General features: G+C 54.2%; 105 protein-coding genes, 1 tRNA gene and 2 riboswitches (1 of these 108 running past the window's edge). Of the genes, 49 read left to right on the top strand and 57 right to left on the bottom strand.

The annotated features are described in order from the left end of the window. Positions 1–899 carry the 3' portion of a M48 family metalloprotease gene (locus WA318_RS04695; RefSeq protein ID WP_336080131.1) on the top strand. It extends 580 nt beyond the left edge of the window, so the window shows 899 of its 1,479 coding nt (coding positions 581–1,479); its start codon lies beyond the left edge, outside the window; the stop codon is at positions 897–899. Between the two features lie 78 nt (positions 900–977). Here WA318_RS04695 and WA318_RS04690 read toward each other — a convergent pair whose 3' ends face one another. From WA318_RS04690 to fdxA, 3 genes are all read right to left on the bottom strand, one after another. Then, a complete protein-coding gene (locus tag WA318_RS04690) occupies positions 978–1,784 on the bottom strand; it encodes a hypothetical protein (RefSeq protein ID WP_336080130.1) in 807 nt (268 codons plus the stop codon). Positions 1,785–1,876: 92 nt separating this feature from the next. After that, complete coding sequence (locus WA318_RS04685; RefSeq protein ID WP_101245477.1) at positions 1,877–2,377, bottom strand: CarD family transcriptional regulator; 501 nt, start codon at positions 2,375–2,377, stop codon at positions 1,877–1,879. A 307-nt stretch (positions 2,378–2,684) separates the two neighbouring features. Next, a complete protein-coding gene (gene fdxA / locus WA318_RS04680) occupies positions 2,685–3,020 on the bottom strand; it encodes a ferredoxin FdxA (protein ID WP_007090191.1) in 336 nt (111 codons plus the stop codon). Positions 3,021–3,343: 323 nt separating this feature from the next. Between fdxA and WA318_RS04675 the strand changes: the two genes are divergently transcribed. The 5 genes from WA318_RS04675 to WA318_RS04655 are packed head-to-tail and all read left to right on the top strand — an operon-like array spanning position 3,344 to position 8,912. Next, positions 3,344–5,818: an EAL domain-containing protein gene (locus WA318_RS04675; RefSeq protein WP_258548678.1), complete on the top strand. Its 2,475-nt coding sequence runs from the start codon at positions 3,344–3,346 to the stop codon at positions 5,816–5,818. 43 nt (positions 5,819–5,861) lie between these two features. Then, positions 5,862–6,236 (top strand): response regulator transcription factor, encoded by a 375-nt coding sequence (locus WA318_RS04670; RefSeq protein ID WP_114097888.1) that lies wholly within the window; start codon positions 5,862–5,864, stop codon positions 6,234–6,236. Further along, positions 6,233–6,856 (top strand): chemotaxis protein CheC, encoded by a 624-nt coding sequence (locus WA318_RS04665; protein WP_114097887.1) that lies wholly within the window; start codon positions 6,233–6,235, stop codon positions 6,854–6,856. The genes WA318_RS04670 and WA318_RS04665 overlap by 4 nt, the downstream gene beginning before the upstream one ends. Before the next feature lie 12 nt (positions 6,857–6,868). Continuing rightward, positions 6,869–8,491 (top strand): ATP-binding protein, encoded by a 1,623-nt coding sequence (locus tag WA318_RS04660; protein WP_114097886.1) that lies wholly within the window; start codon positions 6,869–6,871, stop codon positions 8,489–8,491. 37 nt (positions 8,492–8,528) lie between these two features. Beyond that, positions 8,529–8,912 (top strand): MerR family transcriptional regulator, encoded by a 384-nt coding sequence (locus WA318_RS04655; RefSeq protein WP_114097885.1) that lies wholly within the window; start codon positions 8,529–8,531, stop codon positions 8,910–8,912. A gap of 21 nt (positions 8,913–8,933) precedes the next feature. Here the strand turns inward: WA318_RS04655 and WA318_RS04650 are convergent, their stop codons facing one another. Next, entirely contained in the window at positions 8,934–9,338 is a 405-nt protein-coding gene (locus tag WA318_RS04650; protein WP_114097884.1) for a YbaN family protein, read from the bottom strand. Positions 9,339–9,486: 148 nt separating this feature from the next. Between WA318_RS04650 and arfB the strand changes: the two genes are divergently transcribed. Further along, positions 9,487–9,903, top strand: a complete 417-nt coding sequence (gene arfB, locus WA318_RS04645) for an alternative ribosome rescue aminoacyl-tRNA hydrolase ArfB (RefSeq protein WP_114097883.1) — start codon at positions 9,487–9,489, stop codon at positions 9,901–9,903. Positions 9,904–10,073: 170 nt separating this feature from the next. Here the strand turns inward: arfB and WA318_RS04640 are convergent, their stop codons facing one another. Further along, positions 10,074–10,667, bottom strand: coding sequence for a TetR/AcrR family transcriptional regulator (locus tag WA318_RS04640; protein WP_336080129.1), 594 nt, complete (start codon positions 10,665–10,667; stop codon positions 10,074–10,076). A 136-nt stretch (positions 10,668–10,803) separates the two neighbouring features. On the opposite strand from WA318_RS04640, the gene WA318_RS04635 reads away from it, so the two are divergent. From WA318_RS04635 to WA318_RS04625, 3 genes are all read left to right on the top strand, one after another. After that, a complete protein-coding gene (locus WA318_RS04635) occupies positions 10,804–11,604 on the top strand; it encodes an MBL fold metallo-hydrolase (protein WP_336080128.1) in 801 nt (266 codons plus the stop codon). Positions 11,605–11,608: 4 nt separating this feature from the next. Continuing rightward, on the top strand, positions 11,609–12,034 hold the full coding sequence (locus WA318_RS04630; protein ID WP_181850209.1) for an ester cyclase: 426 nt from the start codon (positions 11,609–11,611) through the stop codon (positions 12,032–12,034). Positions 12,035–12,176: 142 nt separating this feature from the next. Further along, complete coding sequence (locus tag WA318_RS04625) at positions 12,177–12,959, top strand: acyl-[acyl-carrier-protein] thioesterase (protein ID WP_114097879.1); 783 nt, start codon at positions 12,177–12,179, stop codon at positions 12,957–12,959. 23 nt (positions 12,960–12,982) lie between these two features. Here WA318_RS04625 and WA318_RS04620 read toward each other — a convergent pair whose 3' ends face one another. The 8 genes from WA318_RS04620 to WA318_RS04585 form a co-directional block, all read right to left on the bottom strand. Continuing rightward, positions 12,983–13,603 (bottom strand): ribonuclease HII, encoded by a 621-nt coding sequence (locus WA318_RS04620; protein ID WP_114097878.1) that lies wholly within the window; start codon positions 13,601–13,603, stop codon positions 12,983–12,985. A 66-nt stretch (positions 13,604–13,669) separates the two neighbouring features. Then, positions 13,670–14,206, bottom strand: coding sequence for a GNAT family N-acetyltransferase (locus tag WA318_RS04615; RefSeq protein WP_114097877.1), 537 nt, complete (start codon positions 14,204–14,206; stop codon positions 13,670–13,672). 93 nt (positions 14,207–14,299) lie between these two features. Beyond that, a complete protein-coding gene (locus WA318_RS04610; RefSeq protein ID WP_114097876.1) occupies positions 14,300–14,704 on the bottom strand; it encodes a Na+/H+ antiporter subunit G in 405 nt (134 codons plus the stop codon). Positions 14,705–14,716: 12 nt separating this feature from the next. Then, positions 14,717–14,986, bottom strand: a complete 270-nt coding sequence (locus tag WA318_RS04605; RefSeq protein WP_114097875.1) for a K+/H+ antiporter subunit F — start codon at positions 14,984–14,986, stop codon at positions 14,717–14,719. Beyond that, a complete protein-coding gene (locus WA318_RS04600; protein WP_114097874.1) occupies positions 14,983–15,474 on the bottom strand; it encodes a Na+/H+ antiporter subunit E in 492 nt (163 codons plus the stop codon). The genes WA318_RS04605 and WA318_RS04600 overlap by 4 nt, the downstream gene beginning before the upstream one ends. Positions 15,475–15,495: 21 nt before the next feature. Next, positions 15,496–17,028 carry a monovalent cation/H+ antiporter subunit D gene (locus WA318_RS04595; protein WP_114097873.1) on the bottom strand — a complete coding sequence of 511 codons (1,533 nt, stop codon included), beginning with the start codon at positions 17,026–17,028 and terminating at the stop codon, positions 15,496–15,498. Further along, positions 17,028–17,384 carry a Na+/H+ antiporter subunit C gene (locus tag WA318_RS04590; protein WP_114097872.1) on the bottom strand — a complete coding sequence of 119 codons (357 nt, stop codon included), beginning with the start codon at positions 17,382–17,384 and terminating at the stop codon, positions 17,028–17,030. Before WA318_RS04590 ends, WA318_RS04595 begins: the two co-directional genes overlap by 1 nt. Before the next feature lies 1 nt (position 17,385). Next, the gene (locus tag WA318_RS04585) at positions 17,386–20,250 is read right to left on the bottom strand and encodes a monovalent cation/H+ antiporter subunit A (RefSeq protein ID WP_336080127.1); all 2,865 of its coding nucleotides are present in this window, start codon (positions 20,248–20,250) and stop codon (positions 17,386–17,388) included. Between WA318_RS04585 and WA318_RS04580 the strand changes: the two genes are divergently transcribed. Further along, positions 20,249–20,392: a hypothetical protein gene (locus tag WA318_RS04580; RefSeq protein WP_181850207.1), complete on the top strand. Its 144-nt coding sequence runs from the start codon at positions 20,249–20,251 to the stop codon at positions 20,390–20,392. The genes WA318_RS04585 and WA318_RS04580 overlap by 2 nt on opposite strands. A gap of 39 nt (positions 20,393–20,431) precedes the next feature. Here the strand turns inward: WA318_RS04580 and WA318_RS04575 are convergent, their stop codons facing one another. Continuing rightward, positions 20,432–21,637: an MFS transporter gene (locus WA318_RS04575; RefSeq protein ID WP_114097870.1), complete on the bottom strand. Its 1,206-nt coding sequence runs from the start codon at positions 21,635–21,637 to the stop codon at positions 20,432–20,434. A 139-nt stretch (positions 21,638–21,776) separates the two neighbouring features. Between WA318_RS04575 and WA318_RS04570 the strand changes: the two genes are divergently transcribed. Continuing rightward, positions 21,777–23,051 carry a permease gene (locus WA318_RS04570; RefSeq protein WP_336080126.1) on the top strand — a complete coding sequence of 425 codons (1,275 nt, stop codon included), beginning with the start codon at positions 21,777–21,779 and terminating at the stop codon, positions 23,049–23,051. A 69-nt stretch (positions 23,052–23,120) separates the two neighbouring features. Here the strand turns inward: WA318_RS04570 and WA318_RS04565 are convergent, their stop codons facing one another. The 7 genes from WA318_RS04565 to WA318_RS04535 all read right to left on the bottom strand — a co-directional run bounded on the left by WA318_RS04565 (position 23,121) and on the right by WA318_RS04535 (position 31,489). After that, positions 23,121–24,356 (bottom strand): phenylacetate--CoA ligase family protein, encoded by a 1,236-nt coding sequence (locus WA318_RS04565; RefSeq protein WP_114098043.1) that lies wholly within the window; start codon positions 24,354–24,356, stop codon positions 23,121–23,123. Between the two features lie 45 nt (positions 24,357–24,401). Continuing rightward, positions 24,402–25,223, bottom strand: coding sequence for an ABC transporter ATP-binding protein (locus tag WA318_RS04560; RefSeq protein WP_114097868.1), 822 nt, complete (start codon positions 25,221–25,223; stop codon positions 24,402–24,404). Positions 25,224–25,339: 116 nt separating this feature from the next. Continuing rightward, positions 25,340–26,578 carry an ABC transporter substrate-binding protein gene (locus WA318_RS04555; RefSeq protein ID WP_114097867.1) on the bottom strand — a complete coding sequence of 413 codons (1,239 nt, stop codon included), beginning with the start codon at positions 26,576–26,578 and terminating at the stop codon, positions 25,340–25,342. Between the two features lie 100 nt (positions 26,579–26,678). Beyond that, positions 26,679–27,752 carry a branched-chain amino acid ABC transporter permease gene (locus WA318_RS04550; RefSeq protein ID WP_336080125.1) on the bottom strand — a complete coding sequence of 358 codons (1,074 nt, stop codon included), beginning with the start codon at positions 27,750–27,752 and terminating at the stop codon, positions 26,679–26,681. An 18-nt stretch (positions 27,753–27,770) separates the two neighbouring features. Further along, entirely contained in the window at positions 27,771–28,664 is an 894-nt protein-coding gene (locus WA318_RS04545; RefSeq protein WP_114097865.1) for a branched-chain amino acid ABC transporter permease, read from the bottom strand. 63 nt (positions 28,665–28,727) lie between these two features. Continuing rightward, a complete protein-coding gene (locus WA318_RS04540) occupies positions 28,728–30,677 on the bottom strand; it encodes a long-chain fatty acid--CoA ligase (RefSeq protein ID WP_336080124.1) in 1,950 nt (649 codons plus the stop codon). 2 nt (positions 30,678–30,679) lie between these two features. Beyond that, entirely contained in the window at positions 30,680–31,489 is an 810-nt protein-coding gene (locus WA318_RS04535; RefSeq protein WP_114098042.1) for an ABC transporter ATP-binding protein, read from the bottom strand. An 831-nt stretch (positions 31,490–32,320) separates the two neighbouring features. Here WA318_RS04535 and acnA point away from each other — a divergent pair. After that, positions 32,321–35,008: an aconitate hydratase AcnA gene (gene acnA, locus WA318_RS04530; protein ID WP_114097863.1), complete on the top strand. Its 2,688-nt coding sequence runs from the start codon at positions 32,321–32,323 to the stop codon at positions 35,006–35,008. Positions 35,009–35,226: 218 nt separating this feature from the next. After that, complete coding sequence (locus WA318_RS04525) at positions 35,227–37,773, top strand: EAL domain-containing protein (RefSeq protein ID WP_336080123.1); 2,547 nt, start codon at positions 35,227–35,229, stop codon at positions 37,771–37,773. Between the two features lie 74 nt (positions 37,774–37,847). Here WA318_RS04525 and WA318_RS04520 read toward each other — a convergent pair whose 3' ends face one another. Continuing rightward, entirely contained in the window at positions 37,848–39,185 is a 1,338-nt protein-coding gene (locus WA318_RS04520; protein ID WP_114097861.1) for a sodium-dependent transporter, read from the bottom strand. A 283-nt stretch (positions 39,186–39,468) separates the two neighbouring features. Between WA318_RS04520 and WA318_RS04515 the strand changes: the two genes are divergently transcribed. The 10 genes from WA318_RS04515 to WA318_RS04470 all read left to right on the top strand — a co-directional run bounded on the left by WA318_RS04515 (position 39,469) and on the right by WA318_RS04470 (position 47,328). Next, positions 39,469–40,212, top strand: coding sequence for a DUF1223 domain-containing protein (locus WA318_RS04515; protein WP_336080122.1), 744 nt, complete (start codon positions 39,469–39,471; stop codon positions 40,210–40,212). 228 nt (positions 40,213–40,440) lie between these two features. After that, positions 40,441–41,142 carry a heme ABC exporter ATP-binding protein CcmA gene (gene ccmA, locus WA318_RS04510; protein WP_114097860.1) on the top strand — a complete coding sequence of 234 codons (702 nt, stop codon included), beginning with the start codon at positions 40,441–40,443 and terminating at the stop codon, positions 41,140–41,142. Further along, entirely contained in the window at positions 41,139–41,804 is a 666-nt protein-coding gene (gene ccmB, locus WA318_RS04505) for a heme exporter protein CcmB (protein ID WP_114097859.1), read from the top strand. The genes ccmA and ccmB overlap by 4 nt, the downstream gene beginning before the upstream one ends. A 13-nt stretch (positions 41,805–41,817) precedes the next feature. Further along, positions 41,818–42,606, top strand: coding sequence for a heme ABC transporter permease (locus tag WA318_RS04500; protein WP_336080121.1), 789 nt, complete (start codon positions 41,818–41,820; stop codon positions 42,604–42,606). Further along, positions 42,603–42,800 carry a heme exporter protein CcmD gene (gene ccmD / locus WA318_RS04495; RefSeq protein ID WP_114097857.1) on the top strand — a complete coding sequence of 66 codons (198 nt, stop codon included), beginning with the start codon at positions 42,603–42,605 and terminating at the stop codon, positions 42,798–42,800. Before WA318_RS04500 ends, ccmD begins: the two co-directional genes overlap by 4 nt. 13 nt (positions 42,801–42,813) lie before the next feature. Beyond that, positions 42,814–43,302, top strand: a complete 489-nt coding sequence (ccmE, locus tag WA318_RS04490; RefSeq protein ID WP_114097856.1) for a cytochrome c maturation protein CcmE — start codon at positions 42,814–42,816, stop codon at positions 43,300–43,302. Positions 43,303–43,435: 133 nt separating this feature from the next. Then, positions 43,436–45,532 (top strand): heme lyase CcmF/NrfE family subunit, encoded by a 2,097-nt coding sequence (locus WA318_RS04485; RefSeq protein ID WP_336080120.1) that lies wholly within the window; start codon positions 43,436–43,438, stop codon positions 45,530–45,532. Then, positions 45,529–46,065 carry a DsbE family thiol:disulfide interchange protein gene (locus tag WA318_RS04480; RefSeq protein ID WP_114097854.1) on the top strand — a complete coding sequence of 179 codons (537 nt, stop codon included), beginning with the start codon at positions 45,529–45,531 and terminating at the stop codon, positions 46,063–46,065. Before WA318_RS04485 ends, WA318_RS04480 begins: the two co-directional genes overlap by 4 nt. Further along, complete coding sequence (locus tag WA318_RS04475) at positions 46,062–46,562, top strand: cytochrome c-type biogenesis protein (RefSeq protein ID WP_114097853.1); 501 nt, start codon at positions 46,062–46,064, stop codon at positions 46,560–46,562. Before WA318_RS04480 ends, WA318_RS04475 begins: the two co-directional genes overlap by 4 nt. A 49-nt stretch (positions 46,563–46,611) precedes the next feature. Further along, on the top strand, positions 46,612–47,328 hold the full coding sequence (locus WA318_RS04470; RefSeq protein ID WP_114097852.1) for a tetratricopeptide repeat protein: 717 nt from the start codon (positions 46,612–46,614) through the stop codon (positions 47,326–47,328). A 23-nt stretch (positions 47,329–47,351) separates the two neighbouring features. Here WA318_RS04470 and WA318_RS04465 read toward each other — a convergent pair whose 3' ends face one another. From WA318_RS04465 to WA318_RS04455, 3 genes are all read right to left on the bottom strand, one after another. Then, a complete protein-coding gene (locus WA318_RS04465; protein ID WP_336080119.1) occupies positions 47,352–47,630 on the bottom strand; it encodes a hypothetical protein in 279 nt (92 codons plus the stop codon). Between the two features lie 16 nt (positions 47,631–47,646). Continuing rightward, positions 47,647–49,410, bottom strand: coding sequence for a lytic transglycosylase domain-containing protein (locus tag WA318_RS04460; protein WP_336080118.1), 1,764 nt, complete (start codon positions 49,408–49,410; stop codon positions 47,647–47,649). Between the two features lie 323 nt (positions 49,411–49,733). Further along, entirely contained in the window at positions 49,734–50,624 is an 891-nt protein-coding gene (locus WA318_RS04455; protein ID WP_114097849.1) for a uracil-DNA glycosylase, read from the bottom strand. Between the two features lie 243 nt (positions 50,625–50,867). Here WA318_RS04455 and WA318_RS04450 point away from each other — a divergent pair, with 243 nt between their 5' ends. The 5 genes from WA318_RS04450 (at position 50,868) to WA318_RS04430 (ending at position 57,761) form a co-directional block, all read left to right on the top strand. Next, positions 50,868–52,505, top strand: a complete 1,638-nt coding sequence (locus WA318_RS04450) for an electron transfer flavoprotein-ubiquinone oxidoreductase (protein ID WP_114097848.1) — start codon at positions 50,868–50,870, stop codon at positions 52,503–52,505. A gap of 307 nt (positions 52,506–52,812) precedes the next feature. Further along, complete coding sequence (locus WA318_RS04445) at positions 52,813–54,528, top strand: tetratricopeptide repeat protein (RefSeq protein WP_114097846.1); 1,716 nt, start codon at positions 52,813–52,815, stop codon at positions 54,526–54,528. A 25-nt stretch (positions 54,529–54,553) separates the two neighbouring features. After that, positions 54,554–55,483, top strand: a complete 930-nt coding sequence (locus WA318_RS04440; protein ID WP_336080117.1) for a 4-(cytidine 5'-diphospho)-2-C-methyl-D-erythritol kinase — start codon at positions 54,554–54,556, stop codon at positions 55,481–55,483. Positions 55,484–55,561: 78 nt separating this feature from the next. Next, positions 55,562–55,636 (top strand) — tRNA-Gln (locus WA318_RS04435). A 211-nt stretch (positions 55,637–55,847) separates the two neighbouring features. Then, positions 55,848–57,761 (top strand): ATP-binding protein, encoded by a 1,914-nt coding sequence (locus tag WA318_RS04430; RefSeq protein ID WP_336080116.1) that lies wholly within the window; start codon positions 55,848–55,850, stop codon positions 57,759–57,761. A 52-nt stretch (positions 57,762–57,813) separates the two neighbouring features. On the opposite strand, the gene WA318_RS04425 is transcribed toward WA318_RS04430, so the two are convergent. From WA318_RS04425 to coxB, 15 genes are all read right to left on the bottom strand, one after another. Then, positions 57,814–58,839, bottom strand: coding sequence for a sensor domain-containing diguanylate cyclase (locus tag WA318_RS04425; protein ID WP_336080115.1), 1,026 nt, complete (start codon positions 58,837–58,839; stop codon positions 57,814–57,816). Between the two features lie 169 nt (positions 58,840–59,008). Further along, positions 59,009–59,701, bottom strand: coding sequence for a copper homeostasis protein CutC (locus WA318_RS04420; protein ID WP_336080114.1), 693 nt, complete (start codon positions 59,699–59,701; stop codon positions 59,009–59,011). Then, a complete protein-coding gene (locus WA318_RS04415; protein ID WP_336080113.1) occupies positions 59,701–60,654 on the bottom strand; it encodes an ROK family protein in 954 nt (317 codons plus the stop codon). The genes WA318_RS04420 and WA318_RS04415 overlap by 1 nt, the downstream gene beginning before the upstream one ends. Before the next feature lie 118 nt (positions 60,655–60,772). After that, entirely contained in the window at positions 60,773–62,032 is a 1,260-nt protein-coding gene (locus tag WA318_RS04410; RefSeq protein ID WP_336080112.1) for a M16 family metallopeptidase, read from the bottom strand. A gap of 47 nt (positions 62,033–62,079) precedes the next feature. Beyond that, on the bottom strand, positions 62,080–63,477 hold the full coding sequence (gene thrC, locus WA318_RS04405) for a threonine synthase (RefSeq protein WP_114097831.1): 1,398 nt from the start codon (positions 63,475–63,477) through the stop codon (positions 62,080–62,082). A 187-nt stretch (positions 63,478–63,664) separates the two neighbouring features. After that, positions 63,665–64,081: a cyclic nucleotide-binding domain-containing protein gene (locus tag WA318_RS04400; RefSeq protein ID WP_114097830.1), complete on the bottom strand. Its 417-nt coding sequence runs from the start codon at positions 64,079–64,081 to the stop codon at positions 63,665–63,667. Positions 64,082–64,196: 115 nt separating this feature from the next. Then, a complete protein-coding gene (locus WA318_RS04395) occupies positions 64,197–65,684 on the bottom strand; it encodes a carboxypeptidase M32 (protein ID WP_336080111.1) in 1,488 nt (495 codons plus the stop codon). A 126-nt stretch (positions 65,685–65,810) separates the two neighbouring features. Beyond that, complete coding sequence (locus WA318_RS04390; protein WP_336080110.1) at positions 65,811–66,554, bottom strand: SURF1 family protein; 744 nt, start codon at positions 66,552–66,554, stop codon at positions 65,811–65,813. Positions 66,555–66,563: 9 nt separating this feature from the next. After that, positions 66,564–66,929: a DUF983 domain-containing protein gene (locus WA318_RS04385; RefSeq protein WP_336080109.1), complete on the bottom strand. Its 366-nt coding sequence runs from the start codon at positions 66,927–66,929 to the stop codon at positions 66,564–66,566. A 33-nt stretch (positions 66,930–66,962) separates the two neighbouring features. Continuing rightward, positions 66,963–67,763 (bottom strand): cytochrome c oxidase subunit 3, encoded by an 801-nt coding sequence (locus WA318_RS04380; RefSeq protein ID WP_336080108.1) that lies wholly within the window; start codon positions 67,761–67,763, stop codon positions 66,963–66,965. An 82-nt stretch (positions 67,764–67,845) separates the two neighbouring features. Continuing rightward, on the bottom strand, positions 67,846–68,436 hold the full coding sequence (locus WA318_RS04375) for a cytochrome c oxidase assembly protein (RefSeq protein ID WP_336080107.1): 591 nt from the start codon (positions 68,434–68,436) through the stop codon (positions 67,846–67,848). Between the two features lie 13 nt (positions 68,437–68,449). Then, positions 68,450–68,590 (bottom strand): hypothetical protein, encoded by a 141-nt coding sequence (locus WA318_RS04370; protein ID WP_336080106.1) that lies wholly within the window; start codon positions 68,588–68,590, stop codon positions 68,450–68,452. Then, positions 68,587–69,513 (bottom strand): heme o synthase, encoded by a 927-nt coding sequence (locus WA318_RS04365; protein ID WP_336080105.1) that lies wholly within the window; start codon positions 69,511–69,513, stop codon positions 68,587–68,589. Before WA318_RS04365 ends, WA318_RS04370 begins: the two co-directional genes overlap by 4 nt. A 79-nt stretch (positions 69,514–69,592) precedes the next feature. Beyond that, positions 69,593–71,176, bottom strand: coding sequence for a cytochrome c oxidase subunit I (ctaD, locus tag WA318_RS04360; RefSeq protein WP_336080104.1), 1,584 nt, complete (start codon positions 71,174–71,176; stop codon positions 69,593–69,595). An 11-nt stretch (positions 71,177–71,187) separates the two neighbouring features. Beyond that, positions 71,188–72,039 (bottom strand): cytochrome c oxidase subunit II, encoded by an 852-nt coding sequence (gene coxB, locus WA318_RS04355; RefSeq protein WP_336080103.1) that lies wholly within the window; start codon positions 72,037–72,039, stop codon positions 71,188–71,190. A gap of 77 nt (positions 72,040–72,116) precedes the next feature. Here coxB and WA318_RS04350 point away from each other — a divergent pair, with 77 nt between their 5' ends. Next, a complete protein-coding gene (locus WA318_RS04350; protein WP_147251958.1) occupies positions 72,117–72,413 on the top strand; it encodes a hypothetical protein in 297 nt (98 codons plus the stop codon). A gap of 431 nt (positions 72,414–72,844) precedes the next feature. Then, positions 72,845–73,663 (top strand): hypothetical protein, encoded by an 819-nt coding sequence (locus WA318_RS04345; protein WP_258548673.1) that lies wholly within the window; start codon positions 72,845–72,847, stop codon positions 73,661–73,663. Positions 73,664–73,745: 82 nt separating this feature from the next. Here WA318_RS04345 and WA318_RS04340 read toward each other — a convergent pair whose 3' ends face one another. Then, complete coding sequence (locus tag WA318_RS04340) at positions 73,746–74,324, bottom strand: YqgE/AlgH family protein (RefSeq protein WP_114097822.1); 579 nt, start codon at positions 74,322–74,324, stop codon at positions 73,746–73,748. Between the two features lie 348 nt (positions 74,325–74,672). Here WA318_RS04340 and WA318_RS04335 point away from each other — a divergent pair, with 348 nt between their 5' ends. Both WA318_RS04335 and WA318_RS04330 read left to right on the top strand, forming a co-directional pair. Further along, on the top strand, positions 74,673–76,919 hold the full coding sequence (locus WA318_RS04335) for a protein-disulfide reductase DsbD family protein (RefSeq protein ID WP_336080102.1): 2,247 nt from the start codon (positions 74,673–74,675) through the stop codon (positions 76,917–76,919). Between the two features lie 166 nt (positions 76,920–77,085). Then, entirely contained in the window at positions 77,086–77,565 is a 480-nt protein-coding gene (locus WA318_RS04330; RefSeq protein ID WP_114097820.1) for a peroxiredoxin, read from the top strand. 81 nt (positions 77,566–77,646) lie between these two features. On the opposite strand, the gene WA318_RS04325 is transcribed toward WA318_RS04330, so the two are convergent. The 7 genes from WA318_RS04325 to WA318_RS04295 all read right to left on the bottom strand — a co-directional run bounded on the left by WA318_RS04325 (position 77,647) and on the right by WA318_RS04295 (position 84,706). Continuing rightward, positions 77,647–78,051 (bottom strand): hypothetical protein, encoded by a 405-nt coding sequence (locus tag WA318_RS04325; RefSeq protein WP_258548672.1) that lies wholly within the window; start codon positions 78,049–78,051, stop codon positions 77,647–77,649. 208 nt (positions 78,052–78,259) lie between these two features. Beyond that, a complete protein-coding gene (locus tag WA318_RS04320) occupies positions 78,260–79,180 on the bottom strand; it encodes a protein phosphatase CheZ (RefSeq protein WP_336080101.1) in 921 nt (306 codons plus the stop codon). Between the two features lie 202 nt (positions 79,181–79,382). Next, positions 79,383–80,879 carry an aminomethyl-transferring glycine dehydrogenase subunit GcvPB gene (gene gcvPB, locus WA318_RS04315; RefSeq protein WP_336080100.1) on the bottom strand — a complete coding sequence of 499 codons (1,497 nt, stop codon included), beginning with the start codon at positions 80,877–80,879 and terminating at the stop codon, positions 79,383–79,385. Then, positions 80,876–82,231 carry an aminomethyl-transferring glycine dehydrogenase subunit GcvPA gene (gene gcvPA, locus WA318_RS04310; protein ID WP_336080099.1) on the bottom strand — a complete coding sequence of 452 codons (1,356 nt, stop codon included), beginning with the start codon at positions 82,229–82,231 and terminating at the stop codon, positions 80,876–80,878. The genes gcvPB and gcvPA overlap by 4 nt, the downstream gene beginning before the upstream one ends. A gap of 2 nt (positions 82,232–82,233) precedes the next feature. Further along, a complete protein-coding gene (gene gcvH, locus WA318_RS04305) occupies positions 82,234–82,605 on the bottom strand; it encodes a glycine cleavage system protein GcvH (protein WP_114097817.1) in 372 nt (123 codons plus the stop codon). Between the two features lie 70 nt (positions 82,606–82,675). Then, the gene (gcvT, locus tag WA318_RS04300; protein WP_336080098.1) at positions 82,676–83,788 is read right to left on the bottom strand and encodes a glycine cleavage system aminomethyltransferase GcvT; all 1,113 of its coding nucleotides are present in this window, start codon (positions 83,786–83,788) and stop codon (positions 82,676–82,678) included. A 59-nt stretch (positions 83,789–83,847) separates the two neighbouring features. Continuing rightward, positions 83,848–83,957: riboswitch (glycine riboswitch) on the bottom strand. A gap of 3 nt (positions 83,958–83,960) precedes the next feature. Continuing rightward, positions 83,961–84,061: riboswitch (glycine riboswitch) on the bottom strand. 90 nt (positions 84,062–84,151) lie between these two features. Next, a complete protein-coding gene (locus WA318_RS04295; RefSeq protein ID WP_336080097.1) occupies positions 84,152–84,706 on the bottom strand; it encodes a hypothetical protein in 555 nt (184 codons plus the stop codon). A gap of 258 nt (positions 84,707–84,964) precedes the next feature. Between WA318_RS04295 and ispH the strand changes: the two genes are divergently transcribed. The 5 genes from ispH (at position 84,965) to WA318_RS04270 (ending at position 90,757) form a co-directional block, all read left to right on the top strand. Beyond that, complete coding sequence (gene ispH / locus WA318_RS04290) at positions 84,965–85,912, top strand: 4-hydroxy-3-methylbut-2-enyl diphosphate reductase (RefSeq protein ID WP_336080096.1); 948 nt, start codon at positions 84,965–84,967, stop codon at positions 85,910–85,912. A 46-nt stretch (positions 85,913–85,958) separates the two neighbouring features. Then, positions 85,959–86,927, top strand: a complete 969-nt coding sequence (locus WA318_RS04285; protein ID WP_336080095.1) for a homoserine kinase — start codon at positions 85,959–85,961, stop codon at positions 86,925–86,927. A 12-nt stretch (positions 86,928–86,939) separates the two neighbouring features. Further along, complete coding sequence (rnhA, locus tag WA318_RS04280; RefSeq protein WP_114097812.1) at positions 86,940–87,389, top strand: ribonuclease HI; 450 nt, start codon at positions 86,940–86,942, stop codon at positions 87,387–87,389. A gap of 278 nt (positions 87,390–87,667) precedes the next feature. After that, positions 87,668–90,016, top strand: a complete 2,349-nt coding sequence (locus tag WA318_RS04275; protein ID WP_336080094.1) for a putative bifunctional diguanylate cyclase/phosphodiesterase — start codon at positions 87,668–87,670, stop codon at positions 90,014–90,016. A gap of 72 nt (positions 90,017–90,088) precedes the next feature. Next, a complete protein-coding gene (locus tag WA318_RS04270; RefSeq protein WP_336080093.1) occupies positions 90,089–90,757 on the top strand; it encodes a DNA-3-methyladenine glycosylase I in 669 nt (222 codons plus the stop codon). Between the two features lie 11 nt (positions 90,758–90,768). Here WA318_RS04270 and WA318_RS04265 read toward each other — a convergent pair whose 3' ends face one another. After that, positions 90,769–91,509 carry an SDR family oxidoreductase gene (locus tag WA318_RS04265; protein ID WP_336080092.1) on the bottom strand — a complete coding sequence of 247 codons (741 nt, stop codon included), beginning with the start codon at positions 91,507–91,509 and terminating at the stop codon, positions 90,769–90,771. A gap of 105 nt (positions 91,510–91,614) precedes the next feature. Between WA318_RS04265 and WA318_RS04260 the strand changes: the two genes are divergently transcribed. Then, complete coding sequence (locus WA318_RS04260; protein ID WP_336080091.1) at positions 91,615–92,235, top strand: TetR/AcrR family transcriptional regulator; 621 nt, start codon at positions 91,615–91,617, stop codon at positions 92,233–92,235. Positions 92,236–92,271: 36 nt separating this feature from the next. Here WA318_RS04260 and WA318_RS04255 read toward each other — a convergent pair whose 3' ends face one another. Beyond that, the gene (locus WA318_RS04255) at positions 92,272–94,329 is read right to left on the bottom strand and encodes a protein meaA (RefSeq protein ID WP_114097808.1); all 2,058 of its coding nucleotides are present in this window, start codon (positions 94,327–94,329) and stop codon (positions 92,272–92,274) included. Positions 94,330–94,619: 290 nt separating this feature from the next. Here WA318_RS04255 and ccrA point away from each other — a divergent pair, with 290 nt between their 5' ends. The 3 genes from ccrA to WA318_RS04240 all read left to right on the top strand — a co-directional run bounded on the left by ccrA (position 94,620) and on the right by WA318_RS04240 (position 100,053). Next, positions 94,620–95,900 (top strand): crotonyl-CoA carboxylase/reductase, encoded by a 1,281-nt coding sequence (gene ccrA, locus WA318_RS04250; RefSeq protein WP_114097807.1) that lies wholly within the window; start codon positions 94,620–94,622, stop codon positions 95,898–95,900. Positions 95,901–96,049: 149 nt separating this feature from the next. Continuing rightward, a complete protein-coding gene (locus WA318_RS04245) occupies positions 96,050–97,717 on the top strand; it encodes an acyl-CoA dehydrogenase family protein (RefSeq protein ID WP_114097806.1) in 1,668 nt (555 codons plus the stop codon). 236 nt (positions 97,718–97,953) lie between these two features. Next, entirely contained in the window at positions 97,954–100,053 is a 2,100-nt protein-coding gene (locus WA318_RS04240; protein WP_336080090.1) for a methyl-accepting chemotaxis protein, read from the top strand. A 91-nt stretch (positions 100,054–100,144) separates the two neighbouring features. Here the strand turns inward: WA318_RS04240 and WA318_RS04235 are convergent, their stop codons facing one another. The 7 genes from WA318_RS04235 to WA318_RS04205 all read right to left on the bottom strand — a co-directional run bounded on the left by WA318_RS04235 (position 100,145) and on the right by WA318_RS04205 (position 107,554). Further along, a complete protein-coding gene (locus WA318_RS04235) occupies positions 100,145–101,482 on the bottom strand; it encodes a ferredoxin reductase family protein (RefSeq protein ID WP_336080089.1) in 1,338 nt (445 codons plus the stop codon). 140 nt (positions 101,483–101,622) lie between these two features. Further along, positions 101,623–102,789 carry an adenosylhomocysteinase gene (locus WA318_RS04230; RefSeq protein WP_336080088.1) on the bottom strand — a complete coding sequence of 389 codons (1,167 nt, stop codon included), beginning with the start codon at positions 102,787–102,789 and terminating at the stop codon, positions 101,623–101,625. A 124-nt stretch (positions 102,790–102,913) separates the two neighbouring features. Beyond that, positions 102,914–103,618: a glutathione S-transferase N-terminal domain-containing protein gene (locus tag WA318_RS04225; protein ID WP_336080087.1), complete on the bottom strand. Its 705-nt coding sequence runs from the start codon at positions 103,616–103,618 to the stop codon at positions 102,914–102,916. Between the two features lie 242 nt (positions 103,619–103,860). Then, complete coding sequence (gene cynS, locus WA318_RS04220) at positions 103,861–104,301, bottom strand: cyanase (protein WP_336080086.1); 441 nt, start codon at positions 104,299–104,301, stop codon at positions 103,861–103,863. A 37-nt stretch (positions 104,302–104,338) separates the two neighbouring features. Next, the gene (locus WA318_RS04215; RefSeq protein ID WP_114096797.1) at positions 104,339–105,265 is read right to left on the bottom strand and encodes an ABC transporter ATP-binding protein; all 927 of its coding nucleotides are present in this window, start codon (positions 105,263–105,265) and stop codon (positions 104,339–104,341) included. Positions 105,266–105,276: 11 nt separating this feature from the next. Then, the gene (gene ntrB, locus WA318_RS04210; RefSeq protein ID WP_443082636.1) at positions 105,277–106,065 is read right to left on the bottom strand and encodes a nitrate ABC transporter permease; all 789 of its coding nucleotides are present in this window, start codon (positions 106,063–106,065) and stop codon (positions 105,277–105,279) included. Between the two features lie 43 nt (positions 106,066–106,108). Then, the gene (locus WA318_RS04205) at positions 106,109–107,554 is read right to left on the bottom strand and encodes a CmpA/NrtA family ABC transporter substrate-binding protein (RefSeq protein ID WP_114096911.1); all 1,446 of its coding nucleotides are present in this window, start codon (positions 107,552–107,554) and stop codon (positions 106,109–106,111) included. A 214-nt stretch (positions 107,555–107,768) separates the two neighbouring features. On the opposite strand from WA318_RS04205, the gene WA318_RS04200 reads away from it, so the two are divergent. The 7 genes from WA318_RS04200 (at position 107,769) to xylB (ending at position 115,247) form a co-directional block, all read left to right on the top strand. Continuing rightward, a complete protein-coding gene (locus WA318_RS04200; protein WP_114096795.1) occupies positions 107,769–109,724 on the top strand; it encodes a sigma 54-interacting transcriptional regulator in 1,956 nt (651 codons plus the stop codon). A 168-nt stretch (positions 109,725–109,892) separates the two neighbouring features. Beyond that, positions 109,893–110,087: a twin transmembrane helix small protein gene (locus WA318_RS04195; protein ID WP_114096794.1), complete on the top strand. Its 195-nt coding sequence runs from the start codon at positions 109,893–109,895 to the stop codon at positions 110,085–110,087. A 57-nt stretch (positions 110,088–110,144) separates the two neighbouring features. Continuing rightward, on the top strand, positions 110,145–110,717 hold the full coding sequence (locus WA318_RS04190) for a cob(I)yrinic acid a,c-diamide adenosyltransferase (RefSeq protein ID WP_336080085.1): 573 nt from the start codon (positions 110,145–110,147) through the stop codon (positions 110,715–110,717). 241 nt (positions 110,718–110,958) lie between these two features. Beyond that, positions 110,959–111,708, top strand: a complete 750-nt coding sequence (locus WA318_RS04185) for an electron transfer flavoprotein subunit beta/FixA family protein (protein WP_101245387.1) — start codon at positions 110,959–110,961, stop codon at positions 111,706–111,708. 15 nt (positions 111,709–111,723) lie between these two features. Continuing rightward, complete coding sequence (locus tag WA318_RS04180) at positions 111,724–112,659, top strand: electron transfer flavoprotein subunit alpha/FixB family protein (RefSeq protein WP_114096792.1); 936 nt, start codon at positions 111,724–111,726, stop codon at positions 112,657–112,659. 68 nt (positions 112,660–112,727) lie between these two features. Further along, entirely contained in the window at positions 112,728–113,615 is an 888-nt protein-coding gene (locus tag WA318_RS04175) for a 3-hydroxybutyryl-CoA dehydrogenase (protein WP_114096791.1), read from the top strand. Between the two features lie 165 nt (positions 113,616–113,780). Further along, positions 113,781–115,247 (top strand): xylulokinase, encoded by a 1,467-nt coding sequence (xylB, locus tag WA318_RS04170; RefSeq protein WP_336080084.1) that lies wholly within the window; start codon positions 113,781–113,783, stop codon positions 115,245–115,247. Positions 115,248–115,343: the final 96 nt, after the last annotated feature.

The raw sequence follows: 115,343 nt of genomic DNA, 5'->3' as shown, positions 1-115,343 counted from the left end.
CCGACATGCTTGGCGTACGCTATATTACCCGTGCCGGTTACGATCCCGATGCGATGGCGACATTCCTTGAAAAACTGCGCGCCCATTCCCGCCTGCAAGCAGTCCTTGCCGGAAGGTCACCTGATGATGTTGACCAGTATGACTTCATGGCGACCCACCCGCGTACCCTTGACCGCATTCAACAGGCCCATCAAAGCGCAAACGTCACCGCAGTCAAAGACCCGGAACTTGGCGCAGTTCGCTATATGACAGCGATTGACGGAGTTCTTTACGGGGATGGTCCGGATCAGGGCTATGTCCGCGGGCGTGACTTTGTACATGTGCCGCTTGATTTCCGCTTTGAAGTGCCGGAAGGCTTTACCATCAACAATCAGCCCTCAGCCGTCGTCGCGACAGATAACAAAGGCGCGCAAATCGTCTTCGAAGGCGCGCCAAAGGCAAAGGATGTGCGGCTTGACCGGTATCTTGAAAGCGGATTTTCAACCAAGATCGCGCTTCGTGATATCGAAATGATTGATATCAATGGACAGGAAGCCGCAACAGGAAGTGCCGATATATCGCTGCGATCGGGTTCCGCACGCCTTCGGGTGGTTGTGATCCGCCACGGGAATTCGGCCTATCAGTTCCTGTTCATCACTCCGCTTGACCAGACGGAAAGCTATAACCTTCCGCTGCGTCAAACGACCTATAGCTTCCGGTCGCTAAGTGCCAATGAGAAGAAGATATATACGCCGCTTCGCATCAAGGTTCGGGCTGTAAATCCGGAATATACGTTGCAAACCTTTATTGATGACATGCAGGTTGACCGCGCGCCCGCAGAAACCTTTGCCACCCTGAACGGCCTTGCAGACGGGCAAAACCCGGCCACAGGATCACTGGTCAAGGTCGTCCGTCATTAGGAACGGCCATCAATGGAAATGAAAAAGGCAGCATCCCTAGCGGGTGCTGCCTTTTTTGACTGAGGTTCGCTGTAAGGATCAGGTACCGCTTGTGACCTGCTCGATAATCTTGCCCTGACCATCAAGGGCAACTGCAATCAGAACACCACCCCGTCCGGCCCCGCCATCAACAGACAATGTGAATTCCCGTTCCTGCAGACCAACCTGCGTCTGGGAAGCACCACGAACGATGCGCGCACAGTCATAATAGCGTTCGGTAATGGCCTCGAACATTGAGCCCCCCCACCAGAAGGTATCCGTTTGCCCGGTCAGCGGACGCGAGCCATCAAGCCCCGCATGCACAAAGATCAACCTGCCATCCGTTGTATAGGCCGCATGTTTCAGGTCCGACATCAAAGCGCTGTGACCACTATGGCGACGCAATGAATCGGCGAACTGCGACGTCCATTGTGAAATGGCATGTGCGCCCTGACGCATGATCGACTGAACGTGGGCGGGATCAAAACCATAGGCGCGTGCTGTTCCGGCAATGCCGCGTGTCAGCATCCAGTCAAAGACTTCACCGGGATTCGGGGCGAACTGGATTTGCTGCAACTTCGACAGCATTTCTTCAGAAGCCCCCCGCAAGAAGGCGATATCAGCAATATCGACCCCGTCCTGTGCAATGAAGTAGCGACGAAACAGCAAAAGCTCATTGATGGTCGCAATGACATTCTCGGCCGTGCCATCACCCCAGTAATTCCCGAGATAAACGAGCCGGTCACCAGACTTGATACGCTCGGCAAGCTTGCGATGGACGGCGCACAATGCGCCATGATCGCCATTGATCGCGCCGACAACCCAGATTCTCTCGGCCGGCTTTATCGGCGCCAGAACTGCACTCATCGCTGTAACCTGCCTAAAACAAAAAATAAAACCGGCCCAAGGATAGCTTGTGGGCCGGCTTTTATAAATAGTTGTATAGCTGACTTATGCAATCAGGCAGCTTTTTGCAAAAGCTTCTCGAGTTTGCCTGAAGCCTTGTCCTTGTCGATTTTCTCAATCGCAGCCAGTTCGTCAACGAGGCGCTCAAAGGCTGCTTCGTAGATCTGGCGTTCGGAGAAGGACTGTTCCGGCTGGGTCGCGCTGCGATGCAGATCACGCACAACTTCGGCAATCGACACCGGATCACCCGAGTTGATCTTTGCTTCATATTCCTGTGCACGGCGCGACCACATGGTGCGTTTTACACGTGCACGGCCCTTAAGGGTAATAAGAGCCGAGTCCATCTGTTTTTTCGAGGAAAGCTTGCGCAGACCCGAGTTGCCAACCTTGTTCACCGGCACACGCAAGGTCATGCGGCTGGATTCAAAGGTAATTACATAAAGGCGCAATTCCTGACCCGCGATTTCCTGGGTTTCCAGGCCACCAACACAGCCAACACCATGTGCGGGGTAAACAACATAATCGCCAACAGCAAAGGGCAACTTATCCGACATCAAGCATCCTTCCGGCCCAATCAGGCCTGGTCATTCAACTGTAACACTATAGACCCAGTGACGCGAAGAGCTGCACACGACCAAGCTTTTGGCGAAGTCGCGGTTTCAGACAGGGATAAAAATACGGAGATCCGGCAATTCGGAACGAGCCTGTCGAGCCCTTAACGCGAGTTGCCCACAATAGCACAACACGCCACTGGTTCACAGATTTTTTCGGTGTGTCTGGCTCAATGCAGCCATGCATTTAACCCGCTGGCAAATACCAGCGGGTTAAAATCGTATAAAATCTCGGGGGTTAGACCGACATTCAGTCGCCCGTACCCGGTGCTTCGCTCAGCAATTCGGTCTTGCCCGACTTGCCGTTCCATTCATCAGCATCGGCAGGAGCATCACCTTTTCGGGTGATATTTGGCCATACTTCCGCGAACTTTCGGTTGATTTCCAACCAATTGTCCAGATTCGGCTCGGTATCGGGAATAATCGCTTCGGCGGGGCATTCGGGTTCGCAAACACCGCAATCAATGCATTCATCAGGGTGAATAACCAGGAAGTTCTCACCTTCATAGAAGCAATCGACGGGGCAAACCTCGACGCAGTCCTGATACTTACACTTGATGCAGTTTTCCGTCACCACATAGGTCATGGTGTAACTCCGTACAGGTTGCGAGGCCAGATTGCGGCTGCACCCGCGCTTGGCCTGTTCTCTCTCTGGGGATTGGGTTATCACGCACAGCAGTTGTGTGCAACTCCAATAAAACCCCATTTTTTTACGTAGTATTCAATTCTTGATGCAATGCGGCATGGTGGCAGTATTCGATCACCGGCATCGCGCCGAAAAGCAGCGCAGACCATACAGATTTCTCTGCGTTTTTCCAGTTTGCAAACATCTCGGATAATTGCTTTTAACCCGGCAAAGCCATAGTCTGCTTTTGATTGAGTGGAACTAGCGGATTTCTGGGGTAACGCGTGCCTGACAAAAGCCTTGATCAGCAACGGCTTAACTGGCGGGATCGCTTGTCTGTCAAACAGGCAAGGATTGCGGTTGTCCTTACTTTGCTTATCGGCCTGCTGTTCAGTGGCATTCAGATCGTCTGGGATTTGCGTGAGGAACAGAACCTGATTGACCGAACTGTCATGCAGGTTTTGGCAACATTACGCGAATCCGCGACACAGGCAGCATACGGACTTGATGAAACGCTTGCGGCGCGTGTGGTTTCGGGCATTTTCGAATATGAACCGGTTTATGAAGCCATCCTGCGCGACAATTTTGACAACATTCTTGCCCAAAGAAACGAACAGCCGATCAGCACAAACCGGACCTTCCTGTCCAAACTGATGTTTGGCGAAAATCAGGAATATGAAATCCCGCTTGAGGCCGGAAGCAACAATGACCTGGTCGGGCGGCTGAGCGTCAAGATCGACACCGACATGATTGCTGACGGATTCCTGAATCGTGCAACCCGCATTCTGACATCTGGCATATTGCGCAACCTGATACTGGGTCTGGTACTGGTCACGTTTTTCTATGCAACGTTGACCAAACCATTGCTGAAAGTGGCAAGCCTTCTGCGTAAAATAGATCCGCAAACCCCCAATGCCGACGCCATTACAATCCCCGAAAGCCACGCCCGTGACGAACTGGGCATGATCCTTGGAACCACCCGGGGCCTGATTGAACGCATTTCGGTAACGCTTGATAAATTGCGGACCACCGAGCAACAGGTCAGAGATCGCGAGAACCAGCTGACCGCGATTGTTCAGAATGTCGCAGACGGCATTTTGACCATTACCCCGACAGGCAGGATCGTAGAATATAACGCCGCAGCCAAACAGCTTCTCGGGCTAATGCGTGATGAGACGCCACAAGGCAGAACGTTGCATGAATTCCTGATGCCACGTGCGATACCGCTTCTGGAACATAGCCTGGACGACCTGACCGCACATGCCATCGTCAATCAAACAGCAGAAAAACGTCTTACCCTGCCCATCCGGCGGGCCGATCAGAGCGAGATTGATGTTTCAATCGCGTTTCGTGTGATACCGGATGCGGCGACCCCCATGATGACGGCGATCCTGACCGACATCACGGTCAGAAAACGCTATGAAGAACAACTGGTCTATATGGCCAATCACGACACGCTGACCAACCTGCCCAATCGCAGCATGCTTGAACACAGCCTGTCGAGTGCACTTGGCAAACATAAAGACGCATCAAAGACCCGTCACGGGGCCACGGCTGTTCTGTTCATTGATCTTGACCGTTTCAAGGTCATCAATGACAGTCTCGGACATGATGTTGGCGACCTGCTGCTTAAGGCTGTGGCAGGCCGGTTACAAAAAGTAATCGGTCGACAGGAGGTTGTTGGTCGTCTTGGCGGGGATGAATTTCTGATCATCATTCCCGATCTGAAAGAAACACAGGATGCCGCAATCCTGTCACAGGCCGTGCTTGATGCCCTTGCCCCGGCATTTGACATCAAGGGACGCATTTTGTTTGTCACACCGTCAATCGGCATCGCCCTTTATCCATCAGACGGCGAGGATTTCCCTGCCCTGATGCGCAATGCCGACACCGCAATGTATAGCGCAAAGTCCGGTGGCGGTGGCACCTATCACTTCTTTACCAAGACAATGAATGAAAGTGCCATGGCGCGCCTGGTGATCGAAAACGATCTGCGCGAAGCTCTGGCCCAGAACCAGTTCGAACTGCATTATCAGCCCAAACTTGATCTGCGCACCAACCGTATCTCCGGCCTTGAAGCGCTGATCCGCTGGAAACAGCCGGGACGGGGATATATTTCGCCGATGCAGTTCATTCCAGTTGCAGAAGAAACCGGATTGATCGGCAAAATCGGCGAATGGGTGATCGGCGAGGTCTGCCGTCAGATTGACGAATGGAATGCCCAGTCTGTTCCCCCAATGCCAATCGCCATCAACCTGTCACCCAGACAGCTTATTGAAGGCCGGATTACAGAAACCATATCACGCATACTGACAGATACCGGGACGCCTGCCGCGCGCATCATTCTGGAAATCACCGAAACGGTGATGATGCAGGACATCAAGAAGTCGGCCGCCATTCTTGACGAGTTACGCCATCTTGGTTTGCAGATTGCTGTGGACGATTTTGGCACCGGATATTCGTCGCTTGCCTATCTCAAGCGGCTTCCGATCAATTCCATCAAGATTGACCGCTCCTTTGTTCGGGATGTGACGATTGATACCGATGATGCCGCCATTACACGCACCATCATCCTTATGGGTCACAATCTTGGCCTGAAAGTTGTCGCCGAAGGTGTTGAAACCAGGGAACAGATGGCGTTCTTGCGCGAAAGCGGATGTGACGAAGTACAGGGATTCCTTGTTGCCACCCCGCTCCCGCCGGATGAAATCGTCAAACATATCATGCGGCTTTCCGAAAATGCCGCGACTGAACTATAATTGTCGCCCCGCAACACATTGAACCGCTTACCCGAGAAGACATATGGCCCAACAGCGTTCCGTCCTGCTTGTCGATGACAGCAAATTTGCCCGACTTCTGGTCAAGGCGTTCATTTCCAGTAACTTCACTGACTGGTCAATTGACGAAGCCGAAGATGCCAGCAAGGCGCTCGAGATGGTCGAGGGCAAGACATATGACTATCTGCTGCTTGATTTCAACATGCCCGGCATGAACGGACTGGAACTTGGTGAACAGTTGCGCGGACGCTTCCCCGATGCGGTTATCGCCCTTCTGACAGCCAATATTCAGCAGGAAATCCAGAAAAAGGCTGAAAGCCTTGGCCTTGAATTCATTGCCAAGCCGCCGACCGAGGAAAAAATTCGTGACTTCATTGCCGCGCAGGAAGCGGCACGATGATTGATCTCAGCGAACTTGAACATGATACAATAAGCGAACTGATCAATATCGGCGTTGGTCGCGCTGCGTCGTCTTTATCGGAAATGGTTGACCAGCCGGTTGAGCTGACCGTTCCGCGCATCACGTTCGTTGAACGGTTTTCAGATACGGATCTTGCCCGCGCCCCGACCGAGGTTGTTTCGGCCGTAAGCCAGACCTTTGATGGCCCGTTCAAGGGCGAAGCCATGCTGGTCTTCCCCGAAGAACGCAGTCTGGAACTGGTGCGCAGTCTGCTTAAGGTTGATGTCCCGCTTGATACGCTGACCGATCTGGAACAGGAAGCCCTGATGGAGGTCGGCAACATCATTCTCAATGCCTGCCTTGGCAGCATTTCGAATGTGCTGGGCGAACCGATCAACTGTTCCATGCCGTCATTTCGCAAACGTGAAAGCCGGTCGCTTCTGGATGTCGATGATGGAGATCTTGGCACCGGAAGCAAGCCGGTTCTGATGATCCTTCACGTTCAATTCATGTTACGGCAAAACGATATCGACGGGTATGTGCTGTTTGTCATGGATCTGGATTCCATTCAGATGCTGCGTGAACTGGTGCGTCGTTTTATTGCCAACTCGCTTGGTTAATTGGTGAGGTGAATGAAAAAGCCACCGCCCGACCCGACCACAGAAGCCACACCGTCCTTTGATCTTGGTCGGGACAGCAATGCTGCGGAATTGTTCGCAGCATTGCTTGATACCGCCGACACAGGACTTGTTGCACTTACTGCTGACCGGACAATTTGCCATTGGAACCAGTGGATGCAGACCCGGTCCGGCTTGCGAGCCGATCAGGTTCTGGGCAAATCACTTCATGACGTCTTTCCGGAAACCAGGCTGGGGCGTGTCAGTCTGGCGATTGATGATTGCCTGAAATTTGGCATGCCTGCGGTGATTTCACCGTCGCTTAATCAGGGCGCCTTGCCGCTTTCCCCGCTGCCACAATTTACAGCAAGTTTTGAGCGCATGGAGCAGTCCATTCGCATACACCCGATCAAGACACGCAATAGCGGAACGTTATGTTCGCTGATCATTCGGGACGTGACCCTTGCGGTGCAGCGCGACCGGCTTTTGCGCAAACAGGCTGCCGAACTGGCCGACCTTGTGACCCAGTCCAAGCGCAGTGAAGATCGCACAAAAGCAATCTTGCAAAATACCATTGATGCCATTCTTGTGGCATCAGATGACGGCAATATCGAACCGCTGAATTCGCGCGCACAGGAACTTTGCGGGCCGGATGGCGATCCGGAACTGCGTAATATCATCCGCTTTCTTTTGCCAGACAGCGACCATATTCCGATTACCCAACCGCCGTCCAACCGGTTGCTGACCGATCTTGGCACCGGCGTGATCGAAGTCATGGCCTTTACCAAAAGCGGGCGCAATATTCCGCTTGAGGTCGCGATCAGTCATTTTTCCGCCGATCAGCGTTACCATTACATCATCACGCTTCGTGACATTTCCCAACGCAAGCGCCACGAAATGGAAATCCAGCGCACCATGGCGGAGCTCGAACGTTCAAACAGCGAGCTTGAACAATTCGCCTATGCGGCATCCCATGACTTGCAGGAACCGCTTCGGATGGTGTCGAGCTATACCCAGCTGATTGCCCGGCGTTATGAAGGCAAGCTTGACGAAACCGCCGACGAATTCATTCATTACGCTGTGGACGGCACCCAGCGCATGCAGCGCATGATTGACGATCTTCTGACCCTGTCGCGGGTCGGACGGCATGGCAAACCGTTCCATCCGGTGCCACTTGATGATCTGTTCGATGCCATAGTCGTCAATTTCAAGCGCGCCGGTTCCGCCCCCGAAGGCAACATCATCCGCGAAGGCCATTTGCCAACCGTGATGGGGGATGCCAGCCAGTTGCTTTTGCTGTTCCAGAATCTTGTTTCAAACGGATTGAAATACAGTGACCCCGAAAGCGGACGGGTGCGGATTTTTGCCGCCGATACCCCCAACAGCCACCGAATTTTCGTTGCCGATAACGGTATTGGCATTGACCCTCAGTATCACGAAACCATCTTCGAGATTTTCAAACGTCTGCATGGATATGGGGATTATGCCGGAACCGGTATCGGCCTTGCGATCTGTAAAAAGATCACCGATCGCCATGGCGGTATCCTCAGCGTTAGCAGCAATCCCGGCGAGGGCAGCACCTTCTGTGTTGAACTTCCAAAAGAATTGCCGATTGTCGCCGCTTCCGAAAGCATGTAGCTTTCAGTTTACGTAAGCGTAAAGATGATTGAGCCCCATGACTGACAGCTATTCCATCACAGATCTTGCCCGCGAGTTCGAAGTTACCACCCGAACCATCCGGTTTTACGAAGATCAGGAACTGATTTCCCCGGAACGCCACGGGCAGACCCGTATCTATAGCCAGCGCGACCGTGTGCGTCTGCGCCTTATCATGCGGGGCAAGCGTCTTGGATTTTCGCTTAAGGAAATTCGTGATCTGCTTGATCTCTATGATGGCGATCGCAGCGAAATCACCCAGTTGACCATCCTTGTCGACAAAATCAATGAACGTCGCGAAACCCTGCGAAAACAGCGAGAGGATATCGACGCGACGCTTGATGAACTCGATAAACTTGAAGAAACCTGTCAGGACGAGCTGACCCGTAAAAAGACCGGGTAAGGCGCTCCTATTCGCTGTTTGCTATTCTCCGGCCTTGACCGGGGCACCCGCCTCGGACAGGCGGGCCTCGGACGGCCGCGACAGGATAAACACACTGACCGGGATGGCGACCAGTAACTGGATCATTACCACCCAGCGGCTTTCAATAAAGATCAGCGATGCGGCGATCACCACCACAAAGGCCAGAATCGCCAGCATCTTTGCCCGGCGACTGATCACGCCATGGTCATTCCATTGACGGATTGATGTGCCAAACTGCGGATGGTTACAGATCCAGTCATGCAGGCGCGGCGATCCCTTGGCAAACAGCCAGGCCGCCAGCAGCATAAAGGGTGTGGTTGGCAGAAGTGGCAAAAAGATACCAACGACACCAAAACCGACAGAAAGCCATCCAAGGGCCAGATAAATATGCGAAACACGCACCATAGATTTCCTGTTTACAGTCCGTCACGCCCCTGACAGGTTAGACGCCTGTAATTTAGGCGCTCGGATTGCAAAATTCAATCAATAGCCGACTATTACACTCAGTTATTTTTACTTGCGCCTAACCACTCGAGATTCCGCACGGTTCATCATGCTTGAAATTGAAAATGGCCTTTATCTGGATGAACGCCATCTGCACTTTCAGTTCGTGCGTGCGTCCGGTCCGGGTGGACAGAATGTCAACAAGGTCTCAAGCGCCGTGCAGATGCGCGTACGCATTGATGACCTGACCGAACTGCCCCAGCGGGTGCGTGATCGTTTGCGGGAACTGGCCGGAAGCAGGCTGACCAATGATGGTGAAATCATCTTTGATGCCCAGCGCCATCGCACACAGGAACGCAACAAGCAGGACGCGATTGAACGGTTGCTTGCCCTTTTGCGCAAGGCGGCCGAACGCAAGAAATACCGGGTCAAAACCCGACCATCGCTTTCGGCCAAACGCAAGCGCGTGGACACCAAAAAGAAGCGCGGCGACATCAAGAAAATGCGCCAGCGCCCCGTCGACTAGACGCCCGGAATATCCCTGGCCCAGATGTAACCTTGGCCCAGACATAGCTTTGGCTCAGACATAGCCTTGGTTCGGGCATGGTATTGCTTTTGGCATATCCTTGTCTGGGATATCCTTGCCGGACACATCCTTGATCCAGACATGTCCCTGATACTGTTTCGATGCCACTCCTAGGCGTGCGGGCATTTATGAAGCCAGTCATCCATCAGGGCGGCCATCTCCGCATTGTCGATCCCCGTCCTTGACAAAGACTGCCAGGTCGAAAATTGCACAGCATGCTGTGCCACGGCCCGGCACATCTTGCCACGGCGGCGCTCATCATCCTGACTTGCCAGCATATCGTCAGTCAGCATTTCAAGATAGGCATCAAAGCCTTTCATCTTCTCGTCCAAGGCCGCGACATTTGCCCGGTCGCGATAACAGTGATCCCACATATAAGCGGTCTCGCTGTAATATTGATACAGCATACTCAGGATCGCGATCGCCCAGTCCCCGGTCGCCACCGACTCGCGCCAGCTTTCCGGACCCGGCGGCGGGTTCAATTCAAGCCAGTGCGATGAACATGCGCCAAGCAGTTCATTTTCCTCAGGAAAATGACGGTAAACCGTCAGGCGTTGCACCCCCGCGCGATCCGCAATCGCACTGATTGTCGTCTGTGCCGGGCCAACTTCACCATGCAAATTCATGGCAGCCTCGACAATTCTCAGACGCATTTCGCCTTCCTTATCAGCGCGCAATCCTTTGTTATATTTACGTTTTTCCATTTAAATAAACACCATCGTTCACACAAATATTGACAAGCGACTTTTGTCTTTCGTATTTCAATGATCACAAATGATTATTCATTTATCAACCCGTGCTTCTGCCCCACAGAGCACAGCTGAATTACGGAGCATCAAGATGCATATCCCCTCGATCGTCACCGCGATCCCGGTTACAGACAGCGTAACCGTCATCCCGTCCTTTTTACCTGTTGCCGGTTTTGGCGTTTTGCCCATCAACGCAACGCTGATCAGTGGCGCTGAACCCGTTCTGGTCGATGCCGGTATCCGTGCCGTTCAGAATGAATTCATGGCAACATTGGCCAGTTGCGTCACGCTTTCCGAATTACGCTGGATCTGGATCACCCATGCCGACCCGGATCATACAGGCAATATCAAAGCGCTCCTTGATGTTGCCCCCAACGCAACCATCATCACGACCTTTGTCGGAATGGGCAAGTTGAACCTTGCAGGTTTTCCCGTCGAGCGAGTCAGGCTGGTCAATCCCGGCGAGACCTTTGTGGCCGGTGGACGCAGCTTACAGACCATCACACCTCCAACCTTTGACGCGCCGGAAACAACAGCGATCTTTGATCCGCTTGAACAGATATTGTTCAGCTCGGACTGCTGTGGTGCGTTGTTGCCCGATATCTATCAGCGGGCAAATGATATTCCCGACGCCATCCTGCGCGACGGGATCATTGGCTGGACGCGGGTTGACGCCCCCTGGCTGGACTTTGTCGATGGCACACAATTCGAGGCATCGCTTGACCAGTTTCGTGCCCTGTCGGCGCGCCACGTTCTGAGCAGCCATCTGCCCCCGGCAGAGAACATCACAGACCGATTGCTGGATGCGGTTTCTGCCGCCCGTTTGGCCCCGGCCTTTAGCGGGCCCGATCACGCAACCTTTGAAGCTATCATGGCAAAGGCAGGAGCATAATTTCATGACACACCAGTTATCACCGAAATATATCACCAACCGTGATGTCGTCTTGCGCTTCTTTGAAGAAAGCCACAGCCACAACCCCGGTATCGTCTATGACCTTGTGACATCGGACATCGTCACACATGGTTTCCCCTGTCAGAACCCGCATGATCTTGACAGCTATCATGATTTCTTTGTCGGGTTGAATGCGGCCTTTCCGGATATGGCATTCACCATTCTGACCATGGTTGCCGAGCATGACCATGTCGCGGTCCGGTTCCGCATTCAGGCAACCCATCATGATGTTTTTGCCGGTATTGCGGCATCGGGTAACAAAGTCGATTTCACCGGCATGGTTCTATATCGTCTTCGCGATCTTAGAATTGCCGAAACATGGCTTCACCCCGATGTCACGACCCTGATGGCTCAGTTAACGACACAATAAAAGCCCCCTGCCTTGACAATGGCCAATGCCCGGTTCGCAATGTGTGCGTACGCTCTTTGCACCGTTTGCACTGTTACCACCCTTTACACCCTGCGAACCGGGTTCCTATAACTGTGTTCTCATGACATGCAGGTTTACCAACATGACGATCAACTGGGACGACATCGCCAAAGCCACCCTTCCCGCCAATTGCGGGTGGAAGGGGACCTATCGCGTTCGATATTCCGAGATCGGTGAAAATGGCAAAGTCATGATGTCGGCTCTCGCCGACTATATGCAGGATGCCGCCGGATGGGGGGCCCGTATCCTCAAACTTGCCTATGACGATACGGTTGATCAGGGGATTGCCTGGGTCCTTGCCCGCATGGTCATTCATATCCGCGACTATCCCGGCAATGGCGAGGATATCCTAGTTGAAACATGGCCATCAGGTGTCTCGCGCCGTGTCGCCACCCGTGATTTCCGACTGAGCAACAGCAAGGGTGACGTGATTGGCGTTGCCCAGAGTTACTGGGTGATGTTTGATCTGCGAACGCGTCGCGCGGCGCAATGGCCGGACTGGATCGAAGAACGCCTGCCCGATCCGCCGGGTCCTAAACTGATCGAACCGCCCTTGCGTCCGGCATTCACCAATGATCCGCTTCCGGTGATTGACAGCATCAAGGCCCGCCCATCCGACCTTGATCTTTATGGGCATGTGAATAATGTGCGGCTCATGCAATGGGTGCTGGGCGTTGCCGGACCAAACAATCGGCCCGACTTCCAGCCTGAAAGCCTTGATATCCAGTTCCGCACCGAATGCCGGGTCCATGAACGGGTTGATCTGCGCCATGCAAATGGCTTTGCCGCTATCAGCCGCGAAGAAGACGGCACCGACCTTGTCCGGGCCAGTATCATCGCGCGCAATCGCATCGCATTGGCCTAGAAAGCGCAGTCCGACAAGAGCAATCAACTGCCCATCATGGCTTCGAATAGATCGGCAATCGGCTTGAAGCTTTTGCGGTGATGGGGGGTCGGGCCAACTTCGCCCAGACCAGCCATGTGCTTTTTCACGCCATAGCCCGCATTGCCTTCCCAGCCAAAAAACGGATAGCGCGTTGCAAGACGGGCCATCGCCCGGTCACGCACCACCTTGGCAACGATGGACGCCGCTGCAATCGAAAGCGACTTGCTGTCGCCCTTGATCACAGTTTCAACGTTACAGGGCAATCCCGGATCACGATTGCCATCCACCAGCGCCTGATCCGGCACACAGGGCAACCGATCCACCGCACGGCGCATGGCAACATAGGTTGCCTGCAGGATATTGATCTGATCAATCTCGCGCACCGACGCGGCACCAATCCCGACCTCGGCACAGGCCATGATCACATCAAAAAGCTTGTCGCGTTTTTTGGCGGACAGCTTTTTGGAATCATTAAGTTCTTCAAGCAGCACGGTGGGAAGGCCGTCACCGCGTGGCAAGATAACAGCAGCAGCCACAACCGGGCCAGCCAGCGGTCCGCGACCAACCTCGTCGATCCCGGCAATGCGTCCCTGATACTGATCTTCTATGGCAAAGTCTGGCATGGCGTCGGCTATCTCATTGTTTCCTTGGTCATAGCAAGCCACCCGAATGCCGACAATATTGCAATTTCATCGGGCTGACCCGGCCGGTTTTTCCGATTGCATCTGACGATAGCGCTCAAGGGTGATCTCATGGAGAACATATTCATCCCGCAAACCGGTTTCGACCATTCCAAGTCGGGCGGCAAGCTTGCGGGATGCCGTGTTATCCGGATCAATCGCCGCAACGATCCGCGAAAGTTCAAGATGTCCCAGACCATGATCCATTACGGTGCGCGCTGCCTCATAAGCGATGCCGCGCCCCCAGTAATCAGGATGCAGTCGCCAGCCTATTTCGATATCCGGGCCAACTGCGTCTTCCGGAATCAGCAATATCCACCCCATGAAGCGTGCAGGATCGGATTTGGCAAAGATCGACCAGTATCCAAGCCCAACCCCGTAATCCTGATTGATCCGGTCCCGAATGAATGCGCGATGTTGATCAGGATCATCCCAGGGCCCAGCAATGAAATCAACCACACCCCGTGCCCGGTCCATGGCAAGGCAGGCATCAAAGTCATCCATGGTGCGCGGCCTGAGGATCAATCGATTGGTTTCAAACTGCATTCGGCCCCGTCCTGAATAGTGCGATACGATCATCATAACAAAAACGGCACCGGATGACCGGTGCCGTTTGAATAATCAAAGGTCCCCTGCCTTTCAGGTTTCCTTTTCCTTGTATTCTTCGCTGGGGTCATAGCCCTCTGGCCCGACCGGATCAAATGTTGCCCAGCCTTCATCCTGTTTGGATGGCGGCAGATCCTTGTTCGGATCAACATTGAGCAGCATATAGGCCTTGGCGATCAGGTTTGCTGTGATCGGTGCTGTCAGGAAAATGAACAGCGTGATCAGCAATTCATGAATGGTGAAATGCCCCCGCTCGACCCAGAAGAACAGCATGGAAGCAATCAGAACACCACCCAACCCGACGGTACTTGCCTTGGTCGGCGCATGCAGACGCGGCAAAAGGTCCTTGAGCTTGATCATTCCGAACGATCCGACCAGCAGGAACAATCCGCCAATCACGATCAGAAGCGAAATGATGAGTTCAACAAAAAACGGCATCTTATCGCTCCCTTATTCGATGATGTCGCCACGCAAGACGAACTTGCAATAGGCCACCGTTGAAACAAAACCGAACATCGCAAACAGCAATGCGCCTTCGAAATACATCGCCGTTGCCTGCCCGATGCCATACAGCACCAGAAGCGCAATCGCGTTGATCGCCATGGTATCGACCGCAAGAACCCGGTCTGCCGTGGTCGGCCCGGCTGTCAGGCGATAGAGGTTCATCAAAAGGGCCAGTGCCACACAGACGAAGCCGAAATTCAGTGCATATTCGATCATTCGAAAATCTCCTTCAGACGGCGTTCGTAGCGGTCCTTGATATCATCGACCACGCCCTGTGCATCTGGTGCGTGCAGGCAATGAACCAAAAGACTTTTGGCATCGGCACTCAGATCAATCGTCACCGTGCCCGGCGTCATGGTTATGGTCCCGGCAAGGGTTGTGATCGCCTCGGGCGAAGTCAGATCAAGCGGAACGACAACGCATTTTGACTCAAGGCTTTCGGTCTTGCGAAACAGGATCAGACCGGCAACCACAACGTTGGCAACCAGAATGTCCCACATAACGATCAGGCCATATTCACAGATCGCATAGGCATTGCGCACTCTGGGACGCGCAGGCCAGAAATTGGCCGTGATCAGCGGAATGATCACTGCAAGGATAAGTCCGAAGACAACGGCACCTGCCGAAACCTCGTTGACCAGGAACACCCACACAACCAGCAGAACCAGTGTCAAAAGCGGATGGGGGAGATAACGTTTCATCATTACGATCCTTGTCCTTTCCGCTTACTGACCCAGCAATGCCAGGGCGTTTTCGCCCAGCACAGCCTGAATGTAACCCGAGGTATCGAAAATCTGTGCGGCAACGCCATGCAGATAATCCGTTACCGGACCACCAAATGCCGTCAGCACGACCAGAGCGCCGAGCATGCCGCACGCCGCAACAATCGGCAGAACCGGCCATTTGGCACCTTCGACGGTAATTTCGCCGTCGACCGAGGCACTCTTCCAGAACAGAACGCTGCCTGCACGGCCAAAGCCGATAATGCACATCAGCGACGTCACCAGAATGATCGCCCAGATCCAGACCATGGCGTCACTGTCGCGGGCCGCATCAAGGATCTGCAATTTACCAAGGAAACCACTTAGCGGTGGCATCCCGGCCATCGCAATCGCCCCGACAAAGAACAGAACCGCAAGGAAACCCGATTGATGGAATGTCGGGGCGGTGTTCAGGCTGTCACCAAACTGCCCTCGGCGAGATATTATCAGATCAGCAATCAGGAACAGGGCCGCTGCCGAGAAGGTCGAATGCAGCAGGTAATAAAGACCTGCGGCAATGCTTTCGGGCGTAAACAGTGCAATCGCCGTCAGCAAGGTCCCCATGGAACCAACCACTGAAAAGGCAATCAGCCCGTTCAGACGCTTGGCTGCCAGAACGCCGGTCATACCCAGAACCAGTGTGATCAGGGCTGCTGGCAACAAATAGGGCTGTGCCAGCCATGACATGTCACCGGCCATGTCGCCAAAGGCCAGCGAATAGACACGCAACACGGAATAGGCACCGACCTTGGTCATGATCGCAAACAGGGCTGCGACCGGGGCCGGTGCATTGGCATAAGTCCCCGGAAGCCAGAAATGGATCGGCACCAATGCCGCCTTAACACAGAAGACCAGAAGCAGTACCAGCGCACCTGCCCGTAAAAGGGCGGCATCCCCCGGTGCGACATTACTGACCTGAATGGCAAGATCGGCCATGTTCAGCGTTCCGGTCACCGAGTAGATCATGCCGACACCAAGCAAGAACAGGGCAGACCCCGTCAGGTTGATGACGACATATTGCATGCCGGCCTTCAGACGATCTGCCCCTGCGCCATGAAGCATCAAGCCATAGGACGCAATCAGCAGAACCTCGAAGAAGACGAACAGGTTGAACACGTCGCCTGTCAGAAACGCACCATTCACACCCATCAGCTGGAACTGGAACAGGGCGTGAAAATGCTTGCCGCGCTGATCCCATTCGCTTGAGGCGAACAGGACAACACCAAGCCCCAGAAGCGAGGTCAGGAACACCATCATCGCCGACAAGCGGTCAAGAACCAGCACGATACCGAACGGAGCAGGCCAATCCGACAATGCGTACATTTCCGGATCATGGCCATTGGCAAACACCACCAGCGAAAGCGTCACCCCGACAAGGGCAACCGTCGCTGCAATCGAAAATACGCGCTGCAAGATAATGTCGTGACGAACCGCCAATACAATCAGGGCGGCCATCACGGCGGGCAGCACTATGGGAACAACAATCCAGTCACCCATCAGTTTTTATCTCCTGCTTCGGATGGCGCACCAACCGGGCGACCGTCAACATGGTCATTGCCGATTTCAAGATAAGCCCGGATCGACAGAACAACGATCAGGGCGGTCATGCCGAATGAAATCACGATGGCTGTCAGGACAAGTGCCTGGGGCAGCGGATCGGTATATTCGGTGACACCATCACGCAGGATCGGCGGCATATTGATCGTCAAACGTCCCATCGCGAACAGGAACACGTTCACCGCATAGGAAATCAATGCCAGACCGATCACCACCGGGAAGGTCCGCCCGCGCAGCAACAAATAAGTGCCGCACGCGATCAGAAGCCCGATACTGCTTGCTACAAGAAATTCCATATCAGGCCTCCTTTTCCGGGGTTGCGACAGACACAGACGGATCGTGATCCATCGGATCGACATTCACATCCACATGTTCGGCCATCCGTTCGACCTGTGACAGTTTGGCAAGTGCCAGCATCACCGCCCCGACCACCGTCAGGAACACGCCAAGGTCAAAGCCCATTGCCGATGCCAGTTCAAATTCGCCAACAATCGGAAGATGAACATGAACAAAGCCGCTGGTCAGGAACGGAAGTCCGGCAACCCAGGCAGAAACACCGGTAATCGCCGCCGCAATAACGCCCAGACCAATCATGCCGTGATAGTTGACCTTCATGCGGTTCTGGGTCCAGCCAAAGCCCGACGCCATATATTGCATGACCAGCGCAACCGAGACGACCAGACCGGCAATAAAGCCACCGCCCGGTTCGTTATGACCACGCAGGAAGATGTAGACACCAACCATCAATGACAACGGCAACATCACACGGGTTGCCACCACCATCATCATCGGGTGACGATCCGCCGAACGACGGTTGCTAACGACCCAGTTGGCAAGACGTTTGGCGGCTTCGCCCTGGGTTACGGTTTCGATAAGCGCAAAGATCGAAAGTGCGGCAATACCCAGAACGATGATCTCGCCAAAGGTATCAAAGCCACGGAAGTCAACAAGGATGACGTTCACAACGTTGGTCCCGCCGCCTTCGATCTTCGAGTTGGCCAGATGATAGGCCGAAATCGAATTTGGCAGATCACGGGTCATGATTGCCCAGATCGCCCCGCCAACGCCAAGACCCGCTGCAACCGATACAATCACATCACGAAGCTTGCGACCCGGCATGCTTTCCTTTGGCGTTTCCTTTGGCAGGATATTAAGGGCCAGCAACATCAGGATCACCGTCACGACCTCGACCGAGATTTGTGTCAGCGCAAGATCAGGTGCGGACAGATAGATGAAGCCAAGAGACACGATCAGGCCAATCACACCAACCAGAAGCAATGTCAGCAACCGGTTGTGATGCATGAATACCGACGCAATACAGGTCACGACAAGCAGCAACCATGCGATTGCAGCAGGCGGTGAAACGTCAAGGAGTTCACGCGATCCTGACAGGTAATCGGGCTGGGCATAGAAGCCCGAAACACCGATGGCAACCGCAGCCATGACCATGATCGCCAGATAGCGCTGCAAGGAACCATTATGCAGGTTGTCCGAGATCAAACGGCTCAGGGCCACCAGCTTGACCATTGCGCAGTCAAACATCGCCTTTGCATCCGGGCGCGACAGGTTTGCAGTCTTCGACAGAAGACCGGCATGCCCCATCAGAAGAACAGCACCCAGAACAAGCGCAATCGCACTCATGCCAAGCGCCGGGGTCAGGCCATGCCAAAGTGCAAGGTAATATTCCGGCAACTCACCACCGATCACCGCACCCGAAGTTGCCGCAACCAGCGGCCCCGCAATGGTGCCCGGGAACAAACCGATCAGAACCACGAGAACGGTCAGGAATGCAGGCGGCGCCCACATGCCAAACGGCGGATCATGCGGGTGATGCGGCAGGTTCTCGTCACGCGGTTTGCCCAGCCAGACATGGAAGATAAACCGGAAAGAATAGGCAACCGAGAAGATTGCACCGATGGTCGCGAGCGTTGGAACAAGCCAGACCTGATCAAACCAGACCGTATGCCATGCTTCTTCAAGCATCATTTCCTTGGACAGGAACCCGTTAAACGGAATGATGCCCGCCATAGATGCCGCCGAGATAATCCCGATGGTCCCGGCAATCGGCATCAGGTTCAACAAACCACCAAAACGGCGAATATCACGTGTGCCGGTTTCATGATCGACAATGCCTGCGGTCATAAACAGGGCCGCCTTGAAGGTCGCATGGTTGATGATGTGGAACACACCGGCAACGGCGGCCATCGGCGTACCGAACCCGAACAGCATGGTTACAAGACCAAGGTGGCTGACCGTCGAATAGGCCAGAAGCCCCTTAAGGTCATGCTTGAAGATCGCAATCCATGCGCCCAGAACCATTGTCACCAGACCGGCGGTCGCAACGATATAGAACCATTCCGGCGTACCCGACAGAACCGGCCACATGCGGGCCATCAGGAAGATGCCAGCCTTGACCATGGTTGCCGAATGCAGATAGGCCGAAACCGGTGTCGGTGCGGCCATGGCATGCGGAAGCCAGAAATGGAACGGGAACTGTGCGGACTTAGTGAAACAGCCCAGCAGAATCAGGATCAACGCCGGCACATACATCGGCGATGCCTGGATCAGATCGGCATGCTGGAGAATATCGGTCAGGTTATAGGACCCGACAATATCGCCAAGGATCAGCATCCCGGCGATCATTGCAAGACCGCCAGCACCGGTCACGGCAAGTGCCATGCGGGCACCCTGACGACCTTCGGGCAGATGTTTCCAGTAGCCGATCAACAGGAACGATGACAGCGATGTCAGTTCCCAGAAAACCAGAAGCAGCAGGATGTTATCGGAAAGAACGATGCCGACCATGGCCCCCTGGAACAGAAGCAGGAACACATAGAAGCGCCCCATCGGATCGTTCTTGGACAGATAAAACCGCGCATAGATGATAATCAGCAAGCCGATACCAAGGATCAGCGTTGCGAACAGCAATCCAAGGCCATCAAGGAAGAAGGTCACATTCAGACCCAGTTCCGGCAGCCAATTGTAACTGACCTGAAATACCTCGCCGGCGATAACTGCCGGGGCCTTGGCCATCAGCAATATCAGGGCAAGCAGCGTGACAGAACCGGTAGCAGTAGCGCATGCATTGCGCCCGGCCCTGATCATTATGGCGGGTAATACCGCCCCAATGAAGGGAAGCAAAACAATGAGGGTGAGACTCATGAAAGACCCTTATTTTTGGATAATCGCCGCATCGCCCCCAGCGCGAGACAGCAAGAAAATTCCGGCAGAAGGTAATATTTGTTCAGAAAATGGTCAAGAAAACCAAAACGGCGCAGCTTTTCGCCTTGCGACTGTCAAGTGACACCGATCACCTGCAAATTTGCAGATCACCGCATATTGGCTATTTCCGACCACCCGCCAAAAGAGATGCCGCGGGCATCATACGCAGACGAACCATTGCAACCGTACCCAGTACCGGCCCAATCGACAGCATGGCAAACGCCCCCCACCATCCGGCCCAGTCAGCAATAACAGGCACCAGATGAATTGAAACCAGTGCAATCAGAAACCCGATGGCATTTTGCAGGGTCAGGGCTGTCCCGACCTGGTGGGGATCGGCAAGTTCAATCACGCAGGATGAAAACTGTGCGGAATCTGCGATCACTGATATCCCCCAAATAATGCAGATCACGATCAACAGCGCAAAAGGCGCATCGGCAAATGCCCCCACGACAAGTGCGCAGGCCCCGCTGACCACCATGGCGGCAATCGTCACCGTCGTTCGTCCGATCCGGTCTGCATAGTACCCGCCTGCCAGTGATCCGAAGGCACCAACTCCAACAATGGCAAAGGTTGAAAGGGCCGACCAGACACCGGGATTGTCGACCATACGGTCAGAAAAGGCCCCATACAGGAACAGGCCGATCCAGCCCCACATGGCATAAAGTTCCCACATATGCCCGAAATAGCCATAACAGGCATGACGCAGTGGCTTGTTCGCCCAGATTTTCCCGACCATGCGCGGATCAAAGCGCGGCGAACGCCCCGGCGTCCCGCCCAGATGGACAAACAGAACAGCAATGGCCGCGATATAGGCCGAAGCACTTGCCGCGACGATTACCAGACGCCAGTCAAGCGGAACTGCCACCGAAAACAGATGCGGCAACGCTGATCCCATGGTCAGAGCACCAACCAGAAGCCCGACCAGAAACCCTGTATCTCCGCGTGACCAGGTGGCGACCATTTTCATGCCGACGGGATAAATGCCCGCCATGCAAACGCCTGTGATCAGGCGCAGCAAGATCACCATCACACCATCAATCGGCACAAAAAGGATCAGGATGTTGGCCGTTGCCGCAATGATCGCCGATACGGCCCAGAAGCGGCGCGGTTCGATCCGGTCGGCCAGCCCGAAAACGGCACTGGTGACGGTCCCCAGAACAAAGCCAAGAAGAACAGAGCTGGTAAACAGCGATGATTGCACCGCACCGATATTGAATTCGCTGCGCAATTGCGGCAGCACGGCGGTTGCAGAAAACCACAGGGCAAGCGCCATTAACTGGCAAACCGTAATGATAGAAACGGCGAAGCTTTTGCTCCTGCGCACCTTGGTTTCCCCTCCGCATATTCGATGTTTTGCACATCATACACAGATGCTTGCAAAAGCCTATCTTGGAACTCTTTGAAATTCTGACCGTTCAGATATCAGGCACATTTTTCTTTCACCCTTATGCCGGACGGTAACGATGAACATCCTTGATCAATATGCAAATGGCGTGATCACAGCTCTCGGCTTCTTCTGGAATGCCTTGTGGGCCTTTGTTCTTGGCTACGCGATCAGTGCCGCGATCCAGGTTTTTGTTCCCAAAAGCCGTCTGGTTCAGCACATGGGTGATGGCAATTTCACAAGTATTTCGCTGGCCGGGATATTTGGCGCGCTTTCAAGTTCCTGTTCATTTGCCGCCTTGTCCGCCGCGCGATCCCTGTTTCAGAAAGGTGCACATTTCATTGCCACCGTCGCCTTCATGTTTGCATCGACCAATCTGGTCATCGAGCTTGGCGTCCTGATCTTCCTGTTCCTTGGCTGGCAATTTCTGGTCGCCGAGATTATTGGCGGGATCATCATGATCCTGATTTCCGCCATCCTGATCAGGATCACCTATCCATCCCGACTGATCCGCACGGCCCGTGATCATGCAAATGAAACGTCCGGCGCTGACGATGATGAATTCGATTGGAAAAAACGCGTGACCTCCGTCGAGGGATGGCAAAAGGTCGGCAATCGTTTTGTCATGGAATGGCAGATGGTCTGGCGTGAAATCCTGATCGGTTTCACCGTTGCCGGTTTTATTGCAGTATTTGTTCCAGACCATGTCTGGCAGACATTGTTCCTTGCGACCGGTGAAACACAATCCGGGGCGGAGCTCCCATTCCTCAGAGTTCTGGAAAATGCTTTGATTGCGCCCTTTGTCGCGGCGGCAACTTTCATCGGGTCGATGGGGAACATCCCGCTTGCCACAGTGCTTAGTGCCGGTGGTGTCAGCTTTGCCGGAATCATGGGCTTTATCTATTCGGATTTGATGGTGCCACCACTGGTCAAGGTCAATGCCAACTATTACGGCTGGAAAACCGCGCTTTATATTGCGGGCATTATGTATGTCAGCATCGTGATTACCGCCCTGATGCTGCATTATGCATTCGCCGCCATTGATCAGGTTCCCGAAAGCAGCCGCGACATTGCCGAGATCAGCGCATTCGCAATCAATTACACATTCTTCCTTAATCTTGCGGCCTTTGTGCTTGCCGGTGTTCTGGTCTGGTTGCGGTCCGGTGCAGACAAATCAACGGCGCATGATCATGGAAGTCATGAACCGGGTCACGGTCACGATCACAACCACGATCACACTCATGAACACGATCATAACAAGGGTGGCTTGTTGTCACCCAAGAACGTTCTGGTCGGGGCCGTTGTTGTGATGCTTGCCGGTGGTCTGTTTGTGCAACTTGCGACCCTGGCATAAAAAAAAGCCGCCCGGTCAAACCGGACGGCGCAAGTTTCCCGAGCGGGAATAAAAACAGGATCTGGTCGATCAGGAATGATCGCGACGATCATCAATCACCTTGCCATCATTGGGCAGGCTTCCGTCCGGGTTCCAGCCGACGACGCCGCGCAGCTTGCAAACCCCGGCCATCGTTTCGGCAATTGCATTCATGTCCGCAGCCGCCTGATCGCCTTCACACAGAAGGGTCATGACGTCATTGTCATTTTCGCGCGTGACCACCAGACGGGCCTTGGAAATAGCAGCATGACGTTTAACGATTTCGGCAACCTGCTGGGGATGGACAAACATACCCTTGATCTTGGTGGTCTGATCGGCACGCCCCATCCAGCCCTTGATCCGGTCATTGGTGCGCCCGCACGGGCTTTGACCAGCGGCAATCGCCGACAGATCACCTGTGGCAAAACGGATCAGCGGATAATCCATATTAAGGGTCGTGACGACGACTTCGCCGACTTCGCCATCGGCAACCGGTTCGCCCGTCCCCGGACGGACGATTTCAAGAATGATGTCTTCGGCAACGATCATCCCGTCCTTGGCATCACTTTCATAGGCAATCAGGCCAAGATCGGCACTGGCATAGCATTGCAGCATCGCGATATCGCGCTCGGCAAACCAGTCGCGCAAAGCAGGCGGCAATGCCTCACCCGAGACAAGCGCGCGCTTGATTGACGAGATGTCAGCGCCAAGTTCCTCGGCCTTTTCAATCAGGATTTTAAGGAAGGATGGCGTTCCGCTATAGCCTGCAGGTTTGAGGTCGCTGATCGCCTTGACCTGGGCTTCGCTTTGTCCGACGCCTGCCGGAACAACCACACAGCCACACGCCCGTGCGCCGCTATCAAAAATAAAGCCGCCCGGCGTCAGGTGATAGGATAGACAGTTATGCACGATATCGCCCGGACGGAAGCCCGCAGCGAAAAAGGCACGTCCCATCCGCCACCAGTCATCGCCTTTGCCCTGCGGGTCATAGATCGGGCCGGGGCTTTGGAACATGCGCGCCAAGGCAGGAACCGGCGTGGCGTTAAGCCCTGCAAGCGGTGCGTCCTTGGCCTGTGCATCAATCAGGTCGGACTTCCGCGTAACCGGCAAGGTTGCCAGTGCGGCCCGCGTCGAGATCACTTGCGGATCAATATCGGCCAGAATGCGACCATAGCCCGGTGACTTGGTTTTGGCATGATGAACGATACGCGGCAGTGCCGCCATCAGTCCGGCTTCGCGGTCGGCAGGTTTGCGTGTTTCACGTGCATCATAATAAGTCGTCAGCATCTGCCCGTCTTTCATCCAGATTCATCAAGCAAAGATATCAGATCGTTACAGCCAGCGTTTGCGGCGCTTGTATGATTTGATGTTCTTGAAGCTTTTGCGTTCTTCCGAACCACCGCCAAGATAGAATTCCTTGACGTCCTCGTTGTTCAGAAGCTCGTCACGCGTGCCATCAAGAACCACCTTGCCGCTTTCCATGATATAGCCATAGTCGGCAACCTTAAGCGCAAAGTTGGCGTTCTGTTCAACGATGAGCATCGTGATGCCCTGTTCGCGATTGATCTTTTCGATGATCCCGAACACTTCCTTGACCAGAAGTGGCGACAGACCCATTGACGGTTCATCAAGCAGGATCATTTTCGGACGCGCCATCAAGGACCGCCCGATTGCCAGCATCTGCTGTTCCCCGCCCGACAGATAACCGGCAAGACCGGTGCGTTCTTTCAAACGCGGGAAATATTCAAAGACCATCTCGATGTCATCTTTGACGCCCTTGTCCTTGCGGGTATAGGCCCCCAGACGCAGGTTTTCGATACAGGTCATGTCTTCGATGATGCGACGGCCTTCCATGACCTGAAACAGGCCGGAGCGCACGATGTCTTCCGGGTTGCCATTGGCAATCTGCTGGCCCATGAAATTGATGTCGCCACGGGTGACTTCGCCGTCTTCGGTTTTGAGCAATCCCGATATGGCCTTGAGCGTTGTCGACTTGCCAGCCCCGTTCGGGCCAAGCAGGGTCACGATTTTGCCTTGCGGAACCTCTAGAGATACCCCGCGCAGGACAAGGATCACCTCGTCATAGACAACTTCGATGTTATTGACCGACAGCATCGGTTGTGCGGTGTCAGTTTTGCGGGCGGGCTCTGCCATGGTGTCCCCTTCGAATAATCTCTTTGGGATCCCCCGCTGTCGGGGGCAGGGCATCTTGCGTCTTATGCCCTGCCCCCGGACAGTCCGGGAGACATTCTTATGTCTGAACTCAGGTCCTAGTAGCCGAGCCAGTCGTCACGACGCGGCAGGGTAACGGTGGTGATTTTCTTGACCGTTACGTCACCGCCTTTGGCGCTGCCGTTATAGATATTGACGGTGTTGATGCCGCGATGGTCTTCGGCAGTCCAGGTTGCTTCCATGCAAACACCTTCAAGACCTTTTGGCACCCACATCTGACGTGCATACATGCCGGCCTTGATGTTCGCGCCGGTGATACCGCCATTTGCCTTTGCCCATTCCATGGCTTCTTTCATGTAATAGGCCGAGCAAATACCACGGATGTAATGATGGGTGCGGAATTCGGAGCCCGAGCTGTCAGACATCTTGGAGATTTCACGTACCAGATCCATGCCCGGAACGCCTTCATCGGTCCAGAAACTGGTCATGGCCGGGAAGACATAGTTTTCTACATCACCGATGGTCTTGAGCGTTTCATAGTCACCCGCCCAGATGTTAGCCAGCCATTTCGGGGTTGCACCGACCGTATCGCAAGACTTCACAAGCGAAACAACCGACGGTCCCAGGTTGCCAAGATAACCGTAATTGGTACCGGCTTCCTTCATGGTCAGGCATTGTGCCTTGAAGTCACCCGGCTTCATCGAAACAACGACCGGCGCGGTTACTTCGAAACCAAGTTCGGTTGCATATTCAGCACAGGCTTCTTTCGGTGCGTTCGGATAAGGGTGGTTATCCCCGATATGCGAGAAGATCGGCTTGCCGGAACCGCCGGACTGTTTCCAGTCTTCGGCTGCCCACTGAACCATGGCGCGGCAGGCGTCGGAATAGGATGCACCATAGAAGAAGTTATACGGTGCCGGCTTTGCCGTTTTCGGGTTTTTAGCCGTCGGATCGGTCAGGTGGCCGGAATAGGAAGCGGAATAAACCGGAACTTCATCCTGTGCCACAAAGCTGATCAGAGCTTCGGTGTCACCGGTGCCCCAGCCCTGCATGGCAACCATGTTGTTGCGCGAACGCCATTTCTTGTAGTTCGCAATGGCCTGGGGAACCTTGTAGGCATAGTCAACAGATTCAGAGTCCAGCACCGTTCCGTCAATACCGCCATGGGTATTGATGTAGGAAAGCGCATCACGCACACCATCAGCATAGAACTTGCCGATAAAGCCGGTCGCACCGGTGATATCCATCAGATGGCCGACAAATACTTCGTCTGCCTTGGCTGCCGAGAATGACAAGCCGGTCGCAACCATCGCGGTCGCAGCAATCAGTCTTTTCATAACGACGTCTCCCTTGAACGTTTTCATCAAAGATAGCCTCCCGGTCTCCCCGTTTTGATCCCGACCTTTTTGTTTCTGGCGGTCGGGTTCGGGGTCTTTATCAGTACGAGAAGGGATAAAGCTTCCAGTACGCCCTGATCTGCTTCCAGCGATGGGCAAGCCCGTCCGGTTCGAAGATCAGGAACAGGATGATGGCCAGACCAATCGCCATCTCCTTGATATAAGCCAGCCCGTCGGTCACTGCCGTCGAATTGGCCCATTCGAAAATACTCAATGCGCTGACACCGCTTTCCATGACTTCGGGCAAAAGCACCATAAAGACGGTTCCCATCAGGGTGCCTTTGACCGAACCAAGACCACCGATGATGATCATGCCCAGGAACTGGATCGACAGCAGAATGGTGAAACCCTCGGCAGATACAAAGCCAAGGTAATGCCCGTACATCGCCCCGCCGACACCGGCATAGAAGGACGAGATGGCAAAGCTCATCAGGCGATATTTGGTAAGATTGATCCCCATGATTTCGGCCGACAGATAATGGTCACGGACTGCCACAAAGGCACGACCATCACGGGTCCGCATCAGGTTGGTGCCCAGAAGATACATCACCACCAGGAAGAACAGCGCCACATAGAAGAAGCTGAAATCATCAAGGATTTCATAGCCAAACACATTGATCGGATTGGCCGCCGCCCCATAGGAACCACCGGTAAACCAGTCAGCCCGGGCAAAGAAGTCTTCAAGGATGAACTGGGCCGCCAAAGTTGCAATCGCCAGATAGAGACCCTTGATACGGGCCGCAGGCAAGCCAAACAGCATCCCGACCGCCGCCGTCATCAGACCGGCAAGCGGGATCGACAACAAGACCGGAATTCCGGTCATATTGTTGATCCAGGCCGACGCAAATGCGCCGAAGCCAAAGAACGCGGCATGCCCAAGTGAAATCTGTCCGGTAAAGCCGACCAGAATGTTCAGCCCCAGCGCCGCGATGGCGAAATAGGAAATCTGGATGAACAGGTTGACGTAATAGCCATCCAGAACAAACGGGATCAACGCCACTGCAATGATGCCAAGAATGGCGGCATTGCGGACATAGGTTGTGTCGAAAATGCGGGTATCCTGACGATAAGTCGTTCGGAAGTCACCGCAGGGACGCATCGAAAATCCAGCCATAATTCGTTTCCCCGTCCCTTAGATACGTTCGATGTCTTTGGTGCCAAACAGGCCATATGGCTTGATGCACAGAATGATGATCAACACATAGAACGGTGCGATCGAGAACAGGTTGCCCCAGTTCAGATACTGGCCATCGACAAACTCGGCGGTGTTTTCAAGCAGGCCGATAATCACACCACCAACGATGGCGCCGACAATTGAATCAAGCCCGCCCAGAATGACCGCCGGGAACACCTTGATCCCGATCACGGAAAGTGCGGAAGACACGCCGTTAACCATGCCGATCACAATTCCGGCAATCCCCGAAACAAGTGCCGAGATGGCCCAGGACATTGCAAAGACGGTCTTGACTGAAATACCCAGGCTTTGCGCAACCTGCTGGTCAAATGCAGTTGCGCGCATGGCCAGACCGAGCTTGGAATATTTAAAGAACCAGTAGAAGCCTGCCATGATGAACAGCGAGATCACGAAACTCATGATGTAGGCGGTTTCGATTTGCATCCCGAGCAGATTGATCGACCGGGTCTCGAACACTTGCGGATAGCTTGCCGTGGTAGCACCGAAAATCCACTTGGTCGCGGCCTGGAAGAAAATAGAAAGGCCGATGGTCACCATGATCACGGAAATGATCGGTTCCCCGATCATCGGACGCAAGACGACCATCTGAAGGATGATGCCAAACGCCATCATAAACAGCAGCGTAAACAGGAAACCCAGCCAGAAAGGCAAACTCATTTCCACCAGAAACGCATAGCAAACCCACGCGCCAATCAGCAGAAACTCGCCCTGGGCAAAGTTAACGATCTGGGTTGATTTATAGATCAGCACAAAGCACATCGCGACGACGCCATAGAGTGTGCCGACAATCAACCCGTTCAGCAGAAGCTGGAACAGAAGTTCGAAATTCATGTTGCCATCCCTGTAATGGCGGCCCGCGATCCGATAGACCGGGACCACAGTTTTGCTGCTGCCTTATTCGGCGGCTTTCGGGGCCGTCTGTGCGACCTTGTTATCTTCGAGATCGACGACCTTCACACTTGTCTGGATGCGGGTTTTCGACCCGTCCTGGAAGGTGATCATGGTGTCGATATCCACCGTGTCATTGCCGGCATAAACCGCATCAATGATGTCGGCATATTTTTCGGCAACCACGCCACGACGCACTTTGCGCGTACGGGTCAGTTCCCCGTCATCGGCATCAAGTTCCTTGTAGAGAAGAAGGAAACGCTTGATACGTTGTGCCTCGGGCAGGGTCTTGTTCACCTCGTGGATTTCCTTGGTGATCATGTCATAGACCTGCGGCTGGGCGGACAGGTTGGTGTAGTTGGTAAAGGCAATCCCGCGCTGCTCGGCCCATTTGGCCATGATCGAATAGCGAATGCAGATCATGGTCGACAGGAACGGCAGATCCTTGCCAAGGATCACGGCCTCGGCAATGAAGGGCGAGAATTTCAGTTTGTTCTCGATAAACTGCGGCGAATACCGAACCCCGGTCGATGTTTCTGCCAAATCCTTCATGCGGTCGATCACAACAAGATGCTTGTTTTCGTCCTTGAAGTAGCCGGCATCACCGGTATGCATCCAGCCATCCCTGACATCTTCGTCATAGGCATCCTGGTTTTTGTAGTAACCGGTAAACATCCCCGACGTGCGGGCAACGATTTCGCCAACCCCGTTTTCATCGGTGTTGATGACCTGAATGTCGGAATTATCAAAGGCAATCCCGACTGTATCGAAATCAATGTCGTCCGGCTGATGGATGGTATAGGCACCACACAGTTCGGTCTGGCCATAAAGCTGGCGTAGCGGCACACCCATGGCATGGAAGAACTTGAAGGTTTCCGGGCCAATCGCCGCACCACCGGTTGCCGCCGAACGCAGGTTCGAGAACCCCAGGCGGTCTTTCAGGGCATTCATCAGAATGATGTCGGCCAGCTTGGAATGACCACCATTATCAAGGGCCGTGCGGGCCAGTGCCATACCGGCATCAAACATCTTTTGTTTGAACGGTGTGGAATCCATCATCCGGGCGCGGACATCCGCTGCAATGGTTTCCCAGACGCGCGGTGCCAGCAGAACAAAGTTCGGGCCAATTTCGCGCAAGTCGGCCATCATGGTTTCCTGCTCTTCGACGAAATTGACGATCTGGCGGCTGATCAGGGACTGACCAACCACATAGACCTGTTCCATGATCCACGGAAGCGGCAGGACAGAGACATAGTTGTCACCGGGATATTTCGGGTCGGCACGCAGATAGGCTGCACAATGATCGAGAAAATCACCGGAATTGAGCATTGCCATTTTCGGCTTGGACGTGGTGCCCGACGTCGTACACAGGATTGCACATTCATCACCACGGGTATCCGCAACCATCTGGTCATAGATACCGGGATTTTTGTCCTCAAGCGCGCGGCCAAGCTCATAGAGCTTTTCAACATCCATCAAACGCGGATCATCATATTTGCGCATCCCGCGCGGGTCGCAATAAATGATGTACTCGACAGTCGGGATATCTTCACCAAGCTCGATCAGCTTGTCGCATTGTTCCTCGTCTTCAGCGATCAGGATCCGGGCACCGGAATAGGTGATCAGATAGGCGACTTCTTCATGAAGGCTGTCCTGATACAGACCGACCGACATACCGCGCAGCGCGTGGGCTGCGATTTCACCCCAGACCCATTCCGGACGGTTTTCACCAATGATGCCGACAACATCACCCTGGCTGATGCCAAGGCTGCGCATGCCAAGCGTCATCCATTTGACGCGGTCGTTATAGTCTTTCCAGGTAAATTCCTGCCAGATGCCGAATTCCTTTTCGCGCATGGCAATTTCACCGCCAAAATTGCGGGCATTATAGGCCAGCACTTTCGGGAAGGTATCAAGCGACTGAACGTCGGCATAATCGGGGATATTGCTGCTCATGCTCAGGCCACCTGCTCGTCTTCATCCGTTTCGTCGTCTTCTTCGCCGAGATAGGCTTTCTTGACGTGACTGTTGGCCATCACCTCTTCGGGGAGGCCTTCGGCAATCTTGCGTCCGAAATCAAGAACCATCACGCGGTTCGAGATATCCATAACCACACCCATGTCATGTTCGATCATCACCACCGTCATGCCCCACTCTTCGTTGAGGTCGATGATGAAGCGCGCCATGTCCTCTTTTTCTTCGAGGTTCATGCCCGCCATCGGTTCATCAAGCAGGATCAGGTCAGGGCGCAGCGCAACAGCACGCGCAAGTTCCACGCGCTTGCGCAAACCATATGAAAGCGTGCCCGCTGTTGCCTTGCGGATATGGGAGATTTCAAGAAAGTCGATCACATCCTCGCAGAAGCGGCGATGTTCGAGTTCTTCTTTCTGCGCGCCGCCAAACCAGTAAAGCGGCCCGTTCATGAAGTTGTTCTTCAGAAGATGGTGACGACCGACCATGATGTTATCCAGAACATTCATATGGCCGAACAACGCCAGATTCTGGAAGGTACGTCCGATGCCAAGTTCAGCACGGTCATTGGGCTTGAGCCCCGTGACATCCTGCCCCTTGAACGATACGGAACCAGATGTCGGGCTATAACGCCCGGACACACAGTTCAGCATTGATGTCTTACCAGCCCCGTTCGGGCCGATAATCGAAAAAAGCTCGCCCGGCTGGACCGAAAAGCTGACATCACTCAGCGCACGCACACCGCCGAAAACCAGCGACACGTCGCTAATCTGCAAAATAGGACTCTGTGACGTCATGCCGTCGCATTCCTCCCTGACTTGGGCCGCAAATGCCGCAGAACCGCAAACCGGGTTCATTTTGGTGAAATTTGCAAACCGCTATTCAGTTTCCCTGATGATGTGTCGGATTTTTATACGACCCTGACCTTACGGAAACCGGGCCTGACACATTTAATAGGCATTTAAGTACCAATTTCAGCATATTGCGTCAATGCAATGATCAGCAAGGGATTGGGAGTTTTCTACAAATTCGCACTGCACAATCAAAGCTTGCCCGCCTTATTGTATTCTTTCTACCCTTGATTACGTAACGTTATCTGACGGACCGATCAGTTAGATCTTTAGTGCTTCGTCGCGTTGCAAAATTTTCTGGCGATCCTGCACCGCACAAATCCAGACAGACAAACATCCCCCATCAACCCCGTTTATCCGATGCGTGAAAACCGAATCGCACCGGATTCGGAATATGTCGGATCGGCACAGAAGAATCCCGATGATGACTTTTGACCATCGCACTCACAGACAGATGCGGCAGGCGACAAACAGGTGTGAGCAAAACAGACTCGACCAAGACAACGCCCCTATTGAAAGGCGAAATCAGACGCCACATATCGACCAAAGGTTTTTCTACGCTTGTTGTACTTTGCCAAGATGCTGCGATCAGCGGGTTTTATCTAATACCCCTTCACGGGGTCTGGACTTTCACAGGGATTTGTGGTGTAACCCCGTTGCACATGCATATGTAGCCGTGACCCGCGTCACGCAACACAGATAGCCCACCGCTCGGCGCTCCGACGGTCGGGGTGTCTTGTCACGACAAGCCCTTTTAACCACCTTGAGGAGGGTCTGATGTCCATTTGTGGCAAAGACAACCTGAAAACGCGCCGCACGCTGAAAGTCGGGGACAAGTCCGTCGACTATTACAGCCTCAAAGTTGCTTCCGAGAAATTCGGCGACGTTTCAAAACTTCCCTTCACGCTGAAAGTCGTTCTTGAGAACCTTCTGCGTTATGAAGATGATTTCACCGTTAAGACCGACGATGTCAAAGCTGTTATTGACTGGCTCAAAGAGCACAAGAGCAGCCACGAGATCAACTATCGTCCGGCCCGCGTTCTGATGCAGGACTTCACCGGCGTTCCGGCCGTTGTAGACCTTGCTGCAATGCGCGACGCTGTCGTGAAGATGGGTGGCGACGCCCAGAAGGTGAACCCGCTTTCACCGGTTGACCTCGTCATTGACCACTCGGTCATGATCGACTTCTTTGGTACCGACGACGCACTCGACAAAAACATGGAAGTCGAGTTCGAGCGTAACGGCGAACGTTATGGCTTCCTGCGTTGGGGCCAGAACGCTTTCAACAATTTCCGCATCGTCCCGCCGGGAGCTGGCATCTGCCACCAGGTTAACGTCGAACATCTTGCCAAGGTCGTCTGGACCGGCAAAGACGACGACGGCAAAACCGTTGCGTATCCGGACACCCTGGTTGGTACCGATTCTCACACCACCATGGTTAACGGCCTTGCTGTTCTGGGTTGGGGTGTTGGTGGTCTGGAAGCCGAAGCAGCAATGCTTGGCCAGCCGATCTCGATGCTGATCCCGGAAGTCGTCGGCTTCAAGCTGACCGGCTCCATGAAAGAAGGCATCACCGCAACTGACCTCGTTCTGCGTGTCGTTCAGATGCTGCGTGAAAAAGGCGTTGTTGGCAAATTCGTCGAATTCTATGGCGATGCCCTTGACCACATGAGCCTGCCGGACCGTGCGACCATCGGTAACATGGCACCGGAATATGGTGCGACCTGTGGCTTCTTCCCGATCGATGACGAAACGCTGAACTACATGCGTTCGACCGGTCGTGACGAAGACCAGATTGCTCTGGTCGAGGCATATGCCAAAGAACAGGGCATGTGGCGTGACCCGGCACATGAAGCCGAATACACTGCAACACTTGAGCTTGACATCTCGACCGTCGAGCCGGCCCTGTCGGGTCCGAAGCGTCCGCAGGACCGTGTTCTTCTTAAAGACGCTGTTTCGAGCTTCAATGGTACCTTTGCCGAAATGGCACCGGGCGTTGATGCAGATCGTTCTGTTGCAGTTTCGAACGAAAACTTTGCAATGAAGGACGGGAACGTCGTTATCGCTGCGATCACCTCTTGCACCAACACCTCGAACCCGAGCGTGCTGATTGCAGCAGGTCTTCTGGCGAAGAAAGCTGTCGAGCTTGGCCTGACCAGCAAACCGTGGGTGAAAACCTCGCTTGCACCGGGTTCGCTCGTTGTTGCCGACTATCTCGAAAAAGCAGGCCTTCAGGATTATCTGGATCAGCTTGGCTTTAACGTTGCCGGTTTCGGTTGCACCACCTGTATCGGTAACTCCGGTCCGCTGGCAGCACCGATCATCGATGCAATCGACGGTAACGACATGCTCGTCACCGCCGTTCTGTCGGGTAACCGTAACTTCGAAGGCCGTATCAGCCCGCAGGTCAAGGCAAACTACCTTGCCTCGCCGCCGCTGGTTGTTGCCTATGCACTTGCCGGTAACCTGAAGGTTGATCTGAACAACGATCCGCTTGGCACCGACAAGAATGGCAATGACGTCTTCCTGAAAGACATCTGGCCGAGCAACAAAGAAATTGCTGACACCATTGCGTCGTCGATTTCTGCTGCGATGTACAAAGATCGTTATGACAACATCTTTGCTGGTCCGAAGCCTTGGCAGGCCATCGAAATCACCGAAGGCGAAACCTTCGCGTGGGATGGCAAGTCGACCTACGTCCAGAACCCGCCTTACTTCGTCAACATGGCCGCTGAGCCGGGTGACTTCTCAGAAGTTCACGGCGCACGTCCGCTCCTGATCCTTGGTGACTCTGTTACCACCGACCACATTTCCCCGGCCGGTTCGATCAAGGAAGAAAGCCCGGCAGGTGAATACCTCAAGGCGCATGGCGTTTCCGTTCGTGACTTCAACTCCTATGGCGCACGCCGTGGTAACCACGAAGTCATGATGCGCGGTACCTTTGCCAACATTCGTATTCGTAACGAAATGGCACCGGGCACCGAAGGTGGCATCTCGGTCCATTACCCGTCGGGTGAACAGGGCTGGGTTTATGACGTTGCCATGCGTTATCAGGCCGAAGGCACCCCGCTGGTTGTCATCGCTGGTAAAGAATACGGCACCGGTTCTTCGCGTGACTGGGCAGCAAAAGGCACCAACCTTCTTGGCGTCAAAGCTGTGATCGCGGAAAGCTTCGAGCGTATCCACCGCACCAACCTGGTCTGCATGGGCGTCCTGCCGCTGCAGTTCAAAAACGGTGAAGGTCGCGAGACCTACAAGCTTGATGGCTCTGAAACCTTCGACGTACTGGGCATCGGTGATGGCATCACCCCGCTTCAGGACGTTACGGTTCGCATCACGCGCAAAGATGGCAGCACCGAGGAACTCGTTGCGACCTGCCGTATCGATACCGAGAACGAAGTTCTCTACTACCAGAACGGCGGCATCTTGCAGTTCGTTCTGCGTAACATGATGAAAGCAGCCTGATTTCTTTGTAAATCAGACGCAAGCTGATACGCACCCCGCTGATCTCTGATCAGCGGGGTGTTTTATTTTAGGTTGCTCTTTAATGACTCTAAACAATCCCCACATGTGTCCTTGATCCAGAACAATTCCCGGGCAATTGTTATCTGTTAGACATGGAGCAACTCGAATTGCCTTCTGAACACAACACAAGAGAGCACAGGACATCTGAGCAGGATCAAATGATACGCCCCACCCCAGCCGAAGATCGGTCTTTTGGTCTGACGGTCGGTATGTTATCGCCCGGGACAGTGTTGAGTTGCAGTCCGGCAACATCGCTTGCGCAAGCCATTTCCAAAATGCGCAACGCCAACACCAGTTCCATCATAGCGATAGAATCGAACAAACCGGTCGGAATTCTTACTGAATACGATTTACTCTCGCTCCCTGCGGATTGCAAAACCGTGCTTTCCCAGCCTGTCGAAATGCATATGTCTTATCCGGTCCACACTGTTTCCATTCACGCAAGCCCCCAATCCGCCATCGCCCGAATGCGTGAACGCAACGTCCGCCATCTGGTCACCGTAGATGAAAATGATTGTCTGGTCGGCATCATCAGCCGCACGGATCTGATCCGCCAGATCAGCAACAAAAAGCCCTTTAGCGCAAATGACGTTGCCGATGCCCTTCGCCAGTCAACGATCTTTGTCGATGCCAGAATGCCGATCACCGATCTGCGCCGGCGCATGCATGAAGAAAAGCGCGATAGCGCCATCATCACCGGCTTTGCCGCAGATTTGCCGGTCGAATTGCAAACCGGCATTATAACCGAACGCGATATCCTGCGCGCATTGGCCGAAGATAATGACAATCTGACCGCAGGCGAAATCGCCACCCGTCCGGTCAGGATGATAAACGGTGATGTCAATCTGAACGACGCGCGCACAATCATGCTGCGCAATAATATCCGCCATCTTGTTGTGAAAAACCGTCACAAGGAAATCATCGGGGTCCTGTCCTTTGCCGATCTCCTGGAATTCATCGAACAGGACTATCTGGTTTATCTCAACAACATCAATGACGACAGCACCAGCGAACTGATCAAGGCGCGCCAGTCACTTGCCCTTGCCCGCAAGCTGATTGAAAACTCCCCCGATTGTGTGATGGTTTGCAACGCACGCGCCGAAATCGAGGCGGTCAATCCCGCTTTCACCCGGATTACCGGCTATCAGGCTGACGAAGTGATTGGCAAGAATCCAAGCATTCTGCAATCAGGTCGGCAAAGCCCGGAATTCTACGCCAAAATGTGGGAAGATCTTTCGCAAACCGGAAAATGGGAAGGCGAAATCTGGAACCGTCGCAAATCGGGGGAAGTTTTCCCCGAATGGCTGACAATCATGGCCATCCGTGACAGCGACGGCACCATCAGTCATTACGCGTCCATATTCACCGATATCAGTGAACGGGAAAAGAACCGCGAAGACATCCTGCGCATGGCCTTTACCGATGAGCTGACCGGTATGCCCAATCGTCGGCGGTTTTCGGAGCTACTGTCCCTGCATGTTGGTCGTGCGCGCCAGAACAATCGCTCCCTGACCGTGATGATGCTTGATATCGATAACTTTCAGCGCGTCAATAACGCGCTGGGTCACAATACCGGTGATGATGTTCTGGTCGAAGTTTCCAGACGCGTCAGCCGCGAGCTTGGCCATGACGCGGTTATGGCACGCGTTGGGGCAGATGAATATGCTGCGATCCTGCCGGACATCAAAACCGAGCAAGAGGCCCTTAACCTTGCCGAACGCCTGCTTGTTCGCCTTGGCGAGCCACATCTGACAAGCAGGGGCGATGACCTTTATCTGTCGGCAAGCATCGGGGTCGCTTCTTTCCCGAAGGATGCAAACGACACCAGCAACCTGTTGCGCTGTGTTGAACTTGCCATGTTGCAGGCCAAAGAACAGGGCCGTAACCGCGTTGGTCGTTACAGCGTGTCGATGCAAAGTCAAAAGGGTGCCGATCTGGCACTTGAAACCGCACTTCGCCGTGCACTTGATAACAATGAACTGCATCTGGCCTACCAGCCACAATTTGACGCCAAAACCGGGGTCCTTTGCGGGGTCGAGGCATTGACAAGATGGACCACAGCCAGTGGTGAAGTCATTCCACCCTCAACCTTCATTCCGGTTGCCGAAGAGATCGGGGTTATTGGTGAACTCGGGCGCTGGGTCATGCGCACGGCCTGCCGCCAACTGGTCGACTGGCGCAAGGAAGGCCTACATAACTTGCGTCTGGCAGTGAATGTTTCGGTCCAGCAGTTTTATGGGACGGTTGATCTTGCCGAACAACTTCGTGCCATTCTGGTCGATAAGGGACTTTCGGCCGACCGGCTTGAGATTGAAGTCACCGAAAGCCTGTTCATGCGCAATATCGAAGACATGCGTGCCAAACTGCAGCGTGTTCGCGATCTTGGCATTCGCATTTCACTTGATGACTTCGGAACCGGTTTTTCCAGTCTGAGTTATCTGCGCACATTGCCGTTCGATATCATCAAGCTTGATCGAAGCTTTGTGACTGATATTGATCAGGGCGAAGAAGGCCAGACATTGGCCATTACCATCATCAATATGGCCCGCAACCTTGGCAAAACCTGTATTGCCGAGGGGGTCGAAAATGACCGTCAGCTTGATGTTCTGCGCGAAGCTGGATGTGATATTTTGCAAGGCTATCTGCTTGGCCGTCCGATGTCGGCCGCAGACATCTCGAAACTGGCCAGCACATCAGCAGTCTGATCTCATGCACCATAAAAACACAAAGGGCGGGAAAATTCCCGCCCTTTTGATTCTGGTTTTTGCGTCAAGCCCGCTTAAAAGGTACCAAGCCCCTTGAGCAGGATGAAAGCAATTGCGACCGGTGCCACGAATTTGACGATCAGCCCCCAGGCACTGATCCATGCCGGAACAATACCGTTGTGGGCAGCAATCTCTTCCTTGGCTTTGCCCCAGATCACCCAGCCAACAAACAGCGAAATGAACAGACCACCAATCGGCAGCAGCAGGTTCGAGCTGATAAAGTCCATCAGATCAAAGAAGCTTTTGCCAAAGAAGGTGACATCAGACATCACACCAAGTGACAGCGATGATGGAATACCCAGTGCAAAGATGATCACGCCAATCACAATGGCCGCAGTCTTGCGGCTGACACCACGATCATCAACGAAATAGGCCACGACCACTTCAAGGATCGACACCGCCGATGTCAGGGCCGCAATCGCCAGCAGCAGGAAGAACATAAAGGCAAAGACCGAGCCCATCGGCATATGCGCAAACACCGCCGGAAGCGTGATGAAGGTCAGGCCGGGACCGGCACTCGGATCAAAGCCGAACGCAAATACGGCTGGCAGGATCAACAGACCGGCCATCACGGCAACCGCCGTATCAAGCAAGGTGACCCAACCCGCCGAACTTGCAATATTTTCCTTTTTCGACAGATACGAGCCATAGGTGATCATCGCACCCATGCCCAGCGAGAGCGAGAAGAAGGCCTGCGAAAGTGCATCGGAAACCGTATTCCAGGTCACTTTCGAGAAATCAGGCGCCAACAGGAAGGCAACACCTTCTTCACCGCCAGGCAAGGTCACCGAACGAATGATCAGTATGATCAACAGCGCAAACAGCGCAGGCATAAGGATTTTGGAAGCTCGTTCGATCCCGGAACCGACACCTGCCAGCACCACAAGAACCGTAAGTGCCATGAAGATTGCATGATAGATCAGCGGTGAAACCGGATCGGAGATGAAGTCCCCGAAAATATTCCCCAACGCAGCCGGATCTTCGATCGCCAAAGCACCCGAAAGCGATTTGATCATGTAGGAAATCGTCCAGCCGGCAACGACGCTGTAGAAGGAAAGAATAATAAAGGCAGCAGCCACACCAAAGAAGCCGACAACTGGCCAAAGCCCGCCTTTAAGCTTCGCAAATGCGCCAATCGCATTCTTTTCCGACATCCGACCGATCACGAATTCGGCCAGCATGACCGAAATCCCGATGGTAAAGACCAGCGCGAGATAGATGATCAGGAAGGCGCCACCGCCATTCTCGCCAGCCATATAGGGGAACTTCCAGATGTTCCCAAGCCCGACAGCCGACCCCGCAGCCGCCAGAATAAATCCGAGGCGCGAGCCCCAGTGTTCACGTTTCATCATTAACCTGCAAACCTCTTTGTCGACCGGCCTCGTTGGAATTCTGCTCCCGCCAACGTGCCAGTTCCTCATTTTTGCCTTTAACGCAAAGGTTCAAGACGTCCCTCACGATGCCATCAGATCCGTGGAATGGTTCTGATTGGTCCGCAGCTCTTAACACCAATCTTTGGAAATCTCATTTCGAAATTTGGCAAAAAAGCGCAAAAATCCGCCCTTTTGCCGATCTCTGCACTCTCAAGGCCTTGTGATTAGGGGTTGATGGGTGTTTTCAGGCATTATGACAGGCATGAAACATTCTCGTCCCCTCATAACCGCCCTTTTTTGCACGATGATGCTGGTTTCTGGTGATATCCATGCATCCCAAAGCGTCATGCCGCGTGCCGTGGTGGAACTTTACACCTCGCAGGGATGCAATTCCTGCCCGCCAGCTGATCGCGTTCTTTACGAGCTGAATCAGGAAGATAGTACCCTTCTTGTGCTGTCATATCATGTCGATTACTGGAACTATCTGGGATGGACCGATCCGTTTTCAGATGCACGTTACAGTGACCGGCAACGCGACTATGCCAATCGCATGCGCGAACGTTACGTCTATACCCCGCAGGTCATTATCAATGGCGATACCGTGGTTCGGGCGACCGCAAAACGCAGTATCGAGTCGACCAGCAAAACCGTTGCGCCCCTGAAAGATATTTCGGAAATCTCGCTGACTTCCGAAAATCACGGTCAACCGGCCCAAGGTGCGATCACCCTTAAAGCTGTTGGCAAATCTGGCGCACAACAGGCCAATCGTATTTGGCTCATCGGCTATGACCGTGAACATCAGCGTGATGTCCTGTCGGGCGAGAATGCGGGGAAACGGCTGGTTCATGCCAATGTCGTTCGAGAAATGATTGATCTTGGCCCCTGGGACGGAACGGAAAAAAACATCCCGTTCACCATGACCACCGCCTATGACGGTGGCATCGCGGTTCTGATCCAGAATGGTCGGGGTGGACCGATTATCGCCGCCTCTGTCGTCCGGTTTTAACCCCTTCGTATCTTACCCAACCACCCAATCACCTAAATCCGGTTCATTTGTTGGAAACCGAGCACTTGGTATGTCCATGGCACGGATCGCATATCGGCTGATGGCTAGTTTGGATTGACTTGAAGCAAAGCCACCGCAATCGATATCGGTTAAAGAATGGATCATCGGCCTTAAGACGTTATAGAATATTTCCAACAAGGCTGAGCGTATGGTTATTGAACGGGTTACATGGCAAATTTTAGCGGTTCTGACTTGACCTGCCTGCGTGGCGAGCGGCTTGTATTTGGTGGCGTTTCATTTGCCGCCCAATCCGGTGACGCAATCATGCTGCGTGGTCGAAACGGTGCCGGGAAATCAAGTCTGCTGCGTGTTATGGCGGGTCTTCTGTCCCCCCGTTCCGGTCAGATTTGCTGGGACGATGAAAACATCGCCGATGACCGGATCGCCCATCAGGCCCGGTTGCAATATCTGGGACATCAGGATGCCGTCAAACCGGTTCTGTCGGTACGCGACAATTTGCGTCTTTGGGGGCAATTGCGCGGTGTCAAAAACCTTGAACAGGAAATTGATACAGCCCTTGATGTGCTTGATATCCATCATCTTTCCCGGGTATCAGGACGCTATCTTTCAAGCGGTCAGAAACGCCGAACCGCCCTTGCCCGCATTCTGATTGGTCAAAGTGACCTTTGGCTGCTGGACGAACCCACAGTCGGGCTTGACCGTGAAAGCTGTGGCGAGGTTTCGCGCATGATCGCCGATTTCAGGTCTTCCGGCGGTATCGTGATTTATTCGACCCATATTGATCTGGAAGTCGACAATCCGGTTATTCTTGATCTGGATAAATTTGCGATCCCGATGGTCGAATGGCTGATGGAACATTCCGAGTTTGATGATCTTGGCCCTGATCCGGCACAGGAGGCCGCCCAATGAACGGCTTCCTTGCCATATTGCAACGCGATCTGCGGCTTGCCCTGCGTCAGGGGGCTGATTCGGTCATGGTTGTGGCATTCTTTATCGTCACGACAACCCTGTTTCCATTCGGTGTCGGCCCCGAGGCCAACATTCTGGCACGTATTGCATCGGGGGTTATCTGGGTTTCGGCATTGCTTGCGGCCATGCTGTCACTCGAACGGGTTTTTCAGACAGATTACGAAGACGGCACGCTTGAACTTTTGACCCTGTCGCCGGTCTCGCTTGAATTGCTGGTCTTGGGCAAGGTGCTCGCACACTGGCTGACCACCGGATTGCCATTGATCATTGCTGCCCCCTTGATGGCGGTGATGCTCAATATGGACCAGAACGGATTTGTCACGCTGATGATTGCCATGTTGCTGGGTACCCCGGCATTGAGCCTGATCGGGGCAATTGGCGCGGCCCTTATTCTTGGCGCGCGACGTGGCGGTGTACTTGTTTCATTACTGGTACTCCCCCTGTATATTCCGGTTCTGATTTTCGGAGCCGGCGCAGTTGAGGCGGCCTTGCTGGGTATTTCAGCAACCGCACAGTTACAAATTATGGGTGCCATTTTGCTGATCACATTGGCGGCCACCCCGTTTGCCACCGCACATGCGGTGCGTCAGGCAATGGAATAACGGACAGAAGAATATGCATCGTTTTGCCAAACCAAGTGTGTTTCTGAAGCTGACCGACCCGCTCCTGCCATGGTTGGCCGGTGCAACAGCGATCCTGATTGCAACCGGGCTTTATTTCGCGCTTTTTGCGTCACCACTTGACTATCAGCAAGGCGACACCGTGCGGATCATGTATTTACATGTCCCTGCCGCCTGGATGGGTTTGTTCTGCTATGTCGGCATGGCAATTTGCGGTGCAATGAGCCTGATCTGGAAGCATCCGCTTGCTGACATCTGCGCGCGCGCCACGGCTCCGATCGGTGCGACCTTTACCGCACTTTGCCTGATCACAGGGTCTTTGTGGGGCGAACCGATGTGGGGCACATGGTGGGTGTGGGATGCGCGCCTGACCTCGATGCTGATCCTGCTGTTCCTGTATCTTGGCTATATCGCGCTGGTGAATGCATTTGATGATCCCGAACGCGGATCAAAGGCCGGATCGGCACTTGCACTGGTTGGTGCCATCAATGTCCCGATCGTCAAGTTTTCGGTCGACTGGTGGAACACCCTGCATCAACCGGCATCCATCGTCCGGATGGATGGCCCGAGCGTTGATCCAAGCATGCAATTGCCGCTTGGTCTGATGATCCTCGGGTTCACCTGTTATTATTTTGTACTGCTGATTTTGCGGGTACGTCTTGAGCTTAATGAACGTCGCATTCGCGCCTTGCAGCTTTCTGGCATGTTTGACGAACGATCCGATCAGGAAGCTGAAAAAGCCAACAGCTATGATGCGGGTCACAATGCGGAGGCCAGCCAATGAGTGAGTTCTTCTCAATGGGCGGATATGGCAGCTATATCTGGGGCAGCTACGCCATAACGGCAATTGCCATGATTGCCCTGTTGCTGGCGACCTTGCGCAGTTTGCGTAACAGCCGCATCGAACGCGACCAGCTTGAAACTGTTCTGCAGGCACGTCGTCCCCGCAGAACCAAGAAAGCCCCAAAGGCATCCTGACCGGAGAACTATTGTGTCACTTTCCCGCGCAAAAGCCCGTAAACGCCAACGCATGTATATTATCGGCGCTGTTCTTCTGGCAGTTGCCGGTGCGGCGGCATTGATCCTGACCGCGTTCGAGGATTCGGTTGTCTTCTTCTTCAGCCCTACCGAAATTGTTGAGAAGTCCCCTATTGATCCTGATCAGCGTCTGCGCATCGGCGGACTGGTCGTCGAAGGATCGGTCGCAAAGCTTGAAGATGGCAAGACCATCGCCTTTGTCGTGACTGATATGGCCCAATCTGTTCCGATTGCCTATAGCGGTATTCTGCCTGATCTGTTCCGTGAAGGTCAGGGTGTGGTCGCTGAAGGCCATATGAACGGAAACGGTACTTTTGTTGCATCCGAAGTTCTTGCAAAGCATGATGAAAACTACATGCCGCCCGAAGTCGCCGAATCCCTTAAGAAAAGCGGCCATTGGGAAGAAATCGAACAAAAAAACGCGGAACAAATGCGCAATTAAGCCACATTCTATCGCGATAAAGTCCAATCAAACGCGTAAGAAAAACCCGGTTTTGACGTAACTGTGTTGTAGGTGTCCCGTCACACCGTCAGATATGTCTTCGGGGATCAGATCGGGGAAGCCTTAGACGGAGATGCTTGCAGAGTTCGGACATTTTGCCCTGCTCCTGATTGTGGTGACAGGCTTCGGTCAGGCTGTGCTGTGCAGCCCGCTTTGGCTGCGCTCGTCTTTGCGGTCCTCCTTGCTGGGACCGGCAACTGTGCTTGCAGGCGGTTCCCCCGGTCCGTTTTCGGATGGTCCGGGCAATATGTCCGTCAGGCTCCCCACGCAAGATCTTCCTCGCCAGACCAGCCCGTATCTGATTCTGCCACTCGGTATTCTGGTGCTGGCAATCATCGCCGAGGCAGGCCTTCTGCATGCTTTCATTGTTAGCGACTTCAGCCTGCCGATTGTTGCGGATGTAAGCCATTCATCCACGCCATTATTGTTCCGCATCGGAGCCGCCTTTACGCCTGATGGCGGGGCGATGGTGCTTTGGTTGTTGGCGGTATCGCTGGTCAATGTGGTTCTTGCCATTCAGCTTTTTACCCCGGAAAAATCATCCTATGCCCAAGACGATGACGGATCGCTGTATCACAATGCCCTGTCTGTTCTTGGTCTGTTGATTGCCGTCCTGGGGCTCGCAACACTGATTGATGCCGACCCGTTTTTGCGGATGGCTGTTGCCCCGCTTGATGGACGTGGCATGAATCCGCAAAATCAGGATGTGTTGCGGGTTCTGCGCGAACCGTTCCTGTATCTTGGCCTTGCCGGACTGGCCGTAATTTATGCCCTGACCATTTCGGGCCTGCTTGACAAAAAGTTTGATCGCCGTATCGCCGAAACCATGCGCTTCTGGACAATTATGTCCTGGGTTTCGCTTGGAACTGCCATTGCGATCAATGCCTATCGATCCTATAGCCAGCAGGCATGGGGGAACTGGTGGTATTGGGATACGGCAGAGAACAGCTTGCTGTTGCCCTGGCTTTTGACCACGGCTCTTGTGCATTGCCGGGCTGTGCTTGAAAAAACCGAAACGCTTAAGGGCTGGACGGCATTTCTTGGACTTTCGGCACTCGCCGTTGGCTGGTTCGGGGTTTATCTGACCCGCTCGGACCTGTTTGGTCCGCTTACCGAAACCCTGATGAAATCCGGCGACAGCATGACCCTTCTGATCGGGTTCTGTGTGGTCTTTGCCGGATCATATTATCTGTTCTGGCAACGCAGCGACAATCTGGGTGAACCAAGACCCTTCGAGCCGATTTCGCGCGAAAGCAGCATGTTCCTTAACAGTGTCATTCTTGCGCTGATTGCTGCAGTGGTTCTGATTGGGACCATCTATCCGCTGGTATTACGCTGGCTTGGCGGTGAAAACATTACAGTCGGCGGACCTTTCTATGTTGAAGTTCTGGTTCCGATGACAGTCCCGCTATTGTTACTGATGGGCTTTGCCCCGACATTGCGCTGGCGTCAGGATGAAGTATGGCTGATCGGTCGGCGCATGAAGCTTGCCGCCATCCTGTCACTGATCATTTTTCTGTTTGTGTCGATCCGCTTTATTGACCTTTCACCGGCCCCGCTGATCGGCATCGGACTGGCGGGCTGGATTTTGACCGCATCGCTTAGCGACCTTTGGGCGCGCCTGTGGCGGCAGCCCGATCACGGTGAAAGCAAATACAGAAACCTTCAGCTTCTGGGGCCACGCTATCTGAGCATGACCCTTGCCCATATTGGTCTGGCCGTCATGCTGGCTGGCGGGGCTGCAAGCAGCATCTGGGAAGAACAGATTGTTGTGTCTGCGCGCGCCGGTCAAAGCATCCAGGCTGGCCCCTACAACCTTCAATATGAAGGTGTGTCTTTGCTGGCTGGTGAAAACTATGCCACCCGGCAGGCAAAATTCATTCTCTATCGTCATGCCCTTCCTGTTACCGAGCTCTATCCGGAAATTCGTTATTATCCGATCCGCGGCGTTGAAACCCGCGAAGCGGGTATCTGGCATGGTCGTGACGGGGACTTGCACGTTTCTGTCGGCGATCGCGCCGATGATGGCGGACGGGTCGTTTCGGTCCGCTTCCTGCCAATGATGACATGGGTATGGGCAGGCATGATATTGATGCTGACGGGCGGAGCCATCAGTATCGTTACACGCATATTCCTGCGCTTTCAGAAGAACGGAGTTTCCGCTTCATGAGATTTTCGCTTGCTGTGATCCCGCTGGTTCTGTTTGCGGCCCTGGCCGGGGTGTTTTTGATGAATATCGACAAGGATTCATCGGTTGTGCCATCGGTTTTGATCGATAAACCGGCACCGGATTTCTCTTTGCCGCCGCTTCCCGGACGCGACAAGGGCCTGTCCAAGGCTGATCTCACCAAAGGTCAGGTTTCGGTTCTCAATGTCTTTGCCAGCTGGTGTGTGCCCTGCCGCGCAGAACACCCGTTGATCAAGCGCCTTTCGCGCGAAGCCGATATTCCGGTCTTTGGCCTGAACTACAAGGAAAAAGATCCCCAGGACGGTGTCAAATGGCTGGCCGAACTTGGGGATCCCTATACTGCTGTCGGCATGGATCTGTCGGGCCGTACCGGTATTGATTTCGGGGTTTACGGTGTGCCTGAAACCTTCATCATCGATGGCACCGGTCAAATCAGATACAAGCATGTCGGTCCGGTTACGGTAGATGTGCTTGAGAATGTACTTCTGCCCAAAATTGCGGAGTTAAAAGGATGACCCGACGTCTTCTGACACTGATTGGCACCCTTGGCGTCATCATGCCGCTTCTGGCGGGAAATCCTGCATGGGCAGTGAACCCTGACGAGATGCTGTCCAATCCGGTTCTGGAAAAACGTGCCCGCGATATCAGTCAGGAACTGCGTTGCCTTGTCTGTCAGAACCAGTCGATTGATGATTCCGATGCCGAACTTGCCCGCGACCTGCGCGTGCTGGTTCGTGAACGCCTGATTGCAGGGGACACAAACGCAGAAGCCATTGACTACATTGTTGCACGCTATGGCGACTATGTTCTTTTGAACCCGCCCCTGAAACCGGAAACCTACATTCTGTGGGCCAGCCCGGCAGTTTTGGCAATTCTGGCCCTGCTTGCCGTCTTTGCGTTTTACCGACGCAAGCAACGCGAAGCAGCAGCAACAACGACATCCCTGTCGCGTGATGAACAGGCCCGCCTTGATGAAATTCTTGGCACTTCAAAAGATGACGGGCGCGCCTGATGTCCGCGATTATCTTGATGCGTAAACACCACCCGGACGGAGGTCTGCGTTGATCTGGGTTGGTTTGTCTGCATTGGCGCTTTTTGGTGCGGCTGTCATTTATGTCAGCCTGCCCGGCTATAATGGCAAAGTATTTTCCCCGCGCCGGATGGGACTTTCCGTCATTCCGGTAGTGATTGCATTTGGTGTTTATATTGTTATTGGCAATCCGACATTACCCGCGAAACCCTATGCCGAACGTGCAGGCGAGCGTAACCTTGCCGCAGCAGCCGCAGTTGCGGGCAATGTCACCAATCCGAATTACAAGACAGACCAGCAAATCCAGCGCCTGCTTAATCAGATCGTGCTGTCGCTTGAGGTCAATCCACGCAACCTTCAGGGCTGGGTGGCACTGGCGCGCGGCTCCTTGCGGCTTGGCAATATCGAACGGGCGGTTGCCGCCTTTGCGCAGGCCTATGCCCTTTCCGGGCACAACCCGTTATTGGCAATTGAATATGCCGACACCCGTATTACCGCGCAAAACGGCCAGATAGACAGCACGTCGCGCGATCTGGTGTTGCATGCTTTGGGTCAGATGCCCAACCATCTTCTGGCGCGCTATTATTACGGTATCATGTTGAAACAAAGCGACAAACCGTCACAAGCATTGAATGTCCTGCGCGATCTTTATCGCGACTTGCCAAAGGACGATCCGCTGGGCAACGCCACAGAAAGCGAGATCAAGGCTCTTCAGGCACTTTCAGATGCGCGTACCGACGCCCAGTAAATACGCCCAGTAAACAACGTAAATCACGCACCGAACAGATACAGCACCCCAAGCAGGATGGCTGTGATCATCAATAAGGTGCCACCAAGTGCGACAAGCTTCATGATCGGGTGAAGCTGGGCCAGATCGCTCTGGTTTGAACCATCCTCGCCAACAGCATTGCTCTCAGACGCCGCACTGGTTTCGTTAAAGCGCCGCAAGGCTTCCTCGCCGCTCATTGGCGGCATCTTGATACGATCAAGGACCGTCCCCTGATCCGGGTTACGGTCCCTGTTCTGTTTGTCGACGTTTTTGTCTGTCATCAAATGTTTCTGGTACTTAACGCTCGACCGTCAGACCGCTGTCGCCAAGATCATCCTGCGGCTGGTAGGTTGGCCACTGCCCCGCAGCCAGAAGATCAAGTGACGGCGCTTCCTGACCAAAGCGCGACCGGTACATCCAGAGATTGGCCATCACGCGCTCGATAAACAGCCGGGTTTCACGCGACGGAATGCTTTCGATGAAATAGAGCGGATCGACATTGTCCTTAAGCGCCTTTTGCCAGCGCCCAAGATTGCCAATCCCGCCATTATAGGCCGCCATCAACTGCAAGAAACCGTTATCGACACCGTTCTGTTCAAGCAAATGATCAACATATTTCTGACCAAGCGACAGATTGATTTCCGGTTCATACAGCTCGGCACGTTTGGCACCGCGATAGCGGGTATTGCCGATATAGCTTGCTGTTGCCGGCATCAGCTGCATCAAACCACGCGCACCGGCATGGCTGCGCGCATCGGTATTAAAGCCTGATTCCTGGCGCATGAAGGCATAAATCAGCGCACGGTCGACTTCATACCCGCCTTCGGGCTCCCATGGCGGGACCGGATAAAGGGCGTTTACAAAAACATCACCGGTTTTCTGCGCGATATAACTGCCAAGACGCATGGTCAGGGACGCGAAATTCGCCGTATCGGTCAGTGCCAGCACCGCACGGCGCAGGGCATCATCATCCTTGGCTGCGGCCTTGCGAAGTTCGCGTTCGGCCTCGTCGCGCTGACCGACCTGAAGAAGGGCCAAAGCACGGCGACCATGCGGATCAAGTTTCAACTTGTTTGCACGGTTTTCGTCAAGCTCAAGACTGTCCCAGTCAAACACGTCATCGCGACCAAGTGCACGCATGGCAAGCTGACCATAGAAGGATCGCGGATATTCGGCGGCGCGATTAAGCATCTTCTCGGCATCTTCGAAATGCCCGGCGGCCAGATCAATGCGCGCAGCCCAGAACGCGCCAGCCGTGCGGGTCCAGCTTGATGCATATTTATTGGTGCTAAGGGCGGCAAAATGCTTGTGCGCGGTGTCCATCTTGCCAAGTCGCCATGCGGTCAGACCTGCGGTCCAATGCGCCTGTGGCAGATATTTACCCGACCGCTTAGCTGCTTCGCTGGCAAATTTCAGCGCAAGATCGGGCTTGCCGAAATAATAATAGCCCGACGCAATGGATGCGCGCGCCTGATCCTGTTCATAGGCATCAAACAGACGCTTTGCTTCAAGGCTTTCAAGAACCTCTAGCGCCCCGCTGGGCCAGCCATTACCAATCCGGTGACGAATACGGTTCTTGAGCGTCGACAGACGCGAACGTTGTGCTGCGGAAAGCTGTTTGGTCGATTTGTGATAATAGGGCGAGATATTTTCATAATCATATCCGGCACCCGAAACATAGCTTCCGACCGGCTTTTTCGGATAGTTCGCAGACCCGCGGCGTGTCAGCGCAAGTTTATAGATGCGCGGCGCCTGAGGCAGGTCGGCATAGCTCGCAAGCCAGTCCTTGAGTTCTTTGTAACGTGACCGATATGCCGTCGGATGCAAATAACGCTGTGCCAGAACATGGCCCATCAGCACATCATCCGAAAGGCGCGAAATCAGCCGGTCGGCATCTTTCCAGCGGCCCTGTTCCTGAACAGCAAAAATCTGTTCATAAAGCTCGGCATCACGATCTGAAAGCGGCTTGGGAACAAGGACCGATAATGCATCGTCCAGTTCGGGATTACCCAAAGCAGCCTGTTCCTGCGTGTCCGCGACAGCAGGTGACGGAGCTGCCATGAAGGTCATGACCCCGAACATAGCGACTAAGAGGCCCTGTCTTAGTGTGGTTTTCACACCCGGCAGGCTTGTTCTTATTGCTTCGATCAAATTCAGTATCCCCAACGAGGCTTTGCTTCAAAGCCGCGTGTTTATCCCGAAGCAGCTTGGTCTCGCAACCCGTTGCCTGCGGTGTTCCCCCCGGTGCAACGGCGCCTTTTATAGCAGCAAACGCCCAAACCGCGAAATCATTTATCTGGAATCAATTACTTGGCGAGATCCCATTTCACCCGATCAGACAGACGCATATCTCCCATGCGTACGCCCTATTTATCGCCAATTCCTTAAAGCTTCTGTGCAACGGCCCGCAAGTCACGCCATGCAAGGCGCTTTTGTTCGGGGGTTCGCAGCAAATATGCCGGATGGAACATTGCGGTCAGATCGGCCCTGGCCCCGTCGGCAAAGACCAGTTCCTTCCATGTGCCACGCAAACGCGTGATCCCTCGATCTTCTTCCATCAGGGTTTTGGCAGAACTTCCGCCCAGACATACGACGACCTTTGGGCCGATCAGTTCAAGATGACGGCGCACAAACGGTTCGCACACTGCAACCTCGGCCGTGGTCGGCTGCCGGTTCCCCGGCGGGCGCCAGGGCAGGATATTGGTGATATAGACTTCTTCGCGCGCAAGTCCGATGGACCGCAACATCGCATCAAGCAGCTTGCCGCTGGGACCAACAAACGGCAGTCCCTGCCGGTCCTCCTCCGCACCCGGGGCTTCGCCAACCAGAACCAGCTTGGCTTCGACATTCCCGGTCCCAAAGACAGTGTTGCTTGCAGATTTTTTAAGCGCGCAGCCTTCGAACTTCTCGATGGCGTCTTTGAGTTCATCAAGACTGGTGGCGGCTGCGGCCGCATCACGGGCCGACTGACGGGCTTCGTGCGGTGTATCTGAAAGCAGAAACCCGCCATCAGCGCCTTGTGGCATCGGAGCCGGACCACCAGCGCCAAGCGCAGATGGTCGCGCCACAGACGTCGCCCCGGGACGGGCTGCCGATTGCGGTTGCGGGGCGAATCCGGGCCGGTTCGCAGCATTCCGGCTCAGGCTTTCAGAAGCCTTGAAACGGTCGAGTGGCTCGTCAGCAATTGCTTCGTCCACACCCATTTCATATTGCCAGACCAATGCCTGAAACGGATCGAGATTATTTACATCAAAATCTGTAATTGGATTGCTCATCTACACAAAGGCGGTGTATGTTGCGGCGCACGCGTGATTGGTGCAGCGGATTTTGACCGACTTTAACGATTTTGATCCATATGTACCATATACAAACGCGCGCTAAATAGGTATAGCTATACCGATTAAGCGCCAAATGTGAGAAATCAGGGCTTGGGCGAGACTCTGATCGGTGAATACCGGCCTGCAACCAAACGGACGAAAACAGTTCGAACAAGGTCGCAGCCAAACGAGAGAGGCCATATGGAACGCGAATCCATGGAATTTGACGTGGTTGTCGTAGGCGCCGGTGTATCCGGTCTGTCGGCTGCCATCAAACTGATGCAACTCGCCCAGGAACAGGAAAAAGAAATCACCGTCTGTGTGGTTGAAAAGGGTTCCGAAGTCGGCGCCCACACCCTGTCGGGTGCCGTGATGGAGCCCCGCTCCATGAACGAACTTTTCCCGGACTGGAAAGAACGCGGCGCGCCGCTGAACGTTCCGGCTGGTGAAGACCAGTTCATGATGCTGAGCGAAACCGGTTCCAGAAAACTGCCGACCCCGCCGCAGATGCATAACAAGGGCAATTATATTGTCAGCCTTGGTAATGTGTGCCGCTGGCTTGGCGAACAGGCCGAGGCGCTTGGCGTTGAAGTTTATCCGGGTTTTGCCGCCGCCGAAGTTCTGTTTAACGAAGACGGTTCGGTAAAGGGTATTGCCACTGGCGATATGGGCCTTACGCGTGACGGCACGCCGGGCCCGAACCACGAACCGGGCATGGAACTGCATGCCAAATACACCTTCTTTGCCGAAGGGTGCCGTGGATCGCTTTCCGAACAGCTGATCAAGAAGTTTGATCTGCGCAAGAATTCCGATCCGCAGACCTATGGCATCGGCATCAAGGAACTTTGGGAAGTTGATCCGGAAGTCCATAAGGAAGGCCTGATCCAGCATACGGTTGGCTGGCCGCTCGACAAAGACACCTATGGCGGATCCTTCCTGTATCACCTTGATAACAATCAGGTTGTTGTCGGCTTTGTCATCGGCCTTGATTACGCGAACCCGCATCTCAGCCCGTTTGACGAGTTCCAGCGGTTCAAGACCCATCCGGCCATTCGCAAGATTTTCGAAAAGGGTCGGCGCATTTCCTATGGTGCACGCGCGCTCAACGAAGGCGGTTTCCAGTCGATCCCTGATCTTGTTTTCCCGGGTGGTTGCCTGATCGGCTGTTCGGCGGGCTTCATGAACGTGCCGAAAATCAAGGGATCGCACACCGCGATGAAGACCGGGATGCTGGCCGCCGAGGCCGCATTCGAGGCCCTGACCGCAGACGAAGTCCCCGCCCAGATGGACAGCTATCCGTCGCGCATTGAAAACAGCTGGATCTATCCGGAACTGCACAAGGTCCGCAACATCCGCCCGAGCTTTGCCAAATGGGGCTTCTGGGGCGGCATGGCTTATAGTGCGGTTGATACATATCTGTTTGGCGGCAAGGCTCCCTGGACTTTCAAGAACCATGCAGACCATTCCTGCCTGAAACCGGCAGCCGAGATGCCCAAGATCGACTATCCGAAACCCGATGGCAAAATCAGCTTTGATAAATTGTCGTCGGTCTTCCTGTCGAACACCAACCATGGCGAAGACCAGCCTGTTCACCTGACGCTCAAGGATGACAGTGTTCCGGTCAACACCAACCTTGCCATTTATGATGGCCCCGAAGCACGGTTCTGCCCGGCAGGGGTTTACGAATTTGTCGAAGATGAAGACAAGGGCGGCAAACGTTTGCAGATCAATGCCCAGAACTGCGTGCATTGCAAAACCTGCGACATCAAGGACCCGACCCAGAATATCGTCTGGGTGGTGCCCGAAGGTGGCGGCGGCCCGAATTATCCGAACATGTAAGCCTTCTGGCTTTCGTCATACAAAAGACCCGCTATCTGGCGGGTCTTTTTGTTTGGTCTGATGATTGTATTTTCCCGACCAAACCGGAGCTTTGCCAGAAGGTTTGCACAGCCACCAACCTGAAATCCGTGACGGTTTTGAACCGGCATGCCGTGATATAGCGTATTGTCTTGCGATTGCATGTCGTCGCGTGTTGCAAATGCTTTGCCTTATAATTGCCGACTGAGTAGGCTAAACCCGAAATTCAACATGGTGTTGCTCGGCACGCGACAATACCGAACCCGAATTGCGGACGCAGGACAAGCCTTTGAAACGTCAACTGTTACAAATCATCATCCCGATGACGGCACTTGCTCTTTCAGCCTGTGGCTCCATGCCACAGCGCGACGAGCAGGTAGAATTCCAGTATCCGCAATCAGACGGCTTTTCGGGGAACTTCCTTGCAGGGAAAGCAGCCCAGCTTGAAAGCCAGTCCGGCTATGCGGCACAGTATCTTTTGCGCGCCCATGAACTGGAACCCGGTAATAACGAATTGCGCCGCCGTGCCTTTCTGGCACTGATCAGTGATGGCCGCATTTCCGATGCCAGTGACATCGCCAAACAGCTTCAAGGAGAAAATCCTGAAGACCTGTTTGCAGCCCTGACGGTCATGGACACCGCGATCCGTGAAGACCGCTATCAGGATGCAATCAATGTCGTATCGGAACTGCCGCAGCGCGGCGTCAATGCCCTGATCGCCCCCCTGGCAAAGGCCTGGCTATATGCCGGTCTGAACGAACCATCCAGGGCCTTGTCGTCACTGGATGAAATGCAGGGGAATGGCGCGCTTAATCCGCTTTCGGAATATCATCGTGGCCTGATTCTGGCCTATTTCGATGATCTTAACGGTGCCGAACGCGCCCTTGCCAGCGCCTATGGCGATCCGGCGGATGCGCCGCTGCGCGCGGCCGAGGCCCTTGGTGCGGTCTATGAGCGCAAAGGCCAGTCACAAAAAGCAGCCCTGCTGTATCAAAGCTATATGGATCGCCACCCGCAGTCACTAGCCATGCCCTTCCATCTGGAACGGCTTGAACGCGGCGAGCCGCCACTGGCAACGATCCTGACACCAACCACCGGTCTGGCAGAGGCCTATCTTGACATCGCGACCCTGCTTAGTCAGGAAAATGCTGTTGATCCGGCCCTGTTGATGGCGCGTTATTCCCTGTCGCTGCGCCCCTATGACGATATCACCCGGCTTCTGGTCGGTGAGGTCATGGAAATCCAGGAACGCTATGACGCGGCGATCTCGGTTTATAGCGCGATTCCGCAAACATCCCCGCACAGCTGGAATGCCCGTCTTCGCACCGCATCCAGTCTTGAGCAGATCGGGCAGGCTGACAAAGCCATCGATATTCTCGAAAACATGGTCAATGAACGCAAGGACCGTCCCGATGCCCTGATCCAGCTTGGTGATATCCTGCGTATTCAGGGCGACTATGCCAAAGCCGCAAGCGCCTATGACAAGGCGATTGAGCGCCTTGGTGGTGACAGTCTGGTCGGATGGCGGTTGCTGTATCGTCGCGGTATCGCCCATGAGCGTGCCGGTGACTGGAAAAAGGCAGAAACGGACTTCCTGCTTGCGCTCGAAATCGAGCCGGAACAACCCTATGTCCTGAACTATCTTGGATATAGCTGGGTTGATATGGGCAAGAATTTCGAACAGGCCGAAGACATGCTGAAACGCGCGGTCGAATTGCAGCCTGATGACGGCTATATCGTCGACAGTCTTGGCTGGGTTTACTACAAGCTCGGCCGGTTTGATGACGCGGTCGAGCAGCTTGAAAAGGCTGTGGAACTCAAACCCGATGATCCGACCATCAATGATCACCTTGGCGATGCCTATTGGCAGATCGGGCGGTATCACGAAGCCCGGTTCCAGTGGCACCGCGCCCTTTCATTCAATCCGACAGAAGAATTGCGGACCACAGTCGAAAACAAGATCAAGGGTCAGGTACCGGCCGTCGCCCCGGTCGTCGTGAACTGACCAGTTAGTTCGGGAAGAAACATCCATGTCTGCGACCTATAGCGAACAGGCACCGGCCAAAATCAATCTGTTTTTGCATATCACCGGCAAGCGTGATGACGGTTATCATCTGCTTGAAAGCCTTGTCTGCTTTACCGCTGTCGGTGACGTTCTAAGTGGCGAATGCCGCGATGATGGTGCGATCAATCTGACGATCACCGGTCCGATGTCGGCAAGCCTTGCGCTTGAAGAGACCAAAAACAATCTGGTTGTCCGCGCCGCACGGCTGCTTCAGGAAGAAAGCGGCACCAGCCTTGGTGCTGATCTTGTCCTTGATAAGCGCCTGCCTGTTGCGTCGGGCATTGGCGGCGGGTCTGCGGATGCGGCCAGTGCATTGCGCCTTCTTTGCGATATGTGGCAACTCGACCTTGATCAGAATGCCCTTTCACGGATTGCGCTCAGTCTCGGTGCGGATGTGCCGGTATGCCTGCATGGCAGGACCTGTCTGATGTCGGGTATTGGCGAAAAACTGACCGACCTTCCCGAACTTCCGCCCGTTGCCATGTTGCTGATCAATCCCGGCAAGGCGGTTTCGACCCCGGCAATTTTCAAGGCACGCGAAGACGAAGCCTTCTCTGTCTCGGGGCTTTGGGATGTGCAACGTGAATTTGCCAGTGGGGCCGCCCTTGCCGATGCCTTGTCGGAATGCGGTAATGACCTGACGCTTGCCGCCACCAGTATCCTTCCCGAGATTTGCGATGTGCTGAATGCGCTGGCCCGTGAAGAAGGCTGTCTGCTTGCCCGGATGTCGGGAAGCGGGGCCACCTGTTTTGGCATTTATGACACCAGAGATCAGGCAGAAAAGGCCGCAATTGCCATCGCTGCCCAGCACCCGGACTGGTGGATTTCACCAACGGAAATCATCAGTCAGCAAGCCAGAGTTCTGTCAAATATCGGCGCGTCATTCCCCGACTAGGACCGTGATAAAAAAACCTTCAAATAGAGGGTTGCACTCTTGTCACGGGGGCGCTATTTTCCGCGCCACGCACGCTGATGGGGCGTGGCCAAGTGGTAAGGCATCGGTTTTTGGTATCGTGTACCGTAGGTTCGAATCCTACCGCCCCAGCCAAGACAAACCGCTTTGAGGTTTTCCTCAAAGCGGTTTTCTTTTTGCCCAAAGATATCCGGCCTTCAACCGGGCCTCGTTTCGTTCCCCGGAACTTCTCGAATTGCGCGTGACAACCCCCATATTCACAATGTAGCGTTCAACTGTCTGATAAAGACCATTACCCTGCCAAAGCAAACAGAACAGGGAACGTAAGTTTTTTTAGGGGAAGCGAATGACACCCGGGGACACAGAAAATCGCGACAGCCCACATCCCTTGCTGCGACCGCGCGATGTTGTCATCCCCTTTCGCAAACGCATCCTGATTGCGACCGGGTTGATCCTGAGCCTGATTTTTGCTGATGGCGTTGTCGATTACATGATTGAACATGCCCGTCAGGAAACCACCCTTCAGATCAATATGAGCGGCCGCCAGCGCATGCTGAGCCAGCGCATCAACGGCTTTAGCCAGATGCTTGCACAAGGCACTCAGACCACCGCAGCCGAAAGTAACGAAATACGCCTTGCACTAAAAGACGCGATTGACCTGATGGAAAGCTCCCATCGCGCACTTGTCGATGGCGACCAGCAGCTTGCGCTTCCCCCGTCAGAAGGCGTCATTCGCCGCTATTATCTTGAAGGAAAACCGTCACTTGATAGTGAAGTAAGATCGTTTCTTGAAGCTGCAAAACGTGTTCTGAACAGCACCGACCCCGGACAAAGCCGTGTTGTGGCCATTGATGCCGAATATATTCACCGGACTGCTTTCAAACCGTTGCTTGAGATGCTTGACCGGACGGTTACGCTTTATCAACGCGATGCCGAACGCCAACTTATGATCAGCACGCAAGTATCTCTTGTGACGCGCGGGGCGTTGATCCTGTGCATTCTTGGCGTGATCTTTGGTGTTGTCTGGCCGATGATCGCGATCATTCGCACCAACCTTCAGCAATTTGCAACCGAACGGAACCGGGCCAATGCCGCCAGTCAGGCAAAGTCGGAATTTCTGGCCACTGTCAGCCACGAAATAAGAACCCCGATGAACAGCATTCTTGGTCTGTCAGGTCTGCTGGCCAGAGGCGATATGGCGGCAAACCTGCAACGTTATGCTGTGCTGATCAATGAATCAGCCAAGACCCTTATGGCCATCGTCAACGACGTCCTTGATCTTAGCAAGATTGAAGCCGGCAAGCTCGAGATCGAGCATATCGTCTTTTCACCACAGGATGTTGTGCGCAACACGGTTGGCAGTTTCAGCAGTATCGCCTCGGACAAGGAGCTTGATCTGCGCACCATCATTGCCGACGACACACCGGACTTTGTCGAAGGTGATCCCACCCGATTGCGCCAGATTCTGGCTAACTTTCTTTCCAATGCCCTGAAATTTACCGAGACAGGGAATGTTACGGTCAATCTTTACCGCAGCGACAGGCTTTCCGAACATTGGGCAGATGTCGTTGTTCTAAGGCTTGAAGTTACGGATACCGGTATCGGCTTTGGCGACGAAACACGGAAAAATCTGTTTGAGGCCTTTAATCAGGCCGACCAGTCAACAACACGCAAATATGGCGGCACTGGTCTTGGACTTGCCATTGCCAAACGTTTGACCGAGGCAATGGGCGGCAAGATTGATGCCTCCGCTGTCCCCGGCAAAGGTGCAAAATTTTGGGTCGACGTTCCGTTCACACCAGTACATCCGGCCCTGAACGAGCACAGCGGACTTGTTGCTGAACATTATTCGCCTGAACTTCCGACCCTGGAAAATAGTGACGTGCCGCTTGATAATTTCATCAAGGTGCTCGTCGTTGATGACAAGGAACTCAATCGTATCGTCATAGGGGCCTTTCTTGACAAAGGTCCCTATGAGATCAGCTATGCCTGTGATGGCCGCGAAGCTGTCGAGAAGGCCGTGGAAAACCGCTATGACCTGATCCTGATGGATGCGCAAATGCCGGTGATGGATGGCACAGAGGCCCTTCATGCCATCCGAAGGACGCCGGGACCATCGCGCAATGCAAAGATCATTGTCGTTACCGCAGACGCCCTTGAACAAGCCGAAAGCCGTTACCTTGCGATCGGGTTTGACGGATATCTGTCCAAACCACTGACGCCGGAAACACTCGCACGGGTTCTGCGAGCTGTCATGTGATCAGTATCCGTATCGCCTGCCGTCAGTCCCCGCCGAAGCAGACGATCGTATACTAGCCTGCCTGTTTGGATTCATACATTGCAACACCGGCGCGTGCGATCAAGGTGTCGACCGTATCCCCCGGCTCGGCAATCCCCAGACCAACGCTCAGGCTCAGGTGAAGTTCATCATCGCCTGCCCGGAAATCAGATTCACGGACACGATCCGTCAGGCGTTGCAAATATTTAATAGCCCCGGCGGCACCGGTTTCGGGCATCAGGATCAGAAATTCCTCGTTGCCCCACCGTGCGATCACGTCGGTGTCACGCATAAGTTCCGAAGATACCCTGGCAAACAGTTTCAGGGCGTTGTCACCCGCATCATGACCATAATCGTCATTGAGTTTCTTGAAATTATCGTAATCAAGCAAACCAACAACCAGCTGCTTGTCATAGCGTTTGGTACGCCCGAGTTCGGCTTTCAGGCAATCTTGCATATAACGCCGGTTATAAAGACCGGTCAGCGGATCGCGCGTCGACAGACGTTCGACCTCCTTGCGCGCAGCGTCGAGTGCGTGCTGATCGGCACGGCGAGCAATCGCCTGCCCCAGCAACAAAGCAAATAGCCGAACCAATTCGATATCAGGTGCTGTAAAGACAGGGACCGGTCGCGGCCCCGAGAAACTCAGCGTTCCATAGTATTTGCCATCCACCGGAACCGGCGCGCCAAGATAGGCTTCAAGCCGGAAATTCTGATAACTGGAATGGGTTTTGACATCGCTTTGGCCAACATGGTTGAAGCCGCACACATCGCCGGCCTGAATGACATGGGCGCTATAGGTGTTGGCGAGTTCAAAACTCATGCCCGGTGTCAGGGCATTTTCGGGATGCACGGCCTGCTGGATTTCATACTGATCCTCAACGATCTTGCTGAACACTCCGATCGGCAGACCAAAATGTTCCGTTCCCAGTTTCAGGATCGCATCGACGCGCTGCTCGAAATTCAGGTTCTGCGACGTGATGATCTGGTGCAGCCGGTTCAATGTCTGGTTAGAAGCCAAGCCAACGGAATTTGCGCCACTATTTTGTTCTGTCGTCATTATTTCACCAACCGTTGCACCATTGATACCCAAAGCCGCCTGCCCCTGTGGCACGCATCAGAAACACAGCTTTATGCCAGCCAGCTTAACGAACAATTACCGGCCTTAACCTATTAAGATTAGACCGATACCATACGTATGCATAAGCCTTTCATTGATACGATCCGTTTTATTGGCGCATCGCTTCTTTCAGGGCGGTGACACGCGCAGGATCGACACATATTCGTCCATCTTCACCGCCGTCCGCCTTGCAGGAGGCATGCAGTTCGATGGCCCCGGTTATGAGCAAGATCTCGTCCGCATTGGCCGCCGAAACCCCGGCACCGGGCAGGATCATGATCCGGCCATTGGCCTGCTTTTGCAGTTTTGCGATCTGATCACGCCCGGACAGTGCATCGGATGCGCCTCCGCTGGTCAGGATGCGGTCAAAGCCCAGCACAACCGCCTGTTCAAGCGCGCGGGACTGATCGACAACCACGTCAAAGGCCCGGTGCAGGGTTGTCTGCAGACCATCACATTCAGCAATCAGGTCCCGCAAAACAGCAACATCAAGATTGCCATCCTTGTCGCAGGCGCCAAACACCACACCGGCCGCACCATGATCGCGCGCCAGTGCGATCTCGTGCTTCATGAGGGTACATTCAGAAGCGTCATAACAAAAGTCACCCGGCCGTGGACGGATCATCACCATACATGGCGCATCAAGTCCGGAAATGTGCGCCAAGGCCCCGGGGGTTGGCGTCAGCCCACCAAGTGCCAGTGCCGAACAATATTCAATCCGGTCTGCTCCGGCTTCGATTGCACGCACCGCATCCCCGAGACTTTCGACACAGACTTCAAGCAGAAGATCATTTCCGGTCATCAGCGCGGTATCCCGATTGGTCGCGACCCTTTATCCGATCCCGCGCCTTTCGCATCAAGATGCAGCATTGCCGCCCCCCGAAGTCCACCATCGCTGGCAAAGGCACCGGGAATGATCAGCGGGTTGTCATAGCGTCCCAGAGCACGTTCACGAACCAGCGCATCGATTTGCGCGACAATCCCCTTTTCCGATGCCATGCCGCCGCCAACCGGAATACAGTCGGGATCAATGACATTGACCATCAGGGCAAGCTCGCGGGCGACCAGTTCACAGTAAATCTCGACCGCGCGGGTGGCCTGGACATCTGCGGCCCGCCAGGCATCAGTGATTTCAAAGCTGCTGATCGGGTTTCCGCTGATCTGGGTGTGAATATGTTCAAGGCCACGCGCTCCGCCCCAGGCATCAAGGCACCCGGTTTGACCACAGCCACAGGGAACCGGTGCCAGACCATTACGGATCAGCGTACCGGTTACATCATTCCCATGCCCCCATTCGCCGCGAATGCCACTGCCACCGCCAATGAAGCGGCCATCAACAACAATACCGCCCCCCACGCCGGTACCAAGAATGATCGCGAAAACGGTTCGGGCATTTTTGGCGACACCGCTGATCGCCTCGGCCAGGGCAAAGCAATCAGCGTCATTTTCCACCAGCACATTGCGGCCAAGGATGGATGACAGTTCTGATGCCAGGGACCAGCCCTTGATCGCCGGGATGTTGGCTGAAATCACCGCTCCGCTTTGCGGATCCAGACCACCGGCAAAACTGATCCCGATATCGGGACGCGCACCGAATTCCTGATCCGCCTCGCCGATCACATCCCGGATGGTTGCAACAAACGCATCCAGATTGTCCCTGGGCGTTGGTGTCTTGCTGTGAAGCAGGACTTCACCAGCGTCACTGAACACCCCGAATTCAATCTTTGAACCGCCAATATCAAAGGCATATTGCATGGGCTTATCCCTTTCTGCCGACAGATATGGGGATACACCACAAGCTTTGACGCAGCAAAAAGAAACGGCACCTGCCCCAAGGAACAAGTGCCGTCTTTTATCTGTCAGGTTCTGGCAATCAACCGCGCAGGCGGGCCGCCAGTTCGTCATATTCAGGCATCTTATCGACCGGGCCAAGCGCCGTGATGGTCGGTTTACCATCCAGAAGCGCCTTGCCGGAACGACGCACGCTTTCAAGATCAACTCCGTCAATCCTGGCGACGATCTCTTCCATGCTCTGCGGACGACCGAAAATCTGGATTTGACGGGCAAGGGTTTCACAGCGACCGGAATTGCTTTCCATCGCCATCACCACCGATGCCTTGAGCTGAGCACGCGCGCGCGTGACTTCTTCTTCGGTCAGATCATCGGTCGCACGGACCAGTTCGTCGCACATGACCGGCATCAGTTCGCCAATGTCATTGGCCCCGGTCCCGGCATAGATCGAAAACAGGCCACCATCAACATAATGCGACGAGAAGCTATAGACCGAATAAACCAGACCACGCTTTTCACGGATTTCCTGGAACAGACGCGATGACATGCCCCCCCCCAGAAGGGTGTTGAAGACCTGCAGGTCATAGAAGCTGTCATCGGTATAAGACACGGTCGGAAGACCGAAAATCACATGAACCTGTTCAAGTTTGCGATTTTCAATCCGGTTACCGCCTTCGTATTTGAGCGGCTCCATCTCGTGATCTTCATGTTCAGGCAGGCTGTCGAATTTTTCGGCAACCATGTCGACAACGCGCTGGTGTTCGACCTTGCCAGATGCCGAAAACACCATGCGTTTCGGGCTGTAGCGGCGCGACATATAGTCAAACAGATGATCACGCGTCAGCGACGATACATTTTCCGGACTGCCAAGGATTGAACGGCCCAGAGCCTGATTTGGCAGGGCAGTTTCCTGAAAATAGTCAAAAATGATGTCGTCGGGCGTGTCATTGGCCTGCCCGATTTCCTGCAGGATGACCTGGCGTTCGCGTTCAAGCTCTTTGGCATCAAGCGTTGAATGCTGCAGGATGTCGGCAATCACATCAATCGCCAATTCCTGATCTTCGTGCAGGACCTTGCAGTAATAGGCCGTGTTTTCACGCGATGTATAAGCATTCATCTGCCCGCCAACGGCTTCGATCTCCTCGGAGATCTGCAGCGCAGAACGACGGCGCGTGCCCTTGAAGGCCATATGTTCAAGCATATGGGAAATGCCGTTGATGTCTGGCGTTTCGTTACGCGCGCCAACATCAACCCAGGTACCAAGGGCCACCGACTGCACATGGTCAAGGCGGTCGGTTGCGACAATCATCCCATTGTCAAGCTGGGTAAGCTCGACTGTCATATAGCATTACTCCTGTTTTTCACATCACGCCCAATCATATCCGATTTTCAGGCCGCACGCCGGTTTTTACGGACATGCGCCATCAATGCGTCAACATCATTGGCCATGGGTTCGACCTTTTCAGGTCGGTCATATAGATCAGAGAGACGCGGCGGCAAGTCCGGATAAATGCCGGATGCCTGTTTGACCGCATCGGGGAACTTTGCCGGATGTGCTGTGGCCAGTGCCACCATCGGCACCGATTTGTCCCGATTGCAGGCGCGGCCCGAAACGATGCCGATCACGGAATGCGGATCGACCAGCTCGCCACTTGTTTCAAGGATATCCTTGATCGCGGCCTTGGTCGCGTCGTCATCAAGACGATAACCATCGAAATGTTCGCGTGCGCGGGCAAACTGCCCCTGCGACATTTCCATAACACCGGTTTCACGGAATTTGGTCAGCATCTCGGCAATTGCCAGACCATCACGATCATAAAGATCAAACATCAAGCGTTCGAAGTTCGAGCTGACCTGAATGTCCATGGACGGGCTGAGCGACGGCGCCACACCTTCCATCTTCATCACACCGCTTTCAAAGAAGCGTGCAAGGATGTCATTGCGGTTTGCACCCACCACGAACTGCTTGATCGGAAGGCCCATCTGCATCGCTGCATACCCGGCATAGACATTGCCAAAGTTGCCTGACGGTACAGAGAAGGAAATCTCGCGTTCCGGGGAACCGAGCTGCACACCGGCCCAGAAATAATAGGCGATCTGGCACATGATACGCGCCCAGTTGATCGAGTTGACCGCAGACAGGCCAATCTCGTCACGGAAGGCATGATCATTGAACAGGGCCTTGACCAGATCCTGACAATCATCAAACGATCCTTCGACCGCAATGTTATGAACGTTGTCAGACAGGATCGTCGTCATCTGGCGACGTTGAACTTCTGAAACGCGGCCTTTCGGATGCAGGATGAAGATATCGATATTTTCACGATCCCGGCAGGCTTCAATCGCAGCCGATCCGGTATCGCCGGAGGTTGCACCAACAATCGTGATCCGTTCGCCGCGCTTGGCCAGAACATGGTCAAACAGACGACCAACAACCTGAAGCGCATAATCCTTGAAAGCAAGTGTGGGGCCATGGAACAGCTCCATCACCCAGTCATTGGCACCAAGCTGTTTGAGCGGTGCGACTGCGTCGTGATCAAAGCCGTTATAGGTATCTTCGAGAATGGCCTTAAGGGCATCGTCATCAACAGTGCCTGCCACAAACGGCTGGATCACTTTGAAAGCGACTTCTGCATATGTCAGAGTTCGCAGCGCACGAATGTCATCCTTGGAAAAAGCAGGCCAGGTTTCGGGGACATAAAGACCACCATCACGGGCCAGACCGGCAAGAAGAACATCATCGAACTGCAAAATGGGGGCGCTTCCCCGCGTGCTGACATAGCGCACTAGACCTGCTCCTGCATAAGGCGAAAACCAGTTCCGTGTGTCCGGACGCAAGTCGCGCCAAAACACACTCCAACGCCTGAGTTAGTGAGGGGTTGGGCAAATATAGTCAAGGGACAATCAAGCAGAGCTGGGCTGTGGTCGGCATTATCCCGCAAGCCTCTTGCAAACTGCGGATAATTTGCACGTCTCAATCAAGCGGAATGCCATGTTCCTTAAGCTTGGCCTCGGCAACCGCGGCACGGCGAACCACAGTCCGGTAGTTCCCAAGCAGGATTCGCAAGATCGCCTTGATAAAGCGATCCGAGCCCGCCATTTTTTTCTCAAAGGTCTGCCGGTTGATCGCGATCAGCACAGTACGTTCGGTCGCACGTGCAGATGCCATGCGCGGTTTGTTATCAACAAGAGCAAGTTCGCCAAACAAGCCACCAGCTTCAATGGTCCCCAGAATGACTTCTTCTTCACCATTCAGGGTTTTGAAAACCTCGACTTTGCCTTCTTGGACAACATAGGCCGAGTTTCCCGGCTTCCCTTCCCGGAAAATAACCTGATCTGTGGCAAAGACCTGGCGGTCCATGACCTTCTTGTTGCCGTCGGTTATTCCCATGTGACTGTCATACCCATGAAGTCTATAAAGGGTAAACTATCGGATAACCGCTTATCATCATTCGGAAATCCGTAGTTACTGATGCTAGCATATTACCACATGCATTCAATCGAATTTAGATTCCGTACCGGTTGTGCATATGGGTTTTGAAAGCATCAACACCAAGAATGCTTCCCGTCGCATCCTTAAGAATTTCATCGGTTGAACGGCTTGAAGCCTGACTGTGGATATTCTGTGCAAGCCAGCTCATCAGCGGTTCGAATTCACCACGCGACAATGCATCGGGAATAGCCGGGTTTGCATCCCGTGCCGCAGCAAAGATCTGGGCCGCGGCCATAGCGCCCAGCGTATAGGTCGGGAAATAGCCCCAGGCCCCGGATGGCCAATGGATATCCTGCAGGCATCCGTCACGATCATCCGTCGGCGTGATCCCCAGAAGCTTCTGCATCATTTCGTTCCAGGCACCCGGAAGATCGGCAAGTTTCATATCGCCTTCGATCAGGGCACGCTCAAGCCGATAGCGCATGATGACATGTGCCGGATAGGTGACCTCGTCGGCATCAACACGAATCAGGCCGGGCTCAACCCGGGTATAGAGACGGTGCAGGTTTGAGGCACTCCATGCCGCATCATCGCCACCAAATGCCTTTTTGAAAACCGGCCCCGCATAGGTCAGGAACTCCTCGGACCGGCAGGCCTGCATTTCAACCAGAAGCGACTGGCTTTCATGCATGGTCATGCCGCGTGCCTTGCCGACCGGCTGGTTGCGCCAGTCCCTGGGCAAGCCTCGCTCATACATCGCGTGACCGGTTTCGTGCAGAACGCCCATGATGGCCGAGGTAAAATCATTTTCGTCATAGCGGGTGGTGATGCGTACATCATCGGGAATACCACCGCAGAACGGATGATGCGAAATATCCAGACGCCCATGGTTAAAGTCAAACCCGACCGCTTTCATCAGATCAAGGCCAACCGCGTTCTGGGTTTCAATCGGGAACGAACCGACCGGCAGAACCGGCTTGGCTTCGGCTTTTTGCCGTTCGATCACTTCGGATGTGAAATCAGGCAGGAATGCTTCAAGCTCGGCAAACAGACTGTCAATCCGGTCCGACCGCATCATCGGATCATACTGATCAAGCAACGCGTCATAGACCGACGTGCCCAGCGCATCCGCCTTTGCCTTGCCTGCCTCAATCGACAGATCAAGCACTTCCTGCAATTTCGGCAGAAGCCCCTTGAAATCATTGTCTGCACGCGCCTTACGCCATGCAACTTCGCAGCGGGTTTCCGCGCGCGACATCTTTTCGACCAGATCGGATGGAACGGCGGTGCCATGCACCCAGTTGCGTTTCATCTCGCCAAGGTTGGCTTTCTGCCAGGCATCAAGACTTTCGTCTTCGGCAGCAGCAATCAGGTCGCCCATTTCCGGCGCATTCATCAGCTCGTTTTCAAGAACACTCAGGGTCGCCAGCTGTTCTGACCGGGCCTCTGCGCCACCTTCAGGCATGATTGCCGCCATATCCCAATGGAGCATCTGACCGGCATCAGAGAGAACACCCATGCGATGGAAACGGGCTTCGAGCTTTTTATATGCTTCGGTCATCGGAACTCCTTGGCGCTGCCGCAAACCGGTCAGCGCTCATTTTTCTTCTTTTGGGGTATGATCTCGTCCAACAGGGACGGCAAACAGGAAACTGGCTAATCGGGCAACCTGCCCGGCATTGCACCGTCAGGCAGCCTGACCATTGTGATCCTGATCATCTTTGTCTTCGGCAGGACGGCGATGATAAACAACAAAGATCACAATCAGGGACAGCGCCAGACTGTACCAGGTAATTGCATATTCCAGATGGTTGTTTGGCAACTCGACCTTGGCCTGGCCACCGATCGGCAATCCGCCAGCGACGGGCGTATCATCAAGTTCCAGATAATAAGGGCTGGCAAGCTCCGCACCGCTATCTTCGGCCATGTGATCGACATCGACATAAAACCACTGATTGGTAAGCGCATCATTTTCCGGCTGCGCCCAGTGTTTTGTCTTTGGCAGGCGCAAAACCCCCGTCACATGGACTTTCCCCTCAACAAGGCTTTCAGGGCGTGTTTCCGGGTCACGGTTTTCTGTCGGCACCCATCCGCGATTAACCAGAATGATGCGACCATCTTCCTGTTCAAGCGGGGTGATCAACTGGAACCCGACATTGCCGCGCCGGGTGCGTGCCATCAGGTACTTTTCCTGATCGTTCAGGTAACGCCCGTCGGCATAGGCTGCGCGAAACGCCAGTGACGGGTCAACGACCGTATCGGTCGGAACCGGGATCGGTGTCATCAATGCCTGTGCCTGACGTTGCTCAATCAGGCCCTGTTTCCAGAATAGCCTGTCAAGCTGCCAGGAACCGAGCCCCACCAAAATAACCAGAGACAAGCCGACGCAGATTTTCATCGCCGGACTAGGGCGCGTAGTAAGTAAAGGCATTAACTGAAATCAGTCCTGTTGAGATGTCGATCTATGGCGATATTGCAGCGCCACCATGAGACCTTTTAACGGTCTAAGCAACACCATTGTCACACCGATAATAACCGGCCCCCACACCACCGCATGCAACCATAATGGAGGCATGTATTTCATCTCAACCCAAAGCGCCAGGGGAACAACCAGAAATCCGAGAATAAAGATGATAAACACAGCCGGGCCGTCACCGGCATCATGCCCGCGCAAATCCAGCCCGCAGACATCGCACTTTTCACGAACGGTCAGATAGCCCTGAAACAGCTTTCCCCCACCGCAGCGGGGGCATTTGCATGCCAGCCCGGTACGTATGGGGGAAATGTTCGGATAATAATCATCCATGATCTTGGACCCGGCCAACCGGGTCAGAGCGGCTTATTCGCCGCCCCAGATGTAAACGGCGAAGAACAGGAACAGCCAGACAACGTCAACGAAGTGCCAGTACCAGGCTGCAGCTTCCAGACCGAAATGATGATCGGGTTTAAAGCCGTCCTTCGTCGCGCGTACAAGGCAGACCGCAAGGAACACCGTTCCGACAAATACGTGGAAGCCGTGGAAACCGGTCGCCATGTAGAAGGTCGAAGAATAGATGTTATCAGCAAAGCCGAATGCCGCGTGGCTATATTCATAAGCCTGCAAGCCCAGGAAGATCACGCCAAGCGCCACGGTCAGCGCCAGCCCCTGAACCAGATCCTTTTTCTTGCCTTCGATGCAGCCATGATGCGCCCAGGTCAGGGTGCAGCCCGACAGCAGCAGGATCAGGGTGTTCAGGAACGGCAAATCCCACGGGTCAAGAACCTCGACCCCTGCAGGCGGCCATTCGGTGACGCCGGGGCTGAAGATCACAAATGCGTTGTGGAAGAACGCCCAGAAGAAAGCCACAAAGAACATTACTTCGGATGCGATAAACAGCGACATGCCATAACGCAGGCCGATCTGAACGACCTTGTTGTGGTAAATCTTTGACTCGCTGATTACGTTGCTCCACCAACGGAACATCACAAACAGGATGCCAGCAATCCCGATCGCCGCCAGCCAGAAATCAGCCGGTGCCCGATCCGAATGCATGAACATGACCATGCCACCAGTAAACAGACCTGCCGATGCTGCCGCCACAAGCGGCCACGGGCTTGGGTCTACCAGGTGGAACGGATGTTTCTGAGCATGATCACTCATTCCTTGCCCCCCTCAATCCTTACAAAAGAAATTCAAGTTCGCTTTGTTAAACCGAGGCCACAGTCCGCAAATCTGCATTCTGTCAGCCTCCCTGATTATTTTCCCTGCCTGCTGCCTCGACCGACACATCGGCCTTGAAGAAGGTATAGGACAGGGTAATTGTCTTCACGTCCTGGGTATTGATGTCTTCTGCAATGGCAGGATCAACATAGAAACTGACCGGCATATCGACGCGCTGTCCCGGTTCAAGGGTTTGCTCGTCAAAACAGAAACATGCGATCTTGCTGAAATACTGCCCTGCCTTCAATGGTGTCACGTTATATGTCGCCTGCCCGGTGATCGGGGTAAGCGCCATGTTTTCTGCCATGTAATAAGCCAGATTGTCCTCGCCCAAGCGAACGGTGATCTCGCGCTGTTCCGGTTTAAACTGCCAGTTCAGACCCGAATTGACGTCCGCATTGAACCGGATCTTGATGGTTTTTTCCGACACTTCGACCGGAGCTTCGGTTGCAACCTGAGTCGTACCGCCAAACCCGGTGACCTGACAGAACAGCTTGTAAAGCGGGACCGATGCATAGGACAGGCCAACCATCGCACCAACAACAAACACACAACTGAACAAGACCCGCTTGTTCTTTGCCTTTGTTTTATCGAGTTGCGTCTGATCAGCCATCTTGCCCGAGTTCCTAGCTCATCTTCAAAATTGTGATCGCAAAGAACAGAACCGCCAGGCCACCAAGAATGGCCAGAAATACGAGGTTCTTCTTTTTGCGTTTGGCAAGAAACGCTTCAAGCTCGGCCTTGTTGTGCTGTGCCTGTTCGCTCATGCCATAAATCCAACCAGCCAAACATCCGCAACCATCGCCCCGAACAGGACAAACAGATACAGGATGGAATACCCAAACATCTTATGCGGCGCGCGTTCTTCGGCATTGCGCAGCACGCGGATCGCATGGCGCAGAAACAGAAGCCCGGTCAACCCCGCCGTCACGCCATAAAAAACACCCAGCAGCCCGGTCGCCACCGGTACAAAGGTAACCGGCACAAGCAGAATTGTATAAATCAGCATCTGCTTTTTGGTTGCCGCTTCGCCAGCCACAACCGGCATCATCGGAACCCCGACCTTTGCGTAGTCACCACAACGGAAAAGGGCCAGGGCCCAGAAATGCGGTGGTGTCCACATAAAGATAATCATAAACAACGCGATCGAATTCAGATCGACCCCGCCGGTCACCGACGCCCAGCCGATCATCGGGGGAAATGCCCCGGCGGCACCGCCAATGACGATATTCTGTGGCGTACTGCGCTTGAGCCACATGGTGTAAACGAAAACGTAGAACGCAATCGACACCGCAAGCAAAACCGCAGCAGCAATATTGATGGCAACCGCCATAACGGTTACCGAAACGACCGAAAGCGCAATGCCAAGAGACAGGGCTTCGTCCGCCGGTACGCGCCCTGCCGGAATCGGCCGGTTCTGGGTGCGTTTCATGTGGATGTCGATATCCCGGTCATACCACATGTTAATCGAAGCAGCCGCGCCACTGGCGACAGCAATACAGGCAATTGCGACGAGTCCCAAAAATGGATGGATCGAACCCGGGGCAATCAACAGACCAACAGCACCGGTGAAAACAACAAGGGTCATCACACCGGGCTTGAGCAACGCGATATAGTCGCGCACCTCGGAAATCGGCAGCGATGCTGCACTTTCAAGAGCAATGGTCTGGTCGGCAACCTGCTTGGTCATGGAACTCTGGTCTTCTCTTCTTGGGGCGGTAGGGTGCCCCCCGCAAGACAAGCTCGCGGGGGGCTTAAACCAGTGTCACTTACTTGATGCGCGGCAGTTCGTCAAAGGTATGGAACGGCGGCGGCGAGCTGACGGTCCATTCCAGTGTATCTGCACCTTCGCCATACGGATTTGCTTCGGCCTTCTTGCCTCGGATGAAGGCATGCGCCACCACACAGAGGAAGAAGATGGTCGATGCAAACGAGATATATGCACCATAAGACGAAACAAGGTTCCAACCGGCAAACGCATCCGGATAGTCGGCATAACGACGCGGCATGCCAGCAAGACCCAGGAAGTGCTGCGGGAAGAAGGTCAGGTTGACGCCGACGAAGAAGGCCCAGAAATGGATCTTCGCACCGAGATCGGAAATCTCGTAACCGGTCATCTTGCTGAACCAGTAATAGAAACCGGCAAAGATCGAGAACACGGCACCAAGCGACAGAACATAGTGGAAGTGAGCCACAACGAAGTAGGTATCGTGAAGCGGCAGATCCATGCCCGAGTTTGCCAGCATAACCCCTGTCACACCGCCCACAGTGAACAGGAAGATAAAGCCGATCGCCCAGAGCATCGGAGCACGCAAGGTGATCGAGCCACCCCACATGGTCGCAATCCACGAGAAGATTTTAACCCCGGTCGGCACCGCAATGACCATCGTCGCTGCCGTGAAATACGCACGGGTGTCAACATCCATACCGACGGTATACATGTGGTGTGCCCACACGATGAAGCCGACAACACCAATCGCAACCATCGCATATGCCATCCCGAGATAGCCAAAGACCGGCTTGCGCGAGAAGGTCGAAATGATGTGGCTGATGATGCCGAAGCCCGGCAGGATCATGATGTACACTTCCGGATGCCCGAAGAACCAGAACAGATGCTGATAAAGGATCGGGTCACCGCCACCGGCCGGATTGAAGAAGTCCGTGCCAAAGTTACGGTCGGTCAGAAGCATGGTAATCGCGCCACCAAGAACCGGCACAGCCAGCAACAGCAGGAAAGCTGTTACCAGCATGGACCATGCAAATAGCGGCATTTTGTGCAGGGTCATGCCCGGGGCACGCATGTTGAAGATGGTGGTGATGAAGTTCACCGCACCAAGGATCGAGCTGGCCCCTGCAAGATGCAGGGCAAAGATCGCAAGGTCTACCGACGCATCAGGATGGCCAAGCACCCCGGAAAGAGGCGGATAAACCGTCCAGCCTGTACCGGCACCACTGCCGACAACGGCAGAAAGCATCAGCAAGATGAAGGCTGGCACGATCAGCCAGAACGAAATGTTGTTCAAACGCGGGAACGCCATATCCGGCGCACCGATCATGATCGGAACGAACCAGTTGCCAAAACCGCCAATCATGGCGGGCATGACAACGAAGAAGACCATGATCATGCCGTGTGCGGTCACAAGCACGTTGAAGAAATGGTGATCTTCAATGATCTGGGTCCCCGGATGAGCCAGTTCCATACGGAACCAGACCGAGAACGCGCCACCGATCAGACCGGCAATCACCGAGAAGACAAGATAAAGAGTCCCGATATCCTTATGGTTGGTCGACAGGAACCAACGGGTAAAGAAGCCGGGGGTATGATCGTGATCATGTGTGTCAGCGTGAGCCATCAGTCTCTCCCTCACTCTGCCGATGCCACTGATACCGAAGACGGCAAGTCAGCAGATGCGAACTGTTCTTGTGCCTTGGCTACCCAGGCTTCGTATTCTTCCATCGTAACAGCCTTGACCGCGATCGGCATATAGGCGTGGTTCACACCACACAGCTCCGAACACTGGCCATAGAATGTTGTACCGGCATACTCGCCTGGAATGCGGGTCCAGGTTTCGTTCAGACGACCAGGTACGGCATCAAGCTTGATGAAGAGCGACGGCATGGCCCAGTTATGGATCACGTCATCGGACGTCATGATCAATCGAATATTGGCATCGACCGGCAGGACAACAGGATTGTCCACATCCAGAAGGCGATTGAGGCCTTCGGCAACAGCGGTTTCTTCGTCGATCATCAGGGAATCAAAGGTGAAGTTACCGTTGTCCGGATATTCGTAGGTCCAGTACCACTGCTTGCCGATGATCTTAAGGGTAAGGTCGGCATCCTCGACGCGGTCTGCAAAATACAGCAGACGGAAGGACGGGATCGCGATGACAAGAAGAATAAGGACCGGCACAACCGTCCAGACCACTTCAAGAAGGGTGTGGTGCGTTGTTTTCGACGGTACCGGGTTGCGCTTCGCGCTGAAACGGAAAAGTACGTACAGCAGCAAAGCAAGAACGACCACGGTAATGATCGTCATCAGCCACGTAAGTAGATTAAAGAATTTCTGGCCTTCAACAGCCACAGGCGAAACCGGATCCTGCAGCCCAAGCTGCCAGGGCTCGGGCTGACCAACCGCAGCAAGTGCTGCGCCATCAAACCCGGTGATTACCGCCAATCCCAACAGAAAGATGGGAAATAGCTTCTTGATCGACATGCGAATCTGCCCCCTCGCATTACATCTCAAGGCGATATGCCTCAATCCTCCCCGCCTCCGAAACCACCGATGGCCGAATGAATGATAATCGCCCCCTCTCAAGGACATTATCACGCTTCAACCAAAGATTAACAGCAGATCGGACCGGAGCATTTCCTCTGACATATCTTATTCTTAATAAGCCTGCACCCGAAAGTACATCTGTAAGGCAGGCAAATAGCGTATCTTCGGCACCTGATCCAGAAAAAACCTCGCTGCAATGCACAAAAAATGTATTTGATAACAGTTCAAATTATCGCTTTGGTTTTATTAAAAACGTTCGAAAATACCCACCCTTAGATAGAAAAACAGCCATTCCGGTTAGAGTTTTTTGAACCCTTCCAGCTTTGCTGCTTTGCAATATAACCGATGAACAACTTTAGAATCTCTTCAACCAATGGATAAAGCCGGACAGGTTTGATGACGGCCTGATCAGGACATCTTTTCAGGGGCGCATCGCTACGTCACATTGATGTTTCATGTCGGCGTTCTGAAATGCTGCTGACAAAACCGGTAAGCACCTGTTCAAAAACGCGATTCGCAAAAGCTGGCAACAGGCCAGAGATGATCAGCACTTGACGGGAATCTGTGGTCGAGCCCTTGAAATACCAACAGTTTCCTAGCATATCAGTAAGATGAAATTGGTTGGCGATATAAGTTTTGCGGACTATTCTACCCAAACGTATGTATCCAGATCCCTGTACGGGGTATGACACGTCCCAAAGTTTCCCCTGGATGCTGACTGGAAAATAACAGAGGTTCGCAGATGGCACGTCAAGGCAGCAAAAGACTTTTTACCGCCGAGATGCGGCTCCTCAACAAACTTGAAACCATGAGTGACATGGTTTCCTTTCCGGCCGTAGATGCCCCGACCGCTGGTCAGGGAACTGGCGGCGTGGACATTTCGTCTCTTCATACTGCGATCGAAGAGCTCAAGCTTGAGCTTCTTTCTGACATTCGCATCATGATCGAAGAGCAGAAAAAGCAGAATGCCAAGCCGACAGACAGTGAACAGGAAGATGCCCGCAATGAATTGCGTCTTCTGAAAACCGAAATTCGTGCTCTGGCCAACTCAATTCAGGAAACGAAACGCGAAATCGCGGCTCTTTATACCGCCCCTGAAGACAGCAGCGGCACGCGCATCAACATCGTCAAGGGTGAACTTGATTCCGTTGTGGCGGCCACCGAGGATGCAACAGCCAACATCCTTGAAACCGTCGAAAAGATTGACGCGGTTGCGCACAATATCCGCTCGGCTGCACCGGACGAATATACGCAAGGACTGGCTGATGACATTGTAGAACTGGTGGTCAAGGTGTTTGAGTCCTGCAACTTCCAGGACCTGACAGGGCAGCGCATCACCAAAGTCGTCAACACGATGAAATATATCGAGGAACGCGTGAATCGCGTGATCGAGATCTGGGGCGATGATGATTTTGGCGATTTCGATCTGCCAGCTGATCCCAAAGGCTTGGACAACCTTGACAAAACGGTCACCAAAGCACCGCAAAACGCCCAGCGCGTCAGTCAGGACGAGGTTGATCAGATCTTCTCGCAGGCAGAAATTGACGCCCTGTTTGATTGATCACGACATCTGTCGCTGAAAATGCAAAAGCCTGCCAGACGGCAGGCTTTTCTTTTGAGAAAACAGTGAGCTCGAAACCGGATCAGGCGTGACCAGCTTCGCCTGACAGCAGTTCCGGTGCGAAACCAAGCTTGGAAAACGCCTGTTCCCATTTGTCTTCGCAATCTACGTCAAATAAAAGGTCGGCATCGGCATCAACATGCAGCCAGCCATTGGCAAGAATTTCACTTTCAAGCTGACCACTGCGCCATCCGGCATAACCCAGCGCCAGAATGCGGCTTTTGGGACCTTCGCCCAAGGCGATCTGTTCGAGGATATCAACCGTTGCAGTTACCGAGACACCCGGATCAACATGCAGGGTCGCCTCGTTTGAAAAATCGGTGGAATGCAGAACAAATCCGCGGCTGCTTTCGACCGGACCGCCAAAATGGACCTGAATATCTTCGATGGTTGGTGCCGGACGGGCAATGCCGAGTTGTTCGAGAAGTTCCGGAAAGGTGATGCTGTCAATCACACGGTTGATGACCAGCCCCATCGCCCCATCCTTATTGTGGGCACAGATATAAACAACACTTTGCGAAAAACGCGGATCACGCATGCCGGGCATCGCCACCAGCAGCTTTCCGCCAAGATATTCGCCTGTGTTGATACGCTCAGCCATCTCGTAACTCTTCCTGTCCTGTTTCATCAAGCCTAGCGCGATTAACGGTCCATTACCATCAAGAACCCCGACAAACATGACATAATTACAGTGTTCCGGGCATTTCCCTTATATTCAAGATGTAGGAACCCGCCCCTGCAATCGCCAACATTTCCGCAAAACTTTTCGTCAGATTGAGGTCGATAGACATATGTCATCGCCGCACACAGATAAATCGGTCACATAGACGTGGCTTGATTTGATCGTCTCAGGGGATTACGCCTTCAAGGCATGGATCTTTGCCTGCTTTGCGCCATATATTCGATCCAGAGTAAGGCATCCTGATATCGGCTATGTAAGGACCACGACGTGCTTCGCCACCTGATCATTCGCTTATCGCTGCTGCTTGCCGTAACGATCTTGTCGTTTGGCGGGGTGCGCCCTGCAATCGCCGCCCAGGATATGACGTCAGGCTGGACGGATGAGGACTTTGCGTCCGTGCGGCTGATCAGTGCTCAAACCGGGCTTAACGGTTCGGACATGCTGCGCCTTGGCCTTGAATTCGAGTTACAGCCCGACTGGAAGATCTACTGGCGCAGTGCCGGTGACGCAGGCTTCCCGCCGCAGCTTGACTGGACCGGGTCCGAAAATCTGGGTGACGCCCAAATCCTGTGGCCTGCCCCGCATCGTTTCTCAATCTTTGGTCTCGAAACATTCGGCTACAAGAACCACATCATTTTGCCGATTGATGTCGTCATTCCCGATCCGCGCAAGGACGTCTCGATCAGTCTTGATGTCGATTATTTGGTGTGCAGCGACATTTGCATTCCGGCAAATGCAAACTTCAAACTTGATGTCCCGGCGTCCGTCGCAACAGGTCCGGACACAGGTGCTTCGACGGCAAGCAATCAGGCCCATCAGATTGAAAAATTTGTGTCCCGCGTTCCATTGCGCGGGGACGACCTTCCGGTTTCCGTCACAAGCATCACGGTCGACAAGGCATCAGACCAACCCGTTCTGCGCCTTGGCATCAAAGGCCTGGATAAGGCGGGCGTAAGCGTCGATGACATCCTGATTGAAAGTGATGGTCGCGCCGGATTTGGCACGCCGAGCCCCGTAAAAAGCGGGTCAGCGTCAGCAAACGACATCCGGTATTTTGATCTGGCTGTCTTTGGACTGAATGATGATCAGTCTCTTGATAGCACAGATCTGACAGTCACCGTTATTGCCGGGCCATTATCGGTTGAGCAATCCGTTACGGTTGGCACGGTAAATACAACAGACTCGACCAGCCCGACGGCGACAGTGGCAGTGGCAGTGGCAGTGGCAGTGGCAACGACCAGCACCAGCATATGGCTGATTGCTGTGTTTGCGTTGCTGGGGGGACTTATCCTCAATGTGATGCCCTGCGTATTGCCGGTCCTGTCGATCAAGGTGATGTCGGTCATCAATGTTCGCGAACAGGACATCAAACAGGTCAGATACGGTTTCCTTGCCAGTGCGGCCGGGATTGTAACGTCCTTCTGGCTGATCGCAGCCATACTGGTTGGCATCAAACTGGCGGGTGGGTCTATCGGTTGGGGTATTCAGTTCCAGCAACCGCTGTTCCTGACCGTCATGACGATCATTCTGGCCCTGTTTGCACTCAATATGTGGGGACTTTTTGAAATTAATGGTCCCAGCGAACTGGGCAATGTCGCCAATGATGCAATCAGCAATCAGGAAAATCGCGGTCGTCATCTCAGCGGTCATTTTCTGACCGGCATGTTTGCGACATTGCTGGCGACGCCGTGTTCGGCGCCGTTTCTTGGTACGGCAATCGGCTTTGCCCTTGCCGGAAGCATCGTCGATATCTTTTTGATCTTTACGCTTCTGGGGATCGGACTTGCCCTGCCTTATCTGGCAATTGCGATCCAGCCGCGTGTTGCACATCTGCTGCCAAAACCGGGCCGCTGGATGAATGTGGTCAAGGGGGTTCTCGGACTGGCACTGGTTGGGACCGCAGTATGGTTGCTTGGCATCCTGTCGGTTCAGGTCGGTCTTGGGGGTGCCATTGCCGTTGGTCTTGGTCTTGTGATCGGTGGCTTGTTTGTTTGGGCGCGCTCGCGCACCCAAAACCTGCGACCGCGTTTTGCCTTTACCGGTCTTGCTCTTGCCGGTTTCCTGATTGCGCTATTTGCTCCGGGCTTTGCCAAACCGCCAAGCCAGACCACCAGCAACCAGAATGCCGGAATACTGGAATGGCAGGCATTTGCGCCTGAAACAATCGGTACACTTGTTGCCGAGGGTAAAACAGTGCTGGTCGATGTCACCGCCGAATGGTGCGTCACCTGTCAGGTCAACAAGAAGCTGGTTCTTGAAACCACCGAGGTCGCAAACGCCCTTCGCAATGACAATATTGTTCTGATGCAGGCCGACTGGACCCGCCCTGACCAGAAAATTGCCGACTATCTGGCGTCTTACGGGCGTTTTGGCATTCCGTTCAATGCCGTCTTTGGACCGGGCGCACCTGATGGCATCCTTTTGTCCGAGCTGCTTCGGGTTGACGCGGTTTTGGGCGCTTTGCAAACGGCTGGCGGCAACACCACATCCGATATTGTCAGGAACACGCAGTAATCAGTACTTCACACGACCACAGCTCACAGACCATCTTGTCCCCGAGATGACAGTTCCTAAAAACTATGGTCGACAGCATTGAATATACAGCCGAATTGTAGTTTGATTCAGGTTCAAGATACCCATCGCGCAATCAACGGGATTGCGCATTCTTACGGAGATACCCATGACCATCACAGTCGGCAATGATATCCCGGACGTTACCCTGTTCCGCGCGACCAGCGACGGCCCCGAAGCTGTCAATTCAAAGGAATTCTTCGCAGGCCGCAAGGTCGTCCTGTTTGCAGTTCCGGGCGCTTACACCCCGACCTGCTCTGCCAAACATCTGCCGGGCTTTGTTGCCAAGGCCGACGAAATCAAGGCGAAGGGTGTCGACGAGATTGCCTGCCTTGCATCCAATGATGCTTTCGTCCTTCAGGCCTGGTCGAAATCCGAAAATGCCGAAAACATCACCATGCTTTCGGACGGTGACCTGTCATTCGTCGATGCAACGGGTCTTGAACTCGATCTGACGGGCCGTGGACTTGGCAAACGCGCCAACCGCTTCGCGATGATCGTCGATAACGGCAAAGTCACCCATCTCGCGGTTGAAGAACCGGGCGTCTTTGAAGTTTCCAGCGCCGAAGCTGTTCTTGAAAAGCTCTGATCAACAGGGCCTGATAGAAACACAGAAAGCTCCGCAGATATCTGCGGAGCTTTTCTTGTCTGAAAGACCGGATTGAATGGTTTAGCGCGGCAACAGAACCGGAATCGGGTCTTCGCTACTGTCAAAATCGCATTCAAATGTCGGGTTGGTGTGCTTTGCAATGAAATGCACAACGCCTTCGCGGAAGGAACCCTTGATCGGCGACCAGCTCATGAACACACCACCGCGGCCGTCATATTCACGAATGTCCGGGTCCCGCGCCAGTTCCTGAAAACTGTGGCCAAGATCCTCGGTCGCGCCAGCAACCAGCCACGACGGTTTCAAGCCGCCATGCCACAACAGATACACGCCACCCACACCGTTCAGACCGAGTTCTCTGATGTCATCAATCATGAACAGGCGGTAATAATCCCCACGCGGGCTTTTGCGCCATTTAATGTCCTGAGCCTTAGGCTGGCGAATAGCACCAAGAGACCAAAATCCCATAGCAACCTCCAAGCACGCCAAAACACGTGCAACCGAATGTCACACGCATCCCAACAACGCTTCTTATTCTTATAGGTATAAACATACCCCAACATATGTAAACGATTGGTTGACGTCACATGTCAGCAAATCGCCTGAATCCTTCTTCTGCGGAAGGATTGGGTATGTCTGTTACCCAGATATAGGACAGAAAACAAGGTTTTCATCCTCAATCGAACAATTTGTCGATATCGTCCTGACTGATCCCCTCTCCTTCAAGTTGCGGACCATTCAAAAGATCCGCATCTTCAATCAGGTTTTCTTTACTCGCGCCCTCGGGCACAGGAAGATCTGCAAAGGCATCCTCGCCCCAGATCAGGATCATGTTGTGGACACGTTCTTCAACAAATTCGAGCGTGCGCACGACCTTGTTGATGCGCTGTCCGGTAATGTCCTGGAAGTTACAGGACTCAAAGATTTTCGTGACGATAAAGGCGATCTGTTCGACGTGATCAGCAACAAAGTCACTGGGCGCAGAATTCTTGAGCGTCATCGCCAGATCATCAATCTGTTCGGCAGATTCCAGAATGGTATGCGTTGCCATTTCCGTATCCTTGACGATGGCATCAAGCTCGGAGGCCGCACTGACCAGACGGTCATCAGAGGCCTTTGGATGGCGTAACGATGCGATCTGGATCTTTGCCTTGTGGATATGCTCGTTCATTTCTTCGATCTGGGTACGAATCAGTTCCAGATCATCACGGTCAGGCTCGGACGCCCCCGGGCGGTTGCTATGCGTAAAGTTGCTTGAAACCGGTTCGGGCAGCTCGTCCATCGGCGCATCATTTGATGCAACCGGTGCAGCGACCGGCGCGTCGGCACTGATTGTTGCCCCGGATGCAACCGCTTCGCGCAGTTGGGATACTTCCCCGCGAAGGGCCCGGATTTCGTCAAGAACAGCTTGTGTCAAACCAGAAGGCTCTGCTGTTGCAGCCGGAGACGGCAAGGATGACGGCATGGCTTCACCTGCGCCCATCCCACTTTCCAGCGTCGGATCAAAGAACGAGTCCGACCAATCTTCAACGACCCCACCTGTCCGCTCTTTTAACCGACGTTCGGCAGTAAACACCTTCTGAACACGACGAGACATGATTGACTTCAAACCTCCAGAACGGGCGCAGCCCATTCACAAAATCCCCAAACGCACCGTTTGACGGCGTCGTTCATTACCTTTCGAACAAGTATAAAGGTGCAGATTGCAACAAGTCCAATGGGTTTCAAGTACAAGTCCTTGAAAAAGAACACCCCGGCCATGGACCGGGGTGCTCGCAATCTTAAAGCAGCCTTGCGTATCAAGCCGTTTCCGGTTGCCAGCGCAACACAGGCTTGCGCGCCGCTGCCGTTTCATCAAGACGACGACGCGGCGTCAGGTAAGGTGCGTTCTTGAAGAACTCTGCATCACCCGACTCGGCCTTTGCGACCAGTGCAAGCACTGCATCACAGAACTGGTCGATCGATTCCTTGGTTTCGGTTTCGGTCGGCTCGATCAGCAATGCACCATGAACGACCAGCGGGAAATACATCGTCATCGGGTGGAACCCTTCGTCGATGATTGCCTTGGCAAGATCCAGCGTCGAAACACCGGTATCTTTCAGGAAGCTGTCGTCAAACAGGGCTTCATGCATGCAATAGCCCGGGAACGCCACGCTGAGCTTTTCCTTGAGACGGGCAAGCAGATAGTTGGCATTAAGAACAGCATCACCCGACGCCTGACGCAGACCATCCGCACCGTGGCTTTTCATATAGGTCAGGGCACGAATGAACATGCCCATCTGGCCATGGAAGCCTTTCAGACGGCCAAACGGCTTCATGCCGTCATTTTCGTCTGCGGTTTCAACCAGATGGAAGCCGTTTTCATTGCGCACGACATAAGGGATCGGTGCGAACGGCGCCAGGGCATCGGAGAACACAACCGGCCCGGAACCCGGTCCGCCACCACCATGCGGAGTGGAGAAGGTCTTGTGCAGGTTGATATGCATCGCATCAATGCCAAGATCGGCCGGGCGAACACGACCAACAATGGCGTTGAAGTTCGCACCATCGCAATAGAAGTAACCACCAGCCGCGTGCACCAGATCGGCGATCTTGCGCACATCACGTTCGAACAGGCCGCAGGTATTCGGATTGGTCAGCATGATACCGGCGACATCGTCACCAAGCTTGGCCTCAAACGCCGCCAGATCAACACGACCATCCTCGGTTGCCGGGATTGAATCAACCGTAAAGCCACATGCAGCCGCGGTTGCCGGGTTGGTCCCATGGGCCGATTCCGGCACCAGAACACGACGGCGGTTTTCGCCACGGGCATCAAGGGCCGCACGAATGGCCATCATGCCGCAAAGTTCACCCTGTGCACCGGCAGCCGGTGACATGGAAACAGCCGGCATCCCGGTCAGAACCAGCAACCAGTGTGCACACTGGTCAATCAGTTCAAGCGCACCCTGAACCGTGCTTTCGGGCTGCATCGGATGCAGATCGGAAAGACCGGGCAAACGCGCAACCTTTTCATTCAGGCGCGGGTTGTGCTTCATGGTGCAGGACCCCAGCGGGAAGAAACCGGAATCAATCCCGAAATTCTTCTGCGACAGGCGGGTAAAGTGGCGAACCACCTGCGGTTCGGACAAGCCCGGAAGACCGACATTGCTGTCACGATCAAGGCCTGCAAGGCGCGACTTCGTACCTTTCGGCTCTGGCAGATCAACGCCGGTGCGGCCTGGCTGACCCTGTTCAAAGATCAGCTTTTCTTCCAGAACAAGTCCACGGTTGCCGGTATGGGTTGTAAACGTCATGCCAGCGCCTCCTTCAATGCGGACGCAAGGGCCGCGATATCTTCATCGGTATTGGTTTCAGTAACCGCCACCAGCAGGTAATTATCCAGATCAGAACGGTTCGGATAAAGACGCGACAGTGGAACACCACCAAGAACACCCTTGGCGACCAGTGCCTCGACAACCTCGGCTGCCGGTTTGGCAAGCTTGACAGTGAACTCGTTAAAGAAGCTGTCATTCACAACCGATGCACCAGCGACGGAATCAATTGCATCCGCAGCCTTGCAGGCATTTTCGTGGTTCAGGATTGCCAGGCGACGATAACCGTCTTCACCAAGCAGGCTCATGTGAACCGTGAATGCCAACGAGCACAGACCGGAGTTGGTGCAGATGTTCGATGTCGCCTTTTCGCGACGGATATGCTGTTCACGGGTCGAAAGTGTCAGAACAAAACCACGCTTGCCATCCTGATCCACCGTCTCGCCACAGAGACGGCCGGGCATCTGACGCACCAGTTTCTGGGTGGTGGCAAACAGACCGACATATGGCCCGCCATAGTTCAGCGCATTGCCGATTGACTGGCCTTCACCGCAAACGATGTCGGCACCGAAGCTTCCCGGTGACTTGATCGCGCCGAATGCAACAGCCTCGGTAAAGACGACAACCAGAAGCGCGCCCTTGGCATGGCAAAGATCTGCAAGCTGGGTGTGGTCCTGAATACGACCAAAAACATCCGGGTACTGCACAACAACGCAGGCCGTCTGATCATCAATCAGTTCGCCCAGTTCCTCGACAGTTGCCTGCTGTTCCGGGTTGCCGTCACGTCCGGCAACTTCGGTATCGCTGTACTGGCAATAGGTCTCGGTGACTTCGCGGTAATGCGGATGCAGGCCGCCCGAAAGAACGGCCTTTTTGCGACGGGTCGCACGGCAAGCCATCAGGACAGCCTCGGCACAGGATGTTGCACCATCCCACATCGATGCGTTGGCCACATCCATACCTGTGATCGATGCTACCTGGGTCTGGAATTCGAACAGATACTGCAACGTGCCCTGCGCGATTTCCGGCTGATAGGGTGTATAGGCCGTCAGGAATTCACCACGCTGGATGATGTAATCAACCGTTGCAGGAACATGGTGACGATAGGCACCTGCACCCAGGAAGCTTGGCACACTTGATGCGCCGATGTTTTTGGCGGCAAGCGCCTGCATGTCGCGTTCGACCTGCATTTCGCCAAGATGGCTGGGCAGATCAACCGGTGCATCAAGCAATGCGCCCTCGGGCACATCACAGTAAAGTTCATCGACTGATGACGCCCCGATGGTTTCAAGCATCACGGCGCGATCAGCGCGTGTCAGTGGAAGATAACGCATACTTACAGACCTTCGACGAAGTCTTTATAGGCTGCTTCATCCATCAGCTCGTCGAGCTGGGATTCATCAGTCAGCGACATTTTAAAGAACCAGCCATCGGTTTCCGGTGCTTCATTCACCAGCGCCGGATTGGCATCAAGTTCTTCGTTTACTTCAACAATTTCACCATCAAGCGGCGCATAAACATCACTTGCGGCCTTGACCGACTCAACGACGGCGGCATCGCCATCCTTGGTCAGTTTCTTGCCGATTTCCGGCAGCTCGACATACACGATGTCGCCAAGCGACTGCTGTGCGTAATCGGTGATGCCAACGGTTGCGATACCGTCTTCAAGCTCGATCCATTCATGTTCCTGCGAGAATTTCTTAGCCATTGTCTTAGTCCCTGTTGATCGTTTGTCTGCCGCGCGGCGATCCGCCGCACATTCTCAAGAATTACGGCGATTAGCCGCGGAAATAGCGATGCGGTGCGAACGGAAGTTCAACAACCTCTGCCGGACGGGCCTTGCCACGCACCATAAGATCGACCTTGGTACCCGGCTCGGAAAATTCAATTGCCACATATCCCATTGCAATCGGACCATCGACCGTCGGACCAAAACCACCGCTGGTGATTTCGCCGATTTCTTCGCCGTCGCTGTTCAGAATCGGGGTATGTTCGCGGGCGGGCGCCTTGCCTTCCGGCTTGATGCCGACACGTTTGCGGTCTGCACCATTTGCAAGCTGATCAAGGATGACATCCGCGCCCTTGAAGCCGCCCTCTTCACGACGGCGTTTGTTGATGATCCAGTTCAGATCGCCTTCAACCGGCGTCGTCGTGGTATCGATATCATTGCCATAAAGGCAAAGTCCGGCTTCCAGACGCAGCGAATCACGTGCGCCAAGACCGATGGCTTCGACTTCGTCCTCGGCCAGCAACTTGCGCGCAAGCTCCTCGGCACGGTCATTGGGAACGGAAATCTCGTAGCCGTCTTCGCCGGTGTAACCGGAACGGGTCACAAAGCAGGCGATCCCGGCAATCTCGATCTCGGCAAAACTCATGAATTTGAGATCGGCAACTTCCGGCGCAAAGCGTGCAAGAACCTTGGCAGCTTCCGGGCCCTGAAGTGCCATCAACGCACGATCATCAATCTCCTCAAGTGCAACACCATCGCCAAGGTTGGCGCGCATGTGAACGATGTCGTCATCCTTGCACGCTGCGTTGATCACAAGAAACAGACTGTCACCGGCATTGGTGATCATAAGATCGTCAAGGATCGTGCCGTCATCCTGGGTAAAAGCCGAGTAGCGTGTGCGACCCGGTTTGAGGATCGCGATGTCTCCGGGCACGAGCTTTTCAAGCTCGGCCACACGGTTTTCACCGGTCAGGCGAACCTGCCCCATGTGTGACACGTCAAACAGGCCCGCTTTGGCACGGGTATGAAGATGTTCACCCTTAACGCCGAGCGGATATTGCACCGGCATATCATAACCGGCAAACGGCACCATCTTGGCGCCAAGTTCTACATGGAGGTCATAAAGGGCTGTTTTAAGCAGTTCGGTCTGATGATCGGCCATCAAGCTCTCCCGGACAGTCGTTGCGAAACATAGCCGACCAATGGCCAACCACATTCCCCCTCTGTCTTGGAGCCTGAAAGAATCACAGCCGACTTGTCGTGACGGTCTGCTTACATCTTCGGCGAGGCGGTCACCGGCATTTCATTCTGATGCCGCCTGCTTTCCAGAGTCCCATCTCCCCGCGGTCCGTTTGCCTGAGAGTTTCCGGGGTGGTTGCTCCTTCGGCGTCCGCGCAATCCGTTATGGACCGTGGCACTCTCCCACGGGGATCACTTGGGTATGCGTCCTTATACGTATTTCAATCTCGGTCGACCAGCCCCAAAATTCAGGCAATCGTCAGACCGGAATTTCAACCTTGCGACGTCAGTTCGTTCCGAAACGACGATTATAGTCGAGCTGATCCGCACTTAGCTGGAAACCAAGGTAAATCTCGTAATCCGGTCCGGTCCAGACATCATCAAGTGGCACCGACAATGTTACCTGCTCGTCACGGAAACGAGCCATATTGAGGTTATCGGCAAACGGCATTGTGACATCAAACACCGATTTCTGAACAAAATTGCCCGCAGGGTCACGAAGCGCCACGAAATATTTAAAGGACGCGCTGCGCTCCTGCGCAGCCGGGCCAAGCTCGGCGGTGATAATCGGACTGATGATGACATCAAGCGTCTTGTCACCCAGATCATAACCGCAATCACCAAGATAGCCCGTGAACTCGGCCTCGACGATCACATCGGTCAGATCCTTGCCCGCGCCATTGAACTGGACAAGCTTTGCGGTGTCCTTTGGCAGATAGGCCGCCGGGCACGTCGGAACGGGCTGCTCTTCAAACGGGTTACCGCTGCACGCAGCCAGCAATCCACCAAGCGAGACCATACCCAATGCGCATACGCGCCGCAGTCCGTTACCGATTGTCATCCAAGCCTCTATCAAACCATCTGTTTTCTGACATGTGCACGATCAGCACTGTCCGCGCGCAGTCTATTCTCTCACTTGAACGGGCACAACCCGCTTCGGATATTGTCACAAGATGAAAACATCAAAATCTGCGAAATTCATGGCTTCTCGATCCATGCTGAGTCATTGCGCCACAAGATCAGGCAGGTTATGTAACAAGAACGCTTGAATAACTGCGCCGGGACAGCCCGGCACATTTTGGAAACCGGACCCCGTATCATGTCAGATAAAGCCAGTCTTCGGATCGTTCTTGCCAACCCGCGCGGCTTTTGCGCCGGGGTAGATCGCGCGATTGAGATCGTTGAAAAGGCGCTCGAAAAATATGGTGCGCCGGTTTATGTCCGTCACGAGATCGTCCATAACAAATTCGTTGTCGACCGCCTGCGCGATATGGGTGCCGTTTTCGTCGATGAACTTGATGCTGTTCCCGATGGCGTACCGGTAATCTTTTCGGCCCATGGCGTACCGAAATCCGTGCCCGAAGCTGCCGAAACCCGCAAGCTTGAATATCTCGATGCAACCTGCCCGCTGGTGTCGAAGGTTCATCGCGGCGCAGAACGCCATTTTGCCGAAGGCAAACATATTCTTCTGATCGGCCATGCCGGTCACCCGGAGGTCATCGGCACTATGGGCCAGCTCCCGGCAGGCAGCATGACGCTGATTGAAACCGAGGAAGACGCCGAAAAGCTTGAGGTCACCAATCCGGAAAACCTCGCTTTTGTTACCCAGACGACCCTGTCACTTGATGACACCGCCAAGATCATTGAAATCCTTCAGCGCCGGTTCCCGTCAATTTCGGTGCCGAAGAAAGAAGACATTTGCTATGCAACGACCAACCGTCAGCATGCGGTCAAGATGATTGCCGAAAAGGCTGATGCCATTCTGGTTCTGGGTGCGCCGAATTCATCGAATTCAAACCGTCTGGTCGAAGTTGCCAAACGCGAAGGCTGCACACGTTCCGTTCTGGTCGAACGGGCGTATGATATTGACTGGAGCAAACTTGCCGGGATTAACACCCTTGGCATCACCGCCGGGGCGTCTGCCCCGGAAGTTCTGGTCGAAGAAGTGATTGATGCCTGCCGCGAACGATATGACGTGACGGTCGAGACCATCACACTGACCGACGAGAATGTGACCTTCAAACTGCCGCGTCAGCTTGCAAGCTAATTCGATCTAACTGCTTATCTTTCAGATCAGGAATACGATAACTCCAATGGCCGTCTATACCGACGTTTCAGACGAAGACATCGCCCGTTTTGTCGCCGAATACGATATCGGTGATGTTGTATCGTTCAAGGGCATCGCAGAAGGTGTGGAAAACACCAACTTTCTGCTACAGACGACCGAAGCTCCTTTCATCCTGACCCTGTATGAAAAACGGGTAAATCCGGATGACCTGCCCTTTTATCTTGGTCTGATGGATCATCTTTCCGCCAAGGGACTTAACTGCCCGACACCGATCCACGGGACGGACGGCGTAGCACTGCGTCGTCTTTGTGGTCGCCCGGCAGCAATTACGTCTTTCCTGCAAGGCATGTCGCCACGCCGGATCCTGCCCCATCATTGTGCGGGTCTTGGTACCGCCTTGGCAAAACTCCATACTGCCGGTCTGGATTTCGAGATGCATCTTCCCAATGCACTGAGCGTCAAGGGATGGCGCGGACTGGTGGAAAGCTGTCGGGAACATGCCGACGATGTCGAACCCGGTCTTGGCAAGATGATTGGCGACGAGATCGCCTATCTCGAAGCCAACTGGCCCCATGACCTGCCCAAGGGGGTCATTCATGCCGATCTGTTCCCCGACAACGTATTTTTCTTCCCGGGCAAGGAAGATGTATCGGGATTGATCGACTTCTATTTCGCCTGCAATGACCTGCTGAGCTACGACATCGCAATCTGCATGAATGCATGGTGTTTTGAACCTGATAACAGCTTCAATGTTACCAAGGCCAAAAACCTTCTGTCGCAATATGGCAAGGTCCGCACACTGAGCGGCGGGGAAATCGCTGCTCTTCCGGTTCTTGCGCGCGGTGCCAGCCTGCGCTTTTTGCTGACCCGTCTTTATGACTGGGTGAATACGCCAAAAGACGCCCTGGTCACCCCCAAAAACCCCCGCGAATATATCAACAAGCTTCGTTTCCATCAGCGGGTGGAAAGTGCAGCTGCCTATGGATTTGATTAAGGACGCGCCCCTATGACTTCAAACAATGGCGGGGATAACCACGTCGAGATTTACACCGACGGCGCGTGCAGCGGAAATCCCGGCCCGGGTGGCTGGGGCGCGATCCTGCGTTTCAAGGGCGTTGAAAAGGAACTTTCGGGCGGCGATCCCGAAACCACCAACAACCGTATGGAAATGATGGCCGCAATCAGCGCACTCGAAGCCCTGAAACGCCCATGCACCGTCGATATCTACACCGACAGCAGCTATGTCCGCGACGGTATCACCAAATGGATTTTCGGCTGGCAGAAGCGCGGCTGGAAAACGGCTGACAAGAAACCGGTCAAGAATGTCGAACTCTGGCAGCGCATGCTCGAGGCTCTCAAACCCCACAAAGTGGAATGGCATTGGGTCAAGGGGCATGCCGGTCATCCCGAGAACGAGCGCTGTGATGAACTCGCCCGGATGGCTGTTCCCAAATAATGATATTTTCCGCTCGGCGCTGACAACTGCTTGAAGCTTAAACACTTCACCCCAAAATAGACGGGGCAGGTTATTGCAACCATTTATTTATCAGGAAAACAAAATCAAACTTGCCTTTCGAACAACTTCCGGGTTGATTTGACAAAGACATAGGAGTGTTGGCTCCCATACAAACGTCGAGTAGAGTATATCTGACTAGTCTAAAGTGGGTGCCCAGGAGAGAACGCTTGTCGCGCGGATCGTACGGCTTTTTACAACGGAAGTCTTTGAGCAGTCGGTTGCTTTTCATAGCATTGCCGCTGGTTTCTCTGTTCTCGCTCGCGCTTTTTATCGTATTTGGCTATGTCAGCTACAAGGTCCTTCGCGATGACCTGAATGGCAAGGTCGAACAGACCGCAGACATCAACGCCCGCGTGCTTGCCACCCCGTTCTGGTACCTTGATGTCGACAATATCGAATCCGCTTTGAATGCCATGGCACGTGATCGCGACATTGTCGCGGTGCAGGCTTTGGGCGCAGACGGAACCGAATTTGCCCATACCGGTGTTTCCCAGTCCGAACTGACTGACACGTTGCGCCTGTCACGCCGGGTCTATTTCGAACGCAACAATGTGCGCCACGATGTTGGCGAACTTGTCATCTACTTTACCGACGCCCGTGTTCAGGATCTTCTGTTCCGCCGTATCGCTATTGACATGATCCTGTTCGGATTGCTGATCGCTGTGGTTGCCGCCAGCCTGCTGATCGCAAACAAACGGTCGATCAAGGAACCGCTCAACCGACTGCTGCATTCCATTCGCATGACCAAACATGGGCGTCTGCGTCGTCCGGTGGAATGGAACAGCTCGGACGAACTGGGACTTTTGATCCGCGAATATAACGAAATGGTCGCCCTGCAGGGTCAGGCACAGGAAGAAGCCCAGCGCAAGCAGGCGCTTCTGGAAGCAACCCTTCATAATATCGGCCAGGGCATCTGTCTGTTCGATCAGGACCTTAATCTTATGGTCTGGAACGAACGCTATATCGAGCTTCTTAACCTGCCACGCGATCTGGTCAAGGAAGGTACGCCGCTTTCCGATATCCTGCGTTTCAACGGCGAGCGCGGCGAATATGGCGATGTCAGCATTCAGGCCCTGATTTCCGACCGCGTTGCCATTGCGCGCCGCCGCGAACCCTATCGGATGGAACGGACGCGCCCGAATGGCCGCGTCATTCAGGTTGATCACAACCCGATGCCCGGTGGCGGCTATGTTGCAACCTATACCGACATTACCGAACGTAAACAGACCGAAGCACGCATGCGCCATCTTGCCGTGCATGACGTCCTGACCAGCCTGCCGAACCGCACCCTGTTCCTTGACCGTCTGCGTCAGGCACTGCTTTCAGCCCGACGCTTCCAGCGCGGTGTGACTGTTCTGTTTGTCGATCTTGACCGGTTCAAGGATATCAATGACCACTTTGGTCATGACGTTGGCGATCTGATGATTCAGGAAATGGGTCAGCGCCTGTCGCGTATCATCCGTGATTCGGATACCGCTGCGCGTCTTGGCGGGGACGAATTTGCAATCATTCAGACCGACGTTCAGAATATCGAAGATACCATCGCCCTTGCCCAGCGCATCATAGACGAGCTTTCCCAGCCCTTTGACTGCCGTGGCATCCGGCTGCATTCGACGGCCAGTGTCGGTATTACCCTGTTTCCTGAAGATGGCGAGAACCCGGAACAGCTGGTCAAGAACGCCGATATGGCGATGTATGCGGCCAAGGCCGAAGGCCGCAACAATTACCGCTTCTTCCTGCCGTCAATGCATGAACGGGTCAAGGAACGTAAAACCATCGAGGAAGATCTGCGCAACGCGCTCGAACACGATCAGCTCGAACTTTACTATCAGCCAAAAATTGACTGCCGGACCGAAAAGGTCGTCGGTGCAGAGGCTCTTGTACGCTGGCACCATCCGGAACGTGGCCTGATCCTGCCCGGCGAGTTCATCTCGGTCGCAGAGGAATGCGGCCTGATCAACCGGTTGGGCGCATGGGTGCTGGAAAAGGCCTGCAAACAGACGCAAGTCTGGCGCGATTCAACTCTTCCGGGGCTTCGGATTGCCGTGAACCTGTCACCGGCACAATTCCAGGATGCCGAACTTGTTGATAGTGTGACCAAGATCGTCAAGGATACAGCCCTTCCCGAAGGAACGCTTGAACTTGAGATCACTGAATCCATCCTGATGAACAACCCGGAAAAGGCGGTTTCGACGCTCAAGGAGCTCAAGGCGCTTGGTGTGATGATCGCGATTGATGACTTTGGTACCGGTTATTCATCGCTGAACTATCTCAAACGCTTCCCGGTCGGCTCGATCAAGATCGACCGTTCGTTTGTGAACGACATTCATGTTGATCTTGATGACAAGGCCATCGTTGATGCCGTTATCGGCCTTGGTCACAGTCTTAATCTTGAAGTCGTTGCCGAGGGCGTGGAAGAAGTCGAGCAGCTTGAATATCTGCGTGAAAAGGGCTGTGATTTCATTCAGGGCTTCCTGTTCTCCAAGCCGCTGCCGGCAACCACGTTTGAAAGCTGGGTCAGTGAACGTCACAGTCGCGTCCCCGAAAAGGTCGCAGCGAAGTCCTGATCTGCAAAGGTTAATCTGAAAACAGTCACGGCTTTGCTTTGGCTGTTTTTTAGGCCACGGAGCCACCGCCACATGCGCCCGTTTCACGAAATTGAACAAGCGGCCATCGCGCGCAAGGGAAGCAAGGACTCTCTTTCTTCTGCTTTGCTGACCCCGAAATCCGCCGACGATATTGCCCGAGTTCCTGCCGACCGCTGGCTCTCGGAAATGAGTAAATGTGTCTTTCAGGCCGGTTTCAGCTGGAAAGTGATCGAAACCAAATGGCCGCGGTTTGAGGAAGTCTTTGACGGCTTCGATATTGGTCGCCTGTCGATGATGCATGATGAAGATGTCGAACGTCTTCTAAAGGCCGATGGCATTGTCGCACATGGCCCAAAGATCAAATCGGTGGGCGAAAATGCCCGCTTTCTGCAATCGCTTGCTGAAACACACGGATCGGTCGGTGCTTTCTTTGCCAACTGGAAGCGCGCAGATTATTGCGACAATCTGCGCATTGTGCAGAAAGGCGGATCGCGCCTTGGCGGAAAAACCGGACAGGTTGCCCTGCGTCGCATTGGTATGGATACGCCGATTTTCTCAAGTGATGTTCTTGAGGCCCTGAAGGTCGAAGGGATCGTCGCCAGGATGCCATCCTCGAACAAGGATTTTGCAGCCGTTCAGGCCGCTTTTGATCAATGGCACAAAGAATCCGGCAGACCCTTTACCCAGATCAGCCAGATTCTTGCATTTTCGGTCGGCTAGAGCCGCAGCAATCAGGCGTTGATGCCACTATCGACCGTGAACTCTGCGCCGGTGACGACCTTAGCTTCCGGTCCCGCCAGCCAGGCAATCAGCCCTGCCGTATCGTCGGGGTGGCTATATTTCGGGATCGACATCAAACCACGCTGGGCATCGGACATCTGACCATCTACCGGGTTCATATCAGTATTGGTTGATCCCGGATGAATAATGTTTGCAGTAATCCCGCGCCCGCCAAGATCGCGGGCCAAACCACGGGTAAAGCCGATCAGCGCGGATTTTGACATGGCATAAAGGCTGATACCCGGCCAAGGCACCTTATGGGCAAGGTTACTGCCAATTGAAATGATCCGGCCGCCTTCGGGCATATGTGTTAGTGCGGCTTTCACCGCAACAAAGACAGCCCGCACATTGACATCCATCGTCGCGTCAAATCGTTCAATGGTCAGATCATCAATCGGGGCGGCATCAAAGATGCCGGCATTGTTAACCAGAATATCAATCTTGCCGAACGCGTTTGCAGCCTCATTCACTGCACTGATGATATCTGCATCACTGCGGTTATCTGCCTTGATGGCAAGGGCTTTACCGCCTGCGGCTTCGACATCGCGCACAACTCTTTGGGCTTTTTCATCAGACTGAACGTAGGTGAATGCCACGGCGGCACCTTCATGTGCCAGACGCCGGACGATTGCTGCACCGATGCCACGGCTTCCGCCGGTAACGAATGCGACCTTTTCTACAAGGTTCTGCATCATAAACTCCATTTATGTAGTGATCATTACATAAATGCTGACAAACTTGCGCTACGCCGTCAATTATTTTATTTAATGATCACTACATAAATAAACGGACCAAACATGGCAGCACGCGGCAGACCAAGAAATTTTGATCGCAATGATGCACTGGACAAGGCTCTCGACCTGTTCTGGCGGCACGGTTACGACAACACATCCATGGCGGACCTCAGCGCAGCGATGGCACTACGCCCACCGAGCATCTATGCTGCGTTCGGCAGCAAGGAAGGCCTGTTTGAGGAAGTGGTGGAACGCTATTCCGAGCGGGTCGGAAAAGATATCTGGGGCAATCTCGACCGTTTTAAATCCGCCAGGGAAGCCACCCGCCATCTTCTGGTGTCGACCATCGAGACCTTTAGCCATCCTGAAAATCCGCGTGGCTGTATGATCGTTCTGGCTGCCCCGCAACCCGACGCTGAACATTCCAGCGTCGCCCGATCCCTTTGTGAACGCCGCAAGGGAAACGTGCAGGTTTTGAAAACGATTTATGCCGATGCGGTCAGGCGCGGTGAAATACCACGCGGCGCAGATCTGGATCGCATTGCAAATTACTATGTGACCGTGCAGCACGGCCTTTCGATCCAGACACGTGACGGTATGGATCGCGACGCCCTGATGGCTGTGGCCGATGCGGCAATGGCAACGTGGCCCAGCCTGATCAAAACGTCATTGACGTCCAGCTAGGCAGACGCCAATGACAAAAATTGATGTCCGGGCCAATCAATAGACCGAGGTTTCGCCCGCCGCATTTTCGCGACCAGAATGCTGCCCGACCGATAGATCTGACGATTTGCGGTCAACAAGTTCAACGATTTCGGAAATGACGCGGACCAGTTGGTAGTCCTTTGGCGTGTAGACAGCAGCAACCCCCATCTGCCGCAGGATCAGCATATCGGCTTCGGGGATGATGCCGCCGACAACAACCGGGATGTGACCTGCACCCTCTGCACGAAGACCATTGACCACTTCGCGTACCAGCGGCACATGCGATCCCGACAGGATCGAAAGGCCGATCACATGCGCCCCTTCGTCAATTGCGTTCCGCACCAGCGCATCCGGGGTCCAGCGAATACCCTCGTACAGCACTTCAATACCGGCCTCGCCCGCCTTGACGGCAATCTGTTCGGCACCGTTTGAATGGCCATCCAGACCCGGTTTGCCCACCAGCATCTTCATGCGCTCGCCAAGCTTCCCGGACACCTCATCGACCCGTTGACGCAACTGTTGAATGTTTTCGGCATCGCCGGTAACGATCATCGACGTGATGCCGGTTGGTGCGCGATATTCCCCAAAGACTTCACGCAGGGTTTGCGACCATTCACCGGTGGTTACCCCGGCATGGGCACAGGCAATCGAACTTTCCATGATGTTACGGCCTTCGCTGGCCGCTGATTTCAGAGCGTCGAGATTTTTTGCCACCTCGGCCTTGTCGCGATCTGAACGCCAGGCCCTGAGCTTTTCAATCTGTTCCTGTTCGGCCATGTCATCGACAGTCAGGATGGATTTTTCCCCAGACGTCAGCGGCGATGGCTCGGTTTCGGTATAGGCATTCACACCGATGACCTTGGTCAGTCCGCATTCAATATCGGCCAGACGCCGCGCGTTGGAGCGCACCAGCTCCTGCTTCATATAGCCTCGGTCGACCGCGGCAATTGCCCCACCCATGGCATCAATCTTGGCCAGTTCGGCGCGCGCACCTTCCTTGAGGGCACCAACCTTGCGCTCGATTGCCGGGTTGCCATCAAACAGGTCTTCATATTCCAGAAGGTCGGTTTCATAGGCCATGATCTGTTGCAGGCGCAGTGACCATTGCTGATCCCAGGGGCGCGGCAGACCAAGCGCCTCGTTCCAGGCGGGCAATTGCACCGCACGGGCGCGGGCATTTTTCGAAAGCACGACGGCCAGCATCTCGATCAGGATGCGATAGACGTTGTTTTCAGGTTGCTGTTCGGTCAGCCCCAGCGAGTTGACCTGCACCCCGTATCGGAAACGCCGATATTTGGCTTCTTCAATGCCATAGCGATCCCGGGTAATTTCATCCCACAATTCGCAAAATGCCCGCATCTTACAGATCTCGGTGACGAAACGAATGCCGGCATTCACAAAGAATGAAATGCGCCCGACCACCTGAGCAAAATCTTCTTCCGGGACCTGACCCGAATCGCGGACAGCATCCAGAACGGCAATCGCCGTTGCCAACGCATAGGCCAGTTCCTGTTCGGCGGTCGCCCCGGCTTCCTGCAAATGGTAGGAACAGACATTCATCGGGTTCCATTTTGGCACCTCGCGATAGGTGAATGCCGCAACGTCGGTAATCAGCTTAAGACTGGGCGCAGGCGGGAAGATATATGTCCCGCGCGACAGATATTCCTTGATGATATCGTTCTGGGTCGTGCCCTGAAGACTGTCGCGCGCAGTGCCCTGTTTTTCCGCCACCGCAATATAAAGTGACAAAAGCCAGGCCGCCGGGGCGTTGATGGTCATGGATGTATTCATCTGATCAAGCGGAATACCGTCAAACAGCGTCATCATGTCGCCGAGATGCGACACCGGCACGCCGACCTTGCCCACTTCACCGCGTGCGAGCACATGGTCCGAATCGTATCCGGTCTGGGTGGGCAGGTCGAAAGCAACAGAAAGGCCTGTTTGTCCCTTTGCCAGATTCTGACGATACAGGGCATTGGATGCCTGCGCCGAACTGTGCCCCGCATAAGTGCGGATCAACCATGGGCGATCCCGGTCGGCTCTTGCTGCGCTGCGTTCGTTTTCCATCGACATCGCGACCTCTTGTATTTTTATTACCAAATGCCTTTTCGATAATTACGCTTAAACGTTATTAAATTATCCACTAGACATCACTTGAGTAATTATATAACAATTTGTGCAACGCGATAAAAGCGAAAACAAATGTCGCCCCGGTTTAATCGGAACAAATTTCGCAGAAAACCGGGAAATGCCCAGGGAAAATAAAACAAATTCTGTGGCTTGGAGGTTTCGTCGACCGCAATGCAGCATCGGTAATTTAGTTACCCTGCGATCCGGATCGACCCGAACAAGGAGTGAAGGCCATGAATACCACTGCTGAAGTGCTGCCTTTCCGTGGCGGTCAGGAAGAAAAAGATCTGTATGAAATTGGCGAAATCCCGCCGCTGGGTCACGTGCCCAAGAATATGTATGCATGGGCGATTCGCGAAGAGCGCCACGGCGAACCCGATACCGCCATGCAATGTGAAGTTCTGCCGGTGACACAGCCTGACAGCCACGAGGTGCTTGTCCTCGTGATGGCAGCAGGCGTGAACTATAACGGCGTCTGGGCGTCGCTTGGCAAACCGATCTCGGTTTTCAATGTCCATGACTGCCCATTCCATATTGCCGGTTCGGATGCATCCGGCATCGTCTGGGCCGTTGGTTCAAAAGTCACTCGCTGGAAAGTTGGCGATGAAGTCGTCATTCACTGTAATCAGGACGATGGCGATGACGAGGAATGCAACGGCGGCGATCCGATGCTGTCCCCGACCCAGCGCATCTGGGGGTATGAGACACCGGATGGATCTTTTGCCCAGTTCACCTGTGTTCAGGCGCAACAGCTGATGCCGCGCCCCAAACATCTGACCTGGGAAGAAAGTGCGTGCTACACCCTGACCCTTGCCACGGCATATCGCATGCTGTTTGGCCATCGCCCGCACATCCTGCGTCCGGGGCATAACGTTCTGGTCTGGGGAGCGTCCGGCGGTCTTGGCTCCATGGCAATTCAGCTGATCACCACTGCGGGTGCCAACGCCATCGGGGTTATTTCAGACGAGTCAAAACGTGACTTTGTGCTTGGACTGGGTGCAAAGGCTGTGATCAATCGCAAGGACTTCAATTGCTGGGGACAGCTTCCCACGGTCAATGGTCCGGAATTTGCCGACTATATGAAAGAAGTCCGCAAATTCGGCAAGGCGATCTGGGACATCACCGGCAAGGGCAATGATGTTGATATCGTCTTTGAACATCCGGGCGAACAGACCTTCCCGGTATCTTGCAACGTGGTCAAGCGCGGAGGCATGGTGGTGTTCTGTGCTGGCACGACCGGCTTTAACCTGACCTTTGATGCACGCTTTGTCTGGATGCGTCAGAAACGCATTCAGGGCAGCCATTTTGCCAACCTGAAACAGGCTGCGCAGGCAAACAAACTGGTGATCGAACGCCGTCTTGATCCCAGCATGTCCGAGGTATTCAGCTGGGAAGACATCCCACGCGCGCACATGAAAATGATGCGCAACGAACACAAGCCGGGCAACATGGCGGTTCTGGTTCAGGCCAAACGCCCGGGTATGCGCACCCTTGAAGAAGCAGTCGAAGGCTAGTCCCACATTAATCTTCGACTGACAGCTGGCACCCCAATCGCGTTCTCGCCCGATCCGCGAGCGGGGTGCCACCACCCTTTCTGATCATCTTAACCGAGTTTCGACCAGTGCAATCGCCCCACACGATTGCCGGGCAAAGGACCAAGACAATGACCGATACCGCCCTGCTTCCTGATCTTGACCAATTGTGTGACGATGCACTGGCCGCTTTGGCATCGCTTTATGATGCAACCGAAAATGCCATCCGCGCACAGGTCACTGTCGATGGCCGCATTGATGCGAGCGCCTTTGACGAACATCAGTTCGCTGCCCACGGCTTTGCATGGTTTACGACCTATGTCACTGCCCTTCAGCAAATGAAGGCATGGTCCGACAGACTGGTCGCCCAGGGTAAACGCGGCACGCTCGAAACCCTGATATTGCAGGTGGCCTTTGGTGAATATCTTGCCCAGATCAAGGGCGGCATTCCGATGTCACAGGGCGAGATCATTCGCCTGACAACCCTGGGGGCATCAGAGTCAGATATTCAGGCTTTCTGTTCCAGCCGGGCTGTCGCTGTGCTGTCAGCCTATGGCAACTCCGATGCTGCCCGCCGGGCAATCTCCATCGAAATCGAAGACAGTCTTGATACCGGTCGCTTTGGTGAGACCGGCCTTGAGGACGAAACGCTTGATCTGGTGCGTGACCAGTTCCGGCGCTTTGTTGACGAGAAAGTTTCTCCCCATGCCCATGGGTGGCATGAACGCGATGAACTGATCCCGATAGAGATCGTCAACGAGATGTCGGAACTCGGCGTCTTTGGCCTGACCATCCCCGAGGAGTTTGGGGGACTTGGCATGGGCAAGACCGCGATGTGTGTCGTGACCGAGGAACTTTCGCGCGGTTATATCGGTGTCGGATCGCTGGGAACACGATCCGAAATTGCTGCCGAGCTGATCCGTCTTGGCGGGACAGACGCCCAAAAGGAACATTATCTGCCCAAACTGGCTTCTGGCGAAATTCTGCCAACAGCTGTCTTTACCGAACCCAATAACGGATCCGACCTTGCCCATCTGCGCACGCGCGCGATCAAGGACGGAGATACCTATAAGGTCACCGGCAACAAAACCTGGATTACCCATGCAGCCCGATCGGACCTGATGACGCTTCTGACACGCACCAATCCGGACGAAGCAGGCTATCGCGGTCTTTCGATGCTGCTTGCCGAAAAGCCGCGCGGAACAGATGACAATCCGTTCCCGGCCGATGGCATGTCGGGTGGCGAGATCGAGGTCCTTGGATATCGCGGCATGAAGGAGTACGAGCTGTCCTTTGACGGGTTTGAAGTCCCGACAGCCAATCTTCTGGGCGGCGAGGAAGGTCAGGGCTTCAAACAATTGATGGCAACATTTGAATCTGCGCGCATTCAGACCGCGGCACGTGCTGTCGGTGTTGCGCAAAACGCGCTGGAAATCGGAATGCGCTATGCCAAGGACCGCATCCAGTTTTCCAAACCGCTTTATGCCTTCCCGCGCGTATATGGCAAGGTTGCCTGGATGGTTGTCGAAACCATGATCGCCCGTCAGCTCACCTATTTCTCGGCAATCGAGAAAGATCAGGATATCCGCTGTGACATCGAAGCAGGAATGGCCAAGCTGCTGGGGGCCCGTGTTGCATGGTCAAATGCCGATAACGCGCTGCAGATTCATGGCGGCAACGGTTACGCGCTTGAATATCAAATCAGCCGCGTTCTTTGTGACGCCCGCATTCTGAACATTTTCGAAGGTGCCGCCGAAATTCAGGCCCAGGTTGTCACCCGTGGCCTTTTGGGACGGTGATTACCTAACAGATTGAAAGCGCGACCTTATTTGCATTCTGAACCGTGGCCCCTGTGAACAACATGGGCAAACTCGGCCCGTCAACCTTGACGGGCCGCTTTTCCATATCAACCTAAAGTATGATATCTTTAACACTTCCCTATAGTGATAAACTGGACCAAATCAAACGCAGAAGCCTGAGAAATCTCAACAAAACAGGCCCAATAGCCTTTCCAGGGGAAAAGGGAGAGACGTTCATGAATCACGCCTCCGCAATGTCAGAAAAAACAATCTATGCGCGAATAGGCGAAACAAAAGTTCTCTTTGATCAGCATGCAGATCGCATCGCCGAAAGCCTGATCACGGAGCTACTTGGAACAGGACAAAGCAGCGCGGATAAAACAGCACCGCAAAGCCTTGTGCCTGACCTTGCCCAGCGTTTCCGTACCATGGCGACCACGACCTCGGCAGATGCGTTTAACCAGTGCTTTGGCGATCACGTATTGGCGCAGGTATCCGGAGACCTGACACCGGACATCATTGTTCTTGCCTATCACAAGGCAGCTGCAAACTGCGCTTCGCTGGCTGCGGCCACGAAGGGAATTCGCGCGACACCGGCACTCACTGATGCGGCACACAGCCTGTTGATGGCCGATATGGCGTCCCTGATGGCAGCGCAACAAAGACAGATTTCTCAACAACGGGCATCTTCGGAAATACAGTCAATGTCCGAAATCATCGAACGTGAAACGGACAATATCATCTCCGAAGTCGGTTTTCAGGCCGGGCGCACCAATGACGTTGCGCAAACCATGGAAAAAGATGCCAGCGAATTGTCACAGCTGGTCGAACGGATCACGTCAACTACTGAAATTGCCAGCAGCAATGTCGCTACTGTGGCCTCGGCAACCGAAGAATTGCAGGCATCCAGCCACGGAATTGCGGATCGCATTCATAAAACCAATGACATTGCGGGTCAGGCCGTTATCCGCGCACAGGAAACATCCCAAACGATGAACAGCCTGTCGGAAACGGCAAGCGAGATCGGCAAGGTTGTCGATATCGTCAAACGCATTTCTGACCAGACCAAGATGCTTGCGCTTAATGCCACCATCGAGGCCGCACGTGCCGGTGATGCGGGCAAGGGATTTGCCGTTGTCGCAAACGAGGTCAAGAACCTTGCGACCCAGACCGAAAAGGCAATTCTGGATATCAACTCCCAGATCACCGCAATCCAGGGGGCAACTTCGGAGGCCGTAACCGCGATTGAGGGTATTGGCGGTGCAATTGACGAAGTCAGTCAGTTGTCTGCAGATATCTCGGCCTCTGTTGAACAGCAAACAGCTGCAATTGCCGAGATCTCGACCAGTGCACAGGAAGTGTCGACGCATATGCGCGGCATCTCCAGCGATATCGAGCTTGCCAGTGAAAAATCACAGAACGCCAGTGAAACTGCGGAAAACCTGCGCGTTCTGGCGTCAAACATTCGCAATGATATCAACGAAATGGAAAGCCGGTTCCGTACGGTGCTGCGCAACACAGAAAGTGCCAGCCGTCGCCACGAGGAACGTGTCCCGATTGCGGTTGATATCAAGGTGGATTTCGGTAGCGGCGATATCCGAAACGGCGTTACCGCTGACATGTCGCTGGCCGGGCTTCTGGCCCGTATTGACGCAAGCGAGAAAGATCGCAACAAATCGATCACGATCACCATGGCCGATGGTACGACCCTGCATGGTATCGTAAAGGCCGTTTCGGCCCTTGGCACCCATGTTCAGTTTACCGAACTTGATGATCAGGCCAATCAGGTCATCCTGAGCCACCTTAAGAAAACCCACGATCACGACAACAAGATTGCCGACCTTGGCAAGCAACTGGCACTTGATCTGGCAAAGGTTCTTGAGACTGGCCTTCGCAATAACGAGATCAGGCACGAAGACCTGTTCAACCCGCACTACGAACCGGTTGACGGCAGCGACCCGAAACAGTTCATGACACCGTATATTCCGTTCACGGATCGGAACTTCACACCGCTTCAGGAAGCGATTCTTGAAAAAGACAAGCATATCGTCTTTGCCGCGGGTGTGGATTCAAACGGCTATCTTCCAACCCACAACAAGATTTACAGCCAACCTCAAAAACCCGGAGAAGCGGCTTGGAACATGGGCAATTGTCGCAACCGGCGAATCTTTGATGACCGCGCCGGTCTGATGGCCGCACGTAATACCAAGCCACATCTGCTGCAGACCTATTTCCGCGACATGGGGGATTCTGTGGTCTTTATGAAGGAATGCGATGTCCCGATCATTGTTAATGGCGAACAATGGGGGAATCTTCGCATCGGATACCGCGCGTAAACTGAACACCGTTCAAGATGCGAGCAAACAAACGGGCGGCCTGATAATAGGCCGCCCGTAAAATTTTGTGCATCACGTCACAACGCAGTGATTAGCGGAAGTCAAACAGTTCCTGATGAAAGGCCCGTCTGTTCAAACCGGCTGCGACAAGATCATTCTTTATCGCCAAACCAAACGCGCTTGGTCCACAGAACCAGACATGGGCCTGCTTCCATTCCGGCACTTCACCACGCAGTTTTTCACCGGTCAGGAAACCATCCTGGGCATCGCGCCACTGATGCAGGCGAACACCCGCCTTACTGGCCAGGGATTCTATTGATACCATCAATTCGGCGTCACATTCCGGGGCAACCTGAAAGAAATCAATCTCAAAGGATTCCGGTTTTTCTGACAGGGCTTCCAGCCATGCAACAAAGGGGGTCAGACCGATCCCGCCCGAAATCCATATCTGACGTGCATGTTTGCGATCAAGAGTGAAGGTTCCATAGGGTCCTTCAAGGACCACTGCATCACCAGATTTCAGTGTATCGGGCAGCGTTTTTGTATAATCGCCCAGTTCCTTGGCAATAATGGTCAGGCGAGGGTCATCCTTGTGCCATGCAGATGCAATGGTAAACGGGTGTATCTCGTCACTGGTGCCAAAACGGGCAAAGGCAAACTGACCAGCCCGATGTCCCTTCCAGCCACCATCTGTTTTGATCCTGATTTCGAGCGATCTCATTTGCGGGAAGTAATTCAGCTCTGTGACTTCACCACCAGATTTCCGGTCCCTGCCAATCCGGCCTGTCAGAACGATAATCGCGCAAACCGTTCCGACTGCGAGCATTCCTGCCATGACATATCCGACAGGTGTCGCCCAGTTGGCGAAGTCAAGCAGCACCACGCCATGATAGACAAGAACCAGATAAACCGGCGCAAGGAGCGTGTGTGTTTTTGCAAACCAGCGATACGGGATCCATTTGATCAGCGCGACAATGATCAGCACCACCGCAATGTAAAACGCCCACTCGCCAACACTTTCAGCCAGACCACGTTGTGCCCCGAAGAAGGACTGCCCCCAGTGCAGGGTCCCTTCATCCGGTCTTGGGCCACGGGGGCCGCGCTCATAAAGACCAAGCGCCGAAGCCCATTTGGGTGCCATCCGCCAGATCCAGTGGATGATGGATAAGGCCAGGGCAGTGATCCCCAGCCATTTGTGCAATCGATATGCCTTGTCCAGCCCGCCCAGCCGCTGGGACAGCAAAACCGGGCGTACCGCAAGCAACATGATCAGGCTCATCAACCCGATCGCCAGCACACCGGTATATTGCACCATATAACCGCGCAAACCGATAAAGGTCGTCGCCTGGAAGACATCGGGATTCGAAACAAACCAGACACCGGTCAGCACCAGCAGGAAAGTACCAAACGCCGTTTCAATTCGCCTCATTACCGACCTCCATCCACCGGTTCGCGTGCTGAACGCAGGAACAGGCGCACCGTGAAACACCAACAAGCCTGATTTTATCACGCTTGTTGGGTCTCAACCTTGCGATGTATCACTTTTGGGTCGGCAAGACAGAAGCAGGATCAGCTATGTGAGTGCAGGATCGCCTCGGCAATTTCGCGTTCAATTTCAGCGGGATAATCATAGAATCCCGGCTTGAACGACGCTGCCCCGCCCGATGCCAGCCAGTCAATGCCCCGGATCAGAATGGCCGAGAACGGATCAAAAAGATCCTTGCCCGATCCGCCCATGCCAGGAGCAAGATTGAGCAGGCTGCCACGGTTCAGCAGATAAACCTCGCGGCTGTTATTAAGCTCGAACCGTTCGATATAACGGCGCATCTTCGTCTGTTTCTGGGTATCAAGCCACGCCACATCGATCTCGGTATTTGAATGACCGACATTGACCAGAATGGCACCACGACGGCACTGTTTGATCTGTTTTTCGCCGAGAATGCCTGAAAGTCCAGTCGCTGTTACAATGATCGCACATTCCTTGATACCGTCTTCAAGGCTGACCACGCGGCATCCGTGATGCTGGGCTTCAAGGGCGCGCACCGGATCACGTTCGGCAACCGAAACCACCGCACCAAGATTGCGTGCACGTTCGGCCACACCACGCCCGACCGGACCAAAACCGATGACTAGAACCGACCGCCCATAAAGCGCCAGACCCGTCACGTTGGAAAAGACCGGCCACATTTCCTGTGCCACATGGTGACGGTTATGCAGACGATCCTTGATCGCGATATCGTTCCAGTTAAAGACCGGGAAGGAATAATCAAGTTTCTCGACGCGATGCACACCGGTCGTGGTGGCTTCAAGCGCCCCGTCAACCTTATGACCCTTTTTCACAAAGGCCTCGATCAGCTCGCCGCCCATATCGGCAACAATGTCTGCCGGTTCAGACGACAGGATATCGATACTTTTGGCATATTCATCGGGCGTCATGCCCGAAAATGCATGAACCTCGACCCCGTTGGCCGCCAGATAGGCTGCGGCGACATCATCGGTGCTGTCCGGGTTGCACGCACCCACCTTGACTTTCGCACCCGCCTTCACGAAGGGCAGCAAGGTCGGGATGGTGTCTTCAAGCACATGCTGGAAACTGACGATTGTCTTGTCGCGCAGATCACGTTTGGCGACATAGTTTCCATATTTTGCTGTTACCGGGCAGATGACTTCACGCCATGCAAGCGTTTCGTCATTGATCTGCTGGGCAAGGGTAGCGTCCTTGATGCGACTGGTCATTATTGTATCTCTTGAAACTTCGTGGGCGATAAAACTTCCCACTAGTTAATAGCAGCCTGACCGGATGGAAAGCATTTCTGACCATCCGGTCAAACTTCGATACAGTTTGTCGCAAACAGGCCGATTAATCGCGGGCCGGAATATTCAGTCCGCGCTGTACCGCCGGTCGTGCAAGGCCACGTTCAAGCCATGCCGGAACATTTGAAAGCGTGTCATATTCGACCAGATCACCGGCCTCATAAAATCCGGTCAGGTTGCGCACCCAGCCCAGAATCGCGATATCGGCAATGGTATATTCATCGCCCATGATCCAGTTGCGCCCTTCAAGACGGGTTTCGAGCACACCAAGAAGACGCTTTGATTCATTCACATAGCGGGTAAGCGGTCGCTTGTCCTCGATCTCCTTACCGGCAAATTTGTGGAAGAAACCAAGCTGTCCAAAAATCGGCCCGATTGCCGCCATCTGGAAATAGACCCACTGGATCGTCTCGATCCTTTTGACCGGATCAGATGGCAAAAACCTGCCCGTCTTTTCCGCAAGATATTGCAAGATCGCGCCGGATTCAAAAAGACCGATCGGTGCGCCGTCAGGCCCATCAGGATCAATGATTGCCGGGATTTTACCGTTCGGGTTCAATGACAGGAATTCAGGCGTCCATGTCTCGTTCTCGCCGATATTGATCAGGTGGGGTTCATATTCAAGACCGGTTTCCTCAAGCATGATGGAAACCTTGACCCCGTTCGGGGTCGGCAATGAATAGAGCTGAATGATATCGGAATTCTTCGCAGGCCAGCGTTTGGTGATGTCGAATGCGGAAAGGTCAGCCATCTGATGTTGATCCCTTTTTGGTTTCGCTTGCAAGCCATCGAACGTCAAAACGGTCCGGCTAACAAGCAATTACATATGATCAGGATTTAGCAGATCATGTCCTTTTCGCCAGCCCCTACCGGGTATTTTGGAACATTTCAAAACGGATCAGGCCCGTTTGAATGCACAAACGGGCCCGGCCGGACTGCGACATCGCGACGATTACCACGTCACGGTCGAAAATCTGGATCCTTGATCACACCTTACCAAGCGCGATATTTCAGGAATTTGCCATCAAGGGTGATAACGACGCGATCGCCTTTGGGATCTTCCTTGCGCTCGATATACATTTCGTAATCAATCGCGCTCATGATGCCGTCACCAAACTTCTCATGGATGATTTCCTTGATCGTTTCGCCGTAAACGCCAACGATTTCATACAGTCGATAAATCGCCGGATCAGTCGGAACGGCCTGATCCCAGATTTTCATCGGGCATTCCTGAATGACTGCCGATGCTGCTGGTGGCAGGTTGAACAAGGCCACAAGCATATCCGCCTTGTCCTTTGGTGCGGAATTCATGCCAAAGCAGACCGAAGTGGTCCAAACCGGCGACATGCCGATCTTGCTTGCAATCTCTTCCCAACCAAGGCCTTTGGCTTTCTTGGCTTCAAGGATCATTTCTTTGACGTCAGCTTTTTTCATGGCTTTTCTCCACTTCTGATACAGCAGGTTGTTTTGATTAATCGGCACTGTTGACCGCACGCTTGCGCGCGCCGGATTTGCTGCCTGTTTCTGATGAAATGACTGCCCCGGCATTTGCCCCGAAACGGACAGTTTTGGGTGCAGCTTGCTCGTCACCATCCTGTTTTCCGGCAAGTTCGCGCGACCGCGTCGCCAGGAACTCCACCAGGTGATTTCGGATATCGTAGTAATCCGGATGATGAATGATATTTGCCCGTTCGCGCGGGCGTTCGATTTCGACCTGAACGGACTCTGCCACCCGTGCATAGGGGCCGTTGGTCATCAAAAGGATGCGGTCCGCAAGCAGGATGGCTTCATCGACATCATGCGTGATCATAAAGACCGTCTGATCAGACCCCGACCAGATCCGGATCAGCTCATCCTGAATGCTGCCACGTGTCAGCGCATCAAGTGCGCCGAACGGTTCATCAAGCAAAAGCAATTCCGGCTGGATGGCAAAGGCACGGGCAATCGAGACGCGCTGACGCATCCCGCCCGACAATTGCGACGGCTTGCGAAGCTCCGCCCCGCCTGCCAGACCGACCATCTCAAGATATTTCATGGAATGGTCGTGAACCTGTTTCTTGCTCCAGGATTTGTAGCGGGCCTGTACGGCAAAGGTCACGTTCTTGAGGGCCGAAAGCCATGGCAACAGGGAATAGTTCTGAAATACGATCCCGCGATCCAGACTGGGGCCCGCGACCTCTTTGCCATTCATGATGACAGCGCCGTCGCTGGGTTCGTCCAGACCTGCAAGGATATTGAGGATCGTTGATTTGCCACAGCCGGAATGGCCGATGATGCAAACAAACTCGCCCTTTTTGATGCCAAGATTGACGTTTTCAAATACGGTCAGGCCTTCACCACCTTTGGGTGCCTGAAAACGTTTGGTAAGGTTCTGGACGCTCAGGAATGGTGTCGACATATCAGGTCTCCTTATTCCTGGTACTGCACAAGACGTGCGCAATAGGCGAAGGCGGTATCAAGCAACATGCCGACAAGGCCGATCATGAGGATCGAGAACACCACACTGGTCAGATCAAGGTTGTTCCATTCGTTCCAGACGTAGTAGCCAATGCCGGTCCCACCGACGAGCATCTCGGCTGCCACAATCACCAGCCATGCGATCCCGATTGAAATGCGCATACCGGTCAGAATGGTCGGTGCAGCCGCTGGAAGAATGACAATCCATGCGGTTTTAAGTGCGCCAAGCTCATGGGTTCGCGCCACATTCACCCAGTCCTTGCGCACGCCCGCCACACCAAAGGCGGTGTTGATCAGCATCGGCCAGATCGAACAGATGAAGATGACGAAGATCGCCGACGCCTGACTGTCCTGAATGACAAACAGGGCCAAAGGCATCCACGCCAGTGGCGAGATGGGCCGTAGAACCTGAATGAAGGGATCAAGCGCCTTGTACATCAAGGGCGACATCCCGATCAAAAAGCCGATCGGAATGGCCAGTGCTGCGGCAAGGAAATAACCGGTCAGAACCCGATAAAGCGAATAGCCGATCTGGATGCCGATCCCCTTGTCGTTGGGGCCTGCATCATAGAAAGGATTGCTGAGTTCTTCCCAGGCCTTGCCAATCACTGCCGAGGGCGGTGGCACAGCTGCCTTCGGCTCTGCCCCACCCATCAGAAGTTCATATTCTGTCAGTTCGCCAGAAAGATTTTGTTTCGGGCTGGCGGCCTCCCAAAGGCCGAGGAAGACCGCCAATAGCACGAGTGACAAAACCAAAGCCCTGGCATTCAAGGATGCCAGCATATCAGCTTACCCCTTTGCCAATCGCAAAGCTGTTGACGTAGGCTTCGGGCTGATCGGGATCAAAGGTCTTGCCCATGATCGTGTAGCTTTTGTAGGTCGAAGTCGGCGCTTCATACCCAAGGTCTTTCATCACCTTGGCGCAATCGGTTGCGACATAGACCTCTTCGGCGATTTTCTTGTAATCAATATCGCCTTCGATATAACCCCAGCGCTTCATCTGGGTCAGGATCCAGACACCCATCGAATGCCATGGGAACGGATCGAAATCGATGCGATCAGGAACGTTTTTAACCTCGCCCAGACCGTCGGCATAACGCCCGGTCAGGACCTGTTCGATCACCGGAACCGGCTGGTTCAGATAGTTGGCCGGTGCGATTGCAGCCGAGATTTCCTTGCGGTTTTCCGACTTGGCTGCGTATTGGGTCGCATCGACGATGGATTTCAAAAGCGCGCCATAGGTATTTGGCAGTTCTTCTGAAAACGCCTTGGAGCATGCGAATGCGCAGCACGGATGGCCTTCCCAGATATCCTTGGTCAGGGTATGCAGGAAGCCGATTTTTTCCCAGACGGCTCGCTGGTTGAACGGATCAGGCGACAGGTAGCCGTCAAGGTTACCGGCACGCAGGTTCGCAACCATCTCGGGCGGCGGAACAACGCGGATCTGAATGTCTTTGTCCGGGTCCAGACCATGTTCGGCGACATAATAGCGCAGCAGGAAGTTGTGCATCGAATATTCGAACGGCACACCGAACTTGAAGCCCTTCCACTGTTTGGGATCGCGCTTGTCAAGATGGTCATTGTGCAGAACGATGGCCTGACCGTTGATGTTTTCAACAGCGGGCATCAGGAACGGGGTTGCGGTCGACCCCGCCCCCATCGAAATCGCCAGCGGCATCGGGGTCAGCATGTGCGACGCGTCATATTCATTGTTCAATGACTTGTCGCGGGCAACGGCCCATCCGGCCGTCTTGATGACATCAACATCAAGACCGTATTTTTCATAGAAGCCCATCGGCTGCGCCATGATGATCGGTGTGGCACAGGTGATCGGAACAAAACCGATATTGAGCTTGGATTTCTCGGGCGTACCAAGATCATCAAGGATCGCTGCCTTGACCTTGTCGATCGGCAGAACCGATGCCAATGCTGCCATCATGGTGCTGCCACCAACCATCTTGGCAAAGGAACGACGCGAAATTTCGTTATGCCCGAAGACCGAACGCACAATTGCGCTGTCAATTGCGCGGTCCAGAATTTCTTCGCTGCTTTCCGGCGATTTGGCCGCCATGTCGCTATGCGCTGGCATGGTCGCCAGATCGTGTTTTACGCCATGATCATGATCAGCATGTTTATGCCCGCCGGACGCGCATGCCTCACAGCCGCAAGATTTGCTATGACGCAGGTCGCTATCGCCACTAAATGGATCACCCAGACTTTTAACTGACATTTTGATCACCCCCTGTGTTGTTAAGCTGCCCACATCAGACAGCACCAGACATTCAATCGGGGTAACAGCAATCACTGTGCCAGTTTGCTGCGGCGCGGCATTCTTGTTGAAAACACTGGACTCGCGGGAGAATCGCGGGCAATCTCAACACATACGAAAAATCGTAATTTACGATAATTCGTAGATTAATTACGAATTATCGTAGGAAATTCGTATGACCCTCGACATAAACCAGTCAGTCTCAATGTCTTTGGAGCCACTGCATCTGCATGCTCTGCTGGCGCATACACATCCGACAATTCTGGTTCATCCGAAAACCGACAGCATCGTTTTTGCCAATGAGGCTGCGGCAAAATTGCTGGGACGCAGCATTGACGAGCTGAAGTCATCACGAATGAGCGCACTGCACAAAGGTCAGGTGCCAAGTCTGGTCGTCTTTAGTCAGGCAGCGCTCTATCACGGTTTCGCCTGGACCCGCGGGCTGGACCTGACCCGACCGGATGGCACCGAGCTCAAACTTGAACATGAAGCCCGCGCCATCATGCTTGGTGACGAGGAATATCTGACCGTAACCATTTCCGATCTTGATGCGCGCCATCGCCGCGATGTCGATTCCGAGGCGGATGACTATCTTCGTGAAGGCATATCTGAATGGCGTCGGGCAGAACGCTTTTTCCGCGAGATCGAACGTGAAAACCAGCTGATCCTCGGGGCTGCTGGCGAGGGTATCTATGGTGTCAATTCAGACGGTGTCACAACCTTTGTGAATCCCGCAGCCGAGCGCATGCTGGGATGGACAGCAGAGGAACTTGTCGGCAAGGAAATCCATTCGATCATTCACCATTCCCATATGGATGGCGAACCCTATCACGCGCAACACTGCCCGATTTACAATGCATTCCGTGAAGGCATTGTCCGCCGGGTTGATGATGAAGTGTTCTGGCGCAGCGACGGAAAACCGATCCGGGTTGAATATACATCGACCCCTATTCGTGATCATGGGCTTGTGATTGGCGCCGTGATTGTGTTCCGCGACATTACTGAACGTAAAATCGCCGAAGAAAAACTGCATGCCGCCCTGGCCGAGGTCGACCGGCTGCGCGAACGGCTTGAGCTCGAAAACGCCTATCTTCAGGAAGAAATCCTGTCGACCAACAACCACCATGAAATCATCGGACAGTCAGATGCCATTCAGGGCGCGCTCAAGCAGATTGATCTGGTCGCCCCGACCGACGCCAACGTTCTGATCACCGGCGAATCCGGCACTGGTAAGGAGCTGATCGCGCGCGCCATCCATCAGGCAAGCACACGGTCTGATCGCGTTCTGGTGCGCGTCAACTGTGCGGCCATTCCCCATGAACTGTTTGAAAGCGAGTTTTTCGGCCATGTCCGCGGTGCCTTTACCGGGGCCATTCGCGACCGCGTCGGGCGATTCGAACTGGCAGACGGCGGGACACTGTTTCTTGACGAGGTTGGCGAAATCCCGCTGGAGCTACAGGGAAAGCTACTTCGCGTTCTGCAAGACCAGAAATTCGAACGCATCGGCGAGGAACGCACCCGCGAGGTCAATGTCCGCCTGATTGCCGCCACCAACCGCGACCTTAAGGAAGAAGTGAGACAGGGACGTTTCCGCGAAGACCTTTATTTCCGGCTGAACGTCTTCCCGATTGAATGCCGTCCGTTACGCGAACGCCCCGACGACATCCCGCCACTTGCCGCCCACTTCCTGCGCAATATCTGTCAGCGCCTGAATATCGCCCAGCCAACCCTGACCAAGGGACAGGTTCATGTCTTGCAAAATTATGGCTGGCCGGGAAATGCGCGCGAACTTGAAAATGTTATCGAGCGCGCCGCCATTCTGGCCCATGATGGCAAGCTGCATTTTGACCTGCCCGACGTCACCTCACGGGATGGCAGAAAACCGCCCTCCTCGCCCAAGGCGGACAAGGATGCGACGCCCGAGAAGACCATTATGACGCGTGAGGACCTGCGGCAAACCGAATATCACAATATCATCCGCGCCCTGACCGAGACGCGCGGCAAGATTTTCGGGACAAACGGGGCCGCCGCCTTGCTGGACATTAAACCGACCACGCTGGCATCGCGTATCAAGAAATTCAAAATTGATCGCCGCGACTTTGCCCCGACTGAAAATGATCCTGCCAGGTAATTACGAAAACTTCCGATCCGCCGGTTGCCAGCACAACCGGTTTGGCGCAGCATGTCGCCACCCAAGATACAAGATCAATAAATCCGGCTGGTGGACATTGCCCCTTAATACAACCGGACAAACCGGTTTCCGGCAAAAATCCGCAGGCAAAGACAGGGAAGAACAAAAATGACAGCATTTTTGCAGATTGGTGCGCTGCTTGCGATGGCTGCAGTCGCAGGCGTTCTGGTGATGGGTATCATTTCGATGGCACGGGGCAAGGATGCACGCAAATCAAATAAACTGATGCAGCTTCGCGTCCTGCTTCAGGCGGTTGCCTTGCTGCTTTTGTTCATCCTGTCATTGATGGCGCTTGGCAAATAGGCATCTGCCATTCACGACTTATCCACCCACAAACGATACGAATATAACGGACAGCACATGGTTCAATTGACACGCATCTACACAAAATCCGGCGACAAGGGCAAAACGGCCCTTGGCAACGGCACGCGGGTTCCCAAAAACTCCGTCCGGGTTGAGGCCTATGGCACCGTTGACGAAACCAATTCCGTGATCGGTGTTGCCCGCCTGCATGCCGACGGCGAGATTGATGCCATGCTGGCGCGAATCCAGAACGATCTGTTTGATCTGGGTGCCGATCTTTGCACGCCGGGCGATGGCAGCGATGATAGCCCCGAACAGCCTGCCTTGCGGATCATCGCCAGACAGACCGAACGCCTTGAAAACGAGATCGACCAGATCAATGCCGAACTGGATCCGTTGAAATCGTTCGTTCTGCCCGGGGGCAGTGCGCTTTCGGCACAGCTTCACGTCGCGCGGACAGTTTCACGGCGTGCGGAACGGCTTATTGTCGAACTTGCCGGAATCGAGACCATCAATCCGGAGTGTGTGCGCTATATCAACCGGCTTTCGGACCACATGTTTGTCCTGGCCCGCCATGCCAATAACGGTGGCAAGGATGATATTTTGTGGCAACCCGGACTGACGCGCTGACGATTTTTTTTGGATAAATCCCTGTTAATCGGCGGATTTGTGCCGTATCAAGGTCGCGAAGGGCATCAAAAATTCAGTGAAGAAGTTGTCGTTAACGTCAACACCTTTACGTAAATTGACAACCTGCGTAGCACCCCCTATTGTGCATCGCGGGGAAAACAGTAACATGCGGGCCCGCAGCGAACTGCCCCGGCAGGGCGCCAAAGCCCATAGTTTCGACAACAAAACGAACAGGTCTGTCATGAAGGTTCTTGTCGCCGTTAAGCGCGTTGTGGATTACAACGTCAAGATCCGAGTCAAACAGGACCAGTCTGGCGTTGAATTGAACAACGTCAAAATGTCCATGAACCCGTTTGACGAAATCGCCGTTGAAGAGGCTGTCCGCCTCAAGGAAGCAGGTACTGCGACCGAAGTGGTTGCTGTATCGCTCGGCGTTAAACAGTGCCAGGAGACCCTGCGCACCGCCCTTGCCATGGGTGCCGATCGCGGCATTCTGGTCGAAACCGAGGATGAGCTTCAGCCGCTTGCCGTCGCAAAACTCCTGAAGGAAGTCGTTGCCAAGGAAAGCCCGGATCTTGTGATCCTCGGCAAACAGGCAATTGACGACGACGCCAACCAGACTGGCCAGATGCTGGCTGCTTTGCTGGATTGGCCGCAGGGCACTTTCGCATCCAAGGTTGCCGTTGCTGACGGCAAACTCGACGTTACCCGTGAAGTTGATGGCGGTCTTGAAACCGTCAAGCTTGATCTTCCGGCAATCGTCACCACCGACCTGCGTCTCAACGAGCCGCGTTATGCGTCGCTGCCAAACATCATGAAAGCCAAGAAAAAGCCGCTCGACACCCTGAGCCCGGCCGACCTTGGTGTTGATACCGCGCCGCGCCTGAAAACCCTGAAAGTGACGGAACCGCCGGCACGTCAGGCAGGTGTCAAAGTTGCCGACGTCGCAGAGCTTGTCGACAAGCTCCGCAACGAAGCAAAAGTAATCTAAGCGGGGATCAATCAAATGAGCATTCTTGTTATTGCCGAACACGACAATACCGAACTTAAGGGTGGCACGCTGAACACCGTTGCCGCAGCCCAGAAGATCGGTGGCGACATTGCCATCCTCGTTGCTGGTGAAAACTGCCGCGGTGTAGCCGAAGCAGCCGCAAAGGTTGCCGGTGTCTCCAAGGTTCTGGTTGCAGATAACGCCGCCTATGGCCATTTCCTGGCTGAAAACATGGCCGGTCTTGTGACCGAACTTGCCGAAGGTTACAGCCACATTCTGGTTCCGGCTTCGACCTCGGGCAAAAACTTCATGCCGCGCGTTGCAGCATTGAAGGACGTCGCGCAGATTTCCGACATCACCGATGTCGAAAGTGCCGATACCTTTGTCCGTCCGATCTATGCCGGTAACGCGATGGCGACCGTTCAGTCGTCTGACCCGCTGAAACTGATCACTGTTCGTACCACGGGCTTTGATCCGGTTGCAGCCGAGGGCGGCTCTGCTGCCATCGAAGACGTTGCTGTTGTTGCCGATGCCGGTAAATCCAGCTTCGTTGGTCAGGAACTGACCGAGTCGGAACGTCCGGAACTGACCGCAGCCAGCGTTGTCATTTCTGGCGGTCGCGGCATGGGTTCAGGTGAAAACTTCCACCTGATCGAGCCGATTGCCGACAAACTCGGCGCTGCCATTGGCGCTTCGCGCGCTGCGGTTGATGCCGGATACGCTCCGAACGACTGGCAGGTCGGTCAGACCGGCAAAGTTGTTGCACCGCAGCTATACATTGCTGTAGGCATTTCAGGTGCTATTCAGCACCTTGCCGGCATGAAGGACAGCAAGGTCATTGTCGCGATCAACAAGGACGAAGAAGCGCCGATCTTCTCGGTAGCTGATTACGGACTTGTCGCTGACCTGTTCGAAGCCCTTCCCGCTCTGGCGAGTGAACTCGACAAATAATCTGATCCCAATTAGGGTCAAAACAGTGAATTCTATTGTTTTGACCCTAGGGGACGAGTGGGGAACAAATGGCTTCGTTGGAAGATATCAAAACCATTGGCGTGATCGGCGCCGGTCAAATGGGCAATGGCATTGCACATGTGATCGCGATTGCCGGTTACGACGTCCGAATTCTCGACATCTCGCAAGATGCCCTTGATAAGGCCATCGGCGTGATGGACAAGAACATGGACCGCCAGGTCAAAAAAGAGCTGATTACCGCAGCGCAAAAAGACGCAGCTCTTGCCCGCGTCTCAACCGGAACGGAATACAGCTTCCTTTCGGATTGCGATCTGGTGATCGAAGCGGCAACCGAGAATGAAGAAATCAAGAAACAGATCTTCAAGGCTCTTTGCCCGGTTCTTGGCCCGGAAGCCATCATCGCGACCAACACTTCCTCGATCTCGGTGACCCGTCTGGCGTCCTATACCGACCGCCCAGCGAAATTCATGGGTATGCACTTCATGAACCCGGTGCCGCTGATGAAGCTGGTGGAGCTGATCCGTGGTATTGCCACCGATGAGACCACCTATCGCACCATTCATGAACTGACCAAGAAACTGGGCAAAGACACGGCAAGTGCCGAAGATTTCCCGGCTTTCATCGTCAACCGTATCCTTCTGCCGATGATCAACGAGGCGATCTACACCCTTTATGAAGGTGTGGGTAACGTCGAATCCATCGACACGGCAATGCGTCTGGGTGCGAACCATCCGATGGGTCCGCTGCAACTGGCTGACTTTATTGGTCTGGATACCTGTCTTTCGATCATGCATGTCCTGCATGACGGTCTGGCAGATACCAAGTATCGCCCTTGCCCGCTACTGGTCAAATATGTCGAAGCCGGATGGCTTGGCCGCAAGGTTGGGCGTGGCTTCTATGACTATAGCGGTGATGAGCCGGTCCCGACCCGCTAGGGACTGCTTTAAAACATTCGCATTTTCAAATTAAAAGCCGTTGTGAAAATCAGCGGCTTTTTTTGTTGCAATCGATCCGTCAAGCCACTGGAATACAGCTCTTGCAACCCGCACAGATGTGATGCCGGGATCAAATGACAAAAGAAGTCTGGAGGCAGTCCAAGCATGTTTCTCGGGATTGATGTTGGTACATCAGCCGTCAAGGCACTGCTGATCGACGAGAACTCGGCAACAGTCGCCGAGACTGATATCCCTTTGTCCGTTTCGAACCCGCACCCGTTCTGGAGCGAACAGAACCCGGCGGACTGGTGGGACGCGACCCTGCGTGCCATCGACGCATTGCATCACCAAAATCCCGGTGCGCTTGCCGCGACACGCGCCATTGGCCTGTCAGGGCAAATGCATGGTGCAACATTGCTTGGCGAAGACGATATGCCGCTTCGTCCTGCGATCCTGTGGAATGACGGGCGCGCCAAGAAGGAATGTGACGCGCTTGATGCTGCCCTGCCCGATCTGGGGATTCGGGCCGGTGTTGCCACCATGCCCGGCATGACTGCCCCCAAGATGATCTGGCTTCAAAAGCACGAACCCGAGCTGTTTGCAAAGGTCAGAACCATTCTGCTGCCCAAGGACTATATCCGGTTTTGCCTGTCGGGTGACAAGGTCACCGAGATGTCGGATGCCGCAGGTACGCTTTGGCTTGATGAAGAAAGCCGCAGCTGGAACGAAGCTGCAATCGAGGCTTGCGGGCTTTCGATGGACCAATTGCCCAAACTTGTCGAAGGATCGGATGTCACCGGTACATTGCGCCGTGACCTTGCAGATCGTTGGGGCATGACTGCCGGGGTGATCATTGCCGGTGGCGGCGGCGATGCGGCAACCGGGGGGATCGGTGTCGGTGCTGTGCGCCATGGGGATGGCTTTATTTCGCTTGGGACGTCATCGCAGATCTTTGTCGCCTCGGACAGATACCGCCCCAAACCCGAAGAACTCCTGCACAGCTTCACCCATGCCATTCCGGGCCACTGGTTCCAGATGGCGGTCCTGCTTAATGGAGCCAGTTGCCTGCAATGGGTGGCAAGGCTTCTGGATGAAAGCGATATCGGTGCTTTGCTTGCAAGGGTCGAGGCCCAGCACAACGCACCATCGGATATTCTGTTTTTGCCTTACCTCAACGGTGAACGTACACCGCACAATAATCCCTATGCCCGTGGCGTGTTTTTCGGACTGGGCAGTGACACAAACCGCGAAGCCATGGTGCAATCGGTGCTTGAGGGCGTTGCCTTTGCGCTCAGCGATGCGCAATCACGGCTGCATGCGGCTGGAACCCGTTGTGAATTGCCCGGTGTGATCGGTGGCGGCGCACGCAGCCGATACTGGATTCAGCTGATTTCGGACATTATGGGCACCCCGCTTGCACGTTACGAGGGTGCGGCAAAGGGCCCGGCATTTGGTGCAACACGTCTTGCCCGACTGGCTTTGACACAGGAACCGGTCGAAGATGTTTGCAAGAAACCGGCGATCGAGGAAGTGATTGAGCCCGATCCGGCGCGGCATGCCTCCTATCAGCCCCGCTTTGCCAAATTCCGCCGTCTTTATGCCGCACTGGCGAGTGAATTTACGCCATCCTGACAATAGGGATCCTATATGAAATTGCACTTCTTGCGGAGATCTGTCGCTGCAGTTGACGTTTTTACCTGCAAAACAACCAATTTAATCCGCAAGCTT

The organism is Thalassospira sp. CH_XMU1448-2 (assembly GCF_037027285.1).
Taxonomy (GTDB): Bacteria; Pseudomonadota; Alphaproteobacteria; order Rhodospirillales; family Thalassospiraceae; genus Thalassospira; species Thalassospira profundimaris_C.
This window is presented reverse-complemented; position numbering and strand designations above follow the sequence as displayed.

Coding starts and splice junctions, on each gene's coding strand:
- WA318_RS04205 (WP_114096911.1), bottom strand. CDS start 107,554: ATGTCAGTTAAAAGTCTGGGTGATCCATTTAGTGGCGATAGCGACCTG.
- WA318_RS04600 (WP_114097874.1), bottom strand. CDS start 15,474: ATGATGAAACGTTATCTCCCCCATCCGCTTTTGACACTGGTTCTGCTG.
- WA318_RS04585 (WP_336080127.1), bottom strand. CDS start 20,250: ATGAGTCTCACCCTCATTGTTTTGCTTCCCTTCATTGGGGCGGTATTA.
- arfB (WP_114097883.1), top strand. CDS start 9,487: ATGCTTGAAATTGAAAATGGCCTTTATCTGGATGAACGCCATCTGCAC.
- WA318_RS04535 (WP_114098042.1), bottom strand. CDS start 31,489: ATGACGTCACAGAGTCCTATTTTGCAGATTAGCGACGTGTCGCTGGTT.
- WA318_RS04295 (WP_336080097.1), bottom strand. CDS start 84,706: ATGACAATCGGTAACGGACTGCGGCGCGTATGCGCATTGGGTATGGTC.
- WA318_RS04235 (WP_336080089.1), bottom strand. CDS start 101,482: ATGAGGCGAATTGAAACGGCGTTTGGTACTTTCCTGCTGGTGCTGACC.
- WA318_RS04625 (WP_114097879.1), top strand. CDS start 12,177: ATGACGATCAACTGGGACGACATCGCCAAAGCCACCCTTCCCGCCAAT.
- WA318_RS04425 (WP_336080115.1), bottom strand. CDS start 58,839: ATGACGACAGAACAAAATAGTGGCGCAAATTCCGTTGGCTTGGCTTCT.
- WA318_RS04605 (WP_114097875.1), bottom strand. CDS start 14,986: ATGATCGAATATGCACTGAATTTCGGCTTCGTCTGTGTGGCACTGGCC.
- gcvPB (WP_336080100.1), bottom strand. CDS start 80,879: ATGACGTTTACAACCCATACCGGCAACCGTGGACTTGTTCTGGAAGAA.
- WA318_RS04665 (WP_114097887.1), top strand. CDS start 6,233: ATGATTGATCTCAGCGAACTTGAACATGATACAATAAGCGAACTGATC.
- WA318_RS04255 (WP_114097808.1), bottom strand. CDS start 94,329: ATGTCGATGGAAAACGAACGCAGCGCAGCAAGAGCCGACCGGGATCGC.
- WA318_RS04430 (WP_336080116.1), top strand. CDS start 55,848: ATGACACCCGGGGACACAGAAAATCGCGACAGCCCACATCCCTTGCTG.
- gcvT (WP_336080098.1), bottom strand. CDS start 83,788: ATGGCCGATCATCAGACCGAACTGCTTAAAACAGCCCTTTATGACCTC.
- WA318_RS04180 (WP_114096792.1), top strand. CDS start 111,724: ATGAGCATTCTTGTTATTGCCGAACACGACAATACCGAACTTAAGGGT.
- WA318_RS04525 (WP_336080123.1), top strand. CDS start 35,227: ATGATACGCCCCACCCCAGCCGAAGATCGGTCTTTTGGTCTGACGGTC.
- WA318_RS04285 (WP_336080095.1), top strand. CDS start 85,959: ATGGCCGTCTATACCGACGTTTCAGACGAAGACATCGCCCGTTTTGTC.
- WA318_RS04330 (WP_114097820.1), top strand. CDS start 77,086: ATGACCATCACAGTCGGCAATGATATCCCGGACGTTACCCTGTTCCGC.
- WA318_RS04565 (WP_114098043.1), bottom strand. CDS start 24,356: ATGCTGACGACTTATTATGATGCACGTGAAACACGCAAACCTGCCGAC.
- WA318_RS04345 (WP_258548673.1), top strand. CDS start 72,845: ATGGCACGTCAAGGCAGCAAAAGACTTTTTACCGCCGAGATGCGGCTC.
- WA318_RS04230 (WP_336080088.1), bottom strand. CDS start 102,789: ATGACCAGTCGCATCAAGGACGCTACCCTTGCCCAGCAGATCAATGAC.
- WA318_RS04555 (WP_114097867.1), bottom strand. CDS start 26,578: ATGAAAAGACTGATTGCTGCGACCGCGATGGTTGCGACCGGCTTGTCA.
- WA318_RS04340 (WP_114097822.1), bottom strand. CDS start 74,324: ATGGCTGAGCGTATCAACACAGGCGAATATCTTGGCGGAAAGCTGCTG.
- WA318_RS04545 (WP_114097865.1), bottom strand. CDS start 28,664: ATGAATTTCGAACTTCTGTTCCAGCTTCTGCTGAACGGGTTGATTGTC.
- WA318_RS04420 (WP_336080114.1), bottom strand. CDS start 59,701: ATGACCGGAAATGATCTTCTGCTTGAAGTCTGTGTCGAAAGTCTCGGG.
- WA318_RS04455 (WP_114097849.1), bottom strand. CDS start 50,624: ATGAGCAATCCAATTACAGATTTTGATGTAAATAATCTCGATCCGTTT.
- WA318_RS04635 (WP_336080128.1), top strand. CDS start 10,804: ATGCATATCCCCTCGATCGTCACCGCGATCCCGGTTACAGACAGCGTA.
- WA318_RS04325 (WP_258548672.1), bottom strand. CDS start 78,051: ATGGGATTTTGGTCTCTTGGTGCTATTCGCCAGCCTAAGGCTCAGGAC.
- WA318_RS04570 (WP_336080126.1), top strand. CDS start 21,777: ATGAACATCCTTGATCAATATGCAAATGGCGTGATCACAGCTCTCGGC.
- WA318_RS04690 (WP_336080130.1), bottom strand. CDS start 1,784: ATGAGTGCAGTTCTGGCGCCGATAAAGCCGGCCGAGAGAATCTGGGTT.
- WA318_RS04265 (WP_336080092.1), bottom strand. CDS start 91,509: ATGCAGAACCTTGTAGAAAAGGTCGCATTCGTTACCGGCGGAAGCCGT.
- WA318_RS04650 (WP_114097884.1), bottom strand. CDS start 9,338: ATGGTGCGTGTTTCGCATATTTATCTGGCCCTTGGATGGCTTTCTGTC.
- WA318_RS04590 (WP_114097872.1), bottom strand. CDS start 17,384: ATGGAATTTCTTGTAGCAAGCAGTATCGGGCTTCTGATCGCGTGCGGC.
- WA318_RS04520 (WP_114097861.1), bottom strand. CDS start 39,185: ATGATGAAACGTGAACACTGGGGCTCGCGCCTCGGATTTATTCTGGCG.
- WA318_RS04240 (WP_336080090.1), top strand. CDS start 97,954: ATGAATCACGCCTCCGCAATGTCAGAAAAAACAATCTATGCGCGAATA.
- WA318_RS04515 (WP_336080122.1), top strand. CDS start 39,469: ATGAAACATTCTCGTCCCCTCATAACCGCCCTTTTTTGCACGATGATG.
- WA318_RS04480 (WP_114097854.1), top strand. CDS start 45,529: ATGAGATTTTCGCTTGCTGTGATCCCGCTGGTTCTGTTTGCGGCCCTG.
- WA318_RS04460 (WP_336080118.1), bottom strand. CDS start 49,410: ATGGCAGCTCCGTCACCTGCTGTCGCGGACACGCAGGAACAGGCTGCT.
- fdxA (WP_007090191.1), bottom strand. CDS start 3,020: ATGACCTATGTGGTGACGGAAAACTGCATCAAGTGTAAGTATCAGGAC.
- WA318_RS04410 (WP_336080112.1), bottom strand. CDS start 62,032: ATGACAGTCGAGCTTACCCAGCTTGACAATGGGATGATTGTCGCAACC.
- WA318_RS04320 (WP_336080101.1), bottom strand. CDS start 79,180: ATGTCTCGTCGTGTTCAGAAGGTGTTTACTGCCGAACGTCGGTTAAAA.
- WA318_RS04415 (WP_336080113.1), bottom strand. CDS start 60,654: ATGCAATATGCCTTTGATATTGGCGGTTCAAAGATTGAATTCGGGGTG.
- WA318_RS04390 (WP_336080110.1), bottom strand. CDS start 66,554: ATGCCTTTACTTACTACGCGCCCTAGTCCGGCGATGAAAATCTGCGTC.
- ccmB (WP_114097859.1), top strand. CDS start 41,139: ATGAACGGCTTCCTTGCCATATTGCAACGCGATCTGCGGCTTGCCCTG.
- WA318_RS04225 (WP_336080087.1), bottom strand. CDS start 103,618: ATGGCTGACCTTTCCGCATTCGACATCACCAAACGCTGGCCTGCGAAG.
- WA318_RS04395 (WP_336080111.1), bottom strand. CDS start 65,684: ATGACCGAAGCATATAAAAAGCTCGAAGCCCGTTTCCATCGCATGGGT.
- WA318_RS04270 (WP_336080093.1), top strand. CDS start 90,089: ATGCGCCCGTTTCACGAAATTGAACAAGCGGCCATCGCGCGCAAGGGA.
- WA318_RS04195 (WP_114096794.1), top strand. CDS start 109,893: ATGACAGCATTTTTGCAGATTGGTGCGCTGCTTGCGATGGCTGCAGTC.
- WA318_RS04620 (WP_114097878.1), bottom strand. CDS start 13,603: ATGCCAGACTTTGCCATAGAAGATCAGTATCAGGGACGCATTGCCGGG.
- WA318_RS04450 (WP_114097848.1), top strand. CDS start 50,868: ATGGAACGCGAATCCATGGAATTTGACGTGGTTGTCGTAGGCGCCGGT.
- gcvH (WP_114097817.1), bottom strand. CDS start 82,605: ATGGCTAAGAAATTCTCGCAGGAACATGAATGGATCGAGCTTGAAGAC.
- WA318_RS04595 (WP_114097873.1), bottom strand. CDS start 17,028: ATGGGTGACTGGATTGTTGTTCCCATAGTGCTGCCCGCCGTGATGGCC.
- WA318_RS04630 (WP_181850209.1), top strand. CDS start 11,609: ATGACACACCAGTTATCACCGAAATATATCACCAACCGTGATGTCGTC.
- WA318_RS04245 (WP_114097806.1), top strand. CDS start 96,050: ATGACCGATACCGCCCTGCTTCCTGATCTTGACCAATTGTGTGACGAT.
- WA318_RS04500 (WP_336080121.1), top strand. CDS start 41,818: ATGCATCGTTTTGCCAAACCAAGTGTGTTTCTGAAGCTGACCGACCCG.
- WA318_RS04350 (WP_147251958.1), top strand. CDS start 72,117: ATGAATGATAATCGCCCCCTCTCAAGGACATTATCACGCTTCAACCAA.
- WA318_RS04610 (WP_114097876.1), bottom strand. CDS start 14,704: ATGCCGTTTTTTGTTGAACTCATCATTTCGCTTCTGATCGTGATTGGC.
- WA318_RS04375 (WP_336080107.1), bottom strand. CDS start 68,436: ATGGCTGATCAGACGCAACTCGATAAAACAAAGGCAAAGAACAAGCGG.
- WA318_RS04215 (WP_114096797.1), bottom strand. CDS start 105,265: ATGTCGACACCATTCCTGAGCGTCCAGAACCTTACCAAACGTTTTCAG.
- WA318_RS04640 (WP_336080129.1), bottom strand. CDS start 10,667: ATGGAAAAACGTAAATATAACAAAGGATTGCGCGCTGATAAGGAAGGC.
- ispH (WP_336080096.1), top strand. CDS start 84,965: ATGTCAGATAAAGCCAGTCTTCGGATCGTTCTTGCCAACCCGCGCGGC.
- WA318_RS04685 (WP_101245477.1), bottom strand. CDS start 2,377: ATGTCGGATAAGTTGCCCTTTGCTGTTGGCGATTATGTTGTTTACCCC.
- ccmD (WP_114097857.1), top strand. CDS start 42,603: ATGAGTGAGTTCTTCTCAATGGGCGGATATGGCAGCTATATCTGGGGC.
- WA318_RS04185 (WP_101245387.1), top strand. CDS start 110,959: ATGAAGGTTCTTGTCGCCGTTAAGCGCGTTGTGGATTACAACGTCAAG.
- WA318_RS04670 (WP_114097888.1), top strand. CDS start 5,862: ATGGCCCAACAGCGTTCCGTCCTGCTTGTCGATGACAGCAAATTTGCC.
- WA318_RS04365 (WP_336080105.1), bottom strand. CDS start 69,513: ATGACCAAGCAGGTTGCCGACCAGACCATTGCTCTTGAAAGTGCAGCA.
- WA318_RS04380 (WP_336080108.1), bottom strand. CDS start 67,763: ATGAGTGATCATGCTCAGAAACATCCGTTCCACCTGGTAGACCCAAGC.
- coxB (WP_336080103.1), bottom strand. CDS start 72,039: ATGTCGATCAAGAAGCTATTTCCCATCTTTCTGTTGGGATTGGCGGTA.
- WA318_RS04440 (WP_336080117.1), top strand. CDS start 54,554: ATGTCTGCGACCTATAGCGAACAGGCACCGGCCAAAATCAATCTGTTT.
- WA318_RS04175 (WP_114096791.1), top strand. CDS start 112,728: ATGGCTTCGTTGGAAGATATCAAAACCATTGGCGTGATCGGCGCCGGT.
- WA318_RS04400 (WP_114097830.1), bottom strand. CDS start 64,081: ATGGGAATAACCGACGGCAACAAGAAGGTCATGGACCGCCAGGTCTTT.
- WA318_RS04385 (WP_336080109.1), bottom strand. CDS start 66,929: ATGGATGATTATTATCCGAACATTTCCCCCATACGTACCGGGCTGGCA.
- WA318_RS04260 (WP_336080091.1), top strand. CDS start 91,615: ATGGCAGCACGCGGCAGACCAAGAAATTTTGATCGCAATGATGCACTG.
- WA318_RS04560 (WP_114097868.1), bottom strand. CDS start 25,223: ATGGCAGAGCCCGCCCGCAAAACTGACACCGCACAACCGATGCTGTCG.
- WA318_RS04370 (WP_336080106.1), bottom strand. CDS start 68,590: ATGAGCGAACAGGCACAGCACAACAAGGCCGAGCTTGAAGCGTTTCTT.
- WA318_RS04200 (WP_114096795.1), top strand. CDS start 107,769: ATGACCCTCGACATAAACCAGTCAGTCTCAATGTCTTTGGAGCCACTG.
- WA318_RS04550 (WP_336080125.1), bottom strand. CDS start 27,752: ATGGCTGGATTTTCGATGCGTCCCTGCGGTGACTTCCGAACGACTTAT.
- xylB (WP_336080084.1), top strand. CDS start 113,781: ATGTTTCTCGGGATTGATGTTGGTACATCAGCCGTCAAGGCACTGCTG.
- cynS (WP_336080086.1), bottom strand. CDS start 104,301: ATGAAAAAAGCTGACGTCAAAGAAATGATCCTTGAAGCCAAGAAAGCC.
- WA318_RS04485 (WP_336080120.1), top strand. CDS start 43,436: ATGCTTGCAGAGTTCGGACATTTTGCCCTGCTCCTGATTGTGGTGACA.
- ccrA (WP_114097807.1), top strand. CDS start 94,620: ATGAATACCACTGCTGAAGTGCTGCCTTTCCGTGGCGGTCAGGAAGAA.
- WA318_RS04540 (WP_336080124.1), bottom strand. CDS start 30,677: ATGAGCAGCAATATCCCCGATTATGCCGACGTTCAGTCGCTTGATACC.
- WA318_RS04475 (WP_114097853.1), top strand. CDS start 46,062: ATGACCCGACGTCTTCTGACACTGATTGGCACCCTTGGCGTCATCATG.
- gcvPA (WP_336080099.1), bottom strand. CDS start 82,231: ATGCGTTATCTTCCACTGACACGCGCTGATCGCGCCGTGATGCTTGAA.
- rnhA (WP_114097812.1), top strand. CDS start 86,940: ATGACTTCAAACAATGGCGGGGATAACCACGTCGAGATTTACACCGAC.
- acnA (WP_114097863.1), top strand. CDS start 32,321: ATGTCCATTTGTGGCAAAGACAACCTGAAAACGCGCCGCACGCTGAAA.
- WA318_RS04655 (WP_114097885.1), top strand. CDS start 8,529: ATGACTGACAGCTATTCCATCACAGATCTTGCCCGCGAGTTCGAAGTT.
- WA318_RS04580 (WP_181850207.1), top strand. CDS start 20,249: ATGAAAGACCCTTATTTTTGGATAATCGCCGCATCGCCCCCAGCGCGA.
- WA318_RS04465 (WP_336080119.1), bottom strand. CDS start 47,630: ATGACAGACAAAAACGTCGACAAACAGAACAGGGACCGTAACCCGGAT.
- WA318_RS04660 (WP_114097886.1), top strand. CDS start 6,869: ATGAAAAAGCCACCGCCCGACCCGACCACAGAAGCCACACCGTCCTTT.
- ccmA (WP_114097860.1), top strand. CDS start 40,441: ATGGCAAATTTTAGCGGTTCTGACTTGACCTGCCTGCGTGGCGAGCGG.
- WA318_RS04615 (WP_114097877.1), bottom strand. CDS start 14,206: ATGCAGTTTGAAACCAATCGATTGATCCTCAGGCCGCGCACCATGGAT.
- ctaD (WP_336080104.1), bottom strand. CDS start 71,176: ATGGCTCACGCTGACACACATGATCACGATCATACCCCCGGCTTCTTT.
- WA318_RS04190 (WP_336080085.1), top strand. CDS start 110,145: ATGGTTCAATTGACACGCATCTACACAAAATCCGGCGACAAGGGCAAA.